Source organism: Kitasatospora sp. NPDC004723 (assembly GCF_040609255.1).
Lineage (GTDB): Bacteria > Actinomycetota > Actinomycetes > Streptomycetales > Streptomycetaceae > Kitasatospora.
This window is the reverse complement of record NZ_JBEXJT010000002.1, coordinates 340,992-455,099: the sequence shown is the minus strand read 5'-3', so window position 1 is coordinate 455,099 and position 114,108 is coordinate 340,992. Positions and strand designations below refer to the sequence as shown.

Annotated in this window: 80 protein-coding genes (1 of these 80 cut by a window edge); 33 read left to right on the top strand and 47 right to left on the bottom strand. The window is 75.0% G+C overall.

Features of this window, described 5'->3' with window-relative positions; translation table 11 throughout:
- Positions 1-138 precede the first annotated feature (138 nt).
- Together ABZW10_RS04730 and ABZW10_RS04725 are read right to left on the bottom strand one after the other, a co-directional pair.
- Positions 139-882 (bottom strand): gamma-glutamyl-gamma-aminobutyrate hydrolase family protein, encoded by a 744-nt coding sequence (locus ABZW10_RS04730; protein ID WP_355359887.1) that lies wholly within the window; start codon positions 880-882, stop codon positions 139-141.
- Entirely contained in the window at positions 879-2,384 is a 1,506-nt protein-coding gene (locus ABZW10_RS04725; RefSeq protein ID WP_355359884.1) for an aldehyde dehydrogenase family protein, read from the bottom strand. Before ABZW10_RS04725 ends, ABZW10_RS04730 begins: the two co-directional genes overlap by 4 nt.
- A 154-nt stretch (positions 2,385-2,538) precedes the next feature.
- On the opposite strand from ABZW10_RS04725, the gene ABZW10_RS04720 reads away from it, so the two are divergent.
- From ABZW10_RS04720 to ABZW10_RS04710, 3 genes are read left to right on the top strand one after another with little or no spacing between them, the layout of a single operon-like run.
- Positions 2,539-4,044, top strand: coding sequence for an aldehyde dehydrogenase family protein (locus ABZW10_RS04720; protein WP_355359881.1), 1,506 nt, complete (start codon positions 2,539-2,541; stop codon positions 4,042-4,044).
- Complete coding sequence (locus ABZW10_RS04715; RefSeq protein WP_355359878.1) at positions 4,037-5,029, top strand: 3,4-dihydroxyphenylacetate 2,3-dioxygenase; 993 nt, start codon at positions 4,037-4,039, stop codon at positions 5,027-5,029. Before ABZW10_RS04720 ends, ABZW10_RS04715 begins: the two co-directional genes overlap by 8 nt.
- Positions 5,022-5,876: a fumarylacetoacetate hydrolase family protein gene (locus tag ABZW10_RS04710; RefSeq protein WP_355359875.1), complete on the top strand. Its 855-nt coding sequence runs from the start codon at positions 5,022-5,024 to the stop codon at positions 5,874-5,876. The genes ABZW10_RS04715 and ABZW10_RS04710 overlap by 8 nt, the downstream gene beginning before the upstream one ends.
- A 72-nt stretch (positions 5,877-5,948) precedes the next feature.
- Here ABZW10_RS04710 and ABZW10_RS04705 read toward each other — a convergent pair whose 3' ends face one another.
- Positions 5,949-6,695, bottom strand: coding sequence for a class I SAM-dependent methyltransferase (locus tag ABZW10_RS04705; protein ID WP_355359872.1), 747 nt, complete (start codon positions 6,693-6,695; stop codon positions 5,949-5,951).
- A gap of 329 nt (positions 6,696-7,024) precedes the next feature.
- Between ABZW10_RS04705 and ABZW10_RS04700 the strand changes: the two genes are divergently transcribed.
- Positions 7,025-8,128: an NADH:flavin oxidoreductase/NADH oxidase gene (locus ABZW10_RS04700; RefSeq protein ID WP_355359869.1), complete on the top strand. Its 1,104-nt coding sequence runs from the start codon at positions 7,025-7,027 to the stop codon at positions 8,126-8,128.
- Between the two features lie 143 nt (positions 8,129-8,271).
- Complete coding sequence (locus tag ABZW10_RS04695) at positions 8,272-9,165, top strand: hypothetical protein (RefSeq protein WP_355359866.1); 894 nt, start codon at positions 8,272-8,274, stop codon at positions 9,163-9,165.
- 40 nt (positions 9,166-9,205) lie between these two features.
- Here ABZW10_RS04695 and ABZW10_RS04690 read toward each other — a convergent pair whose 3' ends face one another.
- Genes ABZW10_RS04690 through ABZW10_RS04680 form a run of 3 tightly spaced genes read right to left on the bottom strand, consistent with a single transcriptional unit; the run spans position 9,206 to position 11,484 of the window.
- Entirely contained in the window at positions 9,206-9,952 is a 747-nt protein-coding gene (locus tag ABZW10_RS04690) for a hypothetical protein (RefSeq protein ID WP_355359863.1), read from the bottom strand.
- Complete coding sequence (gene pip / locus ABZW10_RS04685) at positions 9,949-10,908, bottom strand: prolyl aminopeptidase (protein ID WP_355359860.1); 960 nt, start codon at positions 10,906-10,908, stop codon at positions 9,949-9,951. Before pip ends, ABZW10_RS04690 begins: the two co-directional genes overlap by 4 nt.
- A 24-nt stretch (positions 10,909-10,932) precedes the next feature.
- Positions 10,933-11,484 carry a DoxX family protein gene (locus tag ABZW10_RS04680; protein ID WP_355359857.1) on the bottom strand — a complete coding sequence of 184 codons (552 nt, stop codon included), beginning with the start codon at positions 11,482-11,484 and terminating at the stop codon, positions 10,933-10,935.
- Positions 11,485-11,714: 230 nt separating this feature from the next.
- Here ABZW10_RS04680 and ABZW10_RS04675 point away from each other — a divergent pair, with 230 nt between their 5' ends.
- The 3 genes from ABZW10_RS04675 to ABZW10_RS04665 all read left to right on the top strand — a co-directional run bounded on the left by ABZW10_RS04675 (position 11,715) and on the right by ABZW10_RS04665 (position 13,749).
- A complete protein-coding gene (locus ABZW10_RS04675) occupies positions 11,715-12,614 on the top strand; it encodes a helix-turn-helix domain-containing protein (protein WP_355359854.1) in 900 nt (299 codons plus the stop codon).
- On the top strand, positions 12,611-12,904 hold the full coding sequence (locus ABZW10_RS04670; RefSeq protein WP_355359851.1) for a putative quinol monooxygenase: 294 nt from the start codon (positions 12,611-12,613) through the stop codon (positions 12,902-12,904). Before ABZW10_RS04675 ends, ABZW10_RS04670 begins: the two co-directional genes overlap by 4 nt.
- 155 nt (positions 12,905-13,059) lie before the next feature.
- Positions 13,060-13,749: a polysaccharide deacetylase family protein gene (locus ABZW10_RS04665; protein WP_355359848.1), complete on the top strand. Its 690-nt coding sequence runs from the start codon at positions 13,060-13,062 to the stop codon at positions 13,747-13,749.
- A 107-nt stretch (positions 13,750-13,856) separates the two neighbouring features.
- Here ABZW10_RS04665 and ABZW10_RS04660 read toward each other — a convergent pair whose 3' ends face one another.
- The 4 genes from ABZW10_RS04660 to ABZW10_RS04645 all read right to left on the bottom strand — a co-directional run bounded on the left by ABZW10_RS04660 (position 13,857) and on the right by ABZW10_RS04645 (position 19,732).
- Positions 13,857-15,950 carry a hypothetical protein gene (locus ABZW10_RS04660; RefSeq protein WP_355359845.1) on the bottom strand — a complete coding sequence of 698 codons (2,094 nt, stop codon included), beginning with the start codon at positions 15,948-15,950 and terminating at the stop codon, positions 13,857-13,859.
- Complete coding sequence (locus ABZW10_RS04655; protein ID WP_355359842.1) at positions 15,947-17,749, bottom strand: HSP90 family protein; 1,803 nt, start codon at positions 17,747-17,749, stop codon at positions 15,947-15,949. Before ABZW10_RS04655 ends, ABZW10_RS04660 begins: the two co-directional genes overlap by 4 nt.
- 180 nt (positions 17,750-17,929) lie before the next feature.
- Positions 17,930-19,057 carry a nucleotide disphospho-sugar-binding domain-containing protein gene (locus ABZW10_RS04650; RefSeq protein WP_355359839.1) on the bottom strand — a complete coding sequence of 376 codons (1,128 nt, stop codon included), beginning with the start codon at positions 19,055-19,057 and terminating at the stop codon, positions 17,930-17,932.
- Between the two features lie 249 nt (positions 19,058-19,306).
- Entirely contained in the window at positions 19,307-19,732 is a 426-nt protein-coding gene (locus tag ABZW10_RS04645) for a YjdF family protein (protein WP_355359836.1), read from the bottom strand.
- Positions 19,733-20,044: 312 nt separating this feature from the next.
- On the opposite strand from ABZW10_RS04645, the gene ABZW10_RS04640 reads away from it, so the two are divergent.
- Positions 20,045-20,467, top strand: a complete 423-nt coding sequence (locus ABZW10_RS04640) for a cold shock domain-containing protein (protein WP_355359833.1) — start codon at positions 20,045-20,047, stop codon at positions 20,465-20,467.
- A gap of 104 nt (positions 20,468-20,571) precedes the next feature.
- Here the strand turns inward: ABZW10_RS04640 and ABZW10_RS04635 are convergent, their stop codons facing one another.
- Positions 20,572-21,159, bottom strand: coding sequence for a lytic polysaccharide monooxygenase (locus tag ABZW10_RS04635; protein WP_355359830.1), 588 nt, complete (start codon positions 21,157-21,159; stop codon positions 20,572-20,574).
- A 308-nt stretch (positions 21,160-21,467) separates the two neighbouring features.
- The gene (locus tag ABZW10_RS04630; protein WP_355359827.1) at positions 21,468-22,295 is read right to left on the bottom strand and encodes a hypothetical protein; all 828 of its coding nucleotides are present in this window, start codon (positions 22,293-22,295) and stop codon (positions 21,468-21,470) included.
- Between the two features lie 396 nt (positions 22,296-22,691).
- Here ABZW10_RS04630 and ABZW10_RS04625 point away from each other — a divergent pair, with 396 nt between their 5' ends.
- The 4 genes from ABZW10_RS04625 to ABZW10_RS04610 all read left to right on the top strand — a co-directional run bounded on the left by ABZW10_RS04625 (position 22,692) and on the right by ABZW10_RS04610 (position 28,436).
- On the top strand, positions 22,692-24,077 hold the full coding sequence (locus ABZW10_RS04625; protein ID WP_355359824.1) for a cellulose binding domain-containing protein: 1,386 nt from the start codon (positions 22,692-22,694) through the stop codon (positions 24,075-24,077).
- Between the two features lie 456 nt (positions 24,078-24,533).
- Positions 24,534-25,055 carry a recombinase family protein gene (locus ABZW10_RS04620; RefSeq protein WP_355359821.1) on the top strand — a complete coding sequence of 174 codons (522 nt, stop codon included), beginning with the start codon at positions 24,534-24,536 and terminating at the stop codon, positions 25,053-25,055.
- Positions 25,056-25,170: 115 nt separating this feature from the next.
- Positions 25,171-28,122, top strand: coding sequence for an AAA family ATPase (locus ABZW10_RS04615; protein WP_355359819.1), 2,952 nt, complete (start codon positions 25,171-25,173; stop codon positions 28,120-28,122).
- Between the two features lie 137 nt (positions 28,123-28,259).
- Positions 28,260-28,436: a hypothetical protein gene (locus tag ABZW10_RS04610; protein ID WP_355359816.1), complete on the top strand. Its 177-nt coding sequence runs from the start codon at positions 28,260-28,262 to the stop codon at positions 28,434-28,436.
- Positions 28,437-28,569: 133 nt separating this feature from the next.
- Here the strand turns inward: ABZW10_RS04610 and ABZW10_RS04605 are convergent, their stop codons facing one another.
- Entirely contained in the window at positions 28,570-29,010 is a 441-nt protein-coding gene (locus tag ABZW10_RS04605) for a hypothetical protein (RefSeq protein WP_355359813.1), read from the bottom strand.
- A 314-nt stretch (positions 29,011-29,324) separates the two neighbouring features.
- Between ABZW10_RS04605 and ABZW10_RS04600 the strand changes: the two genes are divergently transcribed.
- From ABZW10_RS04600 to ABZW10_RS04590, 3 genes are all read left to right on the top strand, one after another.
- Entirely contained in the window at positions 29,325-30,404 is a 1,080-nt protein-coding gene (locus ABZW10_RS04600) for an LLM class flavin-dependent oxidoreductase (RefSeq protein ID WP_355359810.1), read from the top strand.
- Positions 30,401-31,519 (top strand): LLM class flavin-dependent oxidoreductase, encoded by a 1,119-nt coding sequence (locus ABZW10_RS04595; protein WP_355359807.1) that lies wholly within the window; start codon positions 30,401-30,403, stop codon positions 31,517-31,519. Before ABZW10_RS04600 ends, ABZW10_RS04595 begins: the two co-directional genes overlap by 4 nt.
- Positions 31,520-31,754: 235 nt before the next feature.
- On the top strand, positions 31,755-33,281 hold the full coding sequence (locus tag ABZW10_RS04590; RefSeq protein WP_355359804.1) for a S8 family serine peptidase: 1,527 nt from the start codon (positions 31,755-31,757) through the stop codon (positions 33,279-33,281).
- A 249-nt stretch (positions 33,282-33,530) separates the two neighbouring features.
- Here the strand turns inward: ABZW10_RS04590 and ABZW10_RS04585 are convergent, their stop codons facing one another.
- Together ABZW10_RS04585 and ABZW10_RS04580 are read right to left on the bottom strand one after the other, a co-directional pair.
- Positions 33,531-34,073, bottom strand: a complete 543-nt coding sequence (locus ABZW10_RS04585; RefSeq protein ID WP_355359802.1) for a DUF1707 domain-containing protein — start codon at positions 34,071-34,073, stop codon at positions 33,531-33,533.
- 110 nt (positions 34,074-34,183) lie between these two features.
- Positions 34,184-34,540: a beta/gamma crystallin domain-containing protein gene (locus ABZW10_RS04580; RefSeq protein ID WP_355359799.1), complete on the bottom strand. Its 357-nt coding sequence runs from the start codon at positions 34,538-34,540 to the stop codon at positions 34,184-34,186.
- Between the two features lie 208 nt (positions 34,541-34,748).
- Between ABZW10_RS04580 and ABZW10_RS04575 the strand changes: the two genes are divergently transcribed.
- The 4 genes from ABZW10_RS04575 (at position 34,749) to ABZW10_RS04560 (ending at position 38,122) form a co-directional block, all read left to right on the top strand.
- Entirely contained in the window at positions 34,749-35,270 is a 522-nt protein-coding gene (locus ABZW10_RS04575) for a hypothetical protein (RefSeq protein ID WP_355359796.1), read from the top strand.
- A gap of 419 nt (positions 35,271-35,689) precedes the next feature.
- On the top strand, positions 35,690-36,823 hold the full coding sequence (locus tag ABZW10_RS04570) for a hypothetical protein (RefSeq protein ID WP_355359793.1): 1,134 nt from the start codon (positions 35,690-35,692) through the stop codon (positions 36,821-36,823).
- A 164-nt stretch (positions 36,824-36,987) separates the two neighbouring features.
- Complete coding sequence (locus tag ABZW10_RS04565) at positions 36,988-37,371, top strand: hypothetical protein (RefSeq protein WP_355359791.1); 384 nt, start codon at positions 36,988-36,990, stop codon at positions 37,369-37,371.
- A gap of 43 nt (positions 37,372-37,414) precedes the next feature.
- A complete protein-coding gene (locus tag ABZW10_RS04560; RefSeq protein WP_355359788.1) occupies positions 37,415-38,122 on the top strand; it encodes a hypothetical protein in 708 nt (235 codons plus the stop codon).
- A gap of 81 nt (positions 38,123-38,203) precedes the next feature.
- Here ABZW10_RS04560 and ABZW10_RS04555 read toward each other — a convergent pair whose 3' ends face one another.
- From ABZW10_RS04555 to ABZW10_RS04475, 17 genes are all read right to left on the bottom strand, one after another.
- On the bottom strand, positions 38,204-39,046 hold the full coding sequence (locus tag ABZW10_RS04555) for an ABC transporter ATP-binding protein (protein WP_355359785.1): 843 nt from the start codon (positions 39,044-39,046) through the stop codon (positions 38,204-38,206).
- A 34-nt stretch (positions 39,047-39,080) separates the two neighbouring features.
- Positions 39,081-40,655, bottom strand: coding sequence for an NAD(P)/FAD-dependent oxidoreductase (locus tag ABZW10_RS04550; RefSeq protein WP_355359782.1), 1,575 nt, complete (start codon positions 40,653-40,655; stop codon positions 39,081-39,083).
- 52 nt (positions 40,656-40,707) lie between these two features.
- Positions 40,708-41,268: an OsmC family protein gene (locus ABZW10_RS04545; RefSeq protein ID WP_355359779.1), complete on the bottom strand. Its 561-nt coding sequence runs from the start codon at positions 41,266-41,268 to the stop codon at positions 40,708-40,710.
- A gap of 151 nt (positions 41,269-41,419) precedes the next feature.
- On the bottom strand, positions 41,420-42,814 hold the full coding sequence (locus ABZW10_RS04540; protein ID WP_355359776.1) for a solute carrier family 23 protein: 1,395 nt from the start codon (positions 42,812-42,814) through the stop codon (positions 41,420-41,422).
- A gap of 123 nt (positions 42,815-42,937) precedes the next feature.
- Positions 42,938-43,498, bottom strand: a complete 561-nt coding sequence (locus tag ABZW10_RS04535; RefSeq protein ID WP_355359773.1) for a 2'-5' RNA ligase family protein — start codon at positions 43,496-43,498, stop codon at positions 42,938-42,940.
- The gene (locus ABZW10_RS04530; RefSeq protein ID WP_355359770.1) at positions 43,495-45,231 is read right to left on the bottom strand and encodes a methyltransferase; all 1,737 of its coding nucleotides are present in this window, start codon (positions 45,229-45,231) and stop codon (positions 43,495-43,497) included. Before ABZW10_RS04530 ends, ABZW10_RS04535 begins: the two co-directional genes overlap by 4 nt.
- A gap of 116 nt (positions 45,232-45,347) precedes the next feature.
- Entirely contained in the window at positions 45,348-46,571 is a 1,224-nt protein-coding gene (locus ABZW10_RS04525) for a 4-hydroxybenzoate 3-monooxygenase (RefSeq protein ID WP_355359767.1), read from the bottom strand.
- Between the two features lie 141 nt (positions 46,572-46,712).
- Positions 46,713-52,799: a DNRLRE domain-containing protein gene (locus ABZW10_RS04520; protein WP_355359764.1), complete on the bottom strand. Its 6,087-nt coding sequence runs from the start codon at positions 52,797-52,799 to the stop codon at positions 46,713-46,715.
- A 328-nt stretch (positions 52,800-53,127) separates the two neighbouring features.
- Entirely contained in the window at positions 53,128-54,183 is a 1,056-nt protein-coding gene (locus tag ABZW10_RS04515; protein WP_355359761.1) for a ketoacyl-ACP synthase III family protein, read from the bottom strand.
- Positions 54,180-55,169 (bottom strand): hypothetical protein, encoded by a 990-nt coding sequence (locus ABZW10_RS04510; protein ID WP_355359758.1) that lies wholly within the window; start codon positions 55,167-55,169, stop codon positions 54,180-54,182. The genes ABZW10_RS04515 and ABZW10_RS04510 overlap by 4 nt, the downstream gene beginning before the upstream one ends.
- A complete protein-coding gene (locus ABZW10_RS04505; protein ID WP_355359755.1) occupies positions 55,166-56,416 on the bottom strand; it encodes a cytochrome P450 in 1,251 nt (416 codons plus the stop codon). The genes ABZW10_RS04510 and ABZW10_RS04505 overlap by 4 nt, the downstream gene beginning before the upstream one ends.
- Positions 56,413-59,319: a PEP/pyruvate-binding domain-containing protein gene (locus ABZW10_RS04500; RefSeq protein ID WP_355359752.1), complete on the bottom strand. Its 2,907-nt coding sequence runs from the start codon at positions 59,317-59,319 to the stop codon at positions 56,413-56,415. The genes ABZW10_RS04505 and ABZW10_RS04500 overlap by 4 nt, the downstream gene beginning before the upstream one ends.
- Entirely contained in the window at positions 59,312-60,001 is a 690-nt protein-coding gene (locus tag ABZW10_RS04495; protein ID WP_355359749.1) for a nitroreductase family protein, read from the bottom strand. The genes ABZW10_RS04500 and ABZW10_RS04495 overlap by 8 nt, the downstream gene beginning before the upstream one ends.
- Positions 59,998-60,669, bottom strand: coding sequence for an isoprenylcysteine carboxylmethyltransferase family protein (locus ABZW10_RS04490; protein ID WP_355359746.1), 672 nt, complete (start codon positions 60,667-60,669; stop codon positions 59,998-60,000). The genes ABZW10_RS04495 and ABZW10_RS04490 overlap by 4 nt, the downstream gene beginning before the upstream one ends.
- Positions 60,666-61,454, bottom strand: a complete 789-nt coding sequence (locus tag ABZW10_RS04485; protein ID WP_355359743.1) for an AfsA-related hotdog domain-containing protein — start codon at positions 61,452-61,454, stop codon at positions 60,666-60,668. The genes ABZW10_RS04490 and ABZW10_RS04485 overlap by 4 nt, the downstream gene beginning before the upstream one ends.
- Before the next feature lie 414 nt (positions 61,455-61,868).
- Positions 61,869-63,542, bottom strand: a complete 1,674-nt coding sequence (locus tag ABZW10_RS04480; protein ID WP_355359740.1) for an FAD-binding dehydrogenase — start codon at positions 63,540-63,542, stop codon at positions 61,869-61,871.
- A 121-nt stretch (positions 63,543-63,663) separates the two neighbouring features.
- Positions 63,664-64,329, bottom strand: coding sequence for a TetR/AcrR family transcriptional regulator (locus tag ABZW10_RS04475; protein WP_355359737.1), 666 nt, complete (start codon positions 64,327-64,329; stop codon positions 63,664-63,666).
- Positions 64,330-64,554: 225 nt separating this feature from the next.
- Here ABZW10_RS04475 and ABZW10_RS04470 point away from each other — a divergent pair, with 225 nt between their 5' ends.
- From ABZW10_RS04470 to ABZW10_RS04450, 5 genes are all read left to right on the top strand, one after another.
- Positions 64,555-65,523, top strand: a complete 969-nt coding sequence (locus ABZW10_RS04470; RefSeq protein ID WP_355359734.1) for a hypothetical protein — start codon at positions 64,555-64,557, stop codon at positions 65,521-65,523.
- 465 nt (positions 65,524-65,988) lie between these two features.
- Positions 65,989-66,789: an MHYT domain-containing protein gene (locus ABZW10_RS04465; protein ID WP_355359731.1), complete on the top strand. Its 801-nt coding sequence runs from the start codon at positions 65,989-65,991 to the stop codon at positions 66,787-66,789.
- Between the two features lie 283 nt (positions 66,790-67,072).
- Positions 67,073-68,278 carry a phosphatidylserine decarboxylase gene (locus ABZW10_RS04460; protein ID WP_355359728.1) on the top strand — a complete coding sequence of 402 codons (1,206 nt, stop codon included), beginning with the start codon at positions 67,073-67,075 and terminating at the stop codon, positions 68,276-68,278.
- Between the two features lie 28 nt (positions 68,279-68,306).
- Positions 68,307-69,719, top strand: coding sequence for a hypothetical protein (locus ABZW10_RS04455; RefSeq protein ID WP_355359726.1), 1,413 nt, complete (start codon positions 68,307-68,309; stop codon positions 69,717-69,719).
- Entirely contained in the window at positions 69,716-70,456 is a 741-nt protein-coding gene (locus tag ABZW10_RS04450; protein ID WP_355359723.1) for a pyridoxamine 5'-phosphate oxidase family protein, read from the top strand. Before ABZW10_RS04455 ends, ABZW10_RS04450 begins: the two co-directional genes overlap by 4 nt.
- Before the next feature lie 58 nt (positions 70,457-70,514).
- Here the strand turns inward: ABZW10_RS04450 and ABZW10_RS04445 are convergent, their stop codons facing one another.
- The 5 genes from ABZW10_RS04445 to ABZW10_RS04425 all read right to left on the bottom strand — a co-directional run bounded on the left by ABZW10_RS04445 (position 70,515) and on the right by ABZW10_RS04425 (position 74,683).
- On the bottom strand, positions 70,515-71,219 hold the full coding sequence (locus ABZW10_RS04445; protein ID WP_355359720.1) for a nicotinamide mononucleotide transporter family protein: 705 nt from the start codon (positions 71,217-71,219) through the stop codon (positions 70,515-70,517).
- A gap of 117 nt (positions 71,220-71,336) precedes the next feature.
- Positions 71,337-71,807, bottom strand: coding sequence for a riboflavin kinase (locus ABZW10_RS04440; protein ID WP_355359717.1), 471 nt, complete (start codon positions 71,805-71,807; stop codon positions 71,337-71,339).
- A complete protein-coding gene (locus ABZW10_RS04435; protein ID WP_355359714.1) occupies positions 71,800-72,324 on the bottom strand; it encodes a flavin reductase family protein in 525 nt (174 codons plus the stop codon). The genes ABZW10_RS04440 and ABZW10_RS04435 overlap by 8 nt, the downstream gene beginning before the upstream one ends.
- A gap of 45 nt (positions 72,325-72,369) precedes the next feature.
- Positions 72,370-73,716 (bottom strand): NtaA/DmoA family FMN-dependent monooxygenase, encoded by a 1,347-nt coding sequence (locus tag ABZW10_RS04430; RefSeq protein ID WP_355359711.1) that lies wholly within the window; start codon positions 73,714-73,716, stop codon positions 72,370-72,372.
- Between the two features lie 46 nt (positions 73,717-73,762).
- Positions 73,763-74,683 (bottom strand): ribokinase, encoded by a 921-nt coding sequence (locus ABZW10_RS04425; RefSeq protein ID WP_355359708.1) that lies wholly within the window; start codon positions 74,681-74,683, stop codon positions 73,763-73,765.
- 131 nt (positions 74,684-74,814) lie between these two features.
- On the opposite strand from ABZW10_RS04425, the gene ABZW10_RS04420 reads away from it, so the two are divergent.
- Positions 74,815-75,810, top strand: a complete 996-nt coding sequence (locus ABZW10_RS04420; RefSeq protein ID WP_355359705.1) for a LacI family DNA-binding transcriptional regulator — start codon at positions 74,815-74,817, stop codon at positions 75,808-75,810.
- A gap of 22 nt (positions 75,811-75,832) precedes the next feature.
- Here ABZW10_RS04420 and ABZW10_RS04415 read toward each other — a convergent pair whose 3' ends face one another.
- On the bottom strand, positions 75,833-78,562 hold the full coding sequence (locus ABZW10_RS04415; protein ID WP_355359702.1) for an HAD-IC family P-type ATPase: 2,730 nt from the start codon (positions 78,560-78,562) through the stop codon (positions 75,833-75,835).
- Between the two features lie 266 nt (positions 78,563-78,828).
- On the opposite strand from ABZW10_RS04415, the gene ABZW10_RS04410 reads away from it, so the two are divergent.
- Positions 78,829-79,320 carry a DUF1269 domain-containing protein gene (locus tag ABZW10_RS04410; RefSeq protein ID WP_355359699.1) on the top strand — a complete coding sequence of 164 codons (492 nt, stop codon included), beginning with the start codon at positions 78,829-78,831 and terminating at the stop codon, positions 79,318-79,320.
- 103 nt (positions 79,321-79,423) lie between these two features.
- On the top strand, positions 79,424-79,897 hold the full coding sequence (locus tag ABZW10_RS04405; RefSeq protein ID WP_355359696.1) for a carboxymuconolactone decarboxylase family protein: 474 nt from the start codon (positions 79,424-79,426) through the stop codon (positions 79,895-79,897).
- Positions 79,898-79,973: 76 nt separating this feature from the next.
- On the opposite strand, the gene ABZW10_RS04400 is transcribed toward ABZW10_RS04405, so the two are convergent.
- Genes ABZW10_RS04400 through ABZW10_RS04390 form a run of 3 tightly spaced genes read right to left on the bottom strand, consistent with a single transcriptional unit; the run spans position 79,974 to position 84,126 of the window.
- Positions 79,974-81,212, bottom strand: a complete 1,239-nt coding sequence (locus tag ABZW10_RS04400; RefSeq protein ID WP_355359693.1) for a hypothetical protein — start codon at positions 81,210-81,212, stop codon at positions 79,974-79,976.
- 23 nt (positions 81,213-81,235) lie between these two features.
- Positions 81,236-82,144: an inositol monophosphatase family protein gene (locus ABZW10_RS04395; protein ID WP_355359690.1), complete on the bottom strand. Its 909-nt coding sequence runs from the start codon at positions 82,142-82,144 to the stop codon at positions 81,236-81,238.
- A complete protein-coding gene (locus tag ABZW10_RS04390) occupies positions 82,141-84,126 on the bottom strand; it encodes an aminotransferase class III-fold pyridoxal phosphate-dependent enzyme (RefSeq protein ID WP_355359687.1) in 1,986 nt (661 codons plus the stop codon). The genes ABZW10_RS04395 and ABZW10_RS04390 overlap by 4 nt, the downstream gene beginning before the upstream one ends.
- Before the next feature lie 218 nt (positions 84,127-84,344).
- On the opposite strand from ABZW10_RS04390, the gene ABZW10_RS04385 reads away from it, so the two are divergent.
- The 4 genes from ABZW10_RS04385 (at position 84,345) to ABZW10_RS04370 (ending at position 87,850) form a co-directional block, all read left to right on the top strand.
- Positions 84,345-85,259: a PfkB family carbohydrate kinase gene (locus tag ABZW10_RS04385; protein WP_355359685.1), complete on the top strand. Its 915-nt coding sequence runs from the start codon at positions 84,345-84,347 to the stop codon at positions 85,257-85,259.
- 17 nt (positions 85,260-85,276) lie between these two features.
- Positions 85,277-85,999, top strand: a complete 723-nt coding sequence (locus tag ABZW10_RS04380) for an HAD family hydrolase (protein WP_355359682.1) — start codon at positions 85,277-85,279, stop codon at positions 85,997-85,999.
- Positions 85,996-86,880 (top strand): glycosyltransferase, encoded by an 885-nt coding sequence (locus ABZW10_RS04375; protein ID WP_355359679.1) that lies wholly within the window; start codon positions 85,996-85,998, stop codon positions 86,878-86,880. The genes ABZW10_RS04380 and ABZW10_RS04375 overlap by 4 nt, the downstream gene beginning before the upstream one ends.
- 85 nt (positions 86,881-86,965) lie before the next feature.
- Positions 86,966-87,850: a universal stress protein gene (locus ABZW10_RS04370; RefSeq protein WP_355359676.1), complete on the top strand. Its 885-nt coding sequence runs from the start codon at positions 86,966-86,968 to the stop codon at positions 87,848-87,850.
- A 36-nt stretch (positions 87,851-87,886) separates the two neighbouring features.
- Here ABZW10_RS04370 and ABZW10_RS04365 read toward each other — a convergent pair whose 3' ends face one another.
- A complete protein-coding gene (locus ABZW10_RS04365) occupies positions 87,887-88,720 on the bottom strand; it encodes an ABC transporter permease subunit (protein ID WP_355359673.1) in 834 nt (277 codons plus the stop codon).
- The gene (locus ABZW10_RS04360) at positions 88,717-89,718 is read right to left on the bottom strand and encodes an ABC transporter ATP-binding protein (RefSeq protein WP_355359670.1); all 1,002 of its coding nucleotides are present in this window, start codon (positions 89,716-89,718) and stop codon (positions 88,717-88,719) included. Before ABZW10_RS04360 ends, ABZW10_RS04365 begins: the two co-directional genes overlap by 4 nt.
- 428 nt (positions 89,719-90,146) lie before the next feature.
- Between ABZW10_RS04360 and ABZW10_RS04355 the strand changes: the two genes are divergently transcribed.
- A complete protein-coding gene (locus tag ABZW10_RS04355; protein ID WP_355359667.1) occupies positions 90,147-90,905 on the top strand; it encodes a GPR1/FUN34/YaaH family transporter in 759 nt (252 codons plus the stop codon).
- A 78-nt stretch (positions 90,906-90,983) separates the two neighbouring features.
- Here the strand turns inward: ABZW10_RS04355 and ABZW10_RS04350 are convergent, their stop codons facing one another.
- From ABZW10_RS04350 to ABZW10_RS04335, 4 genes are all read right to left on the bottom strand, one after another.
- Positions 90,984-91,736, bottom strand: a complete 753-nt coding sequence (locus ABZW10_RS04350; RefSeq protein WP_355359664.1) for an alpha/beta fold hydrolase — start codon at positions 91,734-91,736, stop codon at positions 90,984-90,986.
- Between the two features lie 68 nt (positions 91,737-91,804).
- On the bottom strand, positions 91,805-102,076 hold the full coding sequence (locus ABZW10_RS04345) for a type I polyketide synthase (RefSeq protein WP_355359661.1): 10,272 nt from the start codon (positions 102,074-102,076) through the stop codon (positions 91,805-91,807).
- Between the two features lie 65 nt (positions 102,077-102,141).
- Positions 102,142-113,334, bottom strand: a complete 11,193-nt coding sequence (locus ABZW10_RS04340) for a type I polyketide synthase (protein WP_355359658.1) — start codon at positions 113,332-113,334, stop codon at positions 102,142-102,144.
- Between the two features lie 24 nt (positions 113,335-113,358).
- Positions 113,359-114,108, bottom strand: partial view of a type I polyketide synthase gene (locus ABZW10_RS04335; RefSeq protein ID WP_355359655.1) — the final stretch only. 14,133 nt of this gene lie beyond the right edge of the window; 750 of the gene's 14,883 nt are visible here — the last part of the coding sequence; its start codon lies off the right edge, out of view; it ends in the stop codon at positions 113,359-113,361.

The following is a 114,108-nucleotide window of genomic DNA, read 5'->3' as shown; positions in this document are numbered from 1 at the left end:
TTTCAACATGATGAGGTCTTCCCAGATTACTTTGGGTGTTACTGGATTTCAGTGGTGTTCAATTCCGATCTCACGCCTGACGCTCCGAAAGGCGCGAGGCCCCCGTCCACCGGTGGACGGGGGCCTCGCGTCGTGCGCTCAGCCCCGGCGGCCCTCGGCGGCCGCGGCCTCCACCAGGGCGTCGAACACCGCCTGCTGGGCCGGGTCGGTGGCCGCCGTGTCCTCCGGGTGCCACTGCACGCCGAGGAACCAGCCGGCCGGTTCGACGAGTTCGACCGCCTCCACGGTGCCGTCGGCGGCCCGCGCCGTCACCCGCAGGCCGTGACCGAGCCGGGCCACCCGCTGGTGGTGGTAGCAGGAGACCACCCGGTCCCCCGGCCCGGCCAGCCGCGCCAGCAGGGTCCCGTCGAGCGGCGTCAGCGGGTGCACCACGTGCCGGTGGTCGAGCCCGGGGCCGCCCATGTCCTGCTCCAGGGTGCCGCCGAGCACGGTGTTGACCACCTGCAGGCCCCGGCAGACCGCGAGCGTCGGCAGTCCGGCGACCAGGGCGTACCCGGCGAGCGCGAGGTCGAAGGCGTCCTGACCGGCGTGCAGGTCGTAGACGTCGGGGTGCCGGGAGTCCTCGCCGTAGTGCGCCGGATCGAGGTCCCCGCCGCCGGGCAGCAGCAGTCCGGAACAGCGCGCGAGCCGTTCGGCGACCTCCTCGGCGCCGGCGGCCCCGGGCGCACCCGGCCCGGCGGGCAGCATCACGAACGGCTCGCCACCGGCCCGGTAGACGGCCTCGGCGAGCGCCTCGGCGGCCACCACGGCGGCGTACCGCAGCGCCGAGACGGAGGCCGAGAAACGGGCGGGCAGCGCGATCAGCGGCCTGGGCGCGCTCACAGCCGGATCCAGGTGGTCTTGAGGTCGGTGTACTTGTCCAGCGCGTGCGCGGACTTGTCGCGCCCGTGCCCGGACTGCCGGACGCCGCCGAAGGGCACTTCGAGTCCGCCCTCCTCGTAGCAGTTGACCCAGACGGTACCCGCCCGCAGCGCCCGCGACATCCGGTGCGCGGTGGAGAGGTCGGCCGTCCACAGGCCCGCGGCCAGCCCGTAGACGCTGTCGTTGGCGATCCGGACGGCCTCCTCGGGGGTGTCGAAGACCTGGACGGCGAGCACCGGGCCGAACACCTCCTCGCGGGCGAGCCGCATCCCCGGGCCGACCCGGTCGAAAACGGTCGGCCGCAGGTACGAGCCGCCGCTCTCCGGCAGCGCGACCTCGCCGCCGGCCCGCAGCCGGGCGCCGTCCCGGTGGGCGGCCTCGACGTGCCCGAGGACGCGCTCGCGGTGGGCGGCGGTCACCAGCGGGCCCATCTCGGTGGCCGGGTCCAGCGGATCGCCGACCCGCAGGGTGCGGGCGCGCTCGACCACGGCGTCCACCACCCGGTCGGCGACCGCCCGGTGGACCAGCAGCCGGGACGGCGCGGTGCACATCTCCCCCTGGTTGAAGAAGATCCCCCAGGCCGCGGTGGCCGCCGCCCGGTCCAGGTCGGGGGCGTCGGGCAGCACGATGTTCGGGGACTTGCCGCCGAGTTCGAGCCAGACCCGCTTGAGGTTGGAGTCGGCGGCGTAGCGCAGGAAGTGCCGCCCGACCTCGGTGGAGCCGGTGAAGGCGAGCGCGTCGACGTCCGGGTGGCGGCCGAGCGCGCGCCCCGCCTCCGGGCCCTGGCCGGCCAGCACGTTGAACACGCCGTCGGGCAGTCCGGCCTCGACGGCCAGCGCGCCCAGGCGCAGCGCGGACAGCGGGGACTGCTCGGCGGGCTTGAGGACGACGGTGCAGCCGGCGGCGAGGGCGGGCGCGGCCTTCCAGGCGGCCATGGTGAGCGGGAAGTTCCAGGGCACCACGGCCGCCACGACGCCGACCGGCTCCCGGGTGACCAGCGCCAGGGCGTCGCCGGGGGTGTGCGGGGCCTCGTCGGTGAGCTTGCCGGCGAGTTCGCCGTACCAGCGGAAGGTGGCGGCGACGGCGCGCAGTTCGATGTCGCGTGCCTCGGTGACCGGCTTGCCCATCTCCAGGCTGATCAGCAGGGCGAGTTCCTCGCGGTGCCGCTCGACCAGGCCGGCGAGCCGTTGGAGCGCGCGGCCGCGTTCGGCGGGGGCGAGCCGGGGCCAGGGGCCGTGGTCGAAGGCCCGGCGGGCGGCGGCGACGGCGGCGTCCGCCTCGGCCCGCCCGCCGGCGGCGACCTCGGCCAGCAGGCGGCCGTCGCGCGGGGAGACCACCGGGAACGTGGCGCCGCCGCCCGGTTCCGGGGCGCCGTCGATGAGGTGGGCGGTCGGGAGGGCGAGTGCGCGGGCGCGCCGCCGCCATCCTTCGTGGGTGTCGTCGTCGTGGGGTGCGCCCGTCACGGTGCCTCCGGTCGAACTCGCGGTGGCGCGAAGGCCATCCGAATGTCATTTGGAGGCAAACGATAGCCAAGGACCGGGCCGCTTCCAAGGGTTGACCTCCCTGGACCCCGAGCTCTACGTTGTTTGGAGCCAAACGAGAACCAGGAGGGCGCGCATGTCCGTCCACCCTGCGGCCGCCGCCGACGCGCCGCCGCCCCACCTCGCGACGGTGGCCGGGGTCCCCGTGGACACCCGCCACTGGATCGGCGGACGCCGCGTCGCCTCCGCCGACACCTTCGCCGACCACTCCCCGATCGACGGCGCCGAGCTGGCCCGGATCGCCCGGGGCACCGCCGCCGAGGCCGACGCCGCCGTCGCCGCCGCCACCGCCGCCTTCCCCGGCTGGGCCGCCACCGCCCCCGCCGAACGCGCCCGGCTGCTGCACGCGATCGCCGACGGCGTCGAGGCCCGGCTGGAGGACCTGGCCGCCGTCGAGACCGCCGACAACGGCGCCCTGCTCCGCTCCCACCGGCGCGGCGTGATGCCCCGGGTCGCCCACAACTTCCGGTTCTTCGCCGACCGGCTGCTCGCCCTCGGCCACCCCGGGCTGGACACCCGCGGGCACGCCAACCGGGTCAGCTGGGACCCGGCCGGACCGAGCGTCCTGATCACCCCCTGGAACGCCCCGCTGATGCTGGCCACCTGGAAGGTCGCCCCCGCCCTCGCGGCCGGCAACACCGTCATCCTCAAGCCCGCCGAATGGTCCCCGCTCACGGCCTCGCTGCTCGCCGACATCGCGGCCTCGGCCGGACTGCCCGACGGCGTCCTCAACGTCGTCCAGGGCCTGGGCGCCGAGGTCGGCGCACCGCTCACCGCCCACCCCGGCGTGCGGCGGATCAGCTTCACCGGCTCCGTCCCCACCGCCCGGCGGATCGCCGAGGCCGCCGGGCGCAACCTCACCCCGGTCAGCCTGGAGCTCGGTGGCAAGTCCCCGCTGCTGGTCTTCGCCGACGCCGACCTCGACCTCGCCGCGGACCTCGCCGTCGAGCAGTTCGACAACGCCGGGCAGGTCTGCCTGGCCGCCACCCGGCTGCTCGTCGAGGCCTCGGTGGCCGAGGAGTTCACCGCCCGGCTCACCGCCCGCGCCGCCGCGCTGCGCCAGGGCGACCCGCGCGCGGAGTCCACCGACCTCGGCCCCACCATCCATCCGCGCCAGCTGGAGCGGATCGACGGCTTCGTACGGCGGGCCCTGGCCGCCGGCGCCCGCGCGGTGTTCGGCGGCGGGCCCAACGAGGAGCTGGGCGGCCTCCACTACCGGCCCACCCTGCTGACCGGCGTCCACCAGGACTCCGAGATCGTCCAGGAGGAGGTGTTCGGCCCGGTGCTCACCCTGCAGACCTTCGACACCGAGGAGGAGGCGGTGGCCCTGGCCAACGGCACCCGCTTCGGCCTCGCCGCCACCCTCGCCACCGGCGACCGGGAGCGCGCCGACCGGGTCGCCGACCGGCTGGTGGCCGGCACCGTCTGGGTGAACTGCTTCTTCGTCCGCGACCTGCGCGCCCCGTTCGGCGGCTCGCGCGAGTCCGGGATCGGCCGCGAGGGCGGCGACTGGAGCTTCGACTTCTACGCCGACCTGCGCAACACCGTCACCGCGCCGAGGGGGTGGGCGGACCATGGGTGAGATCGTCGGCGCCGGGCTGCTCGCCCACGTACCCACCATCGTGCTGCCCGAGGCCACCCGGCGCGAGCTCAACGAGGGCCGGGAGGTCACCCTGGTCACCGGCCTGCGCGAGCTGCGCCGGGACGTGTTCGAGACGCTGGACTACGACACCGTCGTCGTCCTCGACTCGCACTGGGCCACCACCGTCGAGTTCGTGATCGCCGCCCAGCAGCGCCGGGCCGGGCTGTTCACCTCCGAGGAGCTGCCGCGCGGCATGCGGCGGATGCTCTACGACTACCCCGGGGACCAGGAACTCGCCTACGCGGTGGCCCGGTTCGCCGACCGCCACGACACCTGGATCACCCCGATCGACGACCCCTGCCTGCCCGTCCACTACGCCACGATCAACCTCTGGAAGTACCTCGGCGAGGGGCTGGCCGACAAGCGCTGGCTGAGCATCGGGGTCTGCCAGACCGGCGACGCCGAGGACCACCTGCGGCTCGGCCGGGCGCTCGCCGACGGCATCGCGGCCGTCGACCGCAGGGTCCTGGTGATCGCCTCGGGGGCGCTCTCGCACACCTTCTGGCCGCTGCGCCGGCTGCGCGACCACGAGTCCAGCGACCCCGTGCACATCTTCACCCCCGAGGCGCGGGCCGCCGACGAGCAGCGGATCGCCTGGTTCCGCGAGGGCCGGCACGACCGGGTGCTCGACACCATGGACGACTTCCAGCGGTTCAAGCCCGAGGCCCGCTTCGGCCACTACCTGATGCTGGCCGGCGCCCTCGGCGAGCAGCGGTGCACCGCGCCCGCGCGGCAGTACGGGGAGTACGAGAACTCGGTCGGCACCGGGCAGGCGCTGCTCTGGTTCGACCGCCCGGCGGCGGGCTGGGCCGCGCCACCCGCCGGCGCCTCCGCCCACCGGCAGGACCCGCATCACCACGTCGACCCCCACCATCACGTCGACCCGCACGAGGCCGACCCGTACGAGGAGACCGCCCATGCCTGAGTACCGCCGGATCCTCCTCGACGGCGCGGCCGTCGAGGTGCGCCGCGAGGGCGAGGAGCTGGTGGCCGGCGACGGCCGCCGCGTGGCCGCCGACACCGCCCGGCACCTGCCGCCGGTCGTCCCGGGCAAGATCGTCGCCGTCCACCTCAACCACCGCAGCCGCGTCGAGGAGTTCGGGATCCGGCTCACCCCGGCCCCGACCTACTTCCACAAGCCGGTCTCCGCCCTCAACGCCCACGGCGGCGCGGTCGTGCGCCCCGAGGGCTGCCACTACCTCAACTACGAGGGCGAGGTGGCGATCGTGATCGGCCGCACCTGCCGCAACATCGCCCCCGCCGAGGCGGGCGCGTACATCGCCGGCTACACCGTCGCCAACGACTTCGGCCTGCACGACTTCCGGGACACCGACGCCGGCTCGATGCTCCGGGTCAAGGGCTCCGACACCCTCGGCCCGCTCGGACCGGGCCTGGTCACCGACTGGGACTTCCGCGGCAAGTACCTGCGCACCTACGTCAACGGCGTGCTCGTCCAGGACGGCTCCACGGACGAGATGGAGTGGGACATGCACTACCTGGTCGCCGACATCGCCCGCACCATCACCCTGCACCCCGGCGACGTCCTGCTCTCCGGCACCCCCGCCAACTCCCGCCCGGTCAAGCCCGGGGACGTCGTCGAGGTCGAGGCCGAGGGCCTCGGCCGCCTGCGCAACCACGTGGTCACCGGCCCCACCGCGATCCGCACCGACGTCGGCGCCCAGGTGACGGCCAGCGAGGAGGTGCTCTCCACCGCCCTCGGCGGCGACTGGGAGTTCCGCGGCATCCGGCCCCCGGTGCGGACCGCCTCCTGAGCACGGACCGGCGCGGGGCGGGCGGCGGCCCGCCCCGCGCCGTACTGGCCGGACCGCCGCCCCGGCCGTCGGTCAGCGACGCATGAGCGCGAAAACGCCCCAGCCGACGTACTCGCGTTCGTAGCGCACGTACCGGGCCGGAGCCGTGTCGAGCTCCGCACGCAGTCCGGCGGCGAGTTCGTCGTCGGGGTGGGTGTCGAGCCAACGGCGGACGTTCAGCCACTGCGCGGCCCGGTAGCGGTCCCAGCTGTCCTGGTCGGCGAGGACCATCTCCACGACGTCGTAGCCGAGTGCGCCGAACTGCTCGACGAGCCCGGGCAGGAGGAGGAGGTCGTCGACGCTGTCGACGTGACAGCCGGTCACGGCGTCCTGCTCCGTCGGCCGGCGCCGCCAGAACGGCTCGCCGATGAGCATGATCCCGCCCGGCTTGAGGCTCCGCTGCAGGAGCCGGACCGTGCCGGGGACGCCACCGCCGATCCAGCTGGCGCCGAGGCAGGAGGCGACGTCGACGGGCTCGTCGGCCACATGGCCGCCGGCGTCCCCGTGGACGAAGCCCACCCGGTCGGCGACACCGAGCTCGGTTGCGCGGGCCCGCGCGCGGCCGATGAACGCCGTGCTGATGTCCACTCCGGTGCCGGTGATCCGGTGGTCCCGGGCCCAGGTGCACAACAGCTCCCCCGACCCGCAGGCCAGGTCGAGCACGCGCGCCTCGGGCGGCAGCCGCAGGGCCCGCCCGAGCGTGGCCAACTTCTCGCCGGTGAGCGGGTCGTGGATGCGGTGGCTGCTCTCGCGGATGACGAAACTACGTGGGAGATCCACTTCGGAGTGTCCTTCGGTCGGATGAGGTCATGGCAGCTGTTCGCGGCTTCCACCAGTCGGCCGCGCCGGTCCGAACGCCCATCCCACACACCTCCGTCGTCGTACCCGTTACCGAATGATCGCCAAGGTAGGCCGACCGCCCGCGGCTGTCCACCGATTTTCGGGGACACGCCGCCCCGGCGTCGGCGGGCGGGGGCGGTCGGGCCAAGGGCCGGCGCGGCTTGCATTTAGGGCGCGCATGCAATTATTGTTCCAGCAGAGATTGCGGCTGCAATCACTCGCGGGTTCCGTCTGCGCTCCACCCTCCGTCCTGACCAGGAGAGTCCGACATGAGCACCAGCCTCTTCAGCCCCTTCACCCTGCGGTCGCTCACCATCCCGAACCGGATCTGGATGCCGCCGATGTGCCAGTACAGCGCCGCGCCGGACGGCGAGCTGGCGGGTGTTCCGCACGACTGGCACTTCACCCACCAGGCCGCACGCGCCGCCGGCGGCACCGGGCTGATCATCACCGAGGCCACCGCCGTCAGCCCCGAGGGCCGGATCTCGCCCTACGACCTCGGCCTGTGGAACGACACCCAGACCGAGGCCTTCCGCCGGATCACCGCCTTCCTCAAGGCGCAGGGCACCGTGCCCGCGATCCAGCTCGGCCACGCCGGGCGCAAGGCGTCCACCGAGCGGACCTGGGTCGACCGCGGCCGCGCGATCCACCCGGACGAGGCGCACGGCTGGACGCCGCTCGCCCCCAGCGCCGTCCCGTTCGACGACGCCCGGGTCACGCCGGAGGAGCTGACCGTCGAGCAGATCGGGGAGATCGTCGGCCAGTTCGCCGACGCCGCCCGGCGCGCGCTCGACGCCGGCTTCCAGGTCGTCGAGATCCACGGCGCGCACGGCTACCTCGTCCACGAGTTCCTCTCCCCGTTCAGCAACCGCCGCACCGACGCGTACGGCGGCTCCTTCGAGGGCCGGACCCGCTTCGCCCTGGAGGTCGTGGACGCCGTCCGCGCGGTGTGGCCCGACGACCTGCCGGTCTTCTTCCGCATCTCCGCGACCGACTGGCTCACCGAGAACCCCGAGGACGGGCGCGAGGGCTGGACCTCGGCGGAGACCGTCCGGCTCGCCAAGGAACTGCTCGTGCACGGCGTCGACCTGCTCGACGTCTCCACCGGCGGTCTCGTGCCCGACGCCAGGATCGAGGCCGCCCCCGGCTTCCAGGTCCCGTTCGCCGAGGCGGTCCGCCAGGAGACCGACCTGCCGGTGGCGACCGTCGGCCTGATCACCGAGCCGGCCCAGGCCCAGCAGATCCTCACCGACGGCCGCGCCGACGCCGTCCTGATCGGCCGCGAGCTGCTGCGCAACCCGTACTGGGCCCGCCACGCGGCCACCGCCCTCGGCGGCGAGGTCGCCACCCCGTCGCCGTACCACCGGGCGTAGGGGGGAACGGAACGCCCCGGCCACCGCCCCGTTGAAGAGGGGTGGTGGCCGGGGCGTTCCGGCACTCCCGCGCCATCGGTCGTGTCGGCGGCGGCCGGTACCTTGTGTCCGCCCGTGCGACGCGACATGAAGGAGTGCTCACGATGACGCCCGAGACGGCTCCGGCGACCGACCCCGGTGGGTGGGACGCCGCGCTGGCCAGTGCCTTCGCGATCCTGCTCGACGGCAACCCGGCCATCGATCCGGCCGCCGATCCGACCGTCGGACCCGCCGCCGGGTACGGGGTCTACTACGCCTCGGACTCCCTCGACGAGTTCCTGTTCCCGAGCCCCTGGGTGACTTCTGACGCGCTGTCCGGCCGGGAACCGAGGCAGCTTCCGGATCCGGACGGCGAGTTCCCCTTCTCCCCCTGGACCTGGCGGTTCGACCTCGGCGGATCGCTGTTCCGCTTCGACGCCGACCTCCTGGCGGGAACGGGGCCGTGGGGCGAGGACGGACACAAGGGCCCCCGGCCGTTCGGCGACGCCTTCGTCGCCGACCTGCGGACCGTCGCCACCGTCGACGAGTTCGGTGAGGCGCTGGTGCACGGCGCCGACCTGGGCCCGCTCCTGGCCCGCCACGAGCTCGATCTGACCGACCGGAACGCCGAGAAGCTGAACACCTGGCTGACCGTGCTGCTGCGCGTCGCCACCGACGGCACGCTCACCGACGCCCTGCGGGCCGCCACGTTCACCGAGCGCGGCCCCGAACACCTGGTGTCGGTCGGCGACATGAGCCGCGCCCGCTCCGCCGCCGAGCCCTGGGAGGAGCGGCTGGGCACGCTCACGCACCCCGCGCTCCGCGACCACCTGCGGATGCTCTGCCTCTCCCGGAACGACGCGCGCAGCGAGGGCGGCTTCTACTCCGGCGCCGGCAACTGGCCGTGGAGCGACATCCTGGAAGCGGTCGGCTGCTCCCTGGTGGCGGGCTGGGGGTTCGGCGAGTCCCAGGCCGGAACCGCCGTCGTACGGCTGCCGGAGCAGCCGCCGGCGCGCTGAGCGGGTGGGCGGCCGCGCCGACGACGCGGCCGCCCCCCGGTCAGTTTCCGGCCCCGGTGCCGAACAGGTGCAGTTCGTAGGTGTCGCCGCCCCGGTCCTCGCTGTGCCACTTCCGCAGGAAGGCCGCGGTCGCGCCGCGCCGCAGCAGCGGACTGGTGACGGTGAGACCCGGTCCCGTCGCGAAGAGCTCGTCCACGCGGGGCACCATGCCGTCCAGCCAGGCCCGGACCTCCGCCGGGGTCCCGGCCGGACGGTCCGCACCCGCGCATTGCCGCAGGAACGCGATGCGGTCGACCGCCGCGGCCGTCACGGAGCAGGTCACCCTCTCCAACTCGCCGTCGAAGGACCACACGGCGGCGATCCACTCCGCCACCCCGCCGTCCGCCTTCTCCCCCGACGTGTGCCAGACGGGCGGCCCCGGGAAGTCGACCTTCTCCCGTTCCTTCAGCGTGATGCCCCGGCCCGCGGCGAGACGCTTCAGGAAGGTCTCGCCGGTGTAGCCGGGCTCGATCACCCGGGCCCTGAGCAGTGGCAGCGCGGACTCCCCGGTCACCGGACGGTCCGGCCAGTCCGCCACCGTTCGGGTGTCCTCGACCACCGGCGGCGAGGGGGCCACCGGCGGCGAGGGGGCCGGCGACGGTTCGGCCGGACCCTCGGCACCCACGGGGCCGTCCGCCCGCTCCACCCCTTCGCGCTTGAGCAGCGAGCACTCGGAGACGGAGACCAGGAGCGCCAGCGTGGCGAGCACGGTCGCCGTCCGGGTCACGGTGGCGCGGGTGGCGTTCATCGGGTCTTGAACTCCTCGAGGGCCTCGCGGACGGTACGGCCCATGAGTTCGCTGCCGGCGTGACCGGAGTCCTCGATGATGTGCAGGCGGGCTCCCGGCCAGGCCTTGGCCAGCTCCCAGGCGGTCTGCACCGGGCAGCCCATGTCGTGCCGGCCGTGCACCAGCACCGCCGGGATGCCCGCCAGCTTGGCGGCGTCGCGGATGAGCTGTCCCTCCTCCAGCCAGGCGCCGTGGCCGAAGACATGGGCGCAGATCCGCACGAAGGCGATCCGGGCGTCGGTCTCCTGGCGGCTGTACATGCCGGGCACGCCGTTGGGCTCGTGGGAGACGACGGCGTCCTCCCAGGCCAGCCACTGCGCGGCGGCCCGCTCGCGGACGGCCCGGTCCGGATGCTCCATCAGCCGGGCGTAGGCGGCGAGCAGGTCGCCGTCGCGCTCGTCCTCGGGGACGGCGTCGCGGAAGCGGTCCCAGGCCTCCGGGTGGAACTGTCCGGCGCCCCGGTAGAGCCAGTCGATCTCCGAGCGGCGGGCGGTGAACACGGCCGCGATCACCACCTCGGTCACCCGCTCGGGGTGCTGCTGCGCGTAGGCGACGGAGAGCGCCGAACCCCAGGAGGCGCCGTTCACCAACCACCGTTCGATGCCCAGGTGTTCGCGAAGCCGCTCGATGTCGTCGATGAGGTGCTGCGTGGTGTTCAGCCGCATGTCCGCCGCCGGGTCGCTGGCGTGCGGGGTGCTGCGGCCGCAGTTGCGCTGGTCGAAGCGGATCACCCGGTAGGCGTCCGGGTCCCACGCCCTCGTCGGACGGTCCGGGGTGCCCGCCCCCGGACCGCCGTGGATGTGCACGGCGGGCTTGCCGTCCGGGTTGCCGAGCTGTTCGTAGTAGAGGCGGTTGCCGTCTCCGGTGTCGAGGAACCCGCGGTCGTAGGGGCCGGTCGGAGGATAGAGATCAACCATGGCCTCCGATCGTACGCGGGTTCGTCAACGCACGGCCCGGGAACGGGAGATCTGCGGCGCCTCGGCCACCACCGGTTCCGCCTCCGGATCCTGACGGGGCGCCGGCACCTGCCGCTCGCGGGTGGCGACGGTCAGACAGGCCGCGATCAGCACGATGTTCTTCAGGATGTACTGCCCCTCCAGCGTCGGCACCGGGGGGACGCCGTGGGCCCACACGTCGTTCGGCAGCAGGACGAGCGTGGCGAACACGCCGGTCATGTGGACGAAGAACACCGTGAGGGTCAGTCGGCGCAGCAGTCCGGTGACCAGACCGAGCCCGATGGCGACCTCCATCAGCGCCAGCAGGAAGCGCGAGACGCCGGGCGGGACGGCGTCGAAGGTCATCAGGCTCATGCAGCGGGTGGCCAGGTCCTCGGCGGGACTGGTGCCGGGGAAGAACTTCGGCAGCCCGAACCAGAGGTACAGCACCCCGACGCTGACGCGCAGAACGCCGGGGGCCACGCGCCGGTAGGCGTCGGCGAACACTTCGGCGCGACGTCTGGACGAGCGCACCACCCGTGCGGAAAACGACTCCATCCTGCCCCTCCTTCGGATCCGACAGAGTTCCCAGCACCGAACGGGGACGGGACATGTCACGTCCGATGGGATCCGGGTGAGGGGCGGCCCGGGGCACCGGCCGTGGCACGGCCTGTCAGGTACTGGCTCAGAAGGCCGCAGCTTAGCGCCCTGTTGCCGCGCGGCATAGGCTCTGCGGGGTGCTTGACCACACGGGGAGGGGCACGGAGGCGCCTTCTACCATCTCCGTCATGACTCCACCACCCTCGGCGAGCGCCGAAGTGACGGTCCGTCCATGTTTCGGCCACGCGCCGCCCGCGCCCGGACTGCGGACGTTCGTCGAACGGTACTGGTGGTCCGAGGGCGAGGCCGGCTCGCTGCCCCGGCTGCTGCCGGGGACGGGGGCCGAGCTGTGGGTGCACTGGGCGGGCGGGGTGGCGCTGCGCGCGCCCGACGCCGCCGGGACGCCGACGCCGCTGCCGGGCGCGCACCTCGTCTGTCTGCGCCGCGCCGCCTGGCGGTTGGACCGGCACGGCGGGGCGGGCGGCTTCATGGCGGTGCGGTTCCGCGCGGGCGCGCTGCGCCACCTGGTGCCGGTCGGCCTCGACGAGCTGGCCGACCGGGTGGTGGACGCCGAGGACCTCTGGGGCGCGACCGGCCGGCGGCTGGTCGACCGGGTCCGGACGGCCACTGGTGCGGCGGAGCGGATCGCGGCCCTGGACCGCTTCCTCACCGGGCTGCTCGCCGAGCACCACCGTCCGGACGCCTGGCTGGACGCCGCCGTCGGGCGCGTCTACCGCCGGCCGGCCGGGCTGCGGATCGACCGGCTCGCCGAGACCGCCGGGGTCGGCGAGCGCCGGCTGCAGCGGGCGTTCCCGGCGGCGGTGGGAGCCGGGCCGAAGGAGTTCCAGCGCCTCGCGCGGTTCCAGCGCCTCGCCCGGCACCTCCTGCGGGAGGACCGACGCGACTACCTGCCCGCGGCGTTGGCGGCCGGCTACTACGACCAGAGCCACTTCGTCCGCGAGTTCCGCCGGCTCACCGGCGAGCGGCCGGGCGACCTGCTCGGACGGGGCCTGTCGCATTTCTACTATCGGCCGCTCCCGGCCGGCGGCCAGGCTGGCCCCCTACCGACGAGGAAGGAACTCCCATGACGATGGTGCTGGCGATCCTGCGGGCGCGACCGGAGCAGGCGGACGCCCTGGACGCGGCCCTGCGCGAGGTCGCCGAGCAGACCCTGCGCGAGCCGGGCGCGCTGGCGTACACGGTCGGCCGCCAGGACGGCGAGCGCTTCCTGGTGGTGGAGCGGTACGCCGACCACGCGGCCCGCCAGGCCCACTTCGCCGCCCCCTACGTGACCGGCCTGCTCGCCCGATTCCCCGAACTGCTGGCCGAGGAACCGCTGGTGGAGTTCGCCGACGTGCTCACCGCCTTCGCGCGCTGACCTCTGCCGGACCGCCCCCGCGAGCTGGCCGAAGTACGACCCCCGGGCGCCCCGCCCCCGGGACGGTGCGGGGACGGAGCGCTACATTGGGCGCCTGTGCCGGGCAGGGGGCGGGCACCGGGTTCGTTCCCGTGCCGCGGCCGTTGGGAGGACCCGTGTCTTCGCCCCGTGCAGCGGACCGGCCCCGGGGGCGCCGGGCCGCCCGGTTCGCCGTCGGAACCCTGGTCGCCGCCGCCACCGCCGTCGTCGCCCTGCCCGCCGTCCCGGCCCAGGGCGCCGCGGCCAAGGTCGTCTACCTCACCTTCGACGACGGCCCGAGCCCCCGCTACACCCCGCAGGTGCTCTCGCTGCTGTCCCAGTACGGCGTGCGCGCCACCTTCTTCGAGATCGGCCAGAACGTCGCCGCCAACCCCGAGGTCACCCGGCAGGTCGGCGCCCAGGGGCACAGCGTGCAGAACCACAGCTGGTCCCACCCGGACCTGCGCAAGCTCTCCAAGTCCGCCTTCCAGTACCAGGTGTCGGCCACCGACGCACGCATCCGGGCGCAGACCGGCACCACCCCGTCGTGCCTGCGCCCGCCCTACGGCGGCGTGAACGGCACCGTCCGCTCGGCCGCCGCGGGCCTGGGCAAGAGCGTCCAGCTGTGGAGCGTCGACCCCCAGGACTGGGCCCGCCCCGGCCGCGCCGCCATCGAGCGCCGCGTCCTCGACGCCGTCAAGCCCGGCTCCGTCGTCCTCCTCCACGACGGCGGCGGTGACCGCGGCCAGACCGTCGCCGCCCTGCCCGCCATCCTGGGCACCCTCAAGTCCCGCGGCTACACCTTCGCCCTCCTCCCCTGCCGCTGACCGCCGGCGCCCCCGGCCCGCCGGCACTCGCCGACCGCGCCGACCGCGCCGACCGCGCCGGGCTGACGGTGTCGGACCTCCGGTCGGTGCACGACTGAACGCCCTCGTCAGTACTCCTCGGCCTCCAGGATGTCGTCCTCGGTGATCTCGTGGGCGGTCATCAGGGCGGCGGCCTCCTCGCCGGCGCCGCGCAGGCGCAGGGCGCGGACCAGGAGCAGTGCCGGGTCCCAGGGGTGGTCCGCGGTGGCGAGGGCGGCGCGGGCGGCCTCCTCGGCGGCGGCCGGGGCGTTGAGGCGCAGGTGCTCCTCGCCCAGGTCGGTCAGGACGGCGCCGAGTTCATCGGTGAGGTCGTCGCTCTCGGCCGGGCCGGTGGCGCGGTGGTGTTCCAGGAGGGTGCGGGCGGTGGCGAGACGGTCGGCGGCCTCGCGGTGGCGGCCGACCGCGCGGATCTGGTCGACGTAGCCGCGCAGGACGGCCACGACCTCCCTGGTGGGCACGGCGGCGGGGGTCGGGGGGTCCTCGGTGAGGATCGCGTCGAGGGTGCTGCGGGCCTCCGTCAGAATGTCCCGCAGGGTGCCGGTCTCCGCCTCCGTTTCGCTGTAGGGGTGGCGCCACATCGCCTGGACCAGCGCGCCGAGGCCCTCGGTCCGCCGGCCGGCGGCGGCGAAGCCCCGCGCCGCGGCGAGGTAGCGGGCGGCCGAGTCGGCGCCGTAGTCGAGCAGGTCGCCGAGGTCGGCCTCCAGTTCGGGCCGGGACGGCAGCGAGGCGGGCCGCACGGCGTCGTCCGTGTCGTCCAGGAGCTGGCGCAGCCGCTCGGCGGCGTCTGCGCGGTCGCCGGTCTCCTTGCCGATCCGGGCGAGCAGCCAGCGGCAGGCGGCGGCCTCCTCGGGCGTGGCGTGCCGGTCGAGTTCGCGCACCGCCTCCTCGGCGGCCTCGGCCGCCTCGGCGAAGCGGTCGGCGCCCAGCAGGGTCTCGGCGAGTTCGACACGGGTGCGGGCGGCGGCGGCCCGGTCGCCGGCCGCGACCAGGGTCGCGACCCGGTCGGTGAGGCGGTGGACGCGCTCACCGCTGCGCGAGCGCGGGTCCCCACCGGAGCCCGCCGGCGGGGCGGGCTCACCGATCGGTCCGGCGGCCATCCACTCGCGTATCCGGGTGCTCTCGACGGTGTTGCCGTTGCGCTCGTCGAACCGGGCCGCCACGCCGAGGGCGCGCTCGCGCAGTTCGGCGGCCAGCACGGCGACCGGGGTGTCCGGGCGGCGGCGGCCGTCGACGGTGGGGAAGCGCAGCAGCAGCTCGCCGTCGCCGCCCGCCTCCACCGCCGACAGCACCGCGACGGCCGCCGCGGCGAAGTCCATCTCGGCCATCGGGGTCCGGGCCCGGTCCAGCCAGGACAGGTGGCGTTCGATCAGGTCGAGCCCACGCCCCGGGTCGCCGCTCCAGACGCAGAACAGCACGTTCGGGGCCAGTGTGTCGAGGTTGTGCGCGCTGTCCCGGATCCGCCGGTACGCGACGCGGTGCGCCTCGGCGGCCTGCTCGGCGCGGCCGGTCCGCAGGTAGGGCAGCAGCAGTTCGGAGTTGATCCACTGCGGCTGCTCGATGCAGCCCGAGCGGCGGGCCGGCTCGCCGATCCGGATCGCCTCCTCGTCCCGGCCGAGCGCCACCAGCGTGCGCACCTGGCTGCTCGGAACGCAGCCGGAGCAGTCCGAGAGGCCGTCGCGCCGGGTGAGCGCCATCCGCTCGTAGTGCTCCTGGGCGCCGGCGAGGTCGCCGACGGCCTCGGCCAGCAGTCCGCGGTGCTGATGGACGGCGTGCATGCTGTGGCCGCCGCGCCGGTAGCGCCGTTCCATATCGTCGAGCAGGTCGGCCGTCCGCCGCAGCGGGATCTCGGGGAACTCCTGGACGGTGGAGACCATCCACTTGAACTGCCAGAGCAGGTCGTGTTCGTAACCGCTCTGGAAGCGCTCCGGCTCACGGTCGTAGGCCGCCAGGCACCAGGAGAAGGTGAGGAGGGCCTTGGCGGGCGCCCAGCTGTGCTGGAACACGTTGGTGGCCTGCATCCGCACCTCGAAGGCGAACTCGGTGAGCCCGAGGGCGTCGGCGTGGCGGATCACCTCCTCCAGGGCGGCGAACTTCGGCGTCCCGTCGGGCATGCCGTGGGTGCTGCGGAGGAGTTCGCGCAGTTCCTGCTCGGTCCGGCTCACGCTGCGCCTCCGGCGACGGCCCGGCCGATCAGGCCGAGGAAGGACTGGTTGAGGGCCGCGGTGTCGGCCGGCCGCAGCGGATGGTGGCCGAGCAGCAGCGCCTGGACGTAGAGGCCCTCCAGGCACATCGCGCGCAGTTCCGGCTCGGTGAGCGCGAGGACCTGCCGGGCCAGCGGGTTGCGGTGGTTGAGGACCAGCCGGGGCCGGGGTTCGCTCCGGCTCTGGAAGCTGCCGAGGATCGCCGCCCAGGTCTCGTCCACCTGCTCGCGGGCGCCGCGCACGTCCAGCTGGAAGGCGGTGTCGTCGTCGAGCAGGTAGAGGGCGGGCAGGCCGGAGGGTTCGAAGGAGCGGACCAGCAGGTCGCAGCCGAGCCGTGCGAGGACCGGGTCGGCGGCGGCGAGGAAGGGCGCGAGGGCCCGCTCGTCGGCCGCTTCCAGCCGCGCCAGGTGGGTGGCGAGGTCGGCGGCGCGCAGCTGCTCGGTCTCCAGCGAGCGGTCCACGGTGGCGAACCGGTCGATCAGTTCGGCGTCGTAGACGTAGCCGGCGTTGACGACGGCGAGTCCCTGGGCGGCGGCGACCGGCGCCAGCTGGCGGAACTCGTCCAGCAGCGGGGTGTAGCGCAGCAGTCCGTAGCGGGCGGTGAACTCGGCCAGGGTCAGCGGGCCGACGTTGGTCTCCATCGGCCAGAACTCGGTGACCAGTCCGAGCATCTCGTCGTCGTGCAGGGCGAGCGCCTTGACGCCCAGGTGGTGCACCCGCAGGAAGGAGCGCAGCCGGGCCGGCTCCTGGACGCTGAGGCGCACCAGCCAGCCGCGCAGCCGGTCGCCCAGGGCCTCCCGGGTCGCCTCCAGCAGCGAGTCCTCGTAGAGCGCCTCGCGGCTGGCGGTGGGCCGCAGTTCGGTGGTGTCCACGACGCAGCGCACGAAGAACGCCCATTCGGGCAGCAGCCGTTCGGCGCCCTCGGACAGCAGCATCTGCTTGAGGTAGACGCGGTGCGCTGCCGGGACGGCCGGGTTGGCCGGCATCGGCAGGACGAACGCGACACCGCGCAGGCCGGCCTCGGCCGCGGCGATGTCGATGACGTCGAAGGGCGCGAAGCCGAACACCTCCTCGCAGTAGGCCTCCAGGCGGGCGCGGCGCTCGGCGGCGTTCTCGCTCCCGGGGCGGTCCCAGGGGGCCGGTCCGCCGGTGACCGGCTCGCCGTCGACGGTGACCGGGTACGGGAGCCGGGCGCCGAAGTGGGCGACCAGTTCGGTGACGGCGCGGCGGGTCAGCAGGTGCTCGCTGCCGGGGCGCGGGCGCAGGGTGACGGTGGTGCCGGGCTCGGGGCGCTGCTGGTCGGCGGGGGCCGGGGCCAGCGTGTAGCCGCCGTCGGAGCGGCCGTGCCACCGGACGGTGGGGCCGTCCCCGCGGCGGGTGTCCACCTCGATGGCGTCGGAGACCATGAAGCAGGAGAGCAGTCCGATGCCGAACTGGCCCATGAACTCGTGCCGGGCGAAGCCGAGCTCGTCGCGCTTGGAGCTGCGGCCGATGGTCGCGAGCAGTTCGTGCACCTGGGCCTCGCTCAGCCCGATGCCGTTGTCGCTGATCGTCAGCGAACCGTCGCCGGTCGCCTCGCCGGAGGAGATGGCGATCCGGGCGGTGTGCGGGGCGGCGGCCGCGTCGTGCCCGCGCGCGGCGGTGACGGCGTCGACGGCGTTCTGCAGCAGTTCGCGGACGTACACCTGCGGGCTGGTGTAGAGGTGATGGCTCAGCAGATCGACTATTCCGCGCAGGTCGACGCGAAACGTTTGGCTCACGGATTCATCTCCCGGGTCGTGTTGGGAGCACCTTAGGGCCGGGCGCCGACACACGGGAGCGAATTTCGCGCGGGGGTTCGACCGGCGGAGTCGCGGTGCCGCGGCTCACGGGCCGGGTCCTGACGCGCGGACGCCCCGGACCGCCGCACGGGCGGGCCGGGGCGTCACCCGGACCGGGGGTCAGGGGCGGGCGGTGACGAGGGCCTCGATGTCGGGGACGACGGCCGCCGGGCTCGGCAGGGCGTCGTTCTCGGCGCGCAGCCGCTCGGCCCCCTCACGCAGGACCGGGTCGGTGACGAGGCGGGTGAGCAGCGCGGTGTCGACGTCCGCGGAGGAGGAGCTCAGCGCGGCCCCACTGGCGACCAGGATCTCGGCCACCGTGAAGTTGTCCGCGCCCTGGGGCAGCAGGAGTTGGGGCAGACCGGCCTGCATCCCGGTGAGGGTGCTGCCGGAGCCGCCGTGGTGGACGACCGCGTCGCACACCCGCAGCAGTTCGGCGAGCGGCACCCACGGCAGCGGGTGGACGTTGGCCGGCAGGCCGCCCAGGTCGGCGAGGTCGGCGTCGCCGACGGCGAGCAGGAACTCGGCGTCGGCCCCGGCGGCGGCCTCGACCAGCGGCGCGATGGCGTCCAGTCCGTCTATCCCGGCGATCACCGTGCCGAGGGTGACGGCGACCCGCGGCCGCACGCCGCGGTGCAGCAGCGCGGCGGGGACGACGCCACCGCCGTTGTACGGGACGTAGCGCATCCGCAGGCCGCCCGGGTCGCCGCCGAGCGAGGCCGGCACGATGTTCAGCGGGGTGGAGGCGGCGGGCCCGGCCACGCCGTGCTTGTCGTAGACGTCGGTGAAGCGGGCGGCCAGCCGGGAGGCCATGTCGAGGCCGGAGCTGAGGCCGAAGTTCTGCAGCGCCGCCGGGATGCCGAGCTTGGCCGCGACCAGCTGGGCGGAGGCCAGACACGAGTCGTGGACGATCAGCTGGGCGTCCCAGCCGGCGGCCACCGCCAGCAGGTCGTCCACGGTGGAGCGCGACGCGAGCGCGAAGGCGGCGGCGCCGACCTCCATGATCTCCTCCTGGGTGAGGTCCGGCTGGGCGTAGTGCGCCTGGCTGCCGGCGACCTCCTCGAAGGCCTCCCGTACGGTCCGCCCGTCGCCGATCTCGACGATCGGGAACCCGGCCTGCCGGAGTTCCTCCATCGGCCGCGGACTGGCGAACAGCACCTCGTGCCCGGCGGCCCGGACGGCCTGGGCGGTCGGCACCATCGGGAAGAGGTGGCTGGGTGCGGCCGGGCCGGTGAAGAGAATGCGCACAACGGTCTCCTGGTGGTTCTCGGGTCGGTCGTCCTCGGATCGCGCGGGGAGCGATCCGCTCGCCCCCTCAACTGACGCACGATCAGTTGCTCTTCCCGGTGGGATCGATAATCGGACGTTCCGGTGCGCGACTGTGGGAGGCCTGAGGGCTTGTGTTTCCCCGTGGCGGCGCGTGGCGCGCGGAACGCGCCGGGGACCCGCCCGTTCCGGCGGAGCACCGGAACGGGCGGGTGGGAGCGGCAGCGCGGGCTACCGGCCGCGGTGCCGGGCGCGGGCGCGCGACCTGGCCTGTTCCCGCCGTTCACGGGCGGCCTCGGCGGCGCGGCGCTTGGCGGCGGCGCGATTGAGGTGTCCGGACTGCTCGTGGGCGCGGGCCAGCGCCTCCTCGGCGGCGCTGCTCAGCGGCCGGGCCGCGAGGTCCCGGGCCGCCCGCCGGGCGAGCCGCTTCGGGCTCACCGAACGGGCGGCCGGGCGGCGGTCGGCGGCCACCGCGGGGGCGGCGAGCGCGCTGTCCAGCAGCCGGCCGAAGCCGCGGCGGACGAACTCCAGCAGCTCCGCGTTGCCGGGTTCGGCCCCGAAGACATGGCGGGCCGCCCGGACCCCGTCGGGGCCCGAGACCTCCAGTACACCGACCCAGAACGGGTCGTCGAAGAACACGCTGAACGTGCTCGGCATGGTGCGTCCTCCCATGGTGGTGCCACGTTCCCGCGCGCGGCCGCGCGTCGGGAGGAACGCGCCGGACACCCTGGGAGGGAGGTTACTGACCGCCGGCCGGGGCCGGCGGCGCCCGGACTACCGACCGGGCCGTGTTTTCGCGCGCTCCGGCACCGATGGTACGGGGCCGGGACGGCCGGGCTCCGGGGTTTTCCGGGAGCCCGGCCGGCGCCGTCCCAGCGCCGGTCGACGGCGTGCGCCCGGCGTCCCGTCCTCTATCCTCTACGTCAGGTGTCGGGCAGGGGGCCCGGGTTGTTGTCCTTGGGGGTGTGTGTGGTCACCGGTCGAGTGGTGCGGTACGACAGTGTGCGCGGGTACGGGTTCATCGCTCCGGACCACGGCGGGGAGGACGTCTTCCTGCACGTCAACGACATGCTGATGCCCGAGTCCCTGGTGCACTCGGGCCTGGTGGTGGAGTTCGAGATGGAGGAGGGCGACCGGGGGCTGAAGGCCTCCTCGGTGCGCCTGCCCAAGGGGGCGCCGGCCCGTCCGGCCGGTCCGGCGGTGCCCGCGGCCCGGGTGGCGGCGGCCGAGGGCGACGACGCGGAGTGCGACGTCCTGACCTCGGCGGAGCTCCTGCTGGAGGTGACGGAGCTGCTGCTGGAGCACGTGCCGTCGCTCACCGGCGAGCAGGTCCTGAAGGTGCGCAGCGCCGTGCTGCAGTGCGCGAAGGGCCACGGCTGGACCGAGGGCTGAGCCCGGGCGTCCCCGCCAGTGCCGTCGGCCGGCCCCCACCACGGGGGCCGGCCGACGCTCGTACGGGGTGACCGGAGGTCACGTTCCTGCGGAGTGACCGACGGTCAGAAGAGCACGTCGGTGCAGGAGTAGAACGCGTTCGCGGTGTCCGCGACGTCCCAGACCGCGACGACCACGTGGTGCCCGGTGCGGCCCGTGGGGAGGGTCGCGGTGTGCTTGGTGACGGCGTCGGGCTGGCGGCGGTTGTAGGGGACCGTCAGGAACGGCGTCAGGTCCAGGCTGGCCCGGGTGATCTTCTGGGTCGGGTCGTAGCCCTGCTTGGTCAGGAAGTAGCGGAAGTTGGTGGTCGAGTGCCGGGCCTCGATCTCCCAGGTGAAGGTCTGCTGGCCGCCGGCCGTCACCTTGGTGGTCGGCCAGTTCCCGTTGCGCGGGTTGTCCAGCGGCGCCCAGCGGGCGTCGGCGCCCGCGCAGATGGTGCCGTCGGCGGGGCCGCCGGACGGGAAGCCCTTCGGGCCCTCGACGCTCTGCGGCTCCCACTGGATGTCGCCGCAGTTCTGGACGACACCCGCGCCGCAGAGGGCCGAACGGCTCGGCGGGAGGTTGATGAACCCGTGCGAGTTGGCCGGGACGGCCATCGCGAGCGGGACGGCGACCGCGGCCAGGGCCGCGCCGACGATGTGGCGTTTGCGCATGATGCTCCTCCGTGGGGGGATGGAGAGTTGTGCCCGACGCAGGTGGCGCGCGTGGGGGTGCGCCAATCGGGTGGATCTTGGCATGCCTGCGCCAGGTGAATGCCCATACCGTAGGGAGCGCGACGCCCACCGTCAATGGTCTGGACCAGTTTGACGCTCGGTCAACCGGCGCTCACCGCCGCCGAGTTGCGCCCGTGGTCAGCGCGGTCGGCCGGGGTCGTCGGGGCGGGGTTCGAGCGCCGTCACGGTGACGGCCGTCCACGGGCGCAGCGGCCGGGTGCCGCGGACCGGCCCGGCCCGGCCGCCGGTCAGTGCCGGATCGTCGGGGCCGCCTCGCCGTAGACCCGCAGCAACTGGTGGGCGTGCAGCCAGCGCAGCTCGGCGCCGCAGGCACGCAGCGCCATGCCGAGGGCGTGGCGCATCGCCCCGTTGACCGCCGACCGGGCGGTGGCGGCCCGGGCCGCCTCCGGCAGGTCGCTGCCGGCCAGGTCGGCGAGCCCGCGGGACGGGTTCCAGCCGAGGTCCGCCGCCCCGTCCCGGTCGCCCGTGCCGCCGGTCGGGGCGCAGCGGGCGAGGGTGACGCCGGTGGCGCCGAGGTGCGGGGCGAGCGGCAGGCCCGCGAGGGCCGCGCTGCGCCGGACGGTGCCGACGACGCCCGCCGGGAGCCCGAGCTCGACCGGGGTCGGCCCGGCGGGCCGGGCCACCAGGATGCCGGGCGGCACGCGCAGGGCGCCGTCGACCGCGGCCCGGCCGTCGACCCGCAGCTCCCGGCCGACCCGGTCCCGGCCGGTCTCCAGCCCGAAGGCCGGCAGGAACTCGGCGAGCGCGTTCTCCATGGCCGTCGCCACCAGGTCCCGGGCCGATCCGGCCGCCTGGCCCGGTTCCGCCATGGCGGCGCCGGTCAGGCGCGGGGACGGCAGCCAGTCCAGGGCGGCCACGCCCTGGCAGCGGTCACGGTCGTCGACGGGGCGCGCGGGGCGGATGCGCACGCCGGGCCCCTGGTCGCCGAAGGCGACCGGCAGGCCGGCGAGCAGCACCGCGTCGGTGAGGCGGTCGGCCAGGGCGGGATCGACCCGGCCGGCGGGCGGTCCGGCGTCGGCCGGGGAGGGCGGCTGCCGGTGCGACGGGGTAGTCAACGGTGCGGGCCCTTCGGAGCGGTCCCCCGGCGACGGGGGACGGGGAGAGGACGGGGGGACGCGGTCGCGCCGACCTGTCCGGCGCACCGTCGAACTCCCGTTCCCCGGCCCTCTCATCCTCAAACGCCGCACCCGGCGGGCAGGATGGGCCGCCACGCGGCGCGGACCGGGGCTCCGCACGGCCCGCCCACCGCCGTCAACAGGCACTATCAGCCACTCCCCGCGGCGGACGCCCACGTTCCGGCCGATCGTCCCGGTTCGGGTTGACCGCCAAATTGGTCTATGCCACTTTCTGATCGCGCGGCCCGCCACCTCCTCCCCCACCCCAGCCGAGGTGAACCCGGGCTCCCCTCCGCCGGTGCCGCGCACCGACCCCCACACCAGGAGAGGAACCCCATGACCACACGCACCAGCCGCCGGCTCCCCCGCCTGCGCGCGACGCTCGCCACCGCCGTCGCCGCCGGGCTCGGCGCCGCGCTGCTCGGCGCCCTGCCGGCGGCGGCCGCCGGCGAGCCGCTCGCCGTGCAGTACCGCAACGGCGGCAGCGGCACCGCGCAGGCCTCGCCGTGGCTGAAGGTCGTCAACACCGGCTCCGCGCCGGTCGCCCTGGACCAGGTCAAGCTGCGCTACTACTTCCGCTCCGACTCCCCCTTCGCCGCGTACCGCTTCGCGTGCGACTGGGCCGTCCGGGGCTGCGCCAACGTCACCGGCACCATCGGCACCATCAGCGAGCCGGGCGCGGCGGCCGACCGCTACCTGGAGATCGGCTTCACCGCGGGCGCCGGCACGCTGGCCCCCGGGGCCGACAGCGGCGACCTGCAGCTGCGCGTCCACCGCACCGACTGGCAGGTCATGGACCAGGGCGACGACTACTCCTTCGGCGCCGCGCAGAGCGGGTACGCGAACTGGGCCAAGGTCACCGCCACCGTCGCCGGCGTCCAGGTCTGGGGCACCGCCCCCACCAAGCCGCCTGTCCCGGCGGGCCCGGTGCTCTTCGACGACTTCGACTACACCGGCCACGACGACCCGGCGCTCGCCGCCCACGGCTGGAACGCGCGCTCCGGCGGCGGCGGGCCCGGTGTGGCCGGTGCCACCTGGGCGCCCGAGAACGTCACCTTCGCCAAGGAGGCCGGCAACTCGGTGATGACCCTGCGGACGTCCACCGCCGGGACCGCCGAGTCCACCCGGCAGAGCGAGTTCCACAGCCAGGCCATGAAGTTCCGCTACGGCACCTACGCCGCCCGGGTCCGCTTCTCCGACGCCCCGGTGAGCGGCCCCGACGGCGACCACCTGGTGCAGAGCTTCTTCACCATCAACGACCTCAAGGCCCCCAACGCCGACGACTACTCCGAGTACGACTTCGAGTACCTCCCCAACGGCGGCTGGGGCGAGCCCTCGAACATCTTCTTCGCCACCTCGTGGGAGACCTACGGTCCCCAGGGCAACGACAACCAGTACACCGTCTCCCGCACCTCCTTCGCCGGCTGGCACGACCTGGCCCTGACCATCGACGACAGCGGCATCGTGTACTACGTCGACGGGGTCGAGTTCGCCCGCCACGACACCCGCTACCTCCCCGAGCGGCCGATGGTGATCGCCTTCAACCAGTGGCTCACCGACCTCGTGGGCCAGACCGGCACCGCGGCGCGCACCTACGAGGAGCAGGTGGACTACGTGCTGCACGTCAAGGACCGGGTGCTGTCGCCCGCCCAGGTCGGTGCCGCCGTCGCCGCCTACCGCGCCGCCGGGACGACCTTCACCGACACCGTCCCCGCACCCTGATCCCGACCCGGTGCGCAGCCGGCCGGGCCGCCGGGTACGCACGGGGGCGCTCGGGGCGTGTGCGAAGCGCTCCGGGGGCGCACAGTGCTTCGTCCACGACCGCAGGACCGCGAGCAGTCCGGCGGACAGGTGGCGGCCGGGGTCTGCCGGGCCCCCGGCGGAACGGGTGACGGGTGGGGAAAACCGCAGGCCGGAGAGGTCCGGCCGGAGGAACTCACCGGCAAACCCGCGCACGGGAGCCCGGCGGCCTTCCCCCGCACCACCGGGCGCCCCCGCCCCACTCTTGGCCCCGGCCGCCGGGATCCGCACGATCTCCGGTGTCCGACGCTCACCACCCCCACCGCGGCAATGGGTAGTGGCCCCCATTGATCCCCGCACCGTTCCGGAGGTCCGCTGGACACCGGCCCGTCGCCGCACTCCCCCACCCGTCACAGCGAGCAAGGCCAGGTGAACGGCATGCACGACCCCCACCAACCGGTGTACCGGCCGGTCCGGCGGTCCGCGATGTACCTGCGGTGCCGCCCGTACGACCCGCACGAGGCCGACTACGTGCGCTCCGCCATGGAGCAGCTGGCCCAGCGCCTCGGGCTGCCGTACCCGGACGTCTACGCCGACCACGGTCTGAGCACCCGGGGCCCGCTGCCGGCGCTGGCGAGCCTGCTGACGGCCGCCGAACGCGGCTGGCTGGACGTGGTGCTGGTGCCGGGCCCGTTCGTTTTCTCGCTCGACGACCGGGCGGCGGCCGACACCGTCCGGCGCCTCGCCAGGGCGGGCTGCGAGGTCGTCGAGGCACCGGGCCGGGTGATCCGCCCGGCCGCTCCGCCGTGGGACTCCCTCGGTCAGCTCCGGGACGTCCCCGGCTCGCTCCAGGAGGTCCCCGGTCAGCTGCGCGACGCCCCCGGGCACCGGCACCTCGCCGGTGCCGGCGCGGCGGCGCCGCTCCCCGACGGCGGTCCGGTGGTGTACAGCGCCGTCTGAGCCGAGGCCCGCGGCCCCGCGGCCCGGACCCCGCCCGACACGGGCGGGCCGGGCGCGGGCATCATGGAGACATGCCCGCACAGCTTCCCTCCGCCCCCGGCCGGGCCCGGTGCCGATGAACCGGCCGCCGGTACCGGACGCGCCCGAGGGGCGCGCCTTCGTCGGACGGGTCCGGGAGCTCGCCCGGCTGACCGAGGCGCTGGCCCGCCCGCCGGCCGTGCTGCTCGTCGAGGGCGAGGCCGGCGCCGGCAAGTCACGCCTGGTCGCCGAGGCGCTGCGGACGCTGACCGCGGCGGACCCCGGCGCGACGGCCCCTGACCGGACGGGCCCCGGCGCGAAGGAACGCGCCGTGCTCGTCGGCCGCTGCCACCCGCTGCGCGAGCCGGAACCGTTCGGCCCCGTGGTGGACGCCCTGCGGGACGCCGCCGCGCTGCTGCCCCCGCCCGACGCGCTGCCGCCCAGCACCGGGGCACTGCGCCGGGTGCTGCCGGACCTCGCCGACCGGCTGCCCACCGCGCCGCCCGAGGGCGGCGAACTGCTGTCCGCCCGGCGGCTGCTGGCCCAGGGCGTGCGGGCGCTGCTGGCGGCGCTGGACGATCCGGTGCTGGTGGTCGAGGACGTGCAGTGGGCCGACGACGCGACCCTCGACCTGCTGCTGCGGCTGGCCCGCGACCTGCCGCCCCGGCTGGCCCTGGTGGTCACCTACCGCCCCGAGGACCTGCCGCCCGGCACGCCGCCGCCCACCGCCGCCCACGGCGGCGCACCCACCGGGCCCGGTGCGGGCGTCGACCTGGTGCGGCTGGGCCCGCTGGACCTGACGGAGGTCGCGGAGCTGGCCCGCGCCGCGCTCGGCCCGGCGGCCACCACCGAGGTCGCCCGGGTGCTGCACGAGCGCGGCCAGGGCCTGCCGCTGGCCGTCGCGGAGGACCTGCGGGCCCTGACGGACCGCCCGCTGCCCCGGCGGGCGGCCGATCTGGCGGCCGTGCTGACGGACGCCGAGGTCCCGCGCGGGATGGTCGACGCCGCGGCCTGGCGCCTCGCCCGGCTCGGCGTGGACGGCGCGGCCGTCGTGGCCGCGGCGGCCGTGCTCGCGGTGCCCGCCGACGAGGACCTGCTCACCGCCGTCGCCGGGCTGGACGCCGCCACCGGTGCGCGGGGCCTGGCCGAGGCACTGCACACGGCCGTCCTGGAGGAGACCTCGCCCGACCGGTACGCCTTCCGTCACCGGGCGGTCGGCCGGGTCGCCCTGCAGCGGATCCCCGGGCCGGGGCGCCGGGTGCTGCACCGGCGGGCGGTCGCCGCGCTGGAGACCCACGAGCCCCGGCCGCTCGCCCGGATCGCCGAGCACACCCTGGCCATGGGCGACCGCGCGGCCTGGCAGGACCTCGCCCAGGCCGCCGCCGACCAGGCCGTCGCGCTGGGCGACCCGGGCGGCGCCCGGCGGATGCTGCGCGGCCTGCTGGACGAGCCCGACCTCGACCCGCCCCGGCGCGGCCGGGCCGCCCTGGCGCTGGCCCGGCTCGCGGCCGACGACGTCGACCCGGCGGCCAGCGTGCAGGTGCTCAGCGGCATGGTCGCCGACCCCCGGCTGCCGGTCGCCGACCGCGGCGAGATCCGGCTCGCGCTCGGCTTCCTGACGGCCGTGCACAGCGGCAACCGGGCCGGCTTCGGCCGGATCCGCGAGTCGCTGGACGAGCTGGAGGAGCGCCCGGTCCGGGCCGCCCGAGCCATGGTCGCGATCTCCATGGACGAGCGCGACGGCGCGGGCCGCCACGCCTGGGAGTGGCTCGCCCGGGCGGACCGGCTGCTGGCGGACCACCCCGACGAGGACGTGGCCGCCGCGGTCCGGGCCACCTCGCTGACCTTCCAGGCCCGGGCCGGCGACCCGGCGGTCTGGGGCCGGCTGGACGACCTGCCGCGCGCCTCCGAGAGCCCCGAGGTGATGCGGCAGACCACCCGGGCGCTGTACAACACGGGCGAGATCGCCATCGAGCTCGGCTACGACACCCGGGCCGCGGACCTGCTGACGGAGAGCCGGCGGCTGGCCCGGCTGACGGCCATCCCGTACCTGGAGTGCTACAGCCGGCTGGCGCTGATCCGGCTGGACATGCTGGCCGGGCGCTGGGACGGGGTGGAGGAACGGTTCGCCGCGCTGGGCGCCGAGTTCGACGACCTGGCGATGGCCGGGGCCGAGCGTTCGCTGCTGTTCGGGCGGCTGGCGGCGGGGCGGGGGCGGCTGGCGCCCGCCCGGGAGGAGTTCGAGATCGCCGCCCGGTACGGGCAGCGGGAGTCGCAGGTGACGGTCGCGCTGCGGGCCGCCGCCGGGCTCGGCGGCCTGCAGCTGCTGGAGGGCGACACCGCCGGGGCCGCCGCGACGGTCGGCCCGGCGCTGGCCACCGCGCGGCAGGCCGGCGCGTGGGCGCGCACCGCCGAGCTGCTGCCGGTCGCGGTGGAGGCGCTGCTGGCGACGGGCGGGCGGGCCGACGCCGAGGCCGTCACCGGGGAGGCGGCCGAGGCCATGGCCGACCGGGGCGCGCCCGCCGTGTCCGCGGCACTGGACCAGGCCCGCGGGCTGCTGCTGGCGGCGAACGGCGAGGCGTGCGCGGTGGACGCGTTCACCCGGGCCCGCGACCGCTGGCAGGACATCGGGCGGCCGTACGAGGCGGCGCGGGCGGACGAGCGGATCGCCACCGCGCTGGCCGCCGTCGACCGGGCCCGGGCGGCGGAGCGGATGGCGGCCGCCGAGCGGGTCTACCTCGGCCTGGGAGCGACCACCGACACGGCCCGGTGCCGCAAGCTGCGCCGGGACCTGGATCTCGGCGGGATCGGCTCGCCGGGGCGCCGGGGTTACGGCAAGCAGTTGTCGCCGCGCGAGCGGCAGGTGGCGGAGCTGCTCGCGCAGGGCACCGCCAACCAGGACATCGCCCAGGCCCTCTTCCTGTCACCGCGCACGGTGGAGCATCATGTGGCGAACGTGCTGCACAAGCTGGGCACCAGCCGGGCCGGGACGGCGCAGGCGCTGGCCCGGGCCGACGCCGAGGACGCGGCGGACGGCGGTTCCGGCTGATCCGGACGGGTGCCCTCATCGTTCCCGGGGAGCGATAGGTAGTCACCCGCATTGATCCGGCCGGTCCGGACGGGTTCCCTGGTGGTCACCGGCGAGCGAGCGGGGCAGCCGCTCCCCGACCTGGAGGGATCCACCAGATGAGTGCACGTCACCACGCGCTGAGCGCGACCGCCGTCCCGGCGACGGACGGCCCGGACCCGGCCGGGTCCACCGTCCGGATCTCCCCGTCCCCCCGCAAGGCCGGGCACCATCCGCTGGCCCTGGTCCGGCTGGCCCGGCTGAGCCGCACCGGTCCCGCGCACTGGGTGCACTGACGGCGCACCGAACGCGCCGGTCCCCGGGACTGCCGCGTGCGGGCGGCGGCCGGGGACCGGCTGATCATGGAAGGACGAACGGCCCTGCCCGGGCGAGCGGGCAGGGCCGTTCGCCGTGCCGGTGGCGTCCGGGTCAGCAGCCGGACGGCACCGTGATGGTGGCGGTGGCGGGCGGCCAGCCCCACTCGGTGGTCTCCAGCGAGCCCGTGGCGCTCGACCCGCACGGCACGGTGACGGTGAGCCGGCCCACCGCGGTGCCGCTGTGGTCCACCAGGACGCTGGGCGTGATGGTGCCGAGCGTGGCACCGCCGACCAGCGAGGCGGTCAGCCGGTAGGGGACCGTCCGGGCCGTCCAGCCGAGGCTGCCGGGCGAAGTCTGGCCGTAGAAGGTGACCTGGTCGCCGCTGACGGTGACGCAGATGTCGTTGACCACCACGCCCCGGTAGCCGGTGACGCAGGTGCCCGGGCCGGCCGGGGAGGTGGTGTCGGCGGTGGTGCTCTGGGCTGCGGCACCGCCGGCCCCGGCGGCGATCAGGACGGCGCTGGTGGCGAGGGTGGCGAGGAGCCGGTTCATCGGGTGATTCCCGTTCATGGGTAGGGACGACGACAATGCGAAGCCATGTGACATTTCACGCTTCACACCTCACATGCTGGCATCGATTGAGGCGGAATTCCTAATTCCACCCTGCCTTTTAAAGCCCAATGACGGATTCAGCCTTCTTATGACCGAATCCCGCCGTCGGCTTGCCTTCATGACGCCCGGTTTCCATGCATGAACACTTCATTGCGACCGTTGCCCGGGCGGTGCGCCGCCGCGCAGGATGAACCGGCCCGGCCGCGCGGACGAACGCGCGGCGGACGGGCGGCCTACAGGAGGCGATCGTCGTCGTGTCCGTGCAGCAGTTCCATCTCGCCGTCCGCCCGCCCGGCGCCGGCGGGCCCGTCATCCCCGCCCCGCTCGACCAACTCGACCAGCTCGACCGGTTCGACCGGCTGGCCCGGTTGGCCCGGGCCGCCGAACGGGGCAGGTTCGACTTCCTGCTCCTCGCCGAGACCGCGCCGCCCGCGCCACCCGGGCCGGAGGTCCTGACCGCCCTGAGCACCCTGGCCGCCGCCACCACGCGGCTCGGACTCGCCGCCGGCGTCGGCCCGGCCGCCCATCAGCCCTACGAACTGGCCCGGCGGCTGGCCTCGCTCGACCACCTCAGCGAGGGCCGCGCGGCCTGGAGCGTGACCACCGGCCCGGACGGCGCCGCCGCAGCGGGCGGCCTCCGCCACGGCAGCCCACCGCCGGACGCCGACCGGGACGCCCACGCCGCCGAGTTCCTGCGCGCCGCCCGGACGCTGTGGGACAGCTGGGCGGAGGACGACGTCCCTGCCGACCCGGCCGAGGGCGCCTTCGTACGGCCCGGCGCGGGCGCCTTCGCCCACCGGGGAGCGCACTTCGACCTCGCCGGCCGGTTCACCACACCGCGCGCACCACAGGGCCACCCGGTCGTCGTCCGGACCGTCACCGCCCCGCGGGACCTGGCCTCGGCCGCCGCCGACGCCGACGTGCTGGTCGTCCCGTACACCGGCCTCGCCGAGGCCCGGGAGCTGCGCCGGGACCTCGCCGACCGGCTCGCCGCGCACGGCCGGTCCCCGCAGGACCTGAGGGTGCTCACCACCCTCACCCACGCACTCGCCGACACCTCCGCCGCCGACGCCCCCGCCGCGGAGGTCGCGGACGTCGCCGGCACGCCGGAACAGGTCGCCGACACGCTCACCGCGTACGTCCGGGGCGGCGGCTCGGACGGATTCCTGCTCACCCCGTACGCGGCCCCCGACGCGCTGGACGCGTTCGTCGACCGGGTGGTGCCACTGCTCCAGGCGGAGGCCCTGCACCGCACCGAGTACACGGGCCCCACCCTCCGCGACCACCTCGGGCTCGCCCAGGCCCGCCGACCGAGCCGGGAGGCCACCGCATGACCAGCCCCTCCGCACCCCGATCCGGCGGCGGCCTGCCCCCGCTGCACCTCGCCGTCGCCCTGGACGGCGCCGGCTGGCACCCGGCCGCCTGGCGCTCCGAGGGCGCCCGCCCCGGCGAGCTGTTCACCGCCGGCTACTGGGCCGACCTGGTGACCGAGGCCGAGCGGGGCCTGCTCGACCTGGTCACCTTCGAGGACGCCCTCGCCGTCCAGTCCGTGGGCCTGCAAGGGCCCGACGACCGCACCGACCAGGTGCGCGGCCGGCTCGACGCCGTCCTGATCGCCGGCCGGGTCGCCCCGCTGACCTCCCGGATCGGCCTGGTGCCCACCACCAACGTCACCCACACCGAGCCGCTCCACCTGGCCGCCGCCCTCGCCACCCTCGACCACGCCGCCCCCGGCCGGGCCGGCTGGCGTCCGCAGGTCTCCGCCCGCTCCGACGACGCCGCCCACTTCGGCCGCCCCGCCCCGGCCACCCTGACGGCGGCCGACCTCGCCTCGCCCGACACCATCTCCGCCCGCCTCGCCCCGATCTTCGACGACGCCGCCGAGGTGCTGGCCGCCGTCCTCCGGCTCTGGGCCGAGCGCGGGCACGCCCTCCCGGTCACCGTCCTCGCCCACGCCCGCATCCCGTACGAACTGGCGGCCAAGGGCGGCGACGTCGCCTACGTCACCCCGCACTCCCCCGACGACACGGCGGCCGTCCTCGCCGCGGTCGCGTCCGCCGCCACCGCTGTCGCCCGGCCCGCCGACCGCCCCCTCAAGGTCCTCGCCGACCTGGTGGTCCTCCTCGACGACCGCCCGGGCGAGGCCGCCCGCCACAAGGACCGGCTGGACGAGCTCGACGGCGCCCCGCTCACCTCCGACGCCGAGGTCTTCGCCGGCACGCCCGCCGAACTCGCCGACCTCCTGCTCTCCTGGCGCACCGTCGAAGCCGGCGGCCTGCGCCTGGACGGCTTCCGCCTGCGCCCCGCCCGCCTCCCGCACGACCTCCTGGCGATCACCCGCGGACTCGTCCCCGAACTCCAACGCCGCAGCGCCTTCCGCACCGCCTACACCACCGCCACCCTCGCCGACCACCTCGCCCTGCCCACCCCGGCTCCCACCCGCAGCTGACGCCGGTTCACGAAGCGCGGACCGAAAGGCCCGACCCCGGGGCGACGGAGGGCCCCGGGGTCGGGCCCGCGCGAGCAGCAGGACGCTGCAATCCGCGGACGAAGAACGGAGACCGGGCCATTGCTGGTCGGCGAGAGGGCGGGATAGCTTCGTTCCTGTACCACCCGTCCTACACCTGCCCTGGCGTCACTCTGCCCTCGGGCGGGTCCTGCACCCCGGATGATGCGGAGACCACATGGCTCGACGACGTTCCTTACTGCGGCTCGGCCCGGCCGTACCGATCGTGCTGTCGCTGACCGCCTCGCTCGGATTCCTCCCCGCAGCGGCCTCGGCAGCGCCGCAGGTTCGGCCCACCGCGCAGGCCGAGGACGCGCGGACCCTGTCCTACGTCGTCAACACCACGACCGACCGTCGCACGATCGCAGCGGTCCGACAGGCCATCACCGCGGCCGGCGGCACCATCGTCGTCGGCTACGACGGGATCGGCGTCATCGTCGCCCACTCGGCGGACCCCGACTTCGGCGAGCGGCTGCGCGCGGTACGCGGCGTGCAGTCGGCGGGTGCCACCCGGACCTCGCCGCTGAGCACGGTGGGGACGACCGGCGAGGGTCCGGTCCAGTACCTGACGGAAGCGGAGGCCGCGAAGCTCGCGCAGGCGTCCGGCGGCGAAACCGAACCCCTCGAGGCCGAGCAGTGGGCCCTGCGGACGATCGGCGCGGACAAGGCCGCGCGGATCAACCCGGGCAGCAGGGACGTCACGGTCGCCGTGATAGACACCGGCGTCGACGACACCCACCCGGACCTCTCCCCGAACTTCTCCCCCTCGCAGTCCGCGAACTGCGCCAGCGGCAAGGCCGACACCACCTACGGCTCCTGGCGGCCGGCGGACCCGGCCTACTTCCACGGCACGCACGTGGCGGGCTCGATAGCCGCGGCCCGCAACGGCATCGGCATCGCGGGCGTGGCGCCCGGGGTCAAGGTCGCCGGCATCACGGTCGCCCAGCCCACCCCGCGCCAGCTGATATACGCCGAGAGCGTCGTCTGCGCCTTCGTGTTCGCCGCCGACCACGATGTGCAGATCACCAACAACAGCTACTACGTGGACCCGTGGCAGTACAACTGCCTGGACGACCCCGACCAGAAGGCCATCGTCGACGCGGTCAACCGCGCCCAGCTCTACGCCCAGCGCAAGGGCACCCTCAATATCGCCGGAGCCGGCAACTCCAACCACGACCTGGCCTCCGATGCCATCGCCGACGGTCGCAGCCCCAACGACTCCACCCCGGCCGACCGGACGATCGACCCGCACAGGTGCCTGGACCTGCCCGCGCAACTGCCCGGCGTCGTCACGGTCAGCGCGACCAGCGCCAAGAACACGAAGTCGTACTACTCCAACTACGGCCTCGGTGTGATCGACGTCGCGGCGCCCGGCGGCGACCGGTACCAGGCCTCGGACGCACCGTCCGGACACCCCGGCGTCCTGTCGACGCTGCCGGGCAACCAGTACGGCTACGAGCAGGGCACGTCCATGGCCACTCCGCACGCCTCAGGTGTGGCCGCACTGCTCAAGTCCGCCCACCCGCACGCGACACCGGAGCAGTTGCAGGCACTGCTCAAGGCCCAGGCCGACAACCCCGGATGCCCGGCCGACCCGTACGACGGGAACGGCGACGGCGTCGTGGACGCCACCTGCGCGGGCGGCAGGCGCGTCAACGGCTTCTACGGCTTCGGCATCGTCAACGCGCTGCGCGCGGTCCGGTAACCGCACCGCACGCGCGGGTCCCGCTGCGGCGGTCGCCCCGGGACAACCCCGGTTCCGCCCCCTGGACGAAGCGCCCCCGGCCGTCGCGGACGGGGGCGCTGCCGCATTCACCGTCAACCTGACCGCCCAGGGCCTCACCTTCGCGGCCGGGACCGCCCGGCACGCACAGCCGGTTCCGGCGCCCCTCGTCGCTGCGGGAGACGCGCCGCATCCGGACGCCCGGCCTCGTCCGGTGGTCTCCGCGCGCGTTCAGCGCCAGGAGTGACGGATCCTCACTCGGCCGTACCCCACGGCCCCGGAGATCCGGATCGTCGGACCGCCCGGGCGGGGGCTCGACGGAGGCCGGTAGCGCAGGTCCTTCCACTCCGTCTGCAGAGCGTCGAGGTCGACGACCGCGTCGCGGGGCACCGTGATCCTGGCGTTGCCGGTGCCCAGTTGCAGCTCGATGTCGACCACCGGGTGCTCGATCACGGCCCGGGACAGGTCCAGGCGGACCCGTCCGAAGGCGGACGCCACCGTGAGGAACCGCGGCACCCGCCACGCGCCGCGCCGCACGATCCGCCCGCCGGCGGCGGCGATCGTGGCGGTGGTCTCCGCCGGCGGCGCCGGGAGCGAGGACAGGACGGTCGCCAGGTCGCCGCGCGTCCTGGCGGTGAGCACGTCGTGGAGGCGTTCGTCCATCTCCTCGTGCGAGAGGTGCCCTTCGGCGTACGCCCCCTGCACCCGACGCACCGCGGTGTCGCGGTCGTCCTCGCCCAACGCCGCCGAGCGGTCCTCCGGTTGAGAAGTCACCGCCCCACCCTATCGGCGTACCCGCGACCGGCAGCGGCCGGTGCAAAGGATGGGGCCGTGATCACCGTGCCCGGCAAGCGGGTTGCCGCCGGGCACGGGCCGTCGGGGCGTCAGCCGATCTGGATGGCGGCGACCCTCGGCGGGCGGTTGGGGAAGGTGATGTCGTGCCAGCGCTCGATCCGCACCGAGTCGCCGTTGACGTCGAAGTAGGTCAGGTCGTTGTTGCCGGTGGAGATCCGGTCGACCCACCACCCGCCGAAGTCGGTCCTCCCCCCGTTCGCGTAGCAGTCGACGCTGTCGCGGCCGTCCAGGTGCGACCAGATCTTCAGGAAGTCGTTGCGGCCCCCGTCGCACTGGACGTGGTCGATGGCGTAGGCGCTGCCGCCCGGCACGCCGAGGGTCAGCGCGGCGGCCGCCGCGAACGCCACGACCGTGGACCAGACGGTCCTCGTGCTCTTCGAGATCACAGGTTTCTCCTTCTCCCGGGAAGGGCGGTGCACGGCCCGGCCACGGCGCGGCACTTGGGCCGGCGACCGGGAGCCCCAAGCTAGCGATCCCGTGTCCCCCGGACGGCCGCAACACTCCGGGTCCGAACGGAGCAGGCGCAGCTTCACCCGTTCGTGGATCCCACCGTGGACGGAGGAGCCGGCGGGCGGTGATCGGTAGGGTGGCGGGGTGACTGAACCCGGGCGGTGCGCGCTGCTGTTCCTGGACGTCGACGGGCCGCTCATCCCGTTCGGCGGGCCCGGCCCGTACCCCACCTACGGGAGGGCCGACGGGAATCCGCTGCTGGCCAGGATCGATCCCGCGCACGGGCCCCGGCTGGCCGCGCTGCCGTGCGAAGTCGTCTGGGCGACGACCTGGATGGACTCCGCGAACCTGTGCATCGCCCCGCTGCTCGGCCTGCCGCCGCTGACCGTGGTGGACTGGCCGGAGCCCTCCGCGGAGGAGGACGCGGCGGACGGGTACGACGGGCCGTACGAGCCGTACGGGCTGCACTGGAAGACCCGTCCGCTCGTCACCTGGGCCGGCGGACGGCCGTTCGCCTGGGTCGACGACGAGATCACCGCCGTCGACCGGGACTGGGTCGCCGCGCACCATCCGGGACCGGCGCTGCTGCACCGGGTCGATCCGCGGGTGGGGCTGACCGACGGCGACTACGCGGTGCTCGACTCCTGGCTGCGGCAGCCGTTCTGACCCACGGCGCTTCCGGCCCGGACCAGCCGTGCCCGGACGGAAGGACGGTTTCCGGTCAGGGCCCCGCCGAGGCGGGACGGAGGCGCTGGGGCGGGTGGTGCCGGTGCGGGGGCGGACGGGGCGACCGGGGCGGGAGGCACCCGGAGGGGCGGCCTCCGGACCCCGCGCGAAGGGCCGGACGGCGCGTGCCGCGGGCCTGTGCCGCCGCCCGGCGCGCCCCTACGATGTGAGCGCCGTCGGGCCTGACCCCCGACCCCGTCACTGCCGGCCGATGCCGGGTGGCGCCGGTCCCCTCCCTGAGGGACCGGTCGTCCCTGTCGGCCGCCGCGCGCCGGCTCACCCCGGGCACGAGCGGAACCGCAGTGCGGGCACCACCGCGCAGGCCGCCCGTGATCTCCTCACACCCAAGGAGTACACCCATGCACGCCGGCACCGCCGCACCACCGGTCAGACCCGTCCCCGCCGACCGCGCTCTGCGCGCCGTCCGCGCCCCGCTGCTCGTCCTCGCGATGCTGGCCGCCCTGCTGGGCGTCAGCCTCCCGGTGGCTGGCCCGGCGAACGCCGCCGTGCCCGACCGCTGGGGCTTCGCGTTCCTCGACAACCCGACCCCGCCGCCGGGCTACGTGCCCGACACCAGCCGCCAGTGGGGCAGCTGGCCCTCGCCGGCCGCCAACCCGGTGACGGTGGACCAGATCGGCACCGGGTCCTACGTCGTGCACTTCCCGCTGATCGCCGGCCCCGGCGGCATCGCGCACGTGACGGCCGTCGGCCGCACCGGCAGCTGGTGCCAGGTCCGGGGCTGGTCCACCGCCGGCACCGGGCAGGACGTCTCGGTGGGCTGCTACCGGCCGGGCGGCGCTCCCGAGGACACCCGGTTCACCGTGCTCTACACCACCAGCAGCGGGGTGCCCGCCCCGGCCGTCGGCGGCTACGGCTACGTCTACTCGAACACCACCGGCGCGGTGATCACCCAGTACAACTCGACCGGCGGCACCAACGCGGTGGGCTACGGCGGCACCGGCGTCTGGAAGGTCTGGCTGCCCGGCCTGGGCCAGGCCACCCCCGTCGGGAACATCGAGGTCACCGCCGTCGACCCGGTCAACGGCGCGCGCTGCAAGGTCGCCGACTGGGCGCCCTCCGCGAGCGGCCAGACCGTCGTCGTCAACTGCTACAACGCCGCCGGCGCGCCGTACGACACCCGCTGGACGCTGAGCTACGCGGAGAAGCGGGCCGTGCACGGGGCGGCGCTGCCGCCCAAGTCCTACGGCTACCTGTGGTTCAACGGCGGCGTGCCGGGCGGGACCAACTTCAACTCCTCCGGCGGGGTCAACACGCTCGCCGGCTCCGTCCCCTACACCGTCAACCTGCCGAACGTCGCCGTGCCCTCGGACACCGCGCAGGTCACCGCCTTCGGCCCCGGCCCCGACTACTGCGGCCTGGCCACTCCCTGGGCCCGCAGCTCCGGCACGGTGAACCTCTACCCGCTGTGCTTCAACGGCTCGGGCACTCCGATCGCGTCGCGCTTCCTGACCGCGTACACCTCGGCGTTCTGATCCGGCCGACCGCCACAGCACCGACCGCCCGTCGCCGGGCCCGGACGCCGCGAGCGTCCGGGCCCGGCCCCCTGTGCCGGGGGAACGGCGGGCGGGCGGGGAGCGGTTGGTCCGGATGCCACCGTGCGGGTGCGGCGGGGCGGTTCTGCGGTCACGTTGAGGAGATGGACATCGTCGTCGTACTGGAACCGGACACACCCACCAACATCCGGATCCTCGGGCCCGACCACACCCCCGCGGAGCCCGAGATCCCGGTGCGCCGCGCGCACACCGCCCCCACCGAGGCCTCCGGCGCCTGCGGCCCCCGCACCCTGTGCGGCCTGGACACCTCCGACATGACCCTCGCGCCGCACCGCTCCGGCGAGCTGGGCGGGCCACGGACCCGGACCCACTGGCACACCTGCAGCACCTGCCGGAACGCCGGGGAGAGCTTCACGCCCGACGCCCCCCAGGCGCCCAACGCTCCCAACGCCCCCGACGCGCCCGGGGACGGCACCGGCGACGCCCACGCCGGGGACGCCCGCGCGGGCGACGATCCTGCTCCGTGAACCGCCGTTTCCGGGGCCGCGGCGGGCACCTTAGGCTGACCGGATGACAACTGACCGCAAGACCCTGCTCGCCCCGGTGCTCCTGGCCGGACTCCTGCTCGGGACGGCCGCCTGCTCGTCGTCCGGTGCGGCGGACGCCCCGTCGGGTGGCGGGGCGCTCTCCTTCGGCAAGCTGAAGTCGGCGGTCCAGGTCCTCGGCCCCGACGCCTCCTGCCCGTTCGGCCTGGACCTGGCCGGGGCGCTGAAGGCGGTCGGGATCGAACGCGGTGTCACCCCGGCGGTCGGCACGGGCGGGCGGCCGGTGCGGGCCGAGGTCGTCCCGGGCGAGGAGGCCCGGGCGGTTCCGTCCGGCGTGACGCCCAGCCCGGCGGTGGCGTCGCTGCCGGCGCGGCCCGAGAGCGTCCAGGTGTGGTGTTCCTACACCGCCGGGACGACTCCGCTGGAGATCGCCGTGCTCGCCGCCCCGGCCGAGGGGATCGCGCTCAACCTGGCCCTGCCCTACCTCCAGCAGGCCGGCGATCTGACGGGCGACCAGCTGGTCGCCGTCTCGGGCGGCCAGCCCGCCCCCGGTCAGACCGGCACCACCCCCGGCCGCGGATCGGTCGGGATCGCCCGGGTCGCGGTCGCGGACAAGGGCGACCTGACGCTGCTGGTCAGCCAGGGCACGAAGGCGGCCGTCCCGGACGCGGCGCTCACCGGCGAGCCGCTGCGCGCGCTGGCCGGCAAGCTCGCCGCGCAGCTGCACGTCTGAGGCGCGCCCGGACGGTCGCCCCGATCACCACCGGACCGGTCGCCGGACCGGTCGCCGGACCGGCTACCTGCCCGGTGGCGGTCAGGGCCCGGCGGTGTCCGAGCGCTGGGCGGGCACCGTCGGGACCCGGTCGTGCTGCAGGGCCCGCAGGTCGGCGAACATCCCCGGCTCGGCGGCCAGCCGCTCGAACGTCCCCTCCTGGATCACCCGGCCGTGGTCGAGCACCACGATGCGGTGCGCCACCCTGGTGTTCTCCAGGTTGTGGGTGACCAGCACCGTCGCGCAGCCCCTGGCGACCTCGGCGAGACCGGTGAAGATCCGGTGCTCGGCCCGCGGGTCCATCGCGCTGGTCGGCTCGTCGAGGATCAGCAGGGTGCCGGCCCGGGCGCGGTGGAAGGCGGCCGCGGTGACCACCCGCTGCCACTGCCCCTCGCTGATCTCGGCGCCGCCCCAGAACTCCTTGGCCAGCAGGGTGTCCAGGCCGCCGGACAGCTCGGCGATCACCTCGTCCGCGCCGGTGGCGGCGGCCGCCTCCAGCACTGCGGCGTCGCCGGCCTCGCGCGGCTGACCCAGCGTGATGTTCTGCCGCGCGGTGAGCGGCCAGTGCGCGAAGTCCTGCTGCACGAGCGCCGTCTGGCGCCACAGCAGGTCCGGATCGAGGTCCCGGGTGTCGACGCCGTCCCAGGTCACCGTCCCGCCGTCGGGCAGGGTGAGGCCGCACAGCAGCTTCATCAGCGTGGACTTCGCCGCCCCGTTGACCCCGATCACGGCGACGATCTCGCCCCGGCGGACCCGGAAGTCCACGCCCTTGAGGGCGACCCGGTCCGATCCCGGGTAGCTGAAGGTGACGCCCCTGGCCTCGATCACCGCCGTCCCGGCCGGCGGGGCCAGCGCCCCGCGGTCCAGACGCTGGGCCCGGGCCATCGCGATGAACCCTTTTTCGATTCCGGGCAAGGGCCTAACCGGGCAGGTCCTCCAGCACGGCGCGGGCCGCGTTGTGGCCGGGGATGCCGCTGACGCCGCCGCCGCGGATCGCTCCCGCGCCGCAGAGCAGGACGTTCGGGTGGGCCGTCGCCACTCCCCAGCGGGCGGCGGCGCCCCGCGGTTCCTCCGTGGCGTACGGGAACGCGAGGTCGCGGTGGAAGATGTGGCCGCCGGGCAGGCCGATCTCCCGCTCCAGGTCGAGCGGGGTCTTCGCCTCCACGCAGGGCCTGCCGTCGGCGTCGGCGGCCAGACAGTCGGCGATCGGCTCCGCCAGCGCCTCGTCGAGGCCGGCCAGGCTCGCGGCCACGGCCCGTTCCTTGGCGGCCGGGTCGGCGAACAGCCGGGCGGGCTGGTGCAGGCCGAACAGGGTGAGGGTCTGCCGGCCCTGCCGGACGGCGTCCGGGCCCAGGATCGAGGGGTCGGTGAGGGAGTGGCAGTAGAGCTCCGACGGCGGCGCCGAGGGGATCCGGCCGGCCGCCGCCTCGGTGTACGCGGTCTCCAGCTGCCGGTAGCCCTCGGCGACGTGGAAGGTGCCGGCGAACGCCTCGCGGGGGTCGGCGGCGGGGTCGCGCAGGCGCGGCAGCCGGCGCAGCACCATGTTGACCTTCAGCTGCGCGCCTTCGGGCGCGGGCCCGGGGTCCTCGCCCAGCAGCCGGGCCAGGGTCGCCGGGGCGGCGTTGACCAGGATCCGGCGCCCGACCGCCGTCGCCTCGCCGTCGCGGTGGCGGTAGGTCACCTCGGCGTCGCCGGTGCCGTCGGTGGCGACGGCGGTGACCTCGCAGCCGGTGCGCAGTTCGGCCCCGGCCGCCCGGGCGGCCGTCGCGAGGGCGTCGGTCACCGCGCCCATGCCGCCGACCGGGACGTCCCAGTCGCCGGTCCCGTTGCCGATCACGTGGTAGAGGAAGCAGCGGTTCTGCCGCAGTGACGGGTCGTGGGCGTGGGTGAAGGTGCCGATCAGCGCGTCGGTGAGGACCACGCCGCGCACCAGGTCGTCGGCGAAGGTCTCTTCGAGCGTCTCGCCGAGCGGCCGCTCGAACAGTGCCGTCCAGGCCGCGTCGTCGCCGACCCGGCGGCGCAGTTCGGCCCGGGTGGGCAGCGGTTCGGTGAGGGTCGGGAAGACCCGTTCGGCGAGGCCGGCGGTCATCGCCTGGAAGCGCCGCCAGGCCTCCCACTCGCGGTCCGCCCCGGTCAGCGCCCGGAAGGACGCCCGGGTGCGGCCGGCGTCGGCCGCGTCCACCAGCAGGCCGGTGGGCTTCCCGTCGCGGACGGCGGGGGTGTACGAGGCGATCCGGCGCCGCCGCAGTTCCAGCCGCAGGCCGAGGTCCCGCACCACCGTGCGCGGCAGCAGGCTCACCAGGTAGGAGTAGCGCGACAGTCGGACGTCCACGCCGGTGAACGCCGGGGCCGACACCGCCGCGCCGCCGACCCGCGGGAGCCGTTCGAGGAGCAGCACCCGGCGCCCGGCGCGGGCCAGGTAGGCCGCCGCCACCAGGCCGTTGTGGCCGCCGCCGACGATCACGACGTCGTGCCGGGAGGACGAGTTCGCCATGTCCGGCACGGTACGCGACCGGGGCGGCCCGGGGAACACGGCGGGCGGCGGGTCAGGCCGGGCCGTGCGGGTCCCGGGAGAGGCGGACGTCGACGCTGTGCTCGGAGCGGACCAGCCGCAGCATGGGGCAGCGGGCGTCCGCGGTGGCCAGCAGGTCCGCCAGGGCCTGCGGCGAGGCCGGGCCCCGCAGCTCGACCTCGGCCGTCAGGTCGTACGGCACGGCGGGTGCCTCGGTCGGCACGCCGAAGAACCGGGCGTCGTTGTTGCGAGCCTTCACCCGGACCTCCACCCGGTCCAGCGGGAGGTCCTCCAGGGCCGCGACGCACAGGATGGTGTGGGTCAGGCAGGTGCTGACCACCGCGCAGAACAGGTCCGGCGAGGTCGGGCCGAGGCCGAAGCCGCCGATGTCGGGCCCGCCGTCGCCGATGAAGGACCAGTCCCCCACCCTGACCTTGCGGACCCCGGTCGCGTCGTCGGCCACGCAGACCGCGCCGACCTCCTCGTCCCAGTCGGAGCTCTTCGGTCGCCGCCGGGCGGCGTCGCGCATGGCCGCGCCCTTGTCGCGCAGGTGCTCGGCCAGGCCCGGCCCGGGGACCGCGGGTATGTGCGTCATGGACCGTAGCGTACGGGCCGCAGTCCCCTCCCGGGGCCTTGACGGCCGCATTCACCGGGGTGGTCGCCATGACGGGTCGGCAGCTGACGACAGGACGGGCCGGGCGGGGGAGGCTCCTGCGGGCCTCCCCCGCCCGGCCGTCGGGGCGTTCCTAGCGGGTGCCCGGCTCCTCGGAGTCGGTGTCGTAGGACGAGGTGCCCTCGTCCAGCAGCGGCTCCTGGGTCTTGAGGTGCGCGGGGGCCAGCGCCCGCAGCACGTGGTAGCCGGTGATGACGACCAGGGTGCCCAGCGCGATGCCGCTGAGGCTGAAGGTGTCGCTGAACTTCAGGGTGACGTTGCCGATGCCGATGATGATGCCCGCGGCGGCCGGCACCAGGTTCAGCGGGTTGCGCAGGTCCACCTTGGACTTGATCCAGATCTGCGCGCCGAGCAGGCCGATCATGCCGTACAGGATGACGGTGATGCCGCCGAGCACCCCGCCGGGGATCGCGGCCACCACGGCGCCGAACTTGGGGCAGATGCCGAACAGCAGAGCGAAGCAGGCGGCGGCCCAGTAGGCGGCGGTGGAGTAGACGCGGGTGGCGGCCATGACACCGATGTTCTCGGAGTAGGTGGTGTTCGGCGGGCCGCCGAGGGCGGTGGACAGCATGGAGCCGACGCCGTCCGCGGAGATCGCGGTGCCGAGCTTGTCGTCCAGGTTGTCGCCGGTCATCTCCCCCACGGCCTTGACGTGGCCGGCGTTCTCCGCGACCAGCGCGATCACCACGGGCAGGGCCACCAGGATCGCGGACCACTGGAAGGAGGGCCCGTGGAAGGTGGGCAGGCCGATCCAGTCCGCCTTGCCGACGCCCGACAGGTCCAGCCGCCAGTGGTCGGTGAGCTGTCCGCTCCCGTCCACCGAGTGGATCTTCCCGAAGACCTGGTCGAACAGCCAGGAGATGCCGTACCCGAAGAGCAGGCCGAGGAAGATCGCCACCCGCGACCAGAAGCCGCGCAGGGCCACCACGGCCAGTCCGGTGAACAGCATCACCAGCAGCGCCGTCCACTGGTCCTGCGGCCAGTAGGTCGAGGCGGTGACGGGCGCGAGGTTGAAGCCGATCAGCATGACGACGGCGCCGGTGACGATCGGCGGCATCGCGGCGTGGATGATCCGCGCGCCGAAGCGCTGGACCGCCACGCCCACCAGGAACAGCGCCGCACCCACCACGAACACGGCGCCGGTGACGGTCGCGCTGGTGCCGCCCTGGGCCCGGATCACCGCGGCGACGCCGACGAAGGAGAGCGAGCAGCCGAGGTAGCTGGGCACCCGGCCGCGGGTGGCCAGCAGGAAGATGACGGTCGAGACACCGGACATCATGATCGCCAGGTTGGGGTCGAGCCCCATCAGTACGGGCGCCACGAAGCTCGCGCCGAACATGGCCACCACGTGCTGGGCGCCGAGCCCTGCCGTCCGGGGCCAGGAGAGCCGTTCGTCGGGGCGGACGACCGCTCCCGGTGCGGGCGTACGCCCGTCACCGTGCAGCTTCCAGCGCACGCCGAGATCCATGTGGGGGTTCGCTTTCTCTGTACTTCCGGGAGTCTTTCCGCACCATTCTCCTGGTCACCCGGCCTTTCGCCCGCCACCGCCCCCCTGCTGGACCGTGCGCTCGGCGCGGTGGAGGCCGGCCGGTCAGCGGCCCGGCAGGGGGAAGGAGGCGCGGGTGCGCCACACCGTGCCGTCGTGGACGACGAGTTCGACCGAGGAGACCCGCGCGGTCACCGGGAGCAGCGCGGCGACCTCGGCCTCGGCCCGGGCCAGAAGGTGCTCGTCCTCGTGGTGGGCGACGGTCAGGTGCGGGACGACGTCGGCGAAGCGGCCGCCGAAGGGCGGGGCCTCCGGCCAGCGGGCGGCGATCGCCTCGGTGAGGCGGCGCAGTCGGCCGTCGGGTTCGGGGGCGAGGTACAGGATCCCGGGGAAGCGGCCGCACGAGGCGAAGCGCACCTCGAAGGCGGGGTGGCCGTCGAGCACGGCGGCGACGGCGGCGCAGACGGCGCCGTCGACCCGGGCCTCCGGCAGGAACGGGAACAGCACCGTGACGTGGGCCGGGACGCCGGCCCACGCGGACGGGTCGAAGCGCTCGCGCCAGGAGCGGACGGCGGCCTCGGCCTCCGGGATCCTGACGATCAGTCCGGTGCCGCCGGGCCTGGACGGGGCGGTGTCGGCGGCGTCGGCGGTGGCGGCGTCGGTCATGGGCGGGCTCCCGGTGGGGTGGCGGGCCGGCGGGCGTGGAGGAGAGCGGCGTCGAGCGGGAGCGGGCTGTGGGCGAGCAGGTCCAGGCCGGCGGCGGCGAGGAGGGCGCCGTAGTGGTCGGCGGTGCGTTCACGGCCGCCGACGTTGCAGAGCATGTGGAGGTCCCAGGCGGTGGCGAGCGACGGGGAGCCGTCGGCGGGCAGGAGGCGTTCGAGGACGAGCAGGTCGGCGTGGGCGGGCATCGCGCGGGCGCAGTGGCGCAGGATCGCGCGGCAGCGTCGGTCGTCCCAGTCGTGCAGCACCCGGGAGAGGAGGTAGACGTCGCCGCCCTCGGGGACGTCGGCGAAGTCGCCGGCACGGTACTCGCAGCGGTCGGCGCAGCCGGCCTCCGCCATGGTGCGGCGGGCGGCCTCGACGGCGTGCGGGCGTTCCAGCAGGATGCCGCGCAGTCGCGGGTGGGCGGTGAGGACACGGGCGAGGAGTTCGCCGTTGCCGCCGGCGACGTCGACGACGGTGGCGCCGGCCGGCAACCGGGCGGCGGCGGTGAGGGCCGGATGGGCGGGGACGGGGTCGAACATCCGGGCGCTCGCCGCCATGGAGCGGTCGAAGAGCTCGGCGAGTTCGGGGTCGCGGGCGAAGTGGTCGAAGTGGTTCTCGCCGTAGAGGTGGTCGAAGGCGGGCTCGCCGGTGCGCACGGCGTGGTCGAGGGCGCCGAAGGAGCGGTAGAAGGGTCCGCCGTACATCAGGGCCAGCGGGCGCATCGAGCCCGGGGCGTCCTCGCGCAGCAGCGCGCCGACGGCGGTGAGGCGGTGGCCGTCGTCCTCGGGGGTGACCACGCCGAGCATGGCGAGGTAGCGCAGCAGGGTGGCCAGGGCGCGGGGGTGGGTGCCGGTGCGGTGGGCGAGGGTCGCCGGGTCGACGGGGGCGGCCGGGTGCGGGGCCTCGTCCGGGCGAAGGGCCTCGGCCGGTTCCAGCGCCTCGGGCAGGCGCAGGCGGGCGGCGACGGCGAGCGCCTGGGTGGTCCACGCGCCGGTCAGCAGGCGCAGCAGGGTCTCGGCGGGCGGCCGGGGGGCCGGGGCGGCCAGGTGGGCGGCGAGGGCGGCGCGGTGGTCGCCCGGCGCGTACAGCTCCAGGCGGCGGTAGCCGGCCCGGGAGTCTGCGGGGGCGGTGAAGTAGAGGACGGTGCCGTCCTCGTGGGGGTTGTGGCCGCCGCCGTCGGGGGTGGCGCCGTGGTCGGCGAGCAGGGCGCAGAGGCCGCGCAGCAGCACCGGCTCCGGGTCCGGCAGCTCGAAGGCGAGGTGGGCCTCGTGCTGGTGGGTCCGTTCGTGGTCGGCGAGCGGCCGGAGTCCGGAGCCGGGCGGCACCGGCAGCGCGAACACCTCGACGGTGCGGGGCGTCGGGCCGGTGCCGGGCACGGGGACGCGCCGGATGGTGACGTCGAGCGCGGCTGCCGGGTGGTGGTGACGGTCGGCCAGCCGCTCGCGGACGACGGTGCTGGGGCCCGGCAGGACGTCGGCGGGCAGGCCGCAGGCGGCCAGGTCCGCGCGCAGCGCCGCCGGGTCGGGCGGGAAGACCAGCAGGGCGGCGTGCACGAAGCGCAGGTGGCGGGTGAGGGAGCGCAGTGCGGTGGTGTCGAGGCCGGGCAGCAGCAGCGGCAGGAGGGTGGCAGTGTCGTGGCGGCGGACGAAGTCGGCGGTCGCGTGCAGGCGGGAGGTGTCGTCCTCGGTGGTCATGGCGGTACGTCCTCGGTGCGTGGATCAGATCAGTGGTGTCCGCGGATCGGCGGTGTCCGCGGATCAGCGGTGTCCGCGGATCAGCGGTGTCCGCGGATCAGCGGTATCGGAGACGGTCAGAGGCCGACGTAGTTCTCGGCGAACCAGTCCTGCTGGGCCCGCGAGGTGCGCAGGGCCGACAGACGGGCGCGGCGCAGTCCCTCGTCGAAGGAGGACGGGCCGCCGTGCGGGGTGGGCACGGCGTGCAGCAGCCGGACCATCCAGTGCGAGAACTCCTGGGCGCGCCAGATGTACTCGAGGCAGCGGGCCGAGTAGCCGGCCAGCGCGCGGCCGTCGCCGTGGGCGAGTTCGTCGACCAGGGCGGCGGCCAGCAGTTCCGCCTCCAGGACGGCGAGGTTGGCGCCCTTGGCGGCCGAGGGGGTGATCAGGCTCGCGGCATCCCCCGCGAGCAGCAGCGCGCCGTGGCGCAGCGGTTCGACGACGTCGCACTCCAGGTCGACGACGCTGCGCTGGACGATGCTCCCCCGGTGCAGCGGGCCGTGCTCGGCCGAGCGCATCCGTTCGTCGAGTTCGTGCCAGATCCGGTCCTCGGACCAGGCGTCGGGCGGGGTGCCGCGCTCGCACTGCAGGTAGTAGCGGGTGATCTGCGCGGTGCGGGCCATGTGGCCGGCGAAGCCGCGCTCGTGCACGGCGTAGCCGACGGCGTCCAGGCTGGGGGGTGCCTCGGCGAGCAGGCCGAGCCAGGACAGGCCGTGGTCGTGGTGGTGGACGACGGCGCCGGGCGGCAGTGAGCGGCGGGCGGCGCCGTGCCGGCCGTCGCAGCCGGCGACGTAGCGGGCCCGCCAGCGCACGGGGCGCCCGTCCGGGCCGCTCGCCTCGACGACCGGGCGTTCGCCGTCGGTGTCCAGCACCCGGTGGGCCTCGGTGGCGAGGTGCAGCCGGCCGCCGGCGTCCAGGTAGGAGGTGAGGAGGTCGGCGACGAGGTGCTGCTGCGGGTAGACGGTGTGGCGCTCGCCGCGGCCCAGGTGCGCGTAGTCGAGCCGGAAGCGGCCGTCGGCGGTGCGGAACTCGCAGGTGGCGTGGGCTTGGCCGCGGCGGTGCAGGCCGTCGGCGAGGCCGTGGCGGTCCAGGACGCGGACGGTGTGCGCGGCGAGGAAGCCGGCCCGGGCCCGGGCGTGCAGGTGGGCGCGGTCGGAGCGTTCCAGGACGACGCAGTCGAGGCCGGCCCGGTGCAGCAGGTTGCCGAGGACGAGGCCGGCCGGGCCTGCGCCGAGGATCACCACGTCAGCCGATTCTTCGACCATATCCGCTCCCCCGTTGGTGTTCTGACGGTTGGTCATAAGACGTCAATTCTAACGACCGGAGGATACGGAAATCGGTGCAAATCACTCTCAGGGGTGAGCGGAAGAACGGTCGAGTGGACGGAACCGGCCGGCGCCCGGCCCCGAAGGGCCCGGCACCGGCCGTCGTACGCGGGATCGTCAGAGCTGGTAGAGGAGGCACCCCATGGCCGCGGCGGCGGCCTTCTGCTGCGGGGTGTACCCGTACTCCCAGGCGAACCTGCCCCCTCGCCAGCACCTGATCAGGAAGGGCCTGGACCACGCGATGACCCGGCGCACCCAGCCCCACCCCCACTGGCCGTCGAGGTCGAAGTGGGTGTTCGGGTCCTGGAGCACGTAGTCGTAGGCGGTGGCGTTGCCGCCCGGGACCGGGTCGGTGGTCAGGAACCGGCCGAGCGTCGGGTCGTACAGCCGCACGCCCATGAGCACGGCCCCGGTGGGCGTCTCGGCCGAGCGCTGCTGGGAGCCGAGCCAGCCGTACCGCAGCGGGGCGGTGCCGGGCGCGCGGTTGCCGTACTCGTCGTAGGTCACCGCGACCGGCGCCCGGCCCGGGTCGAGCGGCAGGACGACCACGATGTCGCCGTGCAGGTTGGCGAGTTGGAGCTGCACCCCGCCGGTCTTCGCGGTGGTGGCACCGAGCCCTCCGGCGGGCGTGGCGACCTGGCGGGTGAGCTCGCCGGTGGCGGTGTCCTCGACGGTCCAGCTGGGGCTGTCGCAGGCGCACCCGTAGTGGTTGATCCGGCTGCGCGAGGGGGTCCAGCCGGTGCCGGGGTTGGTCTCGGCGGTCCAGGCCCGCAGGCGCAGCGCCGGGTCCAGCGTCCAGGTCTGCCGGTCGGTGGCGGTGCCCTGCTGGCGGACGAGGTCGTTGGCGTAGTAGGAGGTGGTGGCGCCGGGCTGGGCCGTGGTCCGGCCGAAGGCGTCGTAGACGTAGCCGGGGTCGGTCAGCCGGTCGGCGGTGTCGTAGCCGTGCTGCTCCGGGGTGCCGCCGGACGCGGCGCAGTCGGCGCCGGGCGCGGCGTTGACGGAGCTGCGGGCGGTGCGGTTGGTGTTGCGGTCGAAGGTGTAGGTCCGGGTGGTGCAGACGCCGTCGGCGGCCGAGGTGGTGCGGGTGAGGCGTCCGACGGTGTCGTAGCCGAAGACCTGCTGGGAGGCCGAGGCGAAGGTGGCGGTGTGGGTGGCCCACTGGCCGTGCACGGTGGTGCTGATCCCGTCGCCGAGGACGGTCGTCCCGTCGCTGTCGCGGGTGTAGGTGCGGCTGACGGGGGTGCCGGTCGGGCTGGTGCTCTGGCGCATGGTGTAGCCGCCGGGGAGTCCGGTGCCGACCACGGTGCCGTCCGCGTCGTAGCGGGCGGTGAAGATGCCGGCCACCGAGTCGCCGACCGCGGTGGGCAGGCCGCGCGGTTCGACGGCGGTGTCGTAGGTGTAGCTGAGGGTGGAGGGCGCGGAGTCGGACACGAGGACCGGCCGGTCGAGCCGGTCGTAGCGGGTCGTGGTGGTGGCTCCGTCGGCGTCGGTGTAGGCGATGGTGCGCCCGAGGCGGTCGTAGGCGGTGGTGACGGTGCCGGCGCCGGCGGCGGCCGTGCTGACCGGGCGGCCGGTGGCGGCGTCGTAGCCGGTGGTCACGACCGGGACCGGCTGGCCCGGACCGGTGACGGTGGAGCTGGTGCGGCGGCCGGCGGCGTCGTAGCCGGTGGCCGTGGTCCGCTGGACGCCGTTGGCGGTCTCGACGGTGCTCGTGGTCTGGCCCCAGCGGTCGTACTCGACGGTGCGGCGGGGCAGTTGGGCGGGGTTGGCGCCGCCTCCGGTGATGTCGGCGGCGGGTCCGACGGCGCAGACCTGGTCCGCCCACTCGGGCCGGGCGGCGCAGGGGCCGCTGCCGTCGGCGGTGTAGTAGGAGGTGGTCGTGGTGCCCGCGTCGGTGCCGGTGGAGGCGGGCAGGCCGGTGCTGGTCACCCGGCCCTGGGCGTCGTAGCCGGTGGTGGTGGTGAGCCGGGCCCCGTCGGGGTCCTGGACGCTCGTGGTGGGCCGGCCCTTGGCCCAGTCGTAGCCGGTGGCCGTGGTGCGGGCGTCGGCGAGCAGGGCGGTGTCGATGCGGGGCTGTCCGCCGACGGTCTCCTTGGTGACCTGGTCGCGGACGGTGGCGCTGCCGTCGGTGGGCCGGCCGCCGTCGTACTCCTTCACCGTCCGCTGCCGCAGCGGCAGTTGCGTTCCGGCTTCGGCGACGACGGTCGTCCCGGCGGTCAGTTTCCGTTCCAGCGTGGCGTAGTGGAGGGGGCCGAGGACCTCCAGCTCGCGGTTGCCGTCGGCGCTGTAGGTCGTCGTGGTGGAGAGCAGGTCGGCCCGTTCGGCGCTGCCGAGGGCGGCGATCCCGAGGGCGGCCAGGGTCGCGCGGTCCTGGTCGGTGGCGCCCAGGGCCAGTGCGCGGTTGGCGGCGCTCAGCTGCCGGACGGTGTTGCCGGCCGCGTCGTGGTCGGTGGCGGTGACGGCCCCGCCGGGCCGGACGGTGTCGGTCTCCAGGCCGGAGGCGTCCAGGTAGTGCACGTCGGCGCGGCCGTAGCCGTTCGCGGGGAGCTGCGCCCCGGTGCCGGCGGCGGGTGTCTGGTCGGGCGGGAAGACGGCGGTCGCGTCGGTGGGGGTCTCCCGCTGGCCCCAGGAGGCGGTGGCGGCGCGGCCCAGGTCGTAGGGGGCGCCGGTGCCGGTGACCGGCACGTCGTAGACCAGGGTCGTGGTGGCGGTGCCGTCGACCTGGTCGGCGGAGCCGGGGGCCAGGGTCGGGCGCGAGGCGGTGAGCAGCATGCCGTCACCGGCGGCCGGCGAGTTGCCGGCCCGCCCGTAGGCGAAGGTCCAGGGGAGCTCGCCGGGCGGGGTGAGGCCGGTGACGCGGCCCGCCGTGTCGTAGGTGTACGCGGTCTTCAGCGCGGGGGTGATCCTGGGGTCCCAGGTCTCCCGGAGCCGGCCGTTCGTGTCGTAGGCGTAGCGACTGACGTCGACGGCGGTGGCGGCGCTCGCGCCGGGTTCGGTGGACCACAGGCGGATCGCGCTGACCTGGCCCGCGACGTCCCCGAGGGCGGCGGCGGTCGCGGTGGTGGCGGGGGCGTAGACGAACTCCAGCACGCGGCAGCCGCGGACGGCCGGGTCGGCCGCGCAGACGGAGGAGGCGACCGCGCTGCTCGGACCGACCACCCGCTGCGGCCGGGTGAGGACCCGTCCGTCGGGGCCGGTGACGTTCTGGGAGACGATCGTGCTGGTGCTGTTGTCGAGCCCCCGGGTGGAGGAGCGGGTGAGCGTCCAGGCGGTGGCGGCGGGGTCGGTCCGGGCGAACTCGGCGGTGTCGCCGTTGCTGTCCGTCAGGGTGAAGCCGGCGGCGAAGGAGCCGGTCAGGGTGAGGTTGGCGGCGCCGGGTTCGGGGACCCAGCCGGTGGCCGTCCCGTCGGCGGTGAAGCGCAGCGCCGTGCCGTCGGTGCGCCGGACGTCCAGCGAGGTGTCCGAGGTGCGGCCGATCGCGGTGTAGCCGGAGTCCTTGCGGCCGGTGGCGGTGCCGGAGAGCCATTCCTTGCCGAAGATCGCGGCCTGGCCCGCCTGGGCCGCGCCCTCCTGGGGGGCACGGGAGGAGGCGGTGCGGGTGACGGCCGTGCCGAAGAAGGAGGCGTCGGTGCGGCTGAGGCCGTAGCCGCCGGTCAGCAGGTTGACGGTGCCGGGGCCGACGGCCGCGGTGGCGGCGTTGTCGGCGGTGCGGTCGACGATCGCCTTGAGCGGGTCGCTGGAGCCGGTGGCGCCTCCCGGCCCGGTGAAGTCGGCCTTCAGCTGCACCGCGCCGTCGGGGCTGACGGTGGTGGCGGCGTCCCAGGCGAGTTCCGGGCTGCGGCCGGCGGCGAGCGCGACCGGCCAGCCGGTGAGCGGGGTGCCGGCGGCGCTGACGTGGCCGGGCGGGACGGGCGCCCAGGCGTCGGCGTCCGAGCGCCGCCAGGAGAAGGTCACGGCGTCGAAGCGCGCGGCGTCGGCCTCGGCCTGGAGCGGCAGCCGGGCTGCGGTGCGCCGGCTGTCGGAGGGCCTGGCGATGCCGCCGGCGCCGGCGTGGAACTCGTAGGACAGCGCCTCGGAGCGGTTGTCGGCCCGGTCCACGCTGCGCACCCGGAGGGTGTTGGTGCCGCCGTGGGTCGGCGTGGCCAGCAGGCTGACGGGCGCGTTGGTGCCGCCGGTGGCGATGCGGTTCCAGGTGCTGCCGTCCAGGGTCCACTCCAGCCAGCGGTGGTCCGCCGACGGGGGTGTGACCACGAAGGTGCCGCTCTGGCCGACGCCCTTGACCCAGGCGGCCGAGGGGTAGTCGGCGGAGGTCACGGCGGTCGGCGCGGAGGGCGCGGCGGTGTCCACCGTGAAGGTGCGCCAGGGCGACCAGGCGAGGTTGTAGTGGGTGCCGTCGTAGGGGTTGGTGCGGAAGCGGTAGGTGCGGCCGTCCTGGAGCAGGCCCGCCGGGACGGTCACGGACACCGGTTCCCCGCTGGCGCCCCACGGGGACACCAGGTAGCCGCCGACCGGCTGGTCGGTGGCCGCGTCGACGATCTGGAAGGTGCCGTTGATCCGGTCGTTGTTGGAGTCGGCGAAGGTGTCGCGCAGGACGGGGGTCAGGGTGTTGACGGTGTAGGCGCCGTCGTCCGCGAAGAAGGGCGGGCCGGCCTGCTGGTCGGTGCCGGTGCGGGGGCGGTAGTTGAAGGTGACCGCCAGCTTGGGGATCTGGCTCGCGGCGGCGTTCCCGGAGTAGAACTTCTTCCACCCGGCGGTGTCGGCCTCGTTGGCGGCGCGCAGGCCCAGGCCCTGACGGCCGACCGTGGACTGGCCCGCCCAGTACTGGAGCAGCGAGGTGACGTCGGCGTTGACGTAGGCGCCGTTGGCGCAGTTCTGGCCGCGGGTCTCGGTGGACGTCGCGAACTTCTGCAGCCAGGCCGGCTGGTTGGTCCAGCGGCTGGCGGTCGTCGCGTTGTTGGTGTCCCAGACCTCCCAGGCGGCGGGCTTGGTGCAGTCCCAGGAGTGGAAGTTGTAGAGCGACAGGGTGGCCTTGGAGACCAGGGCGTCCTTGATGGGCGCCATGTCCCAGCTGATGAAGGAGCGGGCGATGCGGGGTTTGGTCTTCGGGACGTCCGCCCAGTCGCCCGGCCAGCCGATCTTCAGGTCGGTGGCGCTGGACGCGTCGGTCGTCTCGCCCTGCTGGACCCAGGTGTCGAAGACGTCGGACAGCCCGGTGTCCGAGGGGTCGACCGTCACGGGGTAGCGGGTCGCCGGGTCGGCGAGGAACGCGGCGTCCGGGCTGAGGTGCAGTTCGAGGGTGTCGCCGGAGCGGGTGACCTCGAGGCCCACCGGTGCCCGGCGGGTGTGCTCGCCGGACTTCGGGTCGACGGTGGCGTCCCACATGACCGGGGCGGGCATCGTGGAGAGTTCGCGCCCGGTGGCGGACTCGACGAACGTCACGCCGCCGTCCTCGTTCTGGCGCGCGTCGATCCCCGGGGCCTTGAGTGCGAGGGTGTAGTCGGCGGGGCCGGTGGGGCGCCGCTTGAGGATCACGGACTGCTCGTAGCCGGTGCGGGTGGCGTCGATGACGAGGTCCGCGTCGGGCAGGACGTCCTGGTAGGTGGCCCGGGCGCCGTCCAGGCGGGGTTCGGGCAGGCCGCCGCGCCACTGCACCGCGACGCCCCGGCCGCCGGCGCTGAGGGTGAGCAGGTCCTCGGCCGGGGTGGCGGCGGCCTCGGCGAAGGAGCCGGCCCGCCGGGCGCTCGGCGCCCCGGCCAGGGCGAGCCCGCGCGGGTGGGCCTTGGAGGCGACGGAGCCGTCGGGGCGCTTGGCGAAACTGACGTCGACGTCGGCCCAGCCGCCGTCCGGGCGGCGCATCCGCACCGGGCCGGCCGCGACCTCCAGGGTGAGGGTGCCGTCGGGGTTGGCCCAGGTCGTCGCCGTCTCGGTGCGTTCGGTGGGCACCTCCACCGGCTTGCCGGTGAGCCGGGCCGCGAGCCGGGCGGAGGCCCGGTCGCGGGCCGGCTGCTGGGCCGCGGCGGGCTTGCGGTCGGCGGACGGGGGCTCGGGCTCCGGCCGGGCCGAGGCGGGCTGCACTCCGAGCAGCAGTCCGCCCAGCAGGGCGGCGGAGAGGGTGGCCGCCGTCCAGCGGCCGCGTGGTGCGCGGGTACGGGTGCGGCTGCGGGAGCCGGGCGGGCCTCCCGCGGCGGGTGGGAACCATGACACAGGCACACTCCAGGGGTGATCGCCGGAACGGGACACTGTCCTTGGGTACGCACGTGCGCTCGGGCGGCGGCCCGCGCCGCGGTTCCGCACTCGGCGGATGCGGTGGCCCGTACGGTGACGTGGTGCCGTGGCGTGGTGCGGGGTGCCTGGTGCGGGGGCCTGGTGCGGGGGTGGACGCGGGGCCGCGCTGCTACGGCCGCCCGGGTCGGGCGGCAATGTACATGACTACGTCATGCGCGGGCGAGGCACCGGCCGTGGCCGCGTCCACGGCCGATTCCCGCCGACGAACGGCCGGTTCCGCCCTCCCCGGGCGGAGGGCTCCGGGCGGCTACCAGGCGGGGTCGTCCAGCACCTCGACGACGGCCGCCGCCAGCGAGATGCCGGCGCCGTTGCCGAGGAGCAGGACGTGGTCGCCCGGGCCGACCGCGCCGGTGTCCACCAGGTGGGCCAGCGACAGGAACTGGTCGCAGGCGCCCAGATGGCCGAGCGTGCGCCCGAGGTCGAGCATGCCGCGCCCGGGGTCGATGCCCAGCGGGCGCAGCAGGCCCTCCAGGTAGCGGGGGTGGCCGGTGAAGACATGGGCGACCCGGCTGATGTCCGCCGCGGTGACGCCCGCCTCCTCCATCGCCCGGCGGGCGAGGTCGGTGCGGGCCTGCGTGAGGTCGCGGGCCATGCTCAGGCGCAGGTCACGGTCGGTCACCCGGTCCGCGTAGGCGCCCATCCGCAGGCCCATGGGGATCCTGGTGCCGCCCGCCGGGCTCGGCGGGAACAGGTCCTCCGTCCCCCGGTAGACCCGCTCCCAGGAGGAGAGCGAGGACTGGGCGACGGAGCGGATCCGCAGCGGTCCCGCGGCGGCGGACAGCAGCACGGCGCAGCCCGCGTCGCCGAGGATCGAGCCGCGGCCGGCGCCGAAGCCGTGGGCGTAGGTGAACCGGTCGATGCCCGGGGCGCCGAAGTTGTCGGCCGCCGTGACCAGGACGGCGGACCGCTGCGGGGCGTGGACCAGGTGGCCGTGGGCCAGCCGGGCGGCGTCCAGCATCGCGGTGCAGCCCTGGTCCAGGCCGATCGCCGGCGCCGTGCCGCCGAGCACGTGGTGCTGCAGGTAGTGGGCGGCGTACCAGCCGTCCGGGCCCTGGTGGTAGGTGCCGGCGTGCAGCACCAGCCGGACGTCCTCGGCCCGCAGGCCGGAGCGTTTCAGGGCGAGCCGGGCGGCCTCGGCGGCGAGTTCCGGCGCCGGGGTGTCGTCGGCGACCGACACGCTCGTCCAGCCGTCGGCCAGGGCCTGTTCGGCGCCGGGCCGGCCGGCGGCGACCTCCTCGGTGAGCGGCCGGAGCCGGGGCAGGTGCGCGGCCAGGCCGGCGATGTACAGGTGGTCCGTCCTCATGAGGTGCTCCCCAGGCCGGTCAGCAGGTGGCAGACGAAGACGGCCGGCAGGTAGCCGGCCACCGCCGCGACGGGCCAGCGTGCCGCCCCGGTACGGGTGAAGCGGCGGGCGGCGAGCACGACGAGCACCGGCGGCAGCAGCACCGACCAGCCCCAGCCCGCCGCTCCGCCCGACCAGGGGCGCAGCACCACCAGGGAGACGGCGGCGGACCCGGCGGCGGAGCCGAGCGCCAGCGCGACGGTGGTCCGCAGGCCGAACACCCGGACGTAGCTGCGCTCGTGCGGGCCCGGCGTGCGCACGATCTTGCGGGCCAGTTCGTGGTGGGTGGCCGCCAGCATGATCACCGCGAGCAGCGGGAGCACGTGGCGGGCCTCCTGCCCGAGGGTGCCGGGGTCCGCGCCGGTGTCGTGCAGGAACACGGCGTAGAGGTAGAGGTTGAGCAGGATCTGCACCGGGGAGCTCAGCAGCACGCCGGTGACCATCGCGTCGCCGCGCGGCCACCCGAGCCGCAGCTCGGCCCCCACCAGCAGGGCGGTGTAGCCGAACTGGGCGGCGAGCAGGAGCAGGGCGGGGCGGTCGCCGGCGTTGAGCAGGAGCAGCAGCGCGGCTCCGGCGGCGGCGAGCGCGTACAGGTCGCGGGGCAGGACGGCGCCGCGGGCCAGCGGACGGGACGGGTTGTGGCGCCGGTCGTAGGGCAGGTCGCGCAGGTCGTCGGCGGCGCGCAGCAGGAGCAGGTCGACCAGGACGGTGAGGGCGGCCGTCGCCGTGCCCCACCCGGGCCGCCAGTGGGTGACGCGTTCGTCGGCGGCGGCGAACAGGCCGGTGGCGCCCAGCGCCCAGGCGGCGGCGAACACCAGGGAGAGCGGCAGCGGGAAGCTGCCGCGGACGAACGCGGCGAGCCGGGCGGCGAGCGGGGCCGGTGCGGCGGGCGCGGCGGGCGCGGCGGGCGAGGTGGAGGGGGCCGGGAGGGTGGGCCGGTGGGTCATGCCGGCCGCCCCGCGGCGGGTGCGGCGGCGCTCCAGCGGACCGGAAGCCGCCAGACGCCGTTGATGAACATCGTCCGACGCCACTCCAGCTCCTCCTCCGGGAGGGCGAGTTCCAGCTGGTCGAAGCGGCGGAGCAGCGCGCCGACGCCGATCCGCAGTTCGGCGCGGGCGAGTTCGGCCCCGAGGCAGAGGTGGCGGCCGTGGCCGAAGGCGAGGTGGGCGGCGACGTCCGGGCGGTCGGGGTCGAACGCGTCCGGGTCGGCGAAGACCGCCGGGTCGCGGTTGGCGGCGTCGGTGAGCGGGACGACGATCCGCCCCGCCGCCACCGGGCAGCCGCCCAGCTCGGTGTCCTCGGTCACCAGGTGGGGCGCGCCGCCGGTGTTGTTGAGGGAGGTGAAGCGGAGCATCTCCTCGACCGCGGCCGGGATCCGCTCGGGCCGCTCGCGCAGGGTCCTGACCAGCCCGGGGTGGCGCAGGAGCAGCAGGACGCACATGCCGAAGGAGTTGCCGGTGGTCTCGTAGCCGGCCATCAGCATCCCGGAGCCGAGGGCCACCACCTCGCGGTCGGACAGCCGTTGACCGGGGTCGTCGTCGGCGCGCAGGGCGAGCCTGGTGAGCAGGTCGTCGGCCGGGGTGCCGGCCGCGGCGGCGCGCCGCTTGTCCGCGACGAGGGCGGTGAAGTAGTCGTCCATCCGGGCCTGGGTGGCGGCGACCTCCTCGCGGGTGTGCCCGGAGGTGGACATCAGGACGTCGACCTCCGCGCGCAGCATCGCGCCGTCGTCGAGCGGGACGCCGAGCACCTCGCAGATGACCTGCATCGGGAACGGCACGGTGAAGCCGCCGACCAGGTCGGCCTCGCCGGAGGGGGCGCCGCCGGTCAGTTCGTCGAGCAGGTGCTCGGCGAGGGCCTCCAGGCGGGGGCGCAGCAGCCGGACCCGGCGCGCGGTGAAGGCGGGCAGGATCGCTCGGCGGCGGCGGGTGTGGTCGGGCGCGTCGGCGGTGGCCAGCAGGACGGACTCGGTCTTGCGGGCGAACAGCGGGCGGGCCAGCTCGGTGTAGCCGGCACGGCTGAAGCGGTCGTCGCCGAGCACGGCGGTGACGTCCTGGTGACGGGTGACCAGCAGGGCGGGCTGCCCGCTGGACAGTTGGACGGGGTGCGGGGTGCCGGTGCGCCGCAGGCCGTGGTAGGCGTCGGGCGGGCGGACGTCGCCGGCGGGCGGGAACGGGAAGCGGGCCGGGTCGGTCATGGCGTCTCGCCCTTCTCGGTGCTGACGGTGGGGCCGACCGGTTCGGCGAGCTGGTCGACCGGCTGCTCGGCGGGCTGCTCCGTGGCCGGTTCGGCGGGCTGTTCGGCGGGCTGTTCGGCCGGTGGGAGCAGGCGCACGGTCCCGGCGGTGCCGTCGATCTCGATCCAGGCGCCGTCCTGGATCGCGGTGGTGGCCTGCGGGACGGCGACCACGGTGGGCACGCCCAGCAGCCGGCCGGTGATCGCGGTGTGCGACAGCAGGGTGCCGCGCTCGACGACCATGCCGGCGGCGGACATCATCAGGAACAGCCAGCCGGGGTCGGTCTCCCGGGCGACCAGGATGCGCCCGGTGGCGAGGTCGGGGTCGGTGGACGGGTCGAGCACCACCGCCGCCCGGCCCCGGACCACGCCGCCGCTGGAGCCGATCCCGCGCAGCAGGCCGTCGCCGACGGCCCCGGCCGCGTCCACCGCCACGGCGTGCGGCAGGGCCCGGGCGAGCGGCAGGCCGGCCGGGGTGCCCAGCAGGGCGGGCCGCTGCGGGTTGCCGGCCCACTCCTCGCGCTGGGCGCGGCGCAGCGCCACCAGGGCGCGCAGGTCGCGGACCGTCCCGGTGCCGTCGAAGGCGCCGATGACCTCCTCGACGGTCAGATCGGCGACGTCGAGCCGGTCGTCCAGGACGCCGGTGCGGGCGAGTTCCGCGCCGAGCCGCCACATCACCTCCCGGGAGAGGCCGAACAGCTGGGTGCGGCAGAACCGGGTGTCCTCGCGGATCCGGGCGAGGTCCCGGGCGAGCGAGGTGAGGCCGAGCAGGACGGCGCGCTGCGCCGGGTTGGGGCACACCTCGCGCAGCCGCTCGCGGGCGCGCCGGGCGGCGGCCTGCTCGTCGGCGCGGTTGGCGGCCACGGTCGCCCCCTGGCGCACCAGCGGGCGGATCAGGGCGAGCACGGTCCACGGGCGCTGGCGGGGGGTGGGCTCCTCCAGCTTGAGGTCGTGCAGCGCGCGGTCGCCGTAGCGGGCGAGGTAGCCCCGGGCGGCGTCGGCGACGGCCACCCCGTGGCGGCCGGAGACGATCTGCTGCCAGAGCTGCTCGGGGTCGGCCGCGTCGTCGAGCACGGCGGCGCGCAACTCGGGGACACCGCCGACGAGTTCGGCCAGAGCCATGGCCGCGCGGACGGCCTCAAGGGAACGGTTCTCCCGCCCGCCGCCCATCAGTCCGACCAGGACCTGCGGGCCCTCGCCGGTCCAGCGGCGCAGCAGGGTGCCGCCCGCGCCGAGCACCACGAGGGCGAGGAAGGCGTTGACCAGGGTGACGCCCCAGCGCTCGCCGGCGCGTTCCCACAGCCGGCGGTAGAAGGCGATCAGCTCCTCGGGCGAGTCGCCGACGGTCTCCGCCTCCGCCATCTGCCGGTCCCACCAGCGCAGGAAGCCCTTCACCTGCCAGGGGTGCGCGACGCTGCGCCAGGCGAGGCGCGGCAGCGCGCGGGCGACCGCCGGGGCGGCCCAGCGGCGCTCGGCGCGGGCCGGGCCGGTGATGCCCATCGCCTGTTCCCAGCCCTTGCGCACCAGTTCGAACATCGGCATCTGCCCGTGCAGGGCCTGCCAGTCGTCCAGCCGATAGTAGACCTGGCCCTCCAGGTAGCCGACCATCCGGGCGAGGCGGTGCGCGTTGTCCCGCACCCAGGAGTCGGGCACGCCCATCCGCCGGTAGAGGTCGGCGAAGGAGCGGCGGTAGAACTCGCGGGACTGGGAGTAGGTGAGGGCGCCCGAGACGCCGGGGAAGCTCTCGGTGATGTTGTGGTTGCCCCAGTAGACCCGGGCGGGCTCCTCGGCGGGGGCGTCGGGCCCCTCGGCCCGGGCGTCGGGCGCGGCGTCGACGGGGGCGGCCGGGGCGGTGACCATCGGGCGGGCCTGGAGCAGGTGGACGGTGCCGTCCTCGGTGAGGGCGCCCTCGATGTCCTGCGGGACGCCGAAGAGCTCCTCCACCCGCGCGGCCAACTCCCCCACCGCGCGCACCTGGTCGTCGTCGAGGACCGGCACGTCCGCCAGCTCCCCGGCGACCGGCAGCAGGACCGGCGTACCGGAGGCGGCGCCCTCGGGCAGGCCCATCGACCACCGCTTGTGCACGGTCCGGGCGCTCACCGCGCCGGTGGCCGGGTCCTGGAAGAAGTGGTCGATGTCCGCCTTCTCCTGGACGACGCCCTCGCCGATGCCGTACGCGGCCGCGACCACCCGGCGCGCCGAGCCGTCCCGGGGGTCACGGGTGAACGCGACGAACGACCGGGTGCCGAGCACCATCCGCTGCACGCCGACCGCGACCCGGGCCCGGCGCGGGTCGAGTCCGCGCAGGATGCGGTAGCGGACCGCCTGGGCGTTGAAGGCCGAGGCCCAGCAGCGCACCACGGCGTCGGCCAGACCGTCCTCGTCGACGTAGAGGAAGCTGTCGCTCATGCCCGCGAACGGGTCGACGGCGCTGTCCTCCCCCATCTCCTCGTCCGGGCGGCCGGCCGGCGAGGCGGCTTCCGGCGGGTCGGCGTGCGGCGAGCCGGCGGGCACGACGCAGGCCCGGACCGCGACCAGGCCCTCCGGCCCGGCGATCGCGGCGAACTCCTTGCGGACCCGCTCGGCGAGCGCCGGGGGCAGGGCCGAGGAGGCCAGCGCTTCGCGGGCCGCCGCGCACCAGGCCTCGACGGCGTCCCGCGCGGCGCCGTCGGCCGGCAGCGGCGGCAGCGCGGGGCGCAGCGCGTCCAGGGCCCGGTCGAAGGCGGCGGCGGGCAGGCAGAAGAACTCCGGCACCCGGAACCCGGCCTGCCGCAGCAGCTCCTGACGGGCGAACTTGTGGCCCACCCGCGCGGCGTCGGCCAGCGCGGCGCCGTCGGCCGCCGCGGTCACCACGAGCTCAGTCATCCGACCCACCGCCCCATTCCGCGCCGCCCCAGCCGTCCAGGTGCAGCACACTGTCGACGGACCGGCGCGGCGCCGGTCCGAATCCGTCCCCCACCACGTGCGCGGTGGGGATCAGCGCCCCCTGGCGCACGCCGTCCGGCAGTCCGAGGATGTCGGCGACCTCCCGCTCCGCGTCCAGGTGCACCGTGGTCCACGTCGTGCCGAGGCCGCGGGCGCGCGCGGCGAGCATGTAGCTCCAGGCGGCCGGCAGCAGCGAGCCCCACACGCCCGCCTGGTTGCCCTCGGGCAGCGGCCGGCCGCCGAGGTCCAGGCAGGGGATCACCAGGACCGGCACCTCGTGCAGGTGCTCGGCCAGGTGCCGGCCGCCGGTCAGCATCCGGTCGGTCACCCCGACCCCGGACGTACCGGCGGAGGCCGACGGCGGGTAGCGGACCTCGAAGACCCGCCGGTAGACCTCCGCGACGCGCTTGCGCAGGTCGTCGTCGGCCACCACCAGCCAGTGCCAGCGCTGGGTGTTGCCCCCGTTGGGCGCCTGCAGCGCGATCTCCACGCAGGCGCGCACCAGGTCGAGGTCCACCGGGCGCGTCGGGTCCAGGCGCAGACGCACCGAGCGGGTGGTCGTCAGCAGTTCGTCCGGGGTCGCCGGCAGCCGGACCCGCGCCGGGCGGGCGGGCGCGCTCACCACAGCCCCGGCACGAGGCGGGCGTGGCCGTCCGCGTAGGCGCGGTAGCCGGGGATGTGCGCCAGCATCCGCTCCTCGGTGCGGATCCGGAAGGTGATCGCGGCGCAGAGCGCGACCAGCAGGACGGCGCTCAGCGGGTTCAGGAAGAACGCGACGAAGCCGAGGTGCGCCGACAGCATCCCGGCGTAGGCGGGGTGGCGGATGAAGCGGTAGACGCCCCAGGTGACCACCTGGTGGTCGCTCTGGCGGGTGACGTGGTGGGAGTAGAACCGGCCCAGGGTGTGGATCGCGACCTGGCGCAGCACGACTCCGCCGACGAACACCGCCGCCGGGACCAGCAGCAGCGGCGACCAGTCGTCCCAGGGCAGCGGACCGAGCACGGCCGCGGAGACCGTCGCGATCCGGGCCGCCGCGTAGAGCAGCAGGGTCGCCGACTCGCGCGGCGCGGCGCCGGAGCTGCGGAAGGTCACCGGGATCTCGACCGCCAGCCAGCCCAGGTAGCAGGCGGCCAGCACGGCCGCGACCAGGTCCACCGGGTCGCCCGCGTGCCGCAGGTGGACCACCAGACCGGTACCGACCGCGAGGACCGCGAGCACGAACAGCAGTCGCGGCGCGCGCACCGCCCAGGGCGATCCCGCGCCGCCCGCCATCGGTTCCACCGTACTCATCGGGCCGCCCTCCGCTTCAGATAACCGGCACGGCTGAGGGTCTGGACACCGATCTCCAGGCGTCCGTGCCGTTCGCCGCTCTCCACGTCCACCACCACGAACCGGAACACCGACCGCAGGCCGCGCGCCGGTACGAACTCCCACCACAGCTCCAGCGGCACCGTCGCCGGCAGGCCGGTCGGCAGGTCCGCCTCCAGCGACAGCCAGAGCATCTGCGCGTCGGCGTCCCGGCCGTGGGCCGTGTGGCCCAGCAGTGTCGCCAGTTGCCGGGCCGACTCGATCAGCGCGGCCGGGGTGTGCGCCCCGGCGCCCGCCAGCCGGTGTCCCGGCGGGGGCACCAGCACGGCCGCCCGTTCGACCCGCGCCGGCCCGCCCACCAGCACGTTCTCCGGCCGCCGGCGGTGGACCAGGGCCTGGTCCGCGGGCGCGCCGCCCTCCCGGCCGGGGCCGGCGAGCAGGGCCCGGACGGCCCCGGCCGGGACGACCGGCCCGCCGCCTTCGAGCGCGACCGAGGCCCGGCAGACGGTCGCCCCGTCCTGCACGGCCAGCAGCCGCCACGCCGGTCCGCCGTCGGCCGCGGCGGGCTCGCTGTGCAGCCAGACCGGCCGGCCCAGCTCACACATCCGGTCGAAGGTCAGCGACAGCCGCATCCGCCCGTCGGCCGCGCCCGCCCGCCGCGGTGCCAGCGCCCGGACCTCGTCCAGGATCGCGGCCACCAGCACCATCCCGGGCACATGGTCGAGCGGGTGGTCGAAGAAGCACCGGTCCCGCTCGTCCACCGCCACCGGGACGGCCTCCTCCGGGCGCACCCGGGGGCCGAGTGGGTTTCCTGATGCTTCATCAGGACTCGATCTTGAACCCTTGTGCCGCACGTTTCTTGACGGCCCGTCCGCTTCTGACGTGACGTCAGTTCTGAATGATTTGCCTGATACCAACGATGTCACGAGGACCGAGGTAACCATCGATCACCGAACCGGACAACCCGGACGTCACAACACCGGCAAGTCCCGACCCGACCTGCCGGAAACACGCCCTTCGGTGGCCAAAAACCCATCGCGCCGCCCTCCCGGCGGTGCCCGGGGGACGGCTCAGGACGACGGGTCGGCAGGGCCCGCCGCCATGTCCTGCGCGTGCGCACCGGAGCGCGGCGAGGTCGTCGGCGTGGCGGCCGAGGCGGCGGCGGGCGCCGGGGGCTGCGGTCAGACGGTGGCCTCCGCCGCGGCGCGGCCGGCCGCGCGACCGGAGAACAGGCAGCCCCCGAGGAAGGTGCCTTCCAGCGCGTTGTAGCCGTGGACGCCGCCGCCGCCGAACCCGGCGGCCTCACCGACCGCGTAGAGCCCCGGCACCGGCGTGCCGTCGGCGCCGAGCGCACGGGAGGCCAGGTCGGTCTGGATGCCGCCGAGCGTCTTGCGGGTGAGCACATGCAGCTTGACGCCGATCAGCGGGCCCGCGGCCCGGTCGAGCAGCCGGTGCGGCGCGGCGGTGCGGCCGAGCCGGTCGCCGAGGTAGCGGCGGGAGTTGTGGATCCCCTGGATCTGGGCGTCCTTGCCGAAGGGGTTGGCCAACTGCCGGTCCCGGGCCTCGATCTGACGGCGCATCGTCGTCGCGTCCAGCAGCGGGCGCTCGGTCAGCGCGTTCATCCTCGCGACCAGGTCCTCCAGCGTCGCGGCGGTGACGAAGTCCTCGCCGTGCCGTTTGAACGCCTCGACCGGGGCGGGCGCGCCCTTGCTCAGCAGGCGCTCGCGCACGAAGGCCGTGCGGTCGCCGGCGGTGATGTCGGGGTTCTGTTCGGAGCCGGAGAGGGCGAACTCCTTCTCGATGATCTTCTGGGTGAGCACGAACCAGGAGTGGTCGTGCCCGGCCAGTTCGGGGTCGGTGCGCAGGTGGCGCAGGGTGCCCAGGGTGTCGTAGCCGGGCAGGCAGGGCTCGGGCAGCCGGCGGCCCAGCGCGTCGAACCACATCGAGGAGGGGCCGGGCAGGATCCGGATGCCGTGGCCGGGCCAGACGGGGTTCCAGTTGTGTAGGCCCTCGGTGTAGTGCCACATCCGGTCGCTGTTGACCAGGCGCGCCCCGGCCTCGGCGGTGATGGCGAGCATCCGGCCGTCCACGTAGGCGGGGACGCCGGTGACCATGTGCCGGGGCGGGGCGCCCAGCCGGGCGGGCCAGTGGGCGCGGACCAGGTCGTGGTTGGCGCCGATACCGCCGGCGGCCACCACGACGGCCTGGGCGGTGAGTTCGAAGTCGCGGACTTCGTCACGGTTGGAGGCCGCGCCGCGCACCGAGTCGTCGTCGGCCAGGACACGACCGCGCACACCCGTCACCGCGCCGTCGGTGACGACGAGTGCGTCGACCCGGTGCCGGTGGCGGAAGGTCAGCAGCCCGTCGGCGGCGGCCTGCCGGGCGTAGCGGGCGAAGGGCTCGACGACGCCGGTCCCGGTGCCCCAGGCGACATGGAAGCGGGGGACGGAGTTGCCGTGCCCGTCGGCGCGCAGGTCGCCGCGTTCGGCCCAGCCGACCGTGGGCAGGAAGCGCAGCCCGTGTCCGGCCAGCCAGGAACGCTTCTCGCCGGCCGCGAACTCGACGTACGCCCGGGCCCAGCGCACCGCCCAGCTGTCCTCGTCCTCCTGCCGGTCGAACCGCGCACTGCCCCGCCAGTCGCTCCAGGCGAGCTCGAAGGAGTCCTTGACCCGCATCCGGCGCTGTTCGGGCGAGTCCACCAGGAACAGTCCGCCGAACGACCACCAGGCCTGGCCACCGAGGTTGGCGGCGTTCTCCTGGTCGACCAGGATCACCCGGCGTCCCCGGGAGGTGAGTTCGTGGGCGGCGGTGAGTCCGGCCAGGCCGGCTCCGACGATGATGACGTCCGTGTCCATGGGTGTCCTCGGGGAAGTGCCGTCACGGGCCCGCTCGGGGGGCGGGGCGGTGGGCGCGGGTGGTGAGGGAGGGTGGTGAGGGGGCGGCGCACCGCCGAAGGAGGGCTGCTGCGGCGTGCGGTCAGCCCGCCGGGCGGTCGCGGTCCCCCGGGGCGTTCAGCAGCACGTCGGCGAGGCGGCGGATGTCGTCGGCCATGTCGATCCGGGGGTCGAGCAGCCACTGGAGTTGCAGGCCGTCCGTCGCGGCGATCAGGATCCGGGCCGCCCAGGCGGCTTCGGCCGCGCGGTCCGCGTCCACGGCGCCCGCCCACTCGTCGGGGACCGGTCCGTCGGCGACCGGTCCGTCCGGGGCCGGCCCGGCGGAGGCCTGCGCGACGAGCTGCTCGGCGAACCGCCGGCGGTAGCGGTCGTAGCGCTCGCCGAAGTAGTCATGGGCCGGGTGGTCCGGCTCGGCGGCGGCCGCGGCGAGGTCCACGAAGAGCTTGACCAGACCGGGGGTCGACGCGTTGGCCGCCAGGACCTGCAGGAAGTCGCCCGCGCTGCGGGCCTCGAACGCGCCGAACCGCTCCTCCGCGGCGGCGTCGCGGGCGGCGAGCACGGCCGTGAGCAGGGCCTCCCGGCCGCCGAAGTGGTGCAGGACCCCGGCATCGGTCATCCCGACCCGCTGGGCGATGTCGCGCACCGACACCTTGCGGCTGCCCGCCTCGGCGTAGGCGGCGAGCGCGGCCTCGATGATCTGCTGCCGCTTCGAGGAGGTTTTGGCGTAATGGCCTCTCGGCTTGGTCATGAGCGGAGTCTACGAGGCACCCGGAGCGCCGGGAACCCCAAAACCTTGAGTTTCTAAGTTTTTGTGGGACGGCCCGGCACGGCCCTGCCGGGAAGGACCCGACGGGGCCAACCGCCGTACGCCGAAAGGCCAACACGCGGGGCGGTGCCTCCCTAGGCTGAGACGACTCCACACGTGGCGTCGATTCCTGATTCCCCGTCCGCCCGAACGCAAAGGAACCGCACCATGCGTACCACTCCCCTCCTCCGGGTCGCCGCGGTGGCGCTGGCCGCGACGGCCTCGACCGTCGCCGTGACGCCCGCCCGGGCCGCCGCTCCCCCGCTGAGCACCCCCACGGCGATAGCCCACCTCGACCTCGCCCGGGGCCAGCAGCCGGAGAACATCACCGTGCTGCCGAACGGCAACACCGTCGTGACCTTCGCCTTCTCCCGTCAGCTGGCCGAGATCGACCGCCACGGCGCCGTCCGCGTCCTCGCCACCCTGCCCGCCCCGGCCCCGGGTTCGGCCACCCCGGCCCTGACGGCCCCGTTCCTCGGCGGCGTCGTGCGCGCGGACGACGGCGTCCTCTCCTTCATCTACGCGACCGGGACCGCCGACCTCACCGGCATCTGGCGGCTCGCCCCCGGCGGCACCCCCGAGCGCGTCACCGCCCTGCCCGCCGACGCCCTGCCCAACGGCCTCGCCCGGGACGGGCGCACCGGTTTCCTGTACGCCGCGGACTCCGTCCTCGGCACCGTCTGGCGGATCCCCCCGGGCGGGGGCACCGCCGTCCGGTGGGCCACCGGCACCGCCCTGCAGCCGAACGGCTTCCTCGGCGCCAACGGCATCAAGATCCACGACCACGCCGCCTGGGTCTCCAACCTCGACAACGGCACCCTGCTGCGCATCCCGATCCGGGGCGACGGCACCGCCGGCCCGGCCCGGGTCGTCGCCACCGGTCTGCCCAGCATCGACGACTTCGCCTTCACCGGCCGCGGCGACCAGATCCTGGCCGCCCTCAACGGCAGCAGCGAGATCGCGCTGATCGCCGGCGACGGCACCCACACCATCGCGCTCGACCACTCGGACGGCCTGCAGAACCCCACCTCCCTCGCCGTCCGCGGCGACCGCGTCTGGATCGCGGACGCCGCGTACGTCACCCAGCAGGACCCGAACCTCCTGACCGCCCGCCTGGGCCGGACCACCTCGCACTGACCCGGGTCCGGCGTCGGCCGCACCGGGGCTGCGCCCGGTCGGTGCGGCCGACGCCGGACCACGGCCGACGGTCCGTCCACCCGAAACCCTTCACGAAACAACCCCCGAACACCCCCGTCAGGTCCTTGACCGGCGGGGGTCGTTAGTATGTGTCCGCACGCAAGGCCCCGGCAGAGCCCTGCCGCCCCCGTGGCACCGCCCGTGACCCTCGACTCCGGGCGTACCACGAGGTTCACCGAACCGGGGCCTTCGAGCAGCGAGGTGACGGCACACCGACCGGAGCGGGTGCGGCCGCGGCCCGGGTACCCGGGCCCCGCCGACCGGTGGACCACTCCCCTTCAACCCGGCTTCCCCGGGGGTTCGAATCCTTCGTGTACCCCTGGAACCGGAAGCCCGCGCCGCCCCTCCCCCGGCGCGGTCCATTCCCGTCCGCATCCGCCAACGAACGTCAGCCCAGGTACCTCCATGCACCCCCACACCGCCCCCATCGACGGCTTCCACTACGGCTGGATCAACCCGGTCCTGTCCTACCTGGTCGCCTGCCTCGGAGCCGCACTCGGCCTCCGCTGCACCGTCCGCGCCCTGGACCTGCCGCCGCGCCGTCGGCTCGGCTGGCTGCTGCTCGGCGCCGCCGAGATCGGCTGCGGCATCTGGACGATGCACTTCATCGCGATGCTCGGCTTCACCGTCACAGGCTCGACCATCCTCTACAACGTGCCGCTGACGCTGTGCAGCCTGCTGCTGGCGATCGCGGTCTGCGGTCTCGGCATCCTCTACGTCGGCTACCGGCCGCGCGGCCTGTCCACCCTGCTGGTCGGCGGGACGGTGATGGGCCTGGGCGTGGCGGCGATGCACTACCTCGGCATGACCGCGATGCACGTCCAGGGGCAGGTCTCCTACGACCCGGCCACCGTGGCCGCCTCGGTCGCGATCGCGGTGGCCGCGTCCACCGTCGCCCTGTGGATGACGCTGAACATCACCGGCCTGCTCGCCTCGCTGGCCTCGGCGCTGATCGCCGGAGTCGCCGTGGTCTCCATGCACTACACCGGCATGGCGGCGGTCTCGGTCGTACTGGACGACCGCACTCCGATCGGTGGCCTGCCGGCCTCACAGTTCATCACTCCGCTCGCGGTGGCGATCCTGGTGCTGCTCGCCCTCGGCGGCATCGCGCTGATGCTGTCGCCGCAGGACTCCTCGCTGTCGGGCCGGGCCGGCGCCGCCCGACCGGAACCGGTGCGGGTGCCACTGTTCGACCGGCGCGGGTGATCCGTCGCCGGACGGACCGGACGGCCCGGCGCGGGGGGCTTCCCGCGCCGGGCCGTCGCGTCGTCACATCCGCCACCGGTACCGCGATCCCCCGCCGAGGTGCCCCTCCACCGCGACGACTTCAGGACCACCCACGGCCGGGCACGACACGCGCCGTACCGCCGGGCGGAGGTGGTTTCCAGACGAACGGCCTAGCCGCGGGCGCGGTTCTCCGCTGATCGGGACGTACTGGTGAGGGCGCAGCAGCGCCGGAGAACCCCACCGTGCGGAAGGACGCCAGGACGTGACCTCGCAGAACATCAAGGAGTTCAAGGAGAAGGTCGAGAAGCTCTACGATGACGAAAAGAGCGACTTCAGGAAGAAGTTCGACGCGGCGATCAGGGGTCTGACGCCGCCCACGGTCTACCCGGACTCGGACGTCTACAAGGACTGGCGGGGAGCGAACGGAAAGACCCTGGCCGAATTCTTCGTCGAGTGGTACGACTGGGGCTGGAAGCAGCCCATCTCCGACGGCCTGAAGTACATCCGGAAATTCAGCTGGATCAGCTACGAGAACGCCGCCGGGCTCGCGTTCGTGACCAGCGAATCAGGGCGTGACGTGCTGGCCGACTTCACGCAGCTGCAGGGCAAGCAGATGGATTCCGAGGATTCCGAGAAACTGGTCCAGCAGTGGATCGACGAACTCGGCCCGAAGCGGATGGCCGACTTCAAGAAGGGCGACTGGTCGACCCTCAACAAGTTCTTCATCAGGGAACTGAAGCCCGGTGCCCGGCCGATCGACCACCCCGACGACCCCAGCGTCGTGACCGCTCCGACCGACTGCGTCATCAACATGGTCGTCGACAACCTGGCGCCCGACACACCGCTCCCGATCAAGGCCGCCGTCACCATGAGCGTGAGCAGACTGCTCAACGGCTCCAAGTACGCCGAGAACTTCATCGGCGGCACGGCCGTGTCGTGCATCCTCATGCCCGACACCTACCACCGCTACCACGCCCCGGTCGGCGGCAAGGTGGTGGAGTCCAGCGAGGACGTCCACGGCGTCTACTACGGGATCCGGGACTTCCCGGACCTGCTCAACAAGGGGAACGTCGGCTACGGGTACGACTACAGCCTCTTCGAGGACTTCCGCCGCGGCTACGCCATCATCGAGACACCGTACCTGGACCACGAGGGAAAGCCGAACGGCGACGGCTACGTCGCCCTGGTACCCGTCGGCCTCAACTCGATCGGCTCCGTGAAGTTCCAGGAGAAGTTCCGGAGGATCGACGAGAAGTCGGCCCCGGTCGAGGTGAAGAAGGGCGAGGAGATCGGCTACTTCCAGTACGGCGGCTCGCTGAACATCCTGCTGTTCGAGGCGGGTCGGTTCCCCGCGCTCCAGCTGCTCATGGGCCAGCGCATCGGGGTCCTCCAGGAGGTCGAGCACACCAAGCGCCACTTCGAGCGCTACGTCCGCCCGCTGCCCGGGCGCGTCACGCCGGCGTCCTGACCCCCCACCCCGCAACGGAAGGTGCCCCATGCCCCGTCAGCCCGTGTACTCGATCCCGGCGAACGTCGCCAACACCCAGACGCTCCACTTCTACCCCGACCCGGAGAAGAAGGAGGAGGAAGGACTCCCGAAGACCGTCCGGTCCTACGCCGGGTACGCGGACGTCAGCATCCCGGACATTCCGGAGAGCCATTTGTTCTACTGGTTCTTCGAGAGCCAGACCTGTGACCCCGACATCGACGCGGACAAGCAGAAGGAGCTGATCGAGCAGACGCCCCTGTTGATCTGGCTCAACGGCGGGCCCGGCGCCTCCTCGCTCGCGGGACTGTTCCTCGAGAACGGCCCGCTGCGCATCGGCGACGACGCGGCCGGATCCATCTCGGTCAGCCCCGACACCTGGAACCAGGAGGCCCACGTCCTCTACTGGGACCAGCCCATCGGCTCGGGATACAGCTACTGCGCCGGCGACAAGACGTACGTCAAGGACGAGGAGACCCTCAGCCAGATGTTCTGGCTGGCGCTGCAGCAGTTCTTCGCGACGTACCCGGAGTACCTGAAGTGTCCCCTGTACGTCTGCGGTGAGAGCTACGCCGGCAAGTACGTGCCCTACATCGCCAAGAAGATCCACGAGCAGAACCGCAGCAGCACCGGAACGCACCTCAACCTGGCCGGCATCGCCGTGGGCAACGGCTGGATCAGGCCGGAGCTCTCCATCCGCGTCATGATCGACTACGCCTACGCGTCCGGATTCCTCGGCCTGGGCCAGAAGGACGTCCTGGACTTCGGCTACGCCAACTTCCAGGAGGCCCTCAGGGCCGGCAAGATGAAGAAGGCCACCGATCTCGGGAACGGCCTGGTCAACGCCGTGCTGGCGTTCGGGGGCAACTTCTACCTCTACGACGTGCGCAGCTGGGACGGCCTGTCGGTGGGTGCGTTGCCCGCCTACCTGAACAGCGACGCCGTCAAGACGGCCCTGCACGTCGACCACGAGTGGCAGTTCGCGGACAACTCCGGTCCGGTGGCCGACGCGCTGAAGGCCGACATCATGGCGGACGCCTCCCCGCTGTACACCAAGCTCATCGAGGCGCAGGAGAAGTACAAGGTCCTGCTCTACACGGGGGACTTCGACACCGCCTGCGGCTACCAGAGCACCGAAGAGATCCTCGACGAGATCATGAAGGACGGCTGGCGCAACGCCAAGCGGTTGATCTGGAAGCAGGCGCAGGGGCACCCGAAGGGCTTCGTCCGCACCCTGAACAACGTCACCCAGGTCGCCGTGCCCGACTCCGGACACGAGGTACCGACCTACCAGCCGCAGATCTCCCGGGAGATGCTCTACAACTGGCTCTTCGACCGCCCCTTCCACGGCCAGGACCCCACGAGCGCGGTCCAGGCGATCCTCGACAAGGCCCAACAGGACGCCGACCAGGAGAAGGAGTGAGCGGGAACTTCAAGCGGACGAAGGATTCGGAGGACCTGGCGGCGGCCACCGCCATCCTCAAGGAGGGCTACGTCTGCACCCTCGCCCACGTCGACCCGGACACGGGCAGGCCGAGGTGCGTGCCGATGGTTCACGCGTACCACGAGGAGGGGAACGAGAAGCTGCTCTATCTGCACGGCTCCCTCGACTGGCCGCCGGCGCTGAAGCTGAAGCCCTCGCTGCGACAGCTCTGGAAGGACGACGGAGTCCCCGTCTGTCTGACCGTCACCCTCCTCGACAGCCTCCTGGTCGGACGCGCGGCGATCAGTACCTCCCTCAACTACCGCTCCGTGGTGGTGGACGGAACCGCGAGGAAGGTCGATCCGAAGGACCGCGCGAAGGCGTTCGAGGCGCTCAGCAACCAGGTCATCCCGGGCCGGTGGCCCGAGCTCCGCCCGCTCAAGGACGGCCAGGGCGGAAAGGAGAGCGAACTGGACACGGACGGCAAGAACACCCCCACCGTCGGGGTCCTCTCCGTCAGCCTCACGCAGAACGCGACGGTGCGGGTCAAGAGGCACCACGCCCCCGAGCCGGAGCACGAGAACCAGCAGGACTGGGACTGGGACAGCGGCAACGCGTGGGGTGGCCTGCTCCCGATCCGCCAGGTCTACGGGCCGGCCGTCCCCGACTCGCACGTCAAGGACCTCGGCGCCGACCCGCCCGCCTCCGTCCAGAGGCTCATCCACAGAGGCACGTAAGCCGCCGACGCCACGTCCTGCGAGCCGGGAACCGCTCGCAGGACGTGGCCGTGGCCGGTTACGCCTTGGTGGAGGAGGTGGCGTCGTTGCGGCCCTCCAGGACGACGGCCGGCTCCAGCGGGGAGGCGATCTCCTGGCCCTTGCTGTGCGAGGCCCAGTCGCGGATGCCGACGAGGACCATGATGAAGAAGATCCCGTAGACGATGCCGGAGAAGTACAGCTCGGAGTGGATGGCGAGCGGCACGCCGACCAGGTCGACGGCCAGCCAGACGAACCAGAACTCCACGTACCGGCGGGCCTGGGTGTACATCGCCAGGATCGAGCCGACGAAGATCCAGGCGTCGGCGAGGACCATCCACCAGGGGGCGCCCGGGTAGAAGGAGGCGTCGGTCGCCTTGAGCAGCGCGGCGAACCCGAAGGTGCCGACGGCCATGACGCCGATCAGGGCCGAGCGCTCCTGCCAGGAGGCCCAGCGGACGTTGATCGTGCCCTCCTGCTGGCGGCTGCGCCGCCAGGTGGCCCAGCCCCAGGACGCCGAGGCGATGATGACGACCTGTCGGGCGGCGTTGCCGCCGAGGTGGACGTTGAGGCTGGCGATCAGCAGCAGGACCGATCCGAGGATCTGCACCGGCCAGGCGACGAGCGAGCGGCGCAGGGCGAGCCAGACGGTCGCGAGCGCCAGGAGGTTGCCGAAGAAGTCGGACCAGTAGACGGGGATGCCGAAGAAGCTGAACTGCTCGTTCAGCCACTGGAGTGCGCTCATGACCAAACACCTTTGTTTGCTGGGGGAACAAGCCTGGGTGTGAGCTGCGGCCCGGGACGGGGCCGGTGACGAGGCGTGGAGCGACGGTGGTGGGGGGAAGGACCGTGCGCGGGTGCCTCAGGGAGCGGTGCCGCGGTGCGCGGCGAGCGCGTCCTCGCGGACGCGCCGCCCGTGGTCCGAGGCGAGGAGGGCCTCGGAGCGCCGGACGTCCTCCCGCACGGCCCGTACCAGGGCGGCGGGAGAGGGGAACTTGACGGTGTCGCGGATCCGTTCGGCGAACCAGACGGTGACCCGCTCGCCGTAGACGTCCTCGTCGAGGTCGTGGCAGTACGCCTCGACGTGGACGTCGGCGGTGTCGCAGAAGGTGGGGTTGGAGCCGACGCTGATCGTCGCGGGGTGGACGGCGCCGGTGCGGTGGCGGACCACCCAGCCGCTGTACACCGCGGCCGGCGGGACCGGGGAGTCCGGGCCGGCCGCGATGTTGGCGGTGGGGAACCCGAGCCCGTGGCCCCGGCCGGCGCCATGCACCACCGTGCCGGTGAGGTGCGGGCGGGCGTCCGGGGTCACGGGCACGGGGGTCTCACGCATGGGGCAGGAGCTCGCGGAACTGGCTGGTGTGGAAGACGAGCGGCTCCACGCCGGCGAAGAGTTCGGCGCTCAGCAGCTCCAGGAGCACGATCTCGTGGTCGCCGCCGTCGTACGTCGCGCCGACCCTGGCGGTCAGCCACAGCGCGGCGTCCTCGATGAGCACGGCGCCCTCGGGCGTCGCCGTCCACCCGACGCCGTCGAAGCGCTTGCCCTCGCGGGAGGCCAGGCGCCGGCACAGCGCGCCCTGGCTGTGGCTGAGCACGCTCAGCCCCACGACCGGGGCCGGCGCCAGCCGCGGCCAGGTGGTGGAGGTGCGGGCGACGCTGACGGCGACCATGGGCGGCTCCAGCGAGATCGAGACGAAGGAGCTCGCCGCGAACCCGACCGGCTCGTCCCCGCGCAGCGCGCTGATCGCGACCACGCCGGTGGGGTAGGCCCCGAAGGCCTGTCGCAGGGTCGCGGCGTCCAGTTCCGCCGGCGTGGACGTGCCGGCCGGATCGTGGGCAAGGGTGGCCATGGTCATCGACATCCTCTCGTCATCGTCTGGTCGCGGGTGCTGTTCTCAGTGCCGGTAGCGGGCGGCCGGGTGGCTGGCCGGCAGCGCCCGGTCGTCCGCGCCGGTGAGCCGCTCGCGCAGGCTCTCGCCCGCCGTGTACTCGCCGCGGAAGACGCCGCGCTTGCGCAGGATCGGCAGCACCGACTCGACGAACTCGACCGTCGAGGCCGGCTGGACGGCCGGGGAGAGCAGGAACCCGTCGAGGTCGGCGCCCTCGGCGAGCGCGCAGATCTCGTCGGCGATCTCCTCGGCCGTGCCGACGACCGGGCGGGCGCCGACGCCGTGGGTGTGCCAGTCGGCGAGGACGTCGCCGACCGTCTTGCCGGCGAAGCGGGCCACCTGGGTCTGCGACATCTCGGTGGACAGCTCGGTCATGGGCGTGTCGGGCGCGTAGGAGGAGAGGTCGAGCCCAGTGAACATGGCGTAGCTGGCGACGGTGACCTCGGGCCGCTGGGCGTCCAGGATCCGCTGGTAGCGGCGCTCGGCGTCGGAGGTGCTGGCGCCGACGACGCAGGAGAACGCCGACATCACCTTCACCTGGTCGGCCCGGCGGCCGGCCTTGACCGCCTCCTCGCGGATGGAGGCGGTGTGCCCGGCGAGCTGCTCGACGGAGCCGCTGCCGACGAACATGCACTCACCGTGCCGACCGCCGACCCGGCGGCCGGCGGGCGAGGCGCCGGCCTGGAAGAGGACCGGGGTGCCCTGCGGGGAGCGCGCGGTGTTGCCGTAGCCCTGCGAGCGGAAGAAGGGTCCCTCGTGACTGATCAGGTGGACCTTGGCGGGGTCGGCGAAGCGGCCCTCCTTGTCCTTCTCCAGCGCGTCCGGCTCCCAGGCGCCCTCCCAGTACTTGTAGACGAGGTCGAGGAAGTCCTCGGCCATCCGGTAGCGGTCGTCGTGCGCCACCATCTCCATGCCGAAGGCCTTGACGGCGGTGTCGGCGGTCCCCGTGGTCACCACGTTCCAGCCGATCCGGCCGCCGGAGAGCTGGTCCAGGGTCGCCATCCGGCGGGCGAAGGCGTACGGCGGCTCGACGAGGACGGAGCCGGTCATCACCAGGCCGAGGTTGGTGGTCGTCGACAGCAGTGCGGAGGCCACCACCACCGGGTCGAGCCGCGGCAGGTCGAGGGTCTCCTCGGTGGCGATCGGCGGGCGGGTGCCGTCGATCTCCGACCAGCCCCAGGCGTCGGCCAGGAACAGGAAGTCCAGCTTGGCGTCCTCACAGAGGGTGGCGAGCTCGCGCCAGTAGCCGAGGGTGTCGAAGAGGTGCCGCCGGCTGTCGGGGTGGCGCCAGGTGGCGGTGCCGCTCGCGTTGGTCTGGGCGTTCTCGAACAGGCCGATCTTGAGGTTCTTCATGGGGTGGTTCTCCGTAGTGCTGGTGAGGGACCCGTGGGGGGAGTTGTCAGGAAGCGGAAGGGAGGGCGGGGGCGTCGAGCTGGGCCGCGTAGGGCATGGAGGACTGCGCCCCGAGGCCGGTGACGGCGTGCGAGGCGGCGCGCACGGCGCGCCGGACGGCGGCCGGCAGGGTGGCGCCGCGGCCGAGGGAGTCGGCGAGGGCGCCGCAGAAGGTGTCGCCGGCGCCCACCGTGTCGACCGCGTGCACACGCGGCGCGGGCACGTGGGTGACGCCGGCGCCGCGGGCCTCCCTGAGCAGGGCGCCGTCCGCCCCGAGCGTCACCACGACGGCCCGGGCCGGGAGCGCGGCGTGCTCCAGCAGTTCCCGCGCCTCGGACAGGCCGGCGGGCCGGGCGGTCCCGAGCAGGGAGGCGAGTTCACCGAGGTTGGGCACCAGGACGTCGACCGCCGCGAGCACCCCGGGGTCGACCGGGCGGGCCGGCGCGGGGTTGAACACGACGGTCCCGCCCTGCTCACGGGCGCGCAGGACCGCCAGGTCGACCACCTCGGGGACGATCTCGTTCTGCACCAGGACGACCTCGCCCGGCGAGCGGACCAGCCGCGCGGGCAGGTCCTCGACGCCGAGCGCGGCGTTGGCGCCGGGGTTCACGACGATGGTGTTCTCGCCCGCGCCGTCGACGACCACCGCGGCGAGCCCGGTCGGGTGCTTCTCGTCGGAGCGCACCGCGGTGACGTCGATGCCCTCGGCGGCGAGCGCCGCCAGGATGGCGGCCGCGTCGGCACCGACCCGGGCCACCAGCCGCACCCGCGATCCGAGCCGGGCGGCGGCGACCGCCTGGTTGGCGCCCTTGCCGCCGGCGCCCTCGGCGAAGTGCCGTGCGAGCACGGTCTCGCCGGGGTGCGGCAGGCCCTCGACGCTCAGCACGAGGTCGCGGTTCACCGAACCGACGACGGTGATGGACGGCATTGGCGCTCCTTTGGGAGATCGATTTCCGACATGCTGTACCAGCACCCCCCGGCCGTCAAGTAGCCTCCTCGTGAAAAGACCGCCCCGATGTCGTGGCCCCCACCATCCCCCCACCCCGAAGGACACTCCACGTGACTGCGCCCCGACTCCTCGACGTGGCCGAGGCCGCCGGCGTCTCCCGCGCGACGGCATCACGGGTCCTCGCCGGCACGCCGCGCAACGTCGACCCCGAGCTCGCCCGCCGCGTCGAGGAGGCCGCCCACCGGCTCGGCTACCAGGCCAACCACTCCGCGCGGGCCCTGCGCACCGGTACCACCGGCACCGTCGGCGTCGTCGTCCCCACGCTCGCCAACCCGTACTTCGTCCAGCTCGCCGACGCCATCGCCCAGCACGTCCGTGCCGCCGGCGGCACGCTGATGGTCTCCGACGCGGCGAACGACCCCGCGATCGAGGCCGAGCAAATCGACACCCTGCTCGCCGGCCGGGTCGACGGCCTGTTCGTCGTCCCGGTGTCGGCCACCGAGTCCGGACCCGCGATCCGCAAGGCCGCCGCCCGCCGCCCGGTGGTGCTGTTCGACCGGTGGGCCACCGGCTCCGGCACCGTCGCCGTCACCCTCGACAACGCGGCCGCCGTCCGACTGCTCGTCGACCACCTGGAACGGACGGGCCGTCACCGGATCGCGCTGGTCGCCGCGGGGCAGGCCTCCTCCTCCGGCGCCGAGCGGCTCGCGGCCTTCACCGAGCTGCAGGGCGACGGCGCCACCACCGTCCTGCTGCCCAACTTCACCACCGACGCCGGGCGGACGGCGGGGCGGCGGATCGTCGAGCAGCGCGACCGGATCGACGCGGTGGTCTGCGGCGCGGACGTGCTCGCCGTCGGCCTGGTGAGCACGCTGCACCGCTGCTCGGTCGCGGTGCCCGGGAAGATCGCCGTCACCGGCTTCGACGACACCGAGATACTCGAACTCTTCGACCCGCCCATCACGTCCATCCGCCACCCGCTGTCCGCCATGGCCGAGCGCGCGCTGACGCTGCTTCAGGCTCCCAGCCGCGAACGGACCGAGCGGGTGGAGCGCTTCCAGCCCCAGCTCGTCGTCCGCGCCTCGACGGACGTCACCGCCTCCTGACCCCCGCCGCGCTGACCCCGCGTCACGCGGCAGGGCCCGCCGGACGGGCACGGGCCGCACGGGCCGGCAGCTTGCCCAGCTCCCACAGCAGGAGCAGCGCGACGGCGGCCAGCAGCGCCCAGCCGAACTGCCGGGCGTCGAGGTCGGTGGTCCCGAGGATGCGGTGGAACGCGTCCATCTGGGTGACCAGCACGGCCAGGACGAACTCCGCCAGGGCCGCGATGTTCATCTGCCGGCTGTCGAAGGTACTGACGGCCAGCACCGATCCGCGCTCACTGCGGCACTCGTAGGCGGCCACGATCAGGCAGAGCGCGAAGGCGGTGAACGCGATCGAGTTGCCGACCGGCAGGCTGTCGTAGTGCGACTCGCCCAGCTTGATCAGCCCGAGCAGGGCGATCGAGATCGCCAGCCCGGCGAGCCCCACGGTGAGCACGACGGGCCCGGTCAGCACCGACTCGCCGCGCGGACGCGGGACGCGCCGCATCAGGCCGGGGCTCTCCCGGTCGAAGCCCAGGGCGAAGCCGAACGGGGCGTTGACCACGAAGTGGATCCACAGCACCTGCGCCGGGGTGAACGGCTCCCCCGCCGCGAGGTTGAACACCGTGGCGCCGAGGAAGGTCAGCACGAAGGTCACCAGGAGCACCAGCACGAAGCGGATGTACTTGGTGAGGTTGTCGTAGAGCTTCCGGCCCTCCGCCACGGCGTGCACGATGGTGGCGAAGTTGTCGTCGGCGAGCACCATGCGGCTCGCGTTCTTCGCGACGTCGGTGCCGCTGCCCATGGCGATGCCGATGTCGGCGGCCTTGATGGCCGGGGCGTCGTTCACCCCGTCGCCGGTCATCGCGACGACGTCGCCCTTGCGCTTGAGCGTGTCGGCGAGCAGGACCTTGTGCTCCGGCGCGACCCGGCCGACCACGCCGATGGCGTCGATCCGCGCCAGCCGTTCGCCCTCGGGCAGGGCCGCGAAGTCCGCGCCGAGCATCGCCTCGCCGTCGATGCCGAGTTGGCGGGCGATGGCCGCGCCGGTGGTGACGTCGTCGCCCGTCACCATGCGGACCCGGATGTGCGCGGCCTGCGCGCTGGCGACCGCGGCCCTGGACTCCTCGCGCGGCGGGTCGACCATGCCGACCAGGCTGGTCATCCGCAGGTCGGTGACGAGCGCCAGCAGGTCGCCGTCCGGGTCGAAACCGGCCGGGTCCAGGTCGCGCACGGCCCCGGCCATCACCCGCAGGCCCTCACCGCCCATCCGCTCGGTCTGCGCCCGGGCGCGGGCCTCCAGGTCCCCGTCCCAGGGGACGCCCGCCCCGGCCGCGAGCGCGGTGGTGGCGCGGGCCGTCACGGCCGGGGCCGCGCCCTTCACGAAGCACCGCACCACCGGCCGGCCGGCCGCGTCCTTCGCCGCGTTGAAGGTGGCCATCAGCTTGTAGCCCGGGTCGAACGGCAGCGTGGCGAGCCGGGGGAAGCGCTCCCGGGTGGCCTCGATGTCCAGCCCGGCCTTGTGGCCGAGGACGAGCAGGGCCCCCTCGGTCGGGTCTCCGACGACCTGGCCCTCCACCAGCTTGGCGTCGTTGGCGATCAGGTAGGGCAGGACGGCGTCCTCGATGCCCGCCGAGGTGCCCACCGCGTGGTGGACCTTGCCGTCGAGGCGGTAGCCGGTGCCGGAGACGGTGTAGCGGTCGGTGGGGCTGAGGACCTCGACGACGGTCATCTGGTTCATCGTCAGGGTGCCGGTCTTGTCGGAGTTGATGGCCGAGGTGAAGCCCAGGGTCTCGACGGACGGCAGCTCCTTGACGATCGCGTGGCGCCTGGCCAGGTTGAGGCTGCCGACCGAGAGGATCACCTGGCTGACCGTCGGCAGCGCCTCCGGGATGGCGGCGACGGCCAGCGAGACCGCGCTGACGAACAGGGCGTCCCAGGGCTGGTCGCGGCTGCGGCCGAGGGCGAACATCACGACCATGGTCAGGCCGGCCGCCGCCGCGATCCACAGCGTCAGGGTGTTGAGCTCCCGGGTGAGCGGCGACTGCTCCTTCTCGGTGGCCGAGAGCATCCCGGAGATCTTCCCCAGCTCGGTGCCGGATCCCGTCGCGGTGACGACGAGCAGTCCGCTGCCGTGCGTGACCGGGGTGTTCATGAACGCCATGTTGGTCTGGTCGCCGGGCCCCAGCCGCCCGGCGGTGAGCGTGCCCGCGTCCTTCACCGCCGGGACGCTCTCGCCGGTCAGCGCCGACTCGTCGATCTGCAGGGCGCTGGCGGCGACGATCCGCCCGTCCGCCGGGACCTCGTCGCCGGCCGAGACGAGCACGACGTCGCCGACGACCAGCCGCTCCGCCGGGATCTCGGTCTCGGTACCGTCTCGCCGGACCCGGGCGGTCGCCTCCATCATCGACTTCAGCGCGTTCATCGCGCTCTCCGCCTTGCCCTCCTGGCGCAGGCCCACCACCGCGTTGAACAGCGTCAGCACCAGGAGCAGGACGGCGGTGGTCCACTCCCCGATCGCCAGCGAGACCACCGCCGACGCCACCAGGATGATCTGCATGTAGCTGCGGTACTGGTCCAGGAAGCGCAGCCAGCCGGGCCTCGGCTTCTCCTCGGGGAGCGCGTTCGGCCCGTTGGCGGCGAGCAGTTCGGCCGCCCGGGCGGCCGTGAGCCCCACCGCCGGGTCGACCCCGAGCCGGTCGGCGACCTCCTGCGGGGACCGCGCGTACCACGGGCCGGGCGCTTCGCGCCCCGAGGGACCGGCCTGCTCCGCCATCGCTGCTCCTCAAGGTCCGCGGTCGGTCCGCCGGCGCCCCCGCCCGGGTCCGGCACTCCTCCGTCCGGCGCTCCTCCCGCGGGCCGCCGCGCCGCCCGGCCCGCGGGAGGGCTTCCTGCCACGCTGCGGCCACCGGGTGCCCCCGGCAATCCGGTGGCGTCCTTCCGGTGGCACCGGTCGCTCGTCCGGTGCCCGTGTGTGGCGGCGCCCGGGGTCCGGGCCGACGATGGGGCTGTCCCACGTCCCCCCTTCGGCCGGAGGCCCTGATGGCGACCCTGACGGTATGGCGCTTCCCCACCGCGGCGGGAGCCGACGAAGCCCTCGACACGCTGAAGCGGCTGCAGCGCCAGGAGCTGATCACGCTCCAGGACGGAGCCGTGGTCAGCTGGCCGGGGGACGCCCGCAAGCCCAGGACCCGCCACCTGGGCGACATGACCGGCATGGGCGCCCTGGGCGGGGCCTTCTGGGGCTTCCTGCTCGGGATGATCTTCTTTGTCCCGGTGCTCGGCGCCGCGATGGGCGCGGCCGGCGGCGCCCTGGGCGGCCACCTCGCCCATGTCGGCATCGACGAGGGCTTCATCCGGCAGGTGCGGAGCAAGGTGACGCCCGGCAGCTCCGCGCTGTTCGTCCTCAGCTCGGACGCCGTGCTCGACCCGGTCAGGGCCGCGCTCGAAGGGCTGCACGCCGAGCTCATCGAGACCGACCTGTCGGCGGACGAGGAGGCCCGGCTGCGCGAGGCGTTCACCGAGGGCGGGTGACCCCCGCCCCCGGATGTGACGCGGGACACAGGCCGGGACCTGTCACACTTCGCGGGGCCGTCCCGTCGGACAGGTGAATCCGTTCCACGACGAGGAGCACACCATGGATGCCCGTCTCGACTACTTCGGCAACGCCGTCGGGGCCAAGGTCCTGCGGCACATCAACTCGGCCGGCCGGGCGCTGTCCGACTCCGGGCTGCCGCACGCGACGCAGGAGCTGGTGAAGATCCGCGCGAGCCAGATCAACGGCTGCGGCTTCTGCACCGACATGCACACCAAGGACGCCGCGCACGCGGGCGAGAGCCCGCTGCGGCTGAACCTGGTGGCGACCTGGCGGGAGGCCACCGTCTTCACCGAGGCCGAGCGCGCCGCGCTGGAGCTGACGGAGGAGGGCACCCGGATCGCGGACGCCGCCGGCGGCGTCTCCGACGAGGTCTGGGCGAAGGCCGCCGAGCACTACGACCAGGACCAGCTGGCCGCGCTGATCTCGCTGATCGCCGTGATCAACGCCTACAACCGGATCAACGTGATCAACCGGCAGCCCGCCGGGGACTACCGGCCCGGCCAGTTCGGCTGAGCCGGCTCCGACCGGGCGGACCGGCCGGCCGCGGTGCCCGCGCTTCCCGCGGGGCCGCGGCCGGCCGGCGCGCGCGTCAGGGCAGGTGGTCGGTCACCAGGGCGAGGTGGCCGGTGGGGTCCACGCCGCCGGGGCGGCCGAGCCGGGCGGCGAGGTCGTTGATCAGCAGGGTGCCCAGGAGGTAGTGGCCGAGCGCGAGTTCGGCGGGGGTGGAGTTCCCGCCCCGCAGGTCGGGCTTGGGCTTGCGGTCGGAGAGGCGGCACGGCGCCTCCGCCAGGACGTGCAGGTCGTGGGTCAGCAGCAGCCGCTCCCACCAGCCGGGGTCGTCGCGGAACAGCGCGCGCAGGCCCTCGTGGGCGGCCAGCCGGGGCAGGAAGTCGTGGATCGCCGCGCGGTAGCCCGGGTACACCGGCTGCCGGAAGCCCACCTGGTAGCGGTGGTCCGGCCCGCGGCGCACCGAGAAGCCGGTGCGCAGCGCGGGATCCCAGACGGTGAGGCTGAAGAGTGTCTTCGCCAGGTCGTAGACCGGGTCCCAGGGCTCGACGGAGCCGCGCGGGTCGATGAGGCGGAAGTCCTCGGCCGCCGCGCCGGCGCGGGTGGACAGCAGGACGTTGCGGGTGTTGGCGTCGCCGTGGGCGGGGGCCATCAGACGGGCGGGGGCCAGCCGCGCCAGCCGGCCGCTCAGCCGTTCCAGCACCAGGTGCGGGGCCCGGCACGGCACGCCGTTGACGGTGATCCGCTCAGCGGCCGTCAGCTCCCCCGGCAGGGCGCGGGCCAGGAGCGGCAGCCGCCGCAGGAACCGGCCCACGACGACGTCCGCGAGGTGGGCGGCCGGGGCGGGGTGGGTGCGCGCGGCGTAGCCGTCCAGGACCAGGGCCTGGAGCAGCGCCGGGTAGCGGCGGAAGAACTCCCGGGTGCCCTGCGGCGACTCCCGCAGGGGGGCCGCCAGGTCCGCGGAGGCGTAGAACGGCGTGGTGCAGGCCGCCCAGCCGTCGCCGTCGAGGACGTGCGGGACCGGCAGGTAGTGCGCGGCCAGCCGCGGGGCCACGGTGCGCAGCAGTTCGATCTGGCGCAGCTTCTGGCGGAAGGAGACCAGGTCGTGGCCGTCCACGGCGCCGGGTGCGGGCACCAGGACCTTGACCACCAGTTCCTCCCCGCCGGAGGTGGTGGCCCGGTGGACCCGGGCCGGTGAGCCGCCGTCCAGGATCTCCTGCCCGACCGTGAGGCCGAGGGTGTCGGCGACGGCGGCCAGGGCCTCCTCGTCGGTCCACCCGCCGGGCGGGCGGGGGCGGGTGACGTGCCGGTGGTCGGTCATCGCGGCCGCCTCCTCGGTGTCCGCTACCAGCGGATCGAGTCGATCAGCGCCGCGTGCAGCTGGGGGGTGCAGGCGGCGATGCAGGAACGCTGGTTCAGCGGGCCGATGTCCAGCAGCAGGGTGTCCCGCAGCGGTTTGCCGTAGGCGTCGGTGATGGTGACCCCGGCGCGTTCCGCCAGGTACACCGAGGCGGCGATGTCGTACGGGAACAGGTGCAGGATGCTCCCGCGGCCGACCCGGCGGAAGTCCGCCTCGGTGGCGGGGCGGTCGCGCAGCAGCCGGTTGCCGATGTCGACGTAGGCGTCCATCTGGCCGGTGATGATGCGGGAGATGGAGAAGGAGGCGCTGTTGAACACGTACACGCCGCCGGTGTTGGCCGAGGCGTCGATCAGGTGGCCGTAGGCGTCGGTCATCAGCGCCGCCGGGTGGCCGTTGAACTCCAGCGACCAGAACATCCGCTCGGGCTCGGTGACGGCGGACAGCCGGGGCACCGGCGCGGGGAAGCCGCCGGACTCGACGCCGGTGCCGTCGGCGTCGGCGTACAGCCAGTGGCCGGTCTTGATCTCCTGGAGCATCGCGTACCGGATGTCGCCGATGGTGGGCGCCTCGGTGAAGGGGGCCGCGGCGATGGAGACGCAGGCCATCTCCAGGTCGGCGGCGGCGCCGCGGGTGCCGTCGATGGGGTCGATGACCAGCACGTGCCCGGGTGCCCGGCCGATGGTGCGCAGCCCCTCGCTCTCGGTGTAGACGGCCACGGGCTCGCCGCGCTCGCGCAGGAAGTCCCAGGCGGCCCGTTCGGCGAGCACGTCGACCGGGAACTCGGCGTCCCCGCCCTTCGCCGTGCCCGCCACGTAGCGGCTGCCGACCTCGTGCAGCCCGTCGCGCACGGCCGTCCGGATCCGCCCGGACAGCTCCTGGACGAGGCCCCTCATGAGACGACCGACAGGAAGAGCCGTTCCAGCAGATCGCACATCTCGTCCGCCTCCTGACGGGTCATGATCAGTGCCGGGCGGACCTTGAGCACGTTGCCGTGCCCGTAGAGCGAGGTCCGCAGCAGCAGTCCGTGGTCCAGGCCGCGTTCGGCGAGGTGGTTGGTGAGCCCGGGGTCGGGGCGGCCGTCGCGGTCCACGATGTCGATGCCGATCATCAGCCCGACGCCGCGGACCTCCCGGACGAACGGCACCCTGGTGGCGAGGTCGCGCAGCCGCTCCAGGACGTGGCCGCCGACGTCGCGCACGTTCTCCAGGAAGCCGGGGCGGCCGATGATCTCGACGGTCTTCAGGGCGGCCGCGGCGGCCAGCACGTTGCCGCCGAAGGTCGAGTTGATGTGGTGTCCCTCCACCCCGGTCAGCCGCTCCTCGGTCAGGATGCCGGCGATGGGCATCCCCGCGCCGCCGAGGCCCTTGCCGAAGGTCATCAGGTGCGGGGCGACCCCGAAGTGGTCGGCGGCGAACATCCGCCCGGTGCGGCCGAACCCGGTCTGGATCTCGTCGAAGACCAGCAGGATGCCGCGCTCCTCGCAGAGGTCCTTGAGCGCCTGCAGATAGCCGTCCGGCGGGACGACGTTGCCGCCGTTGCCGCTGATCGGCTCCAGCACCACACAGGCCACCCGGCCGGTGCTCGCGTAGTCGATGAAGTCGTTGATCCGCTCGACGCACAGCAGGCCGCAGGTGGCCCGCTCCTGCCGGTAGAAGCAGCGCAGGCAGTGCGGGTCGGGGACGTGCACGACGCCGGGCAGGTGGGAGGGGAAGGGGGCGCGCCGGAAGGCGGCGCCGGAGGCACCGATCATGCCGAGGGTCTGGCCGAGGTGACCGCGGAAGAGCGTGACCACGTCGGACTTGCCGGTGTGCACCTGGGCGATCTTGACGGCGCTCTCGTTGGCGTCGGAGCCGCTCGCCGACTTCAGGTGCACCCGGGTGAGGTTGGGCGGCGAGACCTCGGCCAGCTTCGCCACCAGGGCGTTCAGCGGCTCGGTCTGGAACTTGGAGGTGACGTGGATCAGCCGGCCGGCCTGTTCGCGGACCACCTCCACGATCTCGGGGTGGGCGTAGCCCAGGCTCAGGTTGAACGTCCCCGAGGAGCAGTCGAGATAGCGCCGGCCGTCGTCGGCCCGGAGGTACACGCCCTCGCCGCCGACCACCCGGAGGTCGTCGGGCCGGTAGTAGTAGTGCCGCAGCGCCGATCCGGCCTCCCCGCCGGACGGAGCCTTGGGTGCGGCGGTGCGTGCGGCGGTCCTCGTCTGTCGCATCGGTCTTCCTCCGGTAGCTCCGACAATTCCTGGCAGATCGACCTGCTCGAACGATTCGAACCGCATATCCGCCTCGTGGAGATCGAGCGCGGCGGTCATCGCGTTCGGTATCGCGACGCACCGGATTCCGGCCCTTTTCGCGGCGCGCACTCCGCTGGGGGAATCCTCGAACGCCACCGCCCGCTCGGCGGGAATTCCGAGCGCGGCCAGCGCCGCGACATAGAGATCCGGCTCCGGTTTCGCGCCGGCGCGGTCCCCGTCGGCGCACTGCACGGTGCTCCAACCCTCGGCCATACCGCACTGCCGCGCATATCTGGCGACCCATTCCCGGGTGGAGTTGCTGACGATCCCCCGGGAGATCCCCAGGGCGTCGACCGCCCCGAGGATCCGGTGCACGCCGGGCCTGCCGCAGAGCCCGCCGAGCAGTTCGCGCTGCCGCCGGTGGACGCGTTCCTGCAGCTCACGGCGGTCGGCCGTGCATCCGGTGGCCCGTTCGAGCCGCGTCCACAGCTCGGACCCGATGGTGCCGACGAGCGACGACCACACCTCGACCGGGAGCCGGTGGCCGAATTCCAGGAAAACCTCCGCGTGCGCGCGGAATATCTCGGACTCCGGATCCCACAGCGTCCCGTCGAAATCGAAGAGAAACGCATCCACGTCCTTCATCCACGGACACCTCCGTCGGGCGGCGGACGGCCGCGCGGCCAGGGGTCGGTGCACGGAGCCGAGGCACCGAGCGTCCATCATCGCCGAGCCGCTCCGCTCCCGCCATTCATGGTTCGTCAACGCACCCACGATCGGCGGACAAAACGGTGCGGGGGCGGGCGGATGGTGTTCGGCTGGGAGTGGCGCCGGCGACGGGCCGTCGCGAGAGTCGAGGAACGATGGACGAGGACACCCGCTCCGCCGGTACGGCGGCTCCCCCGACCGGAACGGCGGCTCCCCCGGGCAGCGGACCACGGGTCGCCGTGGTGGGGCACGTCGAATGGACCACGATCGCCGGTCTCGACGAGGTCCCCGCCGCCGGCGAGGTGACCCACGCCCACCGGCTCTGGCAGGGCCCGGCCGGCGGTGGCGCGGTGGCGGCCGTCCGGCTCGCCGAACTGGCCGGCACCTGCACCTTCTTCACCGCCCTCGGCGACGACCACGCCGGGCGGCGGTCGCGCGCCGAACTCGAACGGCGCGGCGTACGGGTCCTGGCCGCCGCCAGGCCAGGACCCACCCGGACGGCGGTGAGCATGGTCGACCGCTCCGGGGAACGCACCACCGTCACCCTCGGCGAACGCCTGCAGCCGGCCGCGGCCGATCCCGTCGACTGGGGGCAACTGTCCCACTACGACGCGGTGTTCTTCACCGCCGGGGACGCCGCCCTGCTGCGCCGGGCACGCCGGGCCTCGGTCCTCGTGGTGACCGCGCGGGAGTTCGGCACCGTACGCGAGTCCGGTGTCAGGGTCGACGCGCTGATCGGCAGCGGCGCCGACCCGGCGGAGCGCTGCGACCCGGCGCTGCTGCGCAGCCTGCCGGGCCTGGTGGTCAGCACGGAGGGCCGGCGCGGCGGCGTCTTCACCCGCAACGACCAGCCGCCCCGGCGCTACCGGCCCGCCCGCGCACCGGGCCCCCTGGTGGACACCTACGGGGTCGGGGACAACTTCGCGGCCGTCCTCACCTACGCGCTCGCCACCGGCGCGACCCCGGCCGACGCCCTCGACCTCGCCGCCCGGCACGGCGCGGCCTGCACCACGCAGCGCGGCCCGTTCGCGGCCCGGCCCGCCCCTCGGCGACGGGCGGTCGGAGTATGAGGACGGGCGCGCGGGAGGTGCCCACGGGCAAGCGGATCCTGCTGCTGTGGGACATCGACGGCACGCTGATCGACGGCGCCCACGTCGTCGCGTCGATCTACCCGCTCGCCTTCGAACGGCTCACCGGCCGGCCGGCCCGGCACCGCGTCGACATCGCCGGGCGGACCGAACTCGACATCATGGACGAGCTGTTCGCCCGGCACGGCGTCGACGCGCCCGCACCGGAACGGGTCGGCGCCGAGCTCTCCGCCCAGCTGCGCCGGCGGGCCTCCGAGCTGCGGACCGTCGGACGGGCCCTGCCCGGCGCCGCCGAGGCCCTGCGGGCCCTGGGCGCCCGGCCCGAGGTGGCCCAGTCCGTGCTGACCGGGAACCTGCGGGACAACGCCGCGCTCAAACTGGGGCTGTTCGGACTGGCGGGGTTCGTCGATCCCGCCGTCGGCGCGTACGGCGACGACGCCCGCGAGCGGGCCGCGCTGCTCCCGGTCGCCCGGCGGCGCGCGGCGGCCGTCCACGGAACCGACTTCGCCGCCCATGCCACCGTCCTGATCGGCGACACCCCTCGGGACGTGCACACGGGGCGCAGCGGCGGGGCACGGGTGATCGCCGTCGCCTCCGGCGCGAGCAGCGCCGAGGTGCTGCGGGAGGCAGGGGCGGACGTGGTGCTGGCGGACCTGCGCGACACCGCCGCGGTGGTCCGGGCCGTCCGGGCGCCGGGGCCGGCCGTGCGGAGCCCGCGATGAACGGCGTCCCCCGCCCGGTCGGCCTGGTCTCGGTCGTCATGCCCGCGCGCAACGCCGAGACGACGCTGGCCGCGCAGCTCGAGGCGCTGTGCGCGCAGACCTATCCGGACCCGTGGGAGGTGGTCGTCGTCGAGAACGGATCCGGCGACGGCACCCGCGCGCTGCTGCGGCGCTGGCAGCGGCGGATGCCGCGGCTACGGGTGGCCGTCACCGAGGAGCCCGGCGTCAACCGCGCCCGCAACCTCGGCTGCCGGCGGGCCGACGGCGAGTTCGTGCTGCTCTGCGACGCGGACGACGTGGCGGCCCCCGGCTGGGTGGCGGGCCTGGTCGACGCCCTGCGTTCCAGCCCGGCCGTCGGCGGCGCGCTGGAACGCCGGCTGCTCAACGGGCCGGTGGCCCTCGCCGCGCGGCCCCCGAAGAAGTCCCCCGCGCTGCTCGACACCTTCGGCTTCCTGCCCTACCCGGCGGGCGCCAACTGCGGGTTCCACAAGGAGCTGTGGAGCCGGCTGGGCGGCTTCGACGAGAGCTACCGGGGCGGCGGTGACGACACCGAATTCTTCTGGCGCGCCCAACTGGCCGGGTACCGGCTGGCCTTCGCCCCGCACGCCGTCGTGCACTACCGGCACCGCGGCGACACCCGGTCCATCGTCCGCCAGTCCTACGGCTACGGGCGCTCGCACCCCAAGCTCTACCGCGACTTCGCCGCCCACGGCATGCCCTGCTCGCGGCCGGGCGACGCGGCCGGCGCCTGGTGGGCCCTGCTGCGCCGCTCCGTCGACCTGCTCGGCCCCGCCGACCGGCGCGCCGCCCTGCTGGCCCAGCTCGCCCTGCGCGCGGGCCGCGCCGTCGGCAGCGCCAGGCACCGGCGGTGCTACCTGTGACCCGCCCCCGGTCGGGTGAACGGGTGCCGGTCCGCCGGCCTTCCGGCCGGGACGGCACCGTGCGACGACAGCGTGTGGAGGAACCATGACAGCCACGACCCCCGGCCCCGCGAGCGGCCCGATCGTCCTCGGTGTGGACCCGGAGCCCGGGCCGATGGCCACCGCCTGGGCCGCCGACGAGGCCGAGCGCCGCAGGCTCCCGCTGCGGCTGGTGCACGCCGTCCCGTCGGCGGCCCGGGAGTTCCGCCCCTCCGACGAGGGCTCGTACCACAAGGCGCTGCGCGCCCGCGCCGACGAGGCGCTCGACCGGGCGGCCGCCGAGGCCCGGGCGCGCCATCCCGGGCTGGCGGTGACCACGGTGGTCGAGGAGGACGTCCCGGCGCCGGCGCTGTGCCGGGAGTCGGCGCGCGCCTCGCTGGTGGTGCTCGGCACCCGGCGGCTGAGCCGGGTCGCGGAGGTGCTCAGCCTGGCCTCGGTGACCGTCCCGGTGAGCGCGCAGGCCCGCTGTCCGGTGGTGGTCGTCCTCGGGCCGGAGCACTCCACCCAGGAGCCGCCCGTCGTGGTGGCCGGTGTGGACGGCAGCCCCGCCTCGATGACCGCCCTGCGGTTCGCGCTGGACCTCGCCGCGCGGCGCGGGGCCGCGCTGCGCGCCGTCCGGGTCCGGCCGCGCGCCGCATTCGACCGGACCGATCCGTTCACCGCCGAGGGGGAGCTGCGGCGGGCGCTGATCGCCGCCACCGAGGAACCGCACGCGCTGCACCCCGAGGTCGACCTCACCCACGAGGTGGTGCACGGCCACCCCGTGGAGGAACTCGCGCGGGTGTCCGAGCACGCGCTCGCCGTCGTGGTCGGCCGGCGCGGCGACGGCGGGTTCACCGGCATGCGGATGGGCTCCGTCCCGCACGGGCTGCTGCGGCGGGCCCGCTGCCCCGTGATCACCGTCCCGGGACCGCCGGAGGACGGACACTGACCGGTGCGGCGCCCGCCCCGCGGCGGCGGCGAACCCTCAGATCGCCAGGTCGCGGCGGTCCAGCAGGGCGAACGCGGCGACCAGCCCGGCGACACCCACGCCGCAGAGGACGGCGAGCGAGGACCAGGGGACGGTGCCGTGGGCCAGCGCGTCGCCGGGCGTGGAGTAGTGGAAGGGGCTGAGGTAGCGCAGCGGCGCGGCCGGCTCCCAGGCGAGGGCCACGAAGTTGAGCGCGAAGCCGACCGCGCCGAACGCGACGGCGGCCCCGATCACGTGCGCCCGGCGCCGGCTCACCGCCGAGACGGCCAGCACCGGCCCGGTCAGGCAGAGCGTGAAGCCGCACCCGAGCAGTCCCGCGGCGAACACCCCGCCGATCGGGACGGCGGCCCGCAGGTCGGCCGAGAGCGCGACCCCGAGCGCCACCGTGGCGGTGGCCGCCGCGTTCAGCAGGACGGAGGCGGCGGCGAGCGCGGCGGTGCGCTCGGCCAGCAGCCGGCGGCGGGAGACCGGGCGGGTCATCAGCAGCTCGATGGTGCCGGACTCGACGTCGGCGGCGACGGCGGCCGCGCCCAGCGCTCCGATGGCGGTCAGCTGGAGCGCGATCCAGAACGGGTGGGTGAGCCCGGCGCCGAGCAGGCCGGCGTAGCTGGCGATGGAGACGTCGCCGTTGGAGCCGCTGAACGCCTTGAAGGCGTCCGGCGGGTTCTTCCCGCCGCCGAACAGGTCGGTGGGCGGCACGGTCCCGGTGATGACGACGATCAGGGCCTCGAAGACGACCATGCCGAACACCAGCGAGAGCAGCATCCGGCGGCGGCGGTGCAGGGCGAGCCAGACCAGGGGAAGCCGTCGGCTGACGGTGGCCCGGCTCATGACCGCTGCTCCGGGTCGGTGCCGGCGTCGGCGCCGGGCGCGGCAGGTGGTCCGGACGGACCGGGCGGCGCGGGCGGGTCCTCCGGCTCCTCGCGGGTGCGGTAGAGGTCGAGGAAGGCCTCGTCCAGACCGGCCTCCTCGACGGTGAGGTCGCCGACCGGCAGGGCCGCGAGCAGCTCGCGGACCGCCCGCACGACGTCGTCCGGCGGCACCAGGAGCTCCACCCGCGAACCGTCCCAGCGCGGGGACCAGCGTTCGGCCGCGCCCAGCGGCCGTTCGCCCCGCCCGTCGGTCAGCACCAGCCGGATCCGCCGGGCCCGGGCCCTGCGCAGGGCGGCCACCGACTGGACCGCGACCAGCCGCCCGCCGCGGATGATCGCCACCCGGCCGCAGGCCCGCTGCACCTCGGGCAGGACGTGGCTGGAGAGCAGCACCGTGCGGCCGGCCGCCGTCTCCTCGGCGAGGAGTTCGAAGAAGACCTCCTGGACGAGCGGGTCCAGCCCCTCGGTGGGCTCGTCGAGCACGGTGAGGGCCGGCCGGTGCTGCAGCGCCTGGACGAGGCCCAGCTTCTGCTTCATGCCCCGCGAGTACGCCCCCACCGTCTTGTCCAGGTCGGCCCGGCTCAGCTTCAGCCGGGCGCAGAGCTCGGCCTGCCGCGGCGCGCTCGCGCCCTGGAGGTTCGCCAGCAGGTCCAGCGTCTGGCGGCCGGTGAGTTCGGGGTAGAGCCGCAGCTCGCCCGGGAGGTAGCCGATGGACGGCGACACCCGGCGGTGGTCGGCCACCGGGTCCAGGCCCAGGACCCGGACCGCGCCGGCGCTCGGCTTCAGCAGCCCGACCAGGCAGCGCAGCGTGGTGGTCTTCCCCGCGCCGTTGGGCCCGAGCAGGCCGAACACCTCGCCCGCGCCGATGTCGAGGTCCAGGCCGTCGACGCCGGTGCTGCGGCCGTAGCGCTTGGTCAGCGATCTGAGCTCGATCACCGCCGTACCCTCAGCGGACATGCTCCACCTCCCGTGATGAGCGCGGCTCCATGGTTCCCGCGCCAGGCCGCCGCGAACCGGGCTGCCGCTCCCCCACCCTGCCCTGCGTACGGCCCGCGCGCACGGGCCGAACGGCCCCGCCCAGCGGGCCGGTGGTACCGGGCGGCGGGCCGGCGGGGCGCCGTCGGGCGCGGGACGGCCGGTGGTCCTTCGACCTGCGCCGCCTCGGCCACGGCCGCTACGACGAGACGGAGGACTGACCGCTCCTCCTCTTCCCCGGTCCGGCCCGCGGAGCGTTCGAGCGCCCCGCGGGCCGGACCGCCGTGCTGCCCTGCGCGGGCGCGACAGTGACCGTACGCATCGGGGCAAGTGCGGCTCCGCATCCGCTCATAGCCTCGTGGGCCGAGTACCCGGGTACCCGAGTACCACCGAGAGCAGGGAGCGAGACCATGGCGGCAGTGGCGACGGAGGAGACCCCGGTGCGGGGACCGGAACCGGAGGTGGCCGCGGCGGCGGCGCGCACGGGCGCGACGGAGGCAGGCGGCGCCGCGCCCGACCTGGACGCGATGACACGGATCACCCTGCGGCCCATCGCCTCCCCGATGCCGCTGGGCTTCTTCACGGTGGCCATCTCCTCGGCCGTGACCAGCAGCCTGCAGCTGGGCCTGATCGACGGGGCGTACCGGCAGGCCGTGGGGCTCACCGTCTTCGCCGCCTTCGTGCTCCAACTGCTGGTCAGCATCCTCGCGTTCGGCGCGCGGGACGTCATCGCGGCGACGCTGATGGCGGGCTTCGCCGGTGCCTGGCTGTCCAACGGCCTGGTGATGGCGGCCAACGCCCCCGGCGGGGCGCAGGTGCTGGGGGTGATGAACCTGGTGTTCACGGTCTTCGCCGCGCTGATGGCCTCGGTGGCACGGCCGAAGCGGGTGCTGTGGGTGCTCCTGATGATCGCCGTGCCGCGCTACTTCGTCGCCGGCCTCCACGGGGTCACGGGCGTGCACTGGCTGGGCCAGGCCGCCGGGGCGCTCGGCATGCTGCTCGCGGCGGTCGCCATGTACGCCGCCCACGCCCTGCTGCTGGAGGAGCTCCGGGGCAAGGAGGTCCTGTGGATCGGGCGCAGCGGTCCGGTGCAGGAGGCCATGCACGCGGCGCTGCCCGGCCAGCTGCGGCGGCTGGAGACGCAGGCGGGAGTGCGCCGGACCCTGTAGCGGGCGGCGCGGGACGGGCCCCGGTCGGCCCGGAGCGGGCGGTGCCGCTCCGGGCCGTCAGGTGGTGGGGCCCGGCACTCAGGGGGCGGTCAGGCGGTCGGTCATCACCTTGATCACCGCGGCCTGGTGGTCGGCCAGGTAGAAGTGGCCGCCGGGGAAGACCCGCAGGTCGAAGCGGTCCTCGGTGTGGTCGGCCCAGGCGGCGGCCTCGTCGACGGTGACCTTGGGGTCGTCGTCGCCGACCAGGGCGACCAGCGGGCAGCGCAGGGCCTCGCCGGGCTCGTAGACGTAGGTCTCGGCGGCCCGGTAGTCGGCGCGGGTGGCGGGAAGGATCATGCGCAGGATCTCCTCGTCGCCGAGCAGCCGGGCGTCGGTGCCGCTGAGGCCGCGCATCTCGGCGATCAGGCCGTCGTCGTCGCGCAGGTGCACCGTCTCGGTGCGGTGGGTGGAGGGGGCGCGGCGGCCGGAGGCGAAGAGCGCCGCCGCGACCAGTCCCTTCTCCCGTTCCAGGCGCCGGGCGACCTCGAACGCCAGGGTGGCGCCCAGGCTGTGGCCGAAGAACGCCAGCGGCCGGTCGGTCCACGGCAGGAGCGCGGCGGCGACCTGGTCGGCGAGCTCGGGGACGGTGTCGAGCAGCGGTTCGGTGCGGCGGTCCTGGCGTCCGGGGTACTGGACGCACAGGACGTCCACGGACGGCGGCATCGCCCGGGCGACCGGGAGGAAGAAGCTCGCGGAGCCGCCGGCGTGCGGCAGGCAGACCAGGCGGACCCCGGCGTCCGGGCGCGGGTCGAACCTGCGGATCCACCGGTCGTCGTCAACGGGAGGGTTCACGGGAGGTGTTGTTCCTTCGGTCGTGGGTGGAAGGGGGGTGCGGGCAAAGGGCGCGCGGTCGGCGGTGGTCACTCGTCCACCGGGCCGAGCCGGCCCAGCCACGCCTCGACCGCCGCGGCGGCCTCGTGAGCATGACGCTCCATCAGGGTGTAGTGGTTGCCCGGCACTTCGGTCACGGTCTCGGCGTGTTCGGGAGCGGCGGGGCGGTCGTCGGTGTCCGCGTTCTCCCGGGCCATCCACTCCGCGGCCCGGACCACCAGCGTCGGGGCGGCGGCCCGCGGGGCGTCCCAGTCCTCGAAGATCCGCAGGTAGCCGCCCATCGCGGTGAGCTGGGTGCTCGGCGCGGAGACGAAGCCGAAGCGCTCCGACTGCCCCTCCACCACCGCCGACTGGAAGCGTTCGCCCATCCGTTCGCGCCGGGTGAAGCTGTCCAGCATGACGATTCCGGCCACCGGACGGCCGAGCCGCTCCAGGTGGCAGGCGACGGCGTGCGCGACCCAGCCGCCGGAGGAGTAGCCGAGCAGCACGACCGGCCCGCGGCCCACGGAACGTTCGATGGCCGTGGTGTGCACCTCGACCAGCGCGGCGATGTCCTCCGGCAGCGCCTCGCCCGGGGCGAAGCCCGGCTCGGGCAGCGCCCAGATGCCGCGCCGGCCGCCGAACGCGGCGGCGAACCGGGCGTACTGGTGGACCCCCGAAGGCGCCATGTACGGGCCCAGGCAGACGAGTTGCGGCCCGTCCTGGCCCTGGGCGAAGCGTACCGGCGCGGGCAGGTGGTCGGCGGCCGACGCGGCGGTGAAGACCGGGCGCAGCCGGGCGGCGGCGGTGACCAGCTCGATCCCCTCGGCCATCCGGCCGAGTTCACCGGCCCGGCGGTAGAGCGAGACGAGGAGGTCCTGCGACTCCTGCGACTGCGGCGACTCCGGCTCCCGGGGCGCCCGGGGGTCCGCGGGCTCCCGGGTCCGGGGCTGCGGCGACTCCGGCCCGCCGCGCTCCGCCAGCAGCGACAGCAACCGGCGTCCGACCTCGGCCGGGGTGCGGTGGTCGAAGGCCAGTGTGCTCGGCAGCCGCAGGCCGCTGGCCCGGCTGAGCCGCTTGCCGAACTCGACCGCGGTGAGCGAGTCGAAGCCCAGCTCCAGGAAGACGTGCTGGGCCTGGACCGCCTCCTTCGAGGGGTGGCCGAGCACGGCGGCGGCCTCGCCGCGGACGAACTCCACGATCTCCGAGGCGTGTTCGGTGACCGCCAGCCCGGCCAGCCGGCGCAGCAGGGGCGGCTCGGCGCCGTCCTCGGCGGTGTCCGCGCTCTCCCGGGCGGCGAGCAGCCGGGCCACCTCGGGCAGTTCACCGATCAGCGGACTGGGCCGGGCCGCCGTGAAGCCCGGGACGAAGCGCTCCCAGTCCACGGCGGCCACCACCAGCGTGGTGTCCTCGTTCTCCACCGCGCGGCGCAGCGCCAGCACCGCCGGCTCGGGGCTCATCGGCTCCAGGCCGCGCAGCCGCAGGCGCTCCCCCGCGGCCGCGTCGACCATGCCGCCGCCGCCCCAGGCGCCCCAGGCGACGGAGGTGGCGGCCAGTCCGCGGGCGCGGCGGTCCTCGGCCAGCGCGTCCACGAAGGCGTTGGCGGCGGCGTAGCCGGCCTGGGCGCCGCTGCCCCAGGCGGCGGCGCCGGAGGAGAACAGCACGAACGCGTCCAGCGGGCGCTCGCCCAGCAGTTCGTCCAGGTGCGCGGCGCCCAGCGCCTTCGCGCCCAGCACGGCGGCGAGGTCCGCCTCGGTGGTGTCCTCGAGCAGCGCGGGCGCGCCGCCCACTCCGGCGGCGTGCACCACGGCGCTGAGCGGCGCCAGGTCGTCCAGCGAGGCCACCAGTTCGGCCACCGCCGCCCGGTCGGCCAGGTCGCACGCGGTGATCGTCACCTTGGCGCCCAGCGCCTCCAGTTCGGCGCGCAGCTGCTCGGCGCCCGCCGCGTCGGCCCCGCCGCGACTGGCCAGCACCAGGTGCTCGGCGCCGTCGGCCGCGAGCCCGCGGGCCACCTGGCCGCCGATGAAGCCGGTGCCGCCGGTCACCAGCACGGTGCCGCGCACCTGCCAGGGCCGGACGGGGGCGCCGGCCGGGCGCGGGGCCCGCACCATCCGCCGGGCGTACGTCCCCCCGGCCCGCACCGCGACCTGGTCCTCGGCCGTGGCGCCGGCGAGCACGGCGGCCAGGCGGCGGGCGATCCGGCCGTCCGTGGGCGTCGCGCCGGCGGGCAGGTCGACCAGGCCGCCCCAGCGGGCGGGCAGCTCCAGGGCGGCGACCCGTCCCAGGGCCCAGACCTGCGCCTGGGCGGTGCCGTGGGCGCCGGTGCCGAGGACACCGGTGTCGTGGGCGCCGGTGTCGTGGGCGCCGGTGGAGACCGCCGACCGGGTGGCACACCAGAGCGGGGCCCGGACCCCGGCGTCGCCGAGCGCCTGCACCAGTGTCAGGGTCCCGGCCAGGCCCCGGGACAGGCCCGGGTGCGCGGGGTGCAGCCGCTCGTCGAGCGCGAGCAGCGACAGCACACCGCCGGGGCCGCGCCCGCCGAGGCCGCCGGCGGCTTCGCGCAGCCGCCCGGCCAGCGCCGCCCGGTCCTGGCCGTCGGCCAGCGTCAGCCGGACGATCTCGGCGCCGTGCCCGGCCAGGGCGTTCAGCGCCAGCTCGACGGCGGGATCGGCCGCCGGCTCCTGCGGCAGCAGCACCAGCCAGGTCCCGGCCGACGCGGGCGGCGCCGGCTCCGGGAGCGCCTGCCAGTCGATCCGGTACCGCCAGCCGTCCGCCTCGGACTCCTCGCGGCGGCGCCGGTGCCAGGAGGAGAGCGCGGGCAGGGCCGAGCGCAGCGTGGCGTCCTCGGCCAGCCCGAGGTCCCCGGCCAGCGCCGCCAGGTCCTCGCGCTCGACGGTCGCCCAGAACTCGGCGTCCACCGCCGAGCCCGCCGCCGGCTCGGCGGGCCGTCCGGCCGCCGCCTCCAGCCAGTAGCGCCGGCGCTGGAAGGGGTAGGTCGGCAGGTCCACCCGCCGGGCGTCCCATCCGGCGAAGACCGCGGACCAGTCGGGCCGCACGCCGCTGGCCTGCGCCTCGCCCAGCGAGGTCAGGAAGCGCCGGGGGCCGCCGTCGCGGCGCCGCAGGGTGGGCACCACGACCGGCGGCAGGCCGCGCCGCACGGTGGCGGTCTGCGCCCGGTCCTCCTCCTGCGTGACGGCGTCGATGGTCTCCTGGAGGCCGAAGGCCAGCACCGGGTGCGGGCTGACCTCGACGAAGACCTGGTGACCGTCGTCCAGCAGCCGCCGGGTGGCCTGCTCGAACCGCACGGTGCGGCGCAGGTTGCGGTACCAGTACTCGGCGTCCAGTACCGCGCCCTCGATCAGCTCGCCGGTGACCGTGGAGCGGAACGGCACGACCGGCGCCTTCGGGGTGATCCCGGCGAGCATCCCGGCGAGTTCCTCGCGCAGGACCTCGACCTGGGGGCAGTGCGAGGGGCAGTCGACCCGGACGCGCTTGGCCGCCACCCCCTCGGCCTCGCAGGCGGCCAGCAGCTCGTCCACGGCGTCGAGGTCGCCGGCGACCACCACGCTGCGCGGGCCGTTGACCGCGGCGACGCTCAGCCGCCCCTCCCACTGCCCCAGGCGCCCGGCGGTCTCCGGCTCGGGCAGCGGCACCGAGACCATGCCGCCCGGCAGCCTGGAGAGCAGTCGGCTGCGCAGCGCGACGATCCGCGCGCCGTCCTCCAGCGACAGCGCGCCCGCGCAGCAGGCGGCCGCGATCTCGCCCTGCGAGTGCCCCACCACGGCGGCGGGCCGCACCCCGCACGAGCGCCACAGCTCGGCGAGCGACACCATGACGGCCCAGAGCACCGGCTGGACCACGTCGATCCGGTCGAACCCGGGCGCGCCGGGTGCCTCGCGCAGCACGTCCTCCACCCGCCAGTCCACGAACGGGGCCAGCGCCCGGGAGCAGGCGGCGACGCTGTCCCGGAACACCGGGGAGCTGCCGAGCAGCTCGACCGCCATGCCGGACCACTGGGAGCCCTGGCCGGGGAAGACGAACACCGCCTTCGGCTCGCCGCCGGCCGTGCCGCGCGCCACCAGCCGGTCGGAGCCGCCGCTCGCCAGCGCCTCCAGCCCGGCGGTCAGCTCCGCCCGGTCGGCGCCCACCACGACCGCCCGCTGCTCGAAGGCCGAGCGCGTGGTGGCGAGCGAGTAGCCGAGGTCCTGGACGCGCAGCTCGGGCCGGGCGCGCAGCAGCGAGGCGAGCGAGGCCGCCTGCTCCTCCAGCGCGCCGACCGTGCGGGCGGCCAGCGGCAGGGCCACCGCCACCGGCTCCAGCGGCACCTGCCGCGCGACGGCCCGGGCCTCCGGTGCCGGTGCGGGGGTGTCGGCCGGCGGGGCCGGGTGCGCGGTGGGAGGCTCCTCGATGATCACATGGGCGTTGGTGCCGCTCATCCCGAAGGAGGAGACGCCGGCCCGGCGGGGCCGGTCCCGTTCCGGCCAGTCGACGGCCTCGGTCAGCAGCCGCACCGCCCCGGCCGACCAGTCGACGTGCGGGGTGGGCTCGTCCACGTGCAGGGTCTTCGGCAGCAGCCCGTGCCGCAGCGCCTGGACCATCTTGATGATGCCGCCGACCCCGGCCGCCGCCTGGGTGTGGCCGATGTTGGACTTCAACGAGCCCAGCCACAGCGGGCGTTCCTCGGACCGGTCCTGGCCGTAGGTGGCGAGCAGCGCCTGCGCCTCGATCGGGTCGCCCAGCGTGGTGCCCGTGCCGTGCGCCTCGACCACGTCGACCTGGTCCGCGCTCAGGCCGGCGCCGGCCAGCGCCCGGCGGATCACCCGCTGCTGGGCGGGACCGTTCGGGGCGGTGAGGCCGTTGGAGGCGCCGTCCTGGTTGATCGCGCTGCCGCGCACCACCGCCAGGACGCGGTGCCCGTTGCGCTCGGCGTCCGAGAGCCGCTCCACGAGCAGCAGACCGACGCCCTCGCCCCAGCCGGTGCCGTCCGCCGCCGCCGCGAAGGCCTTGCAGCGGCCGTCGGCGGCGAGCGCGCGCTGGCGGCCGAACTCCACGAACGCGCCGGAGTTGGACATCACCGTGACGCCGCCGGCCAGCGCCATCGTGCACTCGCCCTGGCGCAGCGACTGGACGGCCATGTGCAGGGCCACCAGCGAGGAGGAGCAGGCGGTGTCCACCGTGACGGCCGGGCCCTCCAGGCCGAAGGTGTAGGAGATCCGCCCCGACACCACGCTGGCCGCGTTGCCGGTGCCCAGGTAGCCCACCACGTCGTCGGAGACGTCCAGGCCGCGCTGGAGGTAGTCCTGGTAGCCGGTTCCGACGAACACGCCGGTCGAGCTGCCGCGCACCGTCGTCGGGTCGATCCCCGCCCGCTCGAACAGTTCCCAGGAGGTCTCCAGCAGCAGGCGCTGCTGCGGGTCCATCGCCACCGCCTCGCGCGGCGAGATGCCGAAGAAGGCGGCGTCGAAGTCGGGCATGTCGTGGAGGAAGCCGCCGGAGCGCGCGTAGGTGGTGCCCGGGTGGTCGGGGTCGGGGTGGTAGAGCGCGTCCAGGTCCCAGCCGCGGTTGGCGGGGAACGCCGACATCGCGTCGGTCTCCGCGGCCACCAGCTGCCACAGGTCCTCGGGGCTGCGCACGCCCCCGGGGTAGCGGCAGCTCATCGCCACGATCGCGATCGGCTCGTCCTCGGCGGCGCGGACGGTGCCGTCACCGTGCCCGTCGCCGGTGCCGGGCTCGGGAGCGGAGCCCAGCAGTTCGACCAGCAGCAGGCCCGCCAGCGCGACGGCCGTGGGGTGGTCGAACACCACGGTGGTGGACAGCCGCACGCCGGTGACCCGGGTCAGCCGGTCGCGCAGCTCCACGGCGGTCAGCGAGTCGAAGCCCAGCTCCCGGAACGGCCGGCCCGGTTCGACCAGGTGGGGACCGCGCAGCCCGAGCACGGCGGCCGCCTCGGCGCGGACCAGCTCCACCAGGGTGCGGTCCCGCTCGGCGGGCTCGGCGGTGGCGAGGGTGCGACGCAGGGCGGCGGCCTCGTCGGAGAGGTCGTCGGGGCGCGCTTCGGCGGCCGGCCGCAGGGCCGCCCGGGCCTCGGGCAGGTCCGCCAGCAGCGGGCCGGGGCGGGCGACGGTGAACGCGGGCGCGAACCGCTCCCACGCGATGTCGGCCACCGTCACGGCGGTCTCGCCGCGCTCCAGCAGCCCGGCCAGCGCGGCGATCGCGGCGTCCGGTGCCATCGGCCGCAGGCCCCGGCGGCGCAGGCTGTCCGCGACCTCGGCGGAACCGGCCATGCCCGACTCGGCCCACGGGCCCCAGGCGACGGCGGTCGCCGCCAGACCGCGGGCCCGGCGCGCCTGGGCCAGCGCGTCCAGGTAGGCGTTCGCGGCGCTGTACGCGCCCTGGCCGCCGCCGCCCCAGACCCCGGCGATCGAGGAGAAGAGAACGAACGCGTCCAGCTCGCGCCCGCCCAGCAGCTCGTCCAGGTGGGCCGCGCCGGCGGCCTTCGCCGCGACCACGGCGGCGAACCGCGCCGGGTCGGTGTCGGCGAGCATCGCCGCGGTGTCGACGCCGGCCGTGTGGACCACGGCGGTCAGCGGGTGCTCCGCCGGCAGTCCGGCCAGCAGCCGCGCCAGTGCCTCCCGGTCCGTCACGTCGCAGGCGGCGATCGTCACGCGGGCGCCGGCGGCCTCCAGCTCGGCGCGCAGTTCGTCCGCGCCGGGGGCGGCGGGGCCGCGCCGGCTGGTCAGTACCAGGTGCTCGGCGCCGCGGCCGGCCAGCCAACGGGCGACGTGGCCGCCGAGCGCGCCGGTGCCGCCGGTGACCAGGACGGTGCCGCGCGGCGTCCACCCGTCGGCGGGCGCACCGTCGGCGGACGGGCCGTCGGCGGGCTGTGCGGCGGGGGTGAGGCGGGTCAGCCGCCGGGCCAGGACGCCGGCGTCACGGACGGCCACCTGGTCCTCGTCGCCGCCCGCCGTGAGAACGGCGACCAGCCGGGTCAGCGCCCGATGGTCGACGTCCGACGGCAGGTCGACCAGGCCGCCCCAGCGGTCGGGGTGCTCCAGGGCCGCGACCCGGCCCAGGCCCCAGATCTGTGCCCGGGCCGGATCGGTCGGCTCGTCGGACCCGCCGACGGAGACCGCGCCGCGGGTCGCGCACCAGAGCGGCGCCGCGACGTCCGCGTCGCCCAGGGCCTGCACCAGGGTGAGGGTCGACGCCACGCCGGCGGGCAGCGCGGCGTCCGCCGCCCCGGTCCCCCGGTCGTCGCCCAGGGCCAGCAACGAGACGACGGTGCGCAGCGGCGTCTCGCCGTCGGCGGCCTCGCGCAGGCGGGCGGCGAGGGTCCCGCGGTCCTCGGACTCGTCGACCTCCAGCCGCCCGACCTGCGCGCCTCGGGCCGCCAGGGCCGCCTGCAGCGCGTCGGCGGTGGCCCGCGCGCCCGTGCCCGCGGGTGCCAGGAGCAGCCAGCGGCCCTGTGCTGCGAGGGGCGACGTGTCCGTGGCATCCGGCAGCGGGGCCCAGGTGACCTCGTACTCCCAGCGGTCCGCCGTCGACTGCTCGCGCTGCTCCCGGGCGGCCGACTCCAGCCAGTACGACTCGCGCTGGAAGGCGTACGTCGGCAGATCGACCCGCCGGGCGCCGGTGCCGGCGAGGACGGCCTCCCAGTCGAGGGCGATGCCATGGGTGTGGAGCCGGGCGAGGGCGGCGGTGAAGCTCTCGGCCTCGGGGCGGTCGGCGCGCAGGGCCGGGACGGCGACGGCGTCCGTGTCGGCCACGGTCTCCTGGACCATCGGGGTCAGGCCGCCGGGGCCGATCTCCAGGAACGCCGTCACACCGTTGGCCGCGAGCGTCTGGACGGCGTCGGCGAACCGGACGGCGTGCCGGACGTGGCGCACCCAGTAGTCGGGGTCGACCACTTCCTCGGCGGTGAGGAGCTTTCCGGTGAGGGTGGAGACGATCGGCCGGCTCGGCTCGGCGAAGGTGACGCGCTCGGCGACCTCGCGGAAGCGGGCGAGCATCGGCTCCATCAGCGGCGAGTGGAACGCGTGCGAGACGGCGAGCCTCTTGGTGCGGCGGCCCTCGGCCGCGAGCAGCTCGACGACCTCCGTCACCGCCTCCTCGGCACCGGAAATGACCACCGAGGAGGGGCCGTTGACGGCCGCGATACCCACCAGGTCCTCACGGCCGGCCAGCAGCGGCGCCACCTCGTCCTCCGAGGCCTGCACCGCCACCATCGCACCACCCGACGGCAGCTCCTGCATCAACCGACCACGCGCCACCACCAGTTCAGCGGCATCGGCCAGCGAGAGGACGCCCGCGACATGGACGGCGGCGAACTCGCCGATCGAGTGACCGGCCAGGAAGTCCGCCCGCACGCCCCACGAGTCCACGAGCCGGAACAGCGCCACCTCCACCGCGAACAACGCCGGCTGCGTGAACTCCGTCCGCGCCAACAGCTCCGCATCCTCCCCGAACAGCACCTCACGCAACGACCGGCCCAAGTGGACGTCGACCGCAGCGCAGACCTCGTCGAACGCCTCCGCGAACACCGGGAACGAAGCGTGCAGCTCACGCCCCATCCCCAGCCGCTGACTCCCCTGCCCCGAGAACAGGAACGCCGGCCCGCCGTCCCGGCCGGTCACCCCCTCGACGACGTGCGGCGCCGGGGTCCCCGCGGCCAGCGCCCGGACGCCGTCGAGGAGTTCGACGAGGTCCGAGCCGACCACTACGGCACGGTGCTCCAGCGCGGCCCGCGAGCTCGCCAAGGCGTGGGCGACGTCGACCGGCCGGACGTCGGGCAGGCCGATCACGTGCGAGAGCAGCCGCTCCGCCTGCCCGCGCAGGGCGGCCCGGCTGCGCCCGGAGACCACCCAGGGCAGCGGCCTCGCCACCGCCGGGGCGGGCACCGGCTCGGGGCCGGCCAACGGGTCGTCGTCCGCCACGGGGGCGGCCGGGGCCTGCTCGATGATGGTGTGCGCGTTGGTGCCGCTGACGCCGAAGGAGGAGACGGCGGCGCGGCGCGGACGCTCGCCCGCCGGCCAGGCCACCGGCTCGGTCAGCAGCCGCACCGCCCCGGTCGACCAGTCGATGTGCGGGGACGGCTGCTCCGCGTGCAGGGTCCTGGGCAGCACCTCGTGCCGCAGCGCCTGGACCATCTTGATGATGCCGCCGACCCCGGCCGCCGCCTGGGTGTGGCCGATGTTGGACTTCAACGAGCCCAGCCACAGCGGGCGTTCCTCGGACCGGTCCTGGCCGTAGGTGGCGAGCAGCGCCTGCGCCTCGATCGGGTCGCCCAGCCTGGTCCCGGTGCCGTGCGCCTCCACCACGTCGACGTCCGCCGCCGACAGCCCGGCGCTCGCCAGCGCCTGCCGGATCACCCGCTGCTGGGCGGGGCCGTTGGGCGCGGTCAGACCGTTGGAGGCGCCGTCCTGGTTCACCGCGCTGCCGCGCACCACGGCGAGCACCGGGTGTCCGTTGCGCCGCGCGTCGGAGAGCCGCTCGACCAGCAGCATGCCGACGCCCTCGCCCCAGCCCGTGCCGTCCGCCTCGGCGGCGAAGGACTTGCAGCGACCGTCGACCGCGAGGCCCTGCTGACGGCTGAACTCGGTGAACATCCCGGTGCTCGCCATGACCGCCGCGCCGCCGGCCAGCGCGAGCGTGCACTCCCGCCGGCGCAGCGCCTGGATCGCCAGGTGCAGGGCGACCAGCGAGGAGGAGCAGGCGGTGTCCACGGTCAGCGCCGGGCCTTCGAGACCGAAGGTGTAGGAGAGCCGGCCGGAGGCGACGCTCGGCGCGGTGCCGGTCAGCAGGAAGCCCTCCAGCTCCCGGGCGTTCTCGGCGTCGCCCGCGTACCCCTGGTAGGCGAGGCCGACGAAGACGCCGGTGTTGGAGCCCTTGACCGAGACGGGGTCGATTCCTGCGCGCTCGAAGGTCTCCCAGGCGACCTCCAGGAGCAGTCGCTGCTGCGGGTCGGTGGCCAGCGCCTCGCGCGGTGAGATCCCGAAGAAGCCGGGGTCGAACTCCCCGGCCTCGTGCAGGAATCCGCCTTCCCGGGTGTAGCACTTCCCCGGGCTCGCCGGGTCCGGGTCGTAGAGCCCGTCCAGGTCCCAGCCGCGGTTGTCGGGGAAGCCGGAGACCGCGTCGCCGCCGCGCTCGACCAACTGCCAGAGCTCTTCCGGGCTGTTGACCTGCCCGGGGTAGCGGCAGCCCATCGCCACGATGGCGATCGGGTCCTGGTCCTTGGCCTCCGCCTCCTGCAACCGCCGCCGGGTCTGCTTGAGATCGGCCGTCACGCGCTTGAGGTAGTCGAGCAGCTTCTGCTCATTCTGCATGTCTCGTTCACCCGCCATGTGAGTCAGGAAGTGCCGTCGTTCTGCGATCCGGTGGAGCCGCAGGGTCAGGAGGGGTCGAGCTCCTGGTCGATCAGCTCGAAGATGTCGTCGATGGTCGCGCTCCGGAGCCGCTCGTCCGACCCGTCGGCGTCCGACCCGGCCGCCTCGGCCGCCGGTGTGTCGGCGAGTCGGGCGAGCACGGCCTGCAGGCGGGTCCGGACGCCGGCCCGCACGGGTTCGTCGTCCGATCCGATCGTGGCGAGGAGCGCCTCCAGCCGGTCGATCCCGCCGAAGACCGCCGCCGCCGGTTCCACCGGCTCGGGTGCGAGCTCGGTCCGGATCCGTTCCGCCAGGGCGAGGGGGTTCGGGAAGTCGAACACCAGCGTCGCGGGAAACCGGAGCCCGGTGGCGGTTCCGAGCCGGTTGCGCAGTTCCACGGCGGTCAGCGAGTCGAAGCCCAGGGCCTTGAACTCGCGGCCCCGCTCGACGTCCTGCGGGCCGCCGAGGCCGAGCACCGCCGCCACGTGCGTGCGCACGACGTCCAGCAGGGCGCGGGTCTGCTCGGCCTGCGGCAGGCCGCTCAGCTTCTGCCGCAGGGTGTCCGCGCCGCCCGTCGGGGCCTCGGCCGTGCGCCGGGCGGGCGGGCGGACCAGGCCGCGCAGGATCGCCGGGACGGTGGCCGCGCCGGCGCCCCGGTCGGCCGCGGAGTCGAAGCGCACCGGGACCACCAGGGCGCCCTCCCCCGACCGGGCGGCGTCGAAGAGCGCCAGGCCCTCCTTCACCCGGAACGGGACCAGCCCCGAGCGCGCCATCCGGCCCCGGCCCGACTCGTCCATCCCGGCCGCCATCCCGCCCTCGGCCCAGGGGCCCCAGGCCAGGGCGGTCGCGGGCAGGCCGGCCGCCCGTCGGCGCAGGGCCAGCGCGTCGAGGAAGGCGTTGGCCGCCGCGTAGTTGCCCTGCCCGGCGCTGCCGAGGGTGGCGGCGACCGAGGAGAACAGGACGAAGGCCGAGAGGTCGAGGTCGCGGGTGAGCTCGTCCAGCACCAGGGCCGCGTCCACCTTCGGGCGCAGCACCGCCGCCAGCCGCTCGGGGGTCAGCGAGGTCACCGTGCCGTCGTCCAGCACCCCCGCCGCGTGGACCACGGCGGTCAGCGGGTGGCCGGCCGGGACGGTCGCGAGCAGCGCGGCGACGGCCTCCCGGTCGGCCGCGTCGCAGGCCGCCACGGTCACGTCCGCACCCAACTCGACCAGTTCGTCGCGCAGTTCGCGGGCACCCTCGGCCGCGAGGCCGCGCCGGCCGGTCAGCAGCAGCCGCCGCACGCCGTGCTCGGTCACCAGGTGCCGGGCGACGTGGCCGCCGAGCGCGCCGGTGGCTCCGGTGATCAGCACCGTGCCGTGCGGGTCGAGCGGCGCGGGCACGGTGAGCACCAGCTTGCCGGTGTGCCGGGCCTGGCTGAGGTGGCGCAGCGCGTCGGGCGCCTGCCGGACGTCCCAGCCGGTGACCGGCAGTGGCCGCAGCGCGCCCGCCTCGAACAGGTCCACCAGGGCGCGGAGCATGGCGCCGATCCGGTCCGGTCCCGCCTCGATGGTGTCGAAGGCGCGGTAGGACGCGCCCGGGTGGGCCGCGGCGACCGACTCGGCGTCGCGGACGTCGGTCTTGCCCATCTCCAGGAAGTGCCCGCCGTCGGCGAGCACCCGCAGGGAGGCGTCGACGTACTCGCCGGCCAGGGAGTTCAGCACGACGTCCACGCCGCGGCCGCCGGTCGCCGCCAGGAAGTGCGGCTCGAAGTCGAGCGTGCGGGAGGAGGCGAGGTGCGCCTCGTCCAGGCCGTCGGCCCGCAGCGCCGGCCACTTGCCGGGGCTCGCGGTGCCGTAGACCTCGGCGCCGAGGTGGCGGGCCAGCTGGGTGGCGGCCATGCCGACGCCGCCGGCCGCCGAGTGCACCAGCAGCGACTGGCCCGGGCGCAGGCCGGCCAGGTCGACCAGGGCGTAGTGGGCGGTGAGGAAGGCGATCGGCGCGGACGCGGCCTGGGCGAAGGTCCAGCCGCGCGGCATGCGTGCCACCATCCGGTGGTCGGCGACCGCGAGCGGGCCGAAGGTCTCGGCGACCATGCCGAAGACGCGGTCCCCGACGGCCGTTCCGGTGACTCCGGGCCCGGTCTCGACGACGACGCCGGCGGCCTCGCTGCCGAGCGTCGCCGCGCCCGGGTACATGCCGAGTGCGATGAGCGCGTCGCGGAAGTTCACCCCGGCGGCGCGCACGGCGATCCGGACCTGTCCCTGCGCCAGCGGGGCCGTGGCGGCCGGGTTCTCGGTCAGCGCCAGGCCGTCCAGGGTGCCGCTGCCGTCGGTCGTCAGCCGCCAGCCGGCCGCGCCGGGGGCGGGGCGCAGGGCGGCGCCGGGTTCGGTGCGGGCCAGCCGGGGGGCGTGGGCGGCCCCGCGGCGCAGCGCGAGCTGCGGCTCGCCGGCGGCCGGCGCGGCCGGCAGGGCGCCGACGGAGTCCGGGTGGCCGTCCAGGTCGACCAGCAGGATCCGGTCCGGGTTCTCCGACTGGGCGGAGCGCACCAGGCCCCAGACGGCGGCCTGGGCCGGGTCGGCCACCGACTCGCCGGGCTCGGCGGCGACCGCGCCGCGGGTGAGCAGGACCAGCCGGGAGCGCGCGGTGCGTTCCTCGGCCAGCCAGTCGGTGACCAGGGCGAGGACCTCACGGGTCGTCCGGTGGACGTCGGCGGCGCTCTCCCCGCCGGGGGCCACCGGGGCGAGCACCACCGGCGGGGGTGTGGCTCCGGCGTCCAGGACGGTGGCGAGCGCAGCGAGGTCGGGGTGGGCGGTGAGGTGCACACCGGCCGGTGCCAGGGCGGTCGCGGCCGGGGCGGCGGGGTCGTCCGCGCCGAGCAGGGCCCACTGGGCGCCCTCGACCGGTGCGGTCGGCAGGGGAACCGTCGGCCAGGCGATCCGGTACAGCCCGTCCTGCTGCTCGGCGCGGCGCGCCCGGGCGAGCCCGCCGGTGGAGACGGGGCGCAGGACGAGGGAGTCGACCGTGGCGACGGGCCGGCCGGTGGCGTCGGCGACCAGCAGCGAGACGGCGTCCTGCCCGGCGGGGGCCAGCCGCACGCGCAGCGCGTGCGCACCGGTCGCCGCGAGCCGCACGCCGCTCCAGGCGAACGGGATCCGCCCCTGACCGGTGTCGGGCAGCAACCCGCCCAGACCCACCGCGTGCAGGGCCGCGTCCAGCAGCGCCGGATGCACACCGAAGCCGCCGGCCTCCGTGCCCTCCGGCAGCACGACCTCGGCGAACACCTCCTCCCCGCGCCGCCACACCTGACGCAGCCCCCGGAACACCGGGCCGTACCCGAACCCCAGCTCCGCCAGGCGCTCGTAGTAGCCCTCGGTCGGCACGGCCTCCGCCGCGGCCGGCGGCCAGGCCGACAGCTCCTCGTCGGCGGCCGGCTCGGCGGTGACCAGGGTGCCGGTGGCGTGCGAGGTCCACGGGTCACCGGTCCCGCCGCCGTCCGGCCTGGAGTGCACCTGGACGGTGCGGCGGCCGGACTCGTCGGCGCCGCCGACCGTGATCTGCACCTGCACCGCGCCCCGCTCGGGCAGGACCAGCGGCGCCCGGAGCGTCAGCTCCTCCAGGAGGTCGTTGCCCACCTCGTCACCGGCCCTCAGCACCAGGTCCACCAGCGCCGTCCCGGGCAGCAGGACCGCGCCCGCCACGACGTGCTCGGCGAGCCACGGCTGGGACGCCAGGGACAGGCGGCCGGTCAGCAGCGCGCCCTCACCTCCGGCGAGTGCGACCGCCGCTCCCAACAGGGGGTGCTCGGCCGGGCGCAGGCCCGCACCGGTGAGGTCGCCGGCCACGGGCGGGGTGTCCAGCCAGTAGCGCCGGCGCTGGAAGGCGTAGGTCGGCAGATCGACACGTCGGGCACCACGGCCGGCGAAGACGGCGTCCCAGTCGAGGGCGATGCCGTGGGCGTGGAGCTGGGCGAGAGCGGTGGTGAAGGCCTCGGCCTCGGGGCGGCCGACACGCAGGGCCGGGACGGCGACGGCGTCCGCTTCGCTGTCGGCCAGCGACTCGCGGGCCAGTACGGTCAGCCCGCCGGGCCCGACCTCCAGGAAGGCCGTCACGCCCCGGGCCGCCAGCGCCGCGACGGCGTCGGCGAAGCGGACCGCGTGGCGGGCGTGGCGCACCCAGTGCTCGGGGTCGGCCAGTTCCTCGGCGGTGACCGGCTCTCCGGTGAGGGTGGAGACGATCGGCACGGTGGGCGCGGCGAAGGCGACGCGCTCGACGACCGCGCGGAAGTCCGCGAGCGCCGGCTCCATCAGGGGCGAGTGGAACGCGTGCGACACGGCGAGCCGCTTGGTGCGGCGGCCGTCGGCGGCGAGCAGCTCGACGATCGCGGTGACCGCGTCCTCGGCGCCCGAAAGGACCAGCGAGGAGGGGCCGTTGACCGCGGCGATGCCCACCAGGTCCTCGCGTCCGGCCAGCAGCGGCAGCACCTCGGCCTCCGCGGCCTGCACCGCCACCATCACCCCGTTCGACGGGAGCCGCTGCATGAACCGGCCGCGCGCCGCCATCAGTTCGGCGGCGTCGGCCAGCGGGATCACCCCGGCCACGTGCGCGGCGGCGTACTCGCCGATCGAGTGGCCGGCGAGGAAGCCGGGCCGCACGCCCCAGGACTCGATCAGCCGGAACAGCGCGACCTCGATCGCGAACAGCGCCGGCTGGGTGAACTCGGTCCGGTCGAGGAGTTCCGGCTCCTCGCCGAACACCACGTCGCGCAAGGGGCGTTCGAGGTGGACGTCCAGGTGGGCGCAGACCTCGTCGAAGGCCTCCGCGAACACCGGGAAGGACGCGGACAGTTCGCGCCCCATCCCGAGCCGCTGGCTCCCCTGGCCCGAGAACAGGAACGCGAGCCCGGCGTCCGGCAGCGCGGTGCCGCGCACCACCGAGCCGGCCGGTTCGCCGTCCGCCAGCGCGCGCAGGCCCGTCAGCCCGCCGGCCGTGTCCGGGGCGACCACGACCGCGCGGTGCTCCAGGGCGGCCCGCGCGGTGGCCAGGGTGAGGCCGATGTCCGCCGCGTCGAGCCCCGGATGCTCGACCAGGTGGGCGTGGAGCCGCTCGGCCTGCCCGCGCAGGGCCTCCGCCGTGGCACCGGAGAGCACCCACGGTGTCCCGGTCCCGGCCACCGGGGCCTGCGCCGCCGGGGCCGGAGCCGTCCGGGTCCGGGCCGTCGGGAGCGGCCCGGCCGGGGCGGGCGCCTGCTCGATGATCACGTGCGCGTTGGTGCCGCTCACGCCGAAGGACGAGATCCCGGCGCGGCGCGGCCGGTCGTCCCGCGGCCAGTCGACGGGCTCGGTCAGCAGCTCCACGGCGCCCGCCGACCAGTCGACGTGCGGGGTGGGCGCGTCCACGTGCAGGGTCCTCGGCAGGACCTCGTGCCGCAGCGCCTGCACCATCTTGATGACGCCGCCGACCCCGGCCGCCGCCTGGGTGTGACCGATGTTGGACTTCAACGAGCCCAGCCACAGCGGCTGTTCGCGGTCCTGCCCGTAGGTGGCGAGCAGCGCCTGCGCCTCGATCGGATCGCCCAGCGTCGTGCCGGTGCCGTGCGCCTCCACCACGTCCACGTCGGCCGTGGACAGCCCCGCGTCCGCGAGGGCCTGGCGGATCACCCGCTGCTGGGCGGGGCCGTTCGGGGCGGTCAGACCGTTGGACGCGCCGTCCTGGTTGACCGCGGAGCCGCGCACCACCGCCAGGACCGGGTGCCCGTTGCGCTCGGCGTCCGAGAGGCGCTCGACCAGCAGCATGCCCGCGCCCTCGCCCCAGCCGGTGCCGTCCGCCGCCGCCGCGAAGGGCTTGCAGCGGCCGTCGGCGGCGAGCCCGCGCTGCCGGCTGAACTCGATGAAGGCGTTCGGGCTGGACATCACGGTCACCCCGCCCGCGAGGGCGAGCGAGCACTCGCCGCGCCGCAGCGCCTGCGCCGCGAGGTGCAGGGCGACCAGCGAGGAGGAGCACGCGGTGTCGACCGTCAGCGTCGGCCCCTCCAGGCCGAAGGAGTAGGCGATCCGGCCCGACACCACACTCGCCGAACTGCCGGTGCCGATGTAGCCCTCCAGGTCCTGCGGCACGCTCAGCAGGCGGGAGGCGTAGTCCTGGTAGCCGGATCCCATGAAGACGCCGGTCCGGGTGCCGCGCATCGCGTCCGGGGCGATCCCGGCCCGTTCGAAGGCCTCCCAGGTCAGTTCCAGGAGCAGCCGCTGCTGCGGGTCCATGGCGAGAGCCTCGCGCGGCGAGATGCCGAAGAAGGCGGGGTCGAAGTCGGCGACGTCGTAGAGGAATCCGCCGTCCGCGGCGTAGGTGGTGCCCGGCCGGTCCGGGTCGGGGTCGTAGAGCGCCTCCAGGTCCCAGCCCCGGTCCGCCGGGAACCCGGCCACCGCGTCACGGCCCTCGGCCACCAGTCGCCACAGCTCCTCGGGCGAGCGCACCTCCCCCGGGTAGCGGCAGCTCATCGCGACGATGGCGATCGGCTCGTCGTCGAGCGGCGCGCTCGTGGCAGCGGCCGTCGGCGTGGCCGCCTCGACGGCGCCGGTCAGCTGCGCGCGCAGGTGGGCGGCGAGCACGGCGGGTGACGGGTGGTCGAAGACCAGGGTCGCCGGCAGCCGGACACCCGTCGCCGCGGCCAGCCGGTTGCGCAGCTCGACGGCGGTCAGCGAGTCGAAGCCCAGCTCCCGGAAGGCCCGGTCGGCGGCGACCTGCTCCGAGCCGCCGTGGCCGAGCACGGCGGCCGCCTCGGCCCGGACCAGGTCGAGCACCGCGCGCTGCTGCTCGGCCTCCGCGAGCGCGGTCACCCGCCGCACGAAGGCGGGCACGGCCGCGTCGGCGGCCGGTTCCGGATCGGCGTCCGCCAGGGCGGACCGGACCTCCGGCAGGTCGGCGAGCAGCGGGCTGGGCCGCACCAGGGTGAAGGACGGCGCGAAGCGCGCCCAGTCGACGTCCGCCACCGTGACGGCGGTCTCCTCGCGGTCCAGCGCGCCCCACAGCGCGGCGAGCGCCGACTCGGGGGCGAGCGCGGGCAGTCCGCGCAGCCTGAGGCGCTCCTCGGCGTCGCCGTCCTCGACCATGCCGCCGCCGGCCCAGGGCCCCCAGGCCACCGCCGTCGCGGCCAGTCCGCGGGCCCGGCGCCGCTCGGCCAGCGTGTCGAGGGCGGCGTTGGCCACCGCGTAGGCGGCCTGGCCGCCGGCGCCCCAGACGCCGGAGATCGAGGAGAACAGCACGAACGCGTCCAGCTCGCGCTCCCCCAGCAGCTCGTCCAGGTGCCGCGCGCCGGCGACCTTCGCGGCCACCACCCGGGCGAACTCCTCCGGCGTGGTGTCGGCCAGCAGGCCGGGCGTGCCCACACCGGCGGCGTGCACCACGGCGGTCAGCGGGTACGCGGCCGGCAGCCCGTCCAGCAGGCGCGCCAGCGCCTCCCGGTCGGCCACGTCGCACGCGGCGACGGTGACCTCGGCGCCCGACTCCACGAGCTCGTCGCGGAGTTCCGCCGCCCCCTCGGCGGCAAGGCCCCGACGGCCGACCAGCACCAGGTGCTCGGCGCCGTCGCGCGCCAGCCGTCGCGCCACATGGCCGCCGAGCGCGCCCGTGCCGCCGGTGATCAGGACGGTCCCGCGCGGGCGCCGGGCGGCGCCCGCCGTGACGGGGCCCTGCGGGGCGCGCGTCAGCCGGCGGACGTAGACGCCCGAGCCGCGCACCGCGAGCTGGTCCTCCGCGCCGGAGCCGGCCAGCACGGCCGCCAGACGGCGGGCGGCGCGCTCGTCCAGCACCTCCGGGAGGTCCACCAGACCGCCCCAGCGCCGACCGTGCTCCAGGGCCGCGGTCCGGCCCAGCGCCCACACCTGCGCCTGGTGGGCGCTGCGGACCGGGTCGGAGGAGCCGATGGAGACGGCGCCCCGGGTCGCGCACCAGAGCGGGGCGTCGAGGCCGGTGTCGCCCAGCGCCTGGACCAGGGCGAGGGTGGCGGCCAGGCCCGCCGGCAGCACCGGGTGGACCGGGTGCGGCCGCTCGTCCACCGCGAGCAGGGAGAGCACCCCGGTGACGGTGGCGGCCTCGGGGGGAAGGCCGGCGAGGACGCCGCGCAGTTGCTCGGCGACGGCTTCGCGTCCGGCGGCGGTGTCCACGACGACCGGGACGACCTCCTCGCCGTGCTCGCTCAGCGCGCCGACGACGGCCGATCCCCAGCCGTCGCCGTCCGGCCCGGCGGGCAGCAGGACGAGCCGGCGCCCGCTCGGGGCGGTCTCGTTCAGGCCGGTCGCGGGCTTCCAGGTGATCCGGTAGCGCCAGCCGTCCACGATGGACTGCTCCCGGTGCGTGCGCCGCCAACTGGAGAGCGCGGGCAGGACGGAGGCCAGCGGGGCGTCCTCGGCCACCTGGATGCGGTCGGCGAACGCCGCCAGGTCCTGCCGTTCCACCGCCTCCCAGAAGCCGGCCTCCACCGGGTCCGCCGCGGCGTCCGGGGTGGCCGAGAAGGCCGAGGACTCCAGCCAGTAGCGGCGGCGGTCGAAGGCGTAGGTCGGCAGGTCGTCGACGCGTCGGGTGCCGCGACCGGCGAGGACGGCGTCCCAGTCGAGGGTGGTGCCGTGGGTGTGGAGGTGGGCGAGGGCGGTGGCGAAGGCCTCGGCCTCGGGGCGGTCGGCGCGCAGGGCCGGGACGGCGACGGTCTCGGCCAGGGTCTCCTGGACCATCGGGGTCAGGCCGCCGGGCCCGATCTCCAGGAAGGCCGTCGCCCCCTGGTCCTCCAGGGTCTTCACCGCGTCGGCGAAGCGCACGGCGTGGCGGACGTGGCGCACCCAGTAGTCGGGGTCGGCCAACTCCTCGGCGGTGACGGGGTTTCCGGTGAGGGTGGAGACGATCGGCCGGGTCGGCTCGGCGAAGGTGACACGCTCGGCGACCTCGCGGAAGCGGGCCAGCATCGGCTCCATCAGCGGCGAGTGGAACGCGTGCGAGACGGCGAGCCGCTTGGTGCGACGGCCGTCGGCGGCGAGCAGGTCGACGACCTCCGTCACGGCGTCCTCGGCACCGGAAATGACCACCGACGTGGGCCCGTTGACGGCCGCGATACCCACCAGGTCCGCGCGTCCGGCCAGCAGCGGCGCCACCTCGTCCTCCGAGGCCTGCACCGCCACCATCGCACCACCCGACGGCAGCTCCTGCATCAACCGGCCACGCATGGCGACGAGTTCGGCGGCGTCGGCCAGCGCGAGGGCACCCGCGACATGGACGGCGGCCAGCTCGCCGATCGAGTGACCGGCGAGGAAGTCCGCGCGCACACCCCACGACTCCACCAGCCGGAACAGCGCGACTTCTACCGCGAACAGCGCCGGCTGGGTGAACCCGGTCCGGTTGAGGAGTTCCAGGTCATCGCCGAACACCACGTCACGCAACGGCCGTTCGAGGTGGACGTCCAGATGCGCGCAGACCTCGTCGAACGCCTCCGCGAACACCGGGAAGGACGCGTGCAGCTCACGCCCCATCCCCAGCCGCTGACTCCCCTGCCCCGAGAACACGAACGCGAGCTTGTTCCGCCGCCCCGCGACTCCCCGGACCAGGCGCGCGTCCGCGTCGTCCCGCGCCAGCGCCTCCAGCCCGCGCAGCAGCCCGTCCCGGCCGGTGTCGACGACCACCGCCCGGTGGGGCAGGGCGGCACGCGCGAGGGCCAGTGAGCGGCCGAGGTCGGCGGGATCCACCGCCGGACGCTCCGCCAGGTGGGCCAGCAGCAGCCGGGCCTGCCCGCGCAGCGCCTGCTCACTCCGGGCGGAGAGCGGCCACAGCACCGCCGGGGGCTCCGGCCGCGCGTCCGCCGGCTCCTCCGCCCGGTCCGCCGCGGGCACCGCTTCGAGGATCACGTGCGCGTTGGTCCCGCTGACGCCGAACGACGACACGCCCGCCCGCCGGGGCCGGTCCCGCTCCGGCCACTCGACGGCCTCGGTCAGCAGCCGCACCGCCCCGGCCGACCAGTCGACGTGCGGCGACGGCTCGTCCAGGTGCAGGGTCTTCGGCAGCACGCCGTGCCGCATCGCCATCACCGTCTTGATCACACCCGCCACACCCGCCGCGGCCTGGGTGTGACCGATGTTCGACTTCAGCGCCCCCAGCCAGAGGGGATGTTCACGGTCCTGCCCGTAGGTGGCGAGCAGCGCCTGCGCCTCGATCGGGTCGCCCAGCGAGGTGCCGGTCCCGTGCGCCTCCACCGCGTCCACCTCGCCCGCCGACAGTCCGGCGTCCGCCAGCGCCTGCCGGATCACCCGCTGCTGGGCGGGACCGCTCGGCGCGGTCAGGCCGTTGGACGCACCGTCCTGGTTGACCGCCGAGCCGCGCACCACCGCGAGCACCGGGTGCCCGTTGCGGCGGGCCTCCGACAGGCGCTCGACCAGCAGCATGCCGACGCCCTCCGCCCAGCCCGTGCCGTCGGCGGCGGCGGAGAAGGGCTTGCAGCGGCCGTCGGCCGCCAGCCCGCGCTGCCGGCTGAACTCCATGAACGCGCCGGGCGTCGACATCACCGTCACACCGCTCACCAGGGCGAGCGAGCACTCACCGCGCCGCAGCGCCTGCGCCGCCAGGTGCAGGGCGACCAGCGAGGAGGAGCACGCCGTGTCGACCGTCACCGCCGGCCCCTCCAGACCGAAGGAGTAGGCGATCCTGCCCGACACCACGGCGGCGGCGTTTCCGGTGCCGAGGTAACCGTCGAAGTCCTCCGGCGAGTTGGACAGCCGCGCGTAGTCCTGCCCGTTGGTACCGGCGTAGACACCCGTCCGGGTGCCGCGCAGCGCGCCCGGGTCGAGGCCGGCCCGCTCGAAGACCTCCCAGGTGGTCTCCAGCAGCAGCCGTTGCTGCGGGTCCATCATCAGCGCCTCGCGCGGCGAGATCCCGAAGAAGCCGGCGTCGAACTCGGCGACGTCGTGCAGGAATCCGCCCTGGCGGACGTAGCAGGTGCCCGCGTGGTCCGGGTCGGGGTCGTAGAGCGCCTCCAGGTCCCAGCCGCGGTCGGCGGGGAAGCCGCCGATCGCGTCGCCGCCCTCGGCGACCAGCCGCCACAGGTCCTCGGGCGACGCGACGCCGCCCGGGAAGCGGCAGCTCATCGCCACGATCGCGATGGGCTCCGCGGCGTCCTCCACCAGCTTCCGGTTCTGCCGACGCAGCCGCTCGGTCTCCTGGAGGGAGGCCCGCAGTGCTTGAACGATCTTGTCGTTCGAGGTGGTCATCATCTGCTCCGTACTCAGGCCGTCTCAGAAATCGCTGTCGCCGAGCGCAAGTTCGACAAGATCGTCGACGTCCATCGTCTCGATGGACTCCGCCGTACCGGGGTCGTCGGGTGCCGGTTCTCCCGCGCCGGGCTCCGCCAGCCGCAGCAGGGCCTCCAGCAGTCCCGCCTCCCGGAGACGGGAGAGCGGGACGGTCGCCAGGGTCTGCCGCAGCCGCGCCTCCGGCACGCCGCCGGAGGCACTGCCGTCGCCGGTGCCCGCGCCGATGCCCTCGCCGGTGTCCGGCAGGAGTTCGGCGCACAGGTGGTCGGTGAGCGCGCCGGGCGTGGGGTGGTCGAAGACCATCGTCGTGGGCAGTCGCAGCCCCGTCGCCGTGGCGATGCGGTTGCGCAGCTCGACCGCGGTGAGCGAGTCGAAGCCGAGCTCCCGGAACGCCCGGTCCGGCTCGATGGACTCGCCCCCAACGTAGCCGAGCACCGCCGCGGCCTCCACCTGGACGACGTCGAGCAGCGCCGCGTGCCGACCGGCCGGCGGCAGCTCCGCGAGGCGCCGCACGAGCTCCGACGCCCCGCCGCCGGCGGCCTCCTCGCCGCCGACGGCCCCGGCCAGCGCCTCCCGGACCTCCGGCAGGTCACCGAGCAGCGGGCTCACCCGGCCGACGGTGAACGACGGCGCGAACCGCGACCAGTCGACGTCCGCCACCACCACCGCGGTCTCGTCCCGGTCCAGGGCGTCCTGGAGCGCGCTGACGGCCAGCGCGGGCGCCAGCTGCGG

Coding starts and splice junctions, on each gene's coding strand:
- ABZW10_RS04720 (WP_355359881.1), top strand. CDS start 2,539: ATGTCCGTCCACCCTGCGGCCGCCGCCGACGCGCCGCCGCCCCACCTC.
- ABZW10_RS04715 (WP_355359878.1), top strand. CDS start 4,037: ATGGGTGAGATCGTCGGCGCCGGGCTGCTCGCCCACGTACCCACCATC.
- ABZW10_RS04710 (WP_355359875.1), top strand. CDS start 5,022: ATGCCTGAGTACCGCCGGATCCTCCTCGACGGCGCGGCCGTCGAGGTG.
- ABZW10_RS04700 (WP_355359869.1), top strand. CDS start 7,025: ATGAGCACCAGCCTCTTCAGCCCCTTCACCCTGCGGTCGCTCACCATC.
- ABZW10_RS04695 (WP_355359866.1), top strand. CDS start 8,272: ATGACGCCCGAGACGGCTCCGGCGACCGACCCCGGTGGGTGGGACGCC.
- ABZW10_RS04690 (WP_355359863.1), bottom strand. CDS start 9,952: ATGAACGCCACCCGCGCCACCGTGACCCGGACGGCGACCGTGCTCGCC.
- pip (WP_355359860.1), bottom strand. CDS start 10,908: ATGGTTGATCTCTATCCTCCGACCGGCCCCTACGACCGCGGGTTCCTC.
- ABZW10_RS04680 (WP_355359857.1), bottom strand. CDS start 11,484: ATGGAGTCGTTTTCCGCACGGGTGGTGCGCTCGTCCAGACGTCGCGCC.
- ABZW10_RS04675 (WP_355359854.1), top strand. CDS start 11,715: ATGACTCCACCACCCTCGGCGAGCGCCGAAGTGACGGTCCGTCCATGT.
- ABZW10_RS04670 (WP_355359851.1), top strand. CDS start 12,611: ATGACGATGGTGCTGGCGATCCTGCGGGCGCGACCGGAGCAGGCGGAC.
- ABZW10_RS04645 (WP_355359836.1), bottom strand. CDS start 19,732: ATGCCGAGCACGTTCAGCGTGTTCTTCGACGACCCGTTCTGGGTCGGT.
- ABZW10_RS04635 (WP_355359830.1), bottom strand. CDS start 21,159: ATGCGCAAACGCCACATCGTCGGCGCGGCCCTGGCCGCGGTCGCCGTC.
- ABZW10_RS04625 (WP_355359824.1), top strand. CDS start 22,692: ATGACCACACGCACCAGCCGCCGGCTCCCCCGCCTGCGCGCGACGCTC.
- ABZW10_RS04620 (WP_355359821.1), top strand. CDS start 24,534: ATGCACGACCCCCACCAACCGGTGTACCGGCCGGTCCGGCGGTCCGCG.
- ABZW10_RS04615 (WP_355359819.1), top strand. CDS start 25,171: ATGAACCGGCCGCCGGTACCGGACGCGCCCGAGGGGCGCGCCTTCGTC.
- ABZW10_RS04610 (WP_355359816.1), top strand. CDS start 28,260: ATGAGTGCACGTCACCACGCGCTGAGCGCGACCGCCGTCCCGGCGACG.
- ABZW10_RS04605 (WP_355359813.1), bottom strand. CDS start 29,010: ATGAACCGGCTCCTCGCCACCCTCGCCACCAGCGCCGTCCTGATCGCC.
- ABZW10_RS04595 (WP_355359807.1), top strand. CDS start 30,401: ATGACCAGCCCCTCCGCACCCCGATCCGGCGGCGGCCTGCCCCCGCTG.
- ABZW10_RS04590 (WP_355359804.1), top strand. CDS start 31,755: ATGGCTCGACGACGTTCCTTACTGCGGCTCGGCCCGGCCGTACCGATC.
- ABZW10_RS04570 (WP_355359793.1), top strand. CDS start 35,690: ATGCACGCCGGCACCGCCGCACCACCGGTCAGACCCGTCCCCGCCGAC.
- ABZW10_RS04565 (WP_355359791.1), top strand. CDS start 36,988: ATGGACATCGTCGTCGTACTGGAACCGGACACACCCACCAACATCCGG.
- ABZW10_RS04560 (WP_355359788.1), top strand. CDS start 37,415: ATGACAACTGACCGCAAGACCCTGCTCGCCCCGGTGCTCCTGGCCGGA.
- ABZW10_RS04555 (WP_355359785.1), bottom strand. CDS start 39,046: ATGGCCCGGGCCCAGCGTCTGGACCGCGGGGCGCTGGCCCCGCCGGCC.
- ABZW10_RS04550 (WP_355359782.1), bottom strand. CDS start 40,655: ATGGCGAACTCGTCCTCCCGGCACGACGTCGTGATCGTCGGCGGCGGC.
- ABZW10_RS04545 (WP_355359779.1), bottom strand. CDS start 41,268: ATGACGCACATACCCGCGGTCCCCGGGCCGGGCCTGGCCGAGCACCTG.
- ABZW10_RS04540 (WP_355359776.1), bottom strand. CDS start 42,814: ATGGATCTCGGCGTGCGCTGGAAGCTGCACGGTGACGGGCGTACGCCC.
- ABZW10_RS04535 (WP_355359773.1), bottom strand. CDS start 43,498: ATGACCGACGCCGCCACCGCCGACGCCGCCGACACCGCCCCGTCCAGG.
- ABZW10_RS04530 (WP_355359770.1), bottom strand. CDS start 45,231: ATGACCACCGAGGACGACACCTCCCGCCTGCACGCGACCGCCGACTTC.
- ABZW10_RS04525 (WP_355359767.1), bottom strand. CDS start 46,571: ATGACCAACCGTCAGAACACCAACGGGGGAGCGGATATGGTCGAAGAA.
- ABZW10_RS04515 (WP_355359761.1), bottom strand. CDS start 54,183: ATGAGGACGGACCACCTGTACATCGCCGGCCTGGCCGCGCACCTGCCC.
- ABZW10_RS04510 (WP_355359758.1), bottom strand. CDS start 55,169: ATGACCCACCGGCCCACCCTCCCGGCCCCCTCCACCTCGCCCGCCGCG.
- ABZW10_RS04505 (WP_355359755.1), bottom strand. CDS start 56,416: ATGACCGACCCGGCCCGCTTCCCGTTCCCGCCCGCCGGCGACGTCCGC.
- ABZW10_RS04500 (WP_355359752.1), bottom strand. CDS start 59,319: ATGACTGAGCTCGTGGTGACCGCGGCGGCCGACGGCGCCGCGCTGGCC.
- ABZW10_RS04490 (WP_355359746.1), bottom strand. CDS start 60,669: ATGAGTACGGTGGAACCGATGGCGGGCGGCGCGGGATCGCCCTGGGCG.
- ABZW10_RS04480 (WP_355359740.1), bottom strand. CDS start 63,542: ATGGACACGGACGTCATCATCGTCGGAGCCGGCCTGGCCGGACTCACC.
- ABZW10_RS04475 (WP_355359737.1), bottom strand. CDS start 64,329: ATGACCAAGCCGAGAGGCCATTACGCCAAAACCTCCTCGAAGCGGCAG.
- ABZW10_RS04470 (WP_355359734.1), top strand. CDS start 64,555: ATGCGTACCACTCCCCTCCTCCGGGTCGCCGCGGTGGCGCTGGCCGCG.
- ABZW10_RS04465 (WP_355359731.1), top strand. CDS start 65,989: ATGCACCCCCACACCGCCCCCATCGACGGCTTCCACTACGGCTGGATC.
- ABZW10_RS04455 (WP_355359726.1), top strand. CDS start 68,307: ATGCCCCGTCAGCCCGTGTACTCGATCCCGGCGAACGTCGCCAACACC.
- ABZW10_RS04445 (WP_355359720.1), bottom strand. CDS start 71,219: ATGAGCGCACTCCAGTGGCTGAACGAGCAGTTCAGCTTCTTCGGCATC.
- ABZW10_RS04440 (WP_355359717.1), bottom strand. CDS start 71,807: ATGCGTGAGACCCCCGTGCCCGTGACCCCGGACGCCCGCCCGCACCTC.
- ABZW10_RS04435 (WP_355359714.1), bottom strand. CDS start 72,324: ATGGCCACCCTTGCCCACGATCCGGCCGGCACGTCCACGCCGGCGGAA.
- ABZW10_RS04430 (WP_355359711.1), bottom strand. CDS start 73,716: ATGAAGAACCTCAAGATCGGCCTGTTCGAGAACGCCCAGACCAACGCG.
- ABZW10_RS04425 (WP_355359708.1), bottom strand. CDS start 74,683: ATGCCGTCCATCACCGTCGTCGGTTCGGTGAACCGCGACCTCGTGCTG.
- ABZW10_RS04415 (WP_355359702.1), bottom strand. CDS start 78,562: ATGGCGGAGCAGGCCGGTCCCTCGGGGCGCGAAGCGCCCGGCCCGTGG.
- ABZW10_RS04410 (WP_355359699.1), top strand. CDS start 78,829: ATGGCGACCCTGACGGTATGGCGCTTCCCCACCGCGGCGGGAGCCGAC.
- ABZW10_RS04405 (WP_355359696.1), top strand. CDS start 79,424: ATGGATGCCCGTCTCGACTACTTCGGCAACGCCGTCGGGGCCAAGGTC.
- ABZW10_RS04400 (WP_355359693.1), bottom strand. CDS start 81,212: ATGACCGACCACCGGCACGTCACCCGCCCCCGCCCGCCCGGCGGGTGG.
- ABZW10_RS04395 (WP_355359690.1), bottom strand. CDS start 82,144: ATGAGGGGCCTCGTCCAGGAGCTGTCCGGGCGGATCCGGACGGCCGTG.
- ABZW10_RS04390 (WP_355359687.1), bottom strand. CDS start 84,126: ATGAAGGACGTGGATGCGTTTCTCTTCGATTTCGACGGGACGCTGTGG.
- ABZW10_RS04385 (WP_355359685.1), top strand. CDS start 84,345: ATGGACGAGGACACCCGCTCCGCCGGTACGGCGGCTCCCCCGACCGGA.
- ABZW10_RS04375 (WP_355359679.1), top strand. CDS start 85,996: ATGAACGGCGTCCCCCGCCCGGTCGGCCTGGTCTCGGTCGTCATGCCC.
- ABZW10_RS04370 (WP_355359676.1), top strand. CDS start 86,966: ATGACAGCCACGACCCCCGGCCCCGCGAGCGGCCCGATCGTCCTCGGT.
- ABZW10_RS04365 (WP_355359673.1), bottom strand. CDS start 88,720: ATGAGCCGGGCCACCGTCAGCCGACGGCTTCCCCTGGTCTGGCTCGCC.
- ABZW10_RS04360 (WP_355359670.1), bottom strand. CDS start 89,718: ATGTCCGCTGAGGGTACGGCGGTGATCGAGCTCAGATCGCTGACCAAG.
- ABZW10_RS04355 (WP_355359667.1), top strand. CDS start 90,147: ATGGCGGCAGTGGCGACGGAGGAGACCCCGGTGCGGGGACCGGAACCG.
- ABZW10_RS04345 (WP_355359661.1), bottom strand. CDS start 102,076: ATGCAGAATGAGCAGAAGCTGCTCGACTACCTCAAGCGCGTGACGGCC.
- ABZW10_RS04340 (WP_355359658.1), bottom strand. CDS start 113,334: ATGACCACCTCGAACGACAAGATCGTTCAAGCACTGCGGGCCTCCCTC.